Annotated in this window: 95 protein-coding genes, 4 tRNA genes and 1 pseudogene (1 of these 100 running past the window's edge); 69 read left to right on the forward strand and 31 right to left on the reverse strand. The window is 68.8% G+C overall.

Annotated elements, in window-relative coordinates; genetic code table 11:
• Positions 1-756: 756 nt before the first annotated feature.
• Positions 757-1,947 (reverse strand): Nramp family divalent metal transporter, encoded by a 1,191-nt coding sequence (locus ACQCX5_RS10065; RefSeq protein ID WP_434542200.1) that lies wholly within the window; start codon positions 1,945-1,947, stop codon positions 757-759.
• A gap of 243 nt (positions 1,948-2,190) precedes the next feature.
• Between ACQCX5_RS10065 and ACQCX5_RS10070 the strand changes: the two genes are divergently transcribed.
• Genes ACQCX5_RS10070 through mnhG form a run of 6 tightly spaced genes read left to right on the forward strand, consistent with a single transcriptional unit; the run spans position 2,191 to position 8,535 of the window.
• A complete protein-coding gene (locus ACQCX5_RS10070) occupies positions 2,191-5,109 on the forward strand; it encodes a Na+/H+ antiporter subunit A (RefSeq protein WP_434541908.1) in 2,919 nt (972 codons plus the stop codon).
• Positions 5,106-5,534, forward strand: a complete 429-nt coding sequence (locus ACQCX5_RS10075) for a Na(+)/H(+) antiporter subunit C (RefSeq protein WP_434541909.1) — start codon at positions 5,106-5,108, stop codon at positions 5,532-5,534. Before ACQCX5_RS10070 ends, ACQCX5_RS10075 begins: the two co-directional genes overlap by 4 nt.
• A complete protein-coding gene (locus ACQCX5_RS10080; RefSeq protein WP_434541910.1) occupies positions 5,531-7,036 on the forward strand; it encodes a Na+/H+ antiporter subunit D in 1,506 nt (501 codons plus the stop codon). Before ACQCX5_RS10075 ends, ACQCX5_RS10080 begins: the two co-directional genes overlap by 4 nt.
• Positions 7,033-7,635, forward strand: a complete 603-nt coding sequence (locus ACQCX5_RS10085) for a Na+/H+ antiporter subunit E (protein ID WP_434541911.1) — start codon at positions 7,033-7,035, stop codon at positions 7,633-7,635. The genes ACQCX5_RS10080 and ACQCX5_RS10085 overlap by 4 nt, the downstream gene beginning before the upstream one ends.
• Positions 7,632-7,961, forward strand: a complete 330-nt coding sequence (locus tag ACQCX5_RS10090) for a monovalent cation/H+ antiporter complex subunit F (protein ID WP_434541912.1) — start codon at positions 7,632-7,634, stop codon at positions 7,959-7,961. The genes ACQCX5_RS10085 and ACQCX5_RS10090 overlap by 4 nt, the downstream gene beginning before the upstream one ends.
• Positions 7,954-8,535: a monovalent cation/H(+) antiporter subunit G gene (gene mnhG, locus ACQCX5_RS10095; RefSeq protein WP_434541913.1), complete on the forward strand. Its 582-nt coding sequence runs from the start codon at positions 7,954-7,956 to the stop codon at positions 8,533-8,535. The genes ACQCX5_RS10090 and mnhG overlap by 8 nt, the downstream gene beginning before the upstream one ends.
• Before the next feature lie 9 nt (positions 8,536-8,544).
• On the opposite strand, the gene ACQCX5_RS10100 is transcribed toward mnhG, so the two are convergent.
• Entirely contained in the window at positions 8,545-9,561 is a 1,017-nt protein-coding gene (locus ACQCX5_RS10100) for an aldo/keto reductase family protein (protein WP_434541914.1), read from the reverse strand.
• 78 nt (positions 9,562-9,639) lie between these two features.
• Here ACQCX5_RS10100 and ACQCX5_RS10105 point away from each other — a divergent pair, with 78 nt between their 5' ends.
• The 4 genes from ACQCX5_RS10105 to dhaL all read left to right on the forward strand — a co-directional run bounded on the left by ACQCX5_RS10105 (position 9,640) and on the right by dhaL (position 14,019).
• The gene (locus ACQCX5_RS10105; RefSeq protein WP_434542201.1) at positions 9,640-10,812 is read left to right on the forward strand and encodes a phosphoribosylaminoimidazolesuccinocarboxamide synthase; all 1,173 of its coding nucleotides are present in this window, start codon (positions 9,640-9,642) and stop codon (positions 10,810-10,812) included.
• Positions 10,809-11,480, forward strand: a complete 672-nt coding sequence (gene purQ, locus ACQCX5_RS10110; protein WP_434541915.1) for a phosphoribosylformylglycinamidine synthase subunit PurQ — start codon at positions 10,809-10,811, stop codon at positions 11,478-11,480. Before ACQCX5_RS10105 ends, purQ begins: the two co-directional genes overlap by 4 nt.
• A 907-nt stretch (positions 11,481-12,387) precedes the next feature.
• On the forward strand, positions 12,388-13,383 hold the full coding sequence (locus tag ACQCX5_RS10115) for a dihydroxyacetone kinase subunit DhaK (RefSeq protein WP_434541916.1): 996 nt from the start codon (positions 12,388-12,390) through the stop codon (positions 13,381-13,383).
• Between the two features lie 3 nt (positions 13,384-13,386).
• On the forward strand, positions 13,387-14,019 hold the full coding sequence (gene dhaL / locus ACQCX5_RS10120; RefSeq protein WP_434541917.1) for a dihydroxyacetone kinase subunit DhaL: 633 nt from the start codon (positions 13,387-13,389) through the stop codon (positions 14,017-14,019).
• A 21-nt stretch (positions 14,020-14,040) separates the two neighbouring features.
• On the opposite strand, the gene ACQCX5_RS10125 is transcribed toward dhaL, so the two are convergent.
• The gene (locus ACQCX5_RS10125; RefSeq protein WP_434541918.1) at positions 14,041-15,102 is read right to left on the reverse strand and encodes an alcohol dehydrogenase catalytic domain-containing protein; all 1,062 of its coding nucleotides are present in this window, start codon (positions 15,100-15,102) and stop codon (positions 14,041-14,043) included.
• Positions 15,103-15,528: 426 nt separating this feature from the next.
• Between ACQCX5_RS10125 and ACQCX5_RS10130 the strand changes: the two genes are divergently transcribed.
• The 11 genes from ACQCX5_RS10130 (at position 15,529) to ACQCX5_RS10180 (ending at position 30,912) form a co-directional block, all read left to right on the forward strand.
• On the forward strand, positions 15,529-16,434 hold the full coding sequence (locus tag ACQCX5_RS10130; protein WP_434541919.1) for a hypothetical protein: 906 nt from the start codon (positions 15,529-15,531) through the stop codon (positions 16,432-16,434).
• Complete coding sequence (locus ACQCX5_RS10135; protein ID WP_434541920.1) at positions 16,365-16,820, forward strand: hypothetical protein; 456 nt, start codon at positions 16,365-16,367, stop codon at positions 16,818-16,820. Before ACQCX5_RS10130 ends, ACQCX5_RS10135 begins: the two co-directional genes overlap by 70 nt.
• 9 nt (positions 16,821-16,829) lie before the next feature.
• Complete coding sequence (gene pepN, locus ACQCX5_RS10140) at positions 16,830-19,430, forward strand: aminopeptidase N (protein WP_434541921.1); 2,601 nt, start codon at positions 16,830-16,832, stop codon at positions 19,428-19,430.
• 77 nt (positions 19,431-19,507) lie between these two features.
• Positions 19,508-20,449: a carbohydrate ABC transporter permease gene (locus ACQCX5_RS10145; protein WP_434541922.1), complete on the forward strand. Its 942-nt coding sequence runs from the start codon at positions 19,508-19,510 to the stop codon at positions 20,447-20,449.
• Positions 20,449-21,375, forward strand: a complete 927-nt coding sequence (locus ACQCX5_RS10150) for a carbohydrate ABC transporter permease (protein ID WP_434541923.1) — start codon at positions 20,449-20,451, stop codon at positions 21,373-21,375. Before ACQCX5_RS10145 ends, ACQCX5_RS10150 begins: the two co-directional genes overlap by 1 nt.
• A gap of 49 nt (positions 21,376-21,424) precedes the next feature.
• Entirely contained in the window at positions 21,425-22,720 is a 1,296-nt protein-coding gene (locus ACQCX5_RS10155; protein WP_434541924.1) for an ABC transporter substrate-binding protein, read from the forward strand.
• A gap of 50 nt (positions 22,721-22,770) precedes the next feature.
• Complete coding sequence (locus ACQCX5_RS10160; protein WP_434541925.1) at positions 22,771-23,901, forward strand: ABC transporter ATP-binding protein; 1,131 nt, start codon at positions 22,771-22,773, stop codon at positions 23,899-23,901.
• Positions 23,902-23,944: 43 nt separating this feature from the next.
• A complete protein-coding gene (purL, locus tag ACQCX5_RS10165) occupies positions 23,945-26,224 on the forward strand; it encodes a phosphoribosylformylglycinamidine synthase subunit PurL (RefSeq protein ID WP_434541926.1) in 2,280 nt (759 codons plus the stop codon).
• An 89-nt stretch (positions 26,225-26,313) separates the two neighbouring features.
• Entirely contained in the window at positions 26,314-27,990 is a 1,677-nt protein-coding gene (locus ACQCX5_RS10170) for a S8 family serine peptidase (RefSeq protein ID WP_434541927.1), read from the forward strand.
• Between the two features lie 359 nt (positions 27,991-28,349).
• Positions 28,350-29,744, forward strand: a complete 1,395-nt coding sequence (hemG, locus tag ACQCX5_RS10175) for a protoporphyrinogen oxidase (protein WP_434541928.1) — start codon at positions 28,350-28,352, stop codon at positions 29,742-29,744.
• Positions 29,731-30,912 (forward strand): TIGR04053 family radical SAM/SPASM domain-containing protein, encoded by a 1,182-nt coding sequence (locus ACQCX5_RS10180; protein WP_434541929.1) that lies wholly within the window; start codon positions 29,731-29,733, stop codon positions 30,910-30,912. The genes hemG and ACQCX5_RS10180 overlap by 14 nt, the downstream gene beginning before the upstream one ends.
• Here the strand turns inward: ACQCX5_RS10180 and ACQCX5_RS10185 are convergent.
• Complete coding sequence (locus tag ACQCX5_RS10185) at positions 30,909-32,279, reverse strand: MmgE/PrpD family protein (RefSeq protein WP_434541930.1); 1,371 nt, start codon at positions 32,277-32,279, stop codon at positions 30,909-30,911. The genes ACQCX5_RS10180 and ACQCX5_RS10185 overlap by 4 nt on opposite strands.
• 133 nt (positions 32,280-32,412) lie before the next feature.
• Between ACQCX5_RS10185 and ACQCX5_RS10190 the strand changes: the two genes are divergently transcribed.
• The 18 genes from ACQCX5_RS10190 (at position 32,413) to ACQCX5_RS10275 (ending at position 51,687) form a co-directional block, all read left to right on the forward strand.
• Complete coding sequence (locus ACQCX5_RS10190) at positions 32,413-33,102, forward strand: GntR family transcriptional regulator (protein ID WP_434541931.1); 690 nt, start codon at positions 32,413-32,415, stop codon at positions 33,100-33,102.
• A gap of 800 nt (positions 33,103-33,902) precedes the next feature.
• Positions 33,903-34,703 carry an ABC transporter ATP-binding protein gene (locus ACQCX5_RS10195; RefSeq protein WP_434541932.1) on the forward strand — a complete coding sequence of 267 codons (801 nt, stop codon included), beginning with the start codon at positions 33,903-33,905 and terminating at the stop codon, positions 34,701-34,703.
• Positions 34,704-34,719: 16 nt separating this feature from the next.
• Positions 34,720-35,577, forward strand: a complete 858-nt coding sequence (locus ACQCX5_RS10200; protein WP_434541933.1) for an ABC transporter permease — start codon at positions 34,720-34,722, stop codon at positions 35,575-35,577.
• Positions 35,578-35,627: 50 nt separating this feature from the next.
• Positions 35,628-36,716, forward strand: a complete 1,089-nt coding sequence (locus ACQCX5_RS10205) for an ABC transporter substrate-binding protein (RefSeq protein ID WP_434541934.1) — start codon at positions 35,628-35,630, stop codon at positions 36,714-36,716.
• Between the two features lie 56 nt (positions 36,717-36,772).
• Entirely contained in the window at positions 36,773-37,714 is a 942-nt protein-coding gene (locus ACQCX5_RS10210) for an isocitrate lyase/PEP mutase family protein (RefSeq protein WP_434541935.1), read from the forward strand.
• Positions 37,711-39,114 (forward strand): FAD-dependent oxidoreductase, encoded by a 1,404-nt coding sequence (locus ACQCX5_RS10215; RefSeq protein WP_434541936.1) that lies wholly within the window; start codon positions 37,711-37,713, stop codon positions 39,112-39,114. Before ACQCX5_RS10210 ends, ACQCX5_RS10215 begins: the two co-directional genes overlap by 4 nt.
• Positions 39,107-39,898: an SDR family NAD(P)-dependent oxidoreductase gene (locus tag ACQCX5_RS10220; protein ID WP_434541937.1), complete on the forward strand. Its 792-nt coding sequence runs from the start codon at positions 39,107-39,109 to the stop codon at positions 39,896-39,898. Before ACQCX5_RS10215 ends, ACQCX5_RS10220 begins: the two co-directional genes overlap by 8 nt.
• 76 nt (positions 39,899-39,974) lie before the next feature.
• A complete protein-coding gene (locus ACQCX5_RS10225; protein WP_434541938.1) occupies positions 39,975-40,586 on the forward strand; it encodes an isochorismatase family cysteine hydrolase in 612 nt (203 codons plus the stop codon).
• On the forward strand, positions 40,570-41,430 hold the full coding sequence (locus ACQCX5_RS10230; protein WP_434541939.1) for an aspartate/glutamate racemase family protein: 861 nt from the start codon (positions 40,570-40,572) through the stop codon (positions 41,428-41,430). The genes ACQCX5_RS10225 and ACQCX5_RS10230 overlap by 17 nt, the downstream gene beginning before the upstream one ends.
• Positions 41,431-41,470: 40 nt before the next feature.
• On the forward strand, positions 41,471-42,904 hold the full coding sequence (locus ACQCX5_RS10235; RefSeq protein ID WP_434541940.1) for an FAD-binding protein: 1,434 nt from the start codon (positions 41,471-41,473) through the stop codon (positions 42,902-42,904).
• Positions 42,901-44,385: an FAD-dependent tricarballylate dehydrogenase TcuA gene (tcuA, locus tag ACQCX5_RS10240; RefSeq protein ID WP_434541941.1), complete on the forward strand. Its 1,485-nt coding sequence runs from the start codon at positions 42,901-42,903 to the stop codon at positions 44,383-44,385. The genes ACQCX5_RS10235 and tcuA overlap by 4 nt, the downstream gene beginning before the upstream one ends.
• 58 nt (positions 44,386-44,443) lie before the next feature.
• Entirely contained in the window at positions 44,444-45,775 is a 1,332-nt protein-coding gene (locus ACQCX5_RS10245; RefSeq protein WP_434541942.1) for a dipeptidase, read from the forward strand.
• A 33-nt stretch (positions 45,776-45,808) separates the two neighbouring features.
• Positions 45,809-46,213, forward strand: a complete 405-nt coding sequence (locus tag ACQCX5_RS10250) for a DUF1992 domain-containing protein (protein WP_434541943.1) — start codon at positions 45,809-45,811, stop codon at positions 46,211-46,213.
• A 23-nt stretch (positions 46,214-46,236) separates the two neighbouring features.
• Complete coding sequence (purF, locus tag ACQCX5_RS10255; RefSeq protein ID WP_434542202.1) at positions 46,237-47,796, forward strand: amidophosphoribosyltransferase; 1,560 nt, start codon at positions 46,237-46,239, stop codon at positions 47,794-47,796.
• The gene (purM, locus tag ACQCX5_RS10260) at positions 47,793-48,893 is read left to right on the forward strand and encodes a phosphoribosylformylglycinamidine cyclo-ligase (protein WP_434541944.1); all 1,101 of its coding nucleotides are present in this window, start codon (positions 47,793-47,795) and stop codon (positions 48,891-48,893) included. Before purF ends, purM begins: the two co-directional genes overlap by 4 nt.
• Positions 48,894-49,035: 142 nt before the next feature.
• Positions 49,036-49,284, forward strand: coding sequence for a DUF3073 domain-containing protein (locus ACQCX5_RS10265; protein ID WP_434541945.1), 249 nt, complete (start codon positions 49,036-49,038; stop codon positions 49,282-49,284).
• A gap of 66 nt (positions 49,285-49,350) precedes the next feature.
• Positions 49,351-50,337: an alpha/beta hydrolase gene (locus ACQCX5_RS10270; protein ID WP_434541946.1), complete on the forward strand. Its 987-nt coding sequence runs from the start codon at positions 49,351-49,353 to the stop codon at positions 50,335-50,337.
• 18 nt (positions 50,338-50,355) lie between these two features.
• Positions 50,356-51,687 (forward strand): NAD(P)/FAD-dependent oxidoreductase, encoded by a 1,332-nt coding sequence (locus ACQCX5_RS10275; RefSeq protein WP_434541947.1) that lies wholly within the window; start codon positions 50,356-50,358, stop codon positions 51,685-51,687.
• A gap of 934 nt (positions 51,688-52,621) precedes the next feature.
• Here ACQCX5_RS10275 and ACQCX5_RS10280 read toward each other — a convergent pair.
• The 7 genes from ACQCX5_RS10280 to ACQCX5_RS10310 all read right to left on the reverse strand — a co-directional run bounded on the left by ACQCX5_RS10280 (position 52,622) and on the right by ACQCX5_RS10310 (position 56,402).
• The gene (locus tag ACQCX5_RS10280; protein WP_434541948.1) at positions 52,622-53,179 is read right to left on the reverse strand and encodes a hypothetical protein; all 558 of its coding nucleotides are present in this window, start codon (positions 53,177-53,179) and stop codon (positions 52,622-52,624) included.
• Positions 53,180-53,269: 90 nt separating this feature from the next.
• Positions 53,270-53,346 (reverse strand) — tRNA-Phe (locus tag ACQCX5_RS10285).
• A gap of 36 nt (positions 53,347-53,382) precedes the next feature.
• A tRNA-Asp gene (locus ACQCX5_RS10290) sits at positions 53,383-53,456 on the reverse strand.
• Between the two features lie 146 nt (positions 53,457-53,602).
• Positions 53,603-53,675 (reverse strand) — tRNA-Glu (locus ACQCX5_RS10295).
• Positions 53,676-53,790: 115 nt separating this feature from the next.
• Positions 53,791-55,191, reverse strand: coding sequence for an SH3 domain-containing protein (locus ACQCX5_RS10300; protein WP_434541949.1), 1,401 nt, complete (start codon positions 55,189-55,191; stop codon positions 53,791-53,793).
• Between the two features lie 427 nt (positions 55,192-55,618).
• On the reverse strand, positions 55,619-56,290 hold the full coding sequence (locus ACQCX5_RS10305; protein WP_434541950.1) for a hypothetical protein: 672 nt from the start codon (positions 56,288-56,290) through the stop codon (positions 55,619-55,621).
• Between the two features lie 39 nt (positions 56,291-56,329).
• A tRNA-Lys gene (locus ACQCX5_RS10310) sits at positions 56,330-56,402 on the reverse strand.
• Between the two features lie 160 nt (positions 56,403-56,562).
• Here ACQCX5_RS10310 and ACQCX5_RS10315 point away from each other — a divergent pair.
• Entirely contained in the window at positions 56,563-57,303 is a 741-nt protein-coding gene (locus ACQCX5_RS10315) for an HAD-IIA family hydrolase (RefSeq protein ID WP_434542203.1), read from the forward strand.
• 157 nt (positions 57,304-57,460) lie between these two features.
• Here the strand turns inward: ACQCX5_RS10315 and ACQCX5_RS10320 are convergent, their stop codons facing one another.
• Together ACQCX5_RS10320 and ACQCX5_RS10325 are read right to left on the reverse strand one after the other, a co-directional pair.
• Positions 57,461-58,990 carry a DHA2 family efflux MFS transporter permease subunit gene (locus ACQCX5_RS10320; protein ID WP_434541951.1) on the reverse strand — a complete coding sequence of 510 codons (1,530 nt, stop codon included), beginning with the start codon at positions 58,988-58,990 and terminating at the stop codon, positions 57,461-57,463.
• Entirely contained in the window at positions 58,975-60,429 is a 1,455-nt protein-coding gene (locus tag ACQCX5_RS10325; protein ID WP_434541952.1) for a patatin-like phospholipase family protein, read from the reverse strand. Before ACQCX5_RS10325 ends, ACQCX5_RS10320 begins: the two co-directional genes overlap by 16 nt.
• A gap of 73 nt (positions 60,430-60,502) precedes the next feature.
• Between ACQCX5_RS10325 and ACQCX5_RS10330 the strand changes: the two genes are divergently transcribed.
• Entirely contained in the window at positions 60,503-61,444 is a 942-nt protein-coding gene (locus ACQCX5_RS10330; protein ID WP_434541953.1) for a cation diffusion facilitator family transporter, read from the forward strand.
• Positions 61,445-61,457: 13 nt separating this feature from the next.
• On the opposite strand, the gene ACQCX5_RS10335 is transcribed toward ACQCX5_RS10330, so the two are convergent.
• From ACQCX5_RS10335 to ACQCX5_RS10385, 11 genes and pseudogenes are all read right to left on the reverse strand, one after another.
• Positions 61,458-62,708: a GHMP family kinase ATP-binding protein gene (locus tag ACQCX5_RS10335; RefSeq protein ID WP_434541954.1), complete on the reverse strand. Its 1,251-nt coding sequence runs from the start codon at positions 62,706-62,708 to the stop codon at positions 61,458-61,460.
• A complete protein-coding gene (locus ACQCX5_RS10340) occupies positions 62,705-63,541 on the reverse strand; it encodes a nucleotidyltransferase family protein (protein WP_434541955.1) in 837 nt (278 codons plus the stop codon). Before ACQCX5_RS10340 ends, ACQCX5_RS10335 begins: the two co-directional genes overlap by 4 nt.
• A 33-nt stretch (positions 63,542-63,574) precedes the next feature.
• Positions 63,575-64,294, reverse strand: coding sequence for a PRC-barrel domain-containing protein (locus tag ACQCX5_RS10345; protein ID WP_434541956.1), 720 nt, complete (start codon positions 64,292-64,294; stop codon positions 63,575-63,577).
• Between the two features lie 254 nt (positions 64,295-64,548).
• Positions 64,549-66,459 (reverse strand): putative PEP-binding protein, encoded by a 1,911-nt coding sequence (locus tag ACQCX5_RS10350; protein WP_434542204.1) that lies wholly within the window; start codon positions 66,457-66,459, stop codon positions 64,549-64,551.
• Positions 66,460-66,474: 15 nt separating this feature from the next.
• A pseudogene (gene dhaM / locus ACQCX5_RS10355) lies at positions 66,475-66,879 on the reverse strand (dihydroxyacetone kinase phosphoryl donor subunit DhaM); the annotation flags it as partial.
• A gap of 192 nt (positions 66,880-67,071) precedes the next feature.
• The gene (gene dhaK / locus ACQCX5_RS10360) at positions 67,072-68,070 is read right to left on the reverse strand and encodes a dihydroxyacetone kinase subunit DhaK (protein WP_434541957.1); all 999 of its coding nucleotides are present in this window, start codon (positions 68,068-68,070) and stop codon (positions 67,072-67,074) included.
• A gap of 63 nt (positions 68,071-68,133) precedes the next feature.
• Entirely contained in the window at positions 68,134-69,741 is a 1,608-nt protein-coding gene (locus ACQCX5_RS10365; RefSeq protein WP_434541958.1) for an inositol monophosphatase family protein, read from the reverse strand.
• A gap of 34 nt (positions 69,742-69,775) precedes the next feature.
• Positions 69,776-71,065, reverse strand: a complete 1,290-nt coding sequence (locus ACQCX5_RS10370; protein ID WP_434541959.1) for an MFS transporter — start codon at positions 71,063-71,065, stop codon at positions 69,776-69,778.
• Positions 71,062-71,511 (reverse strand): MarR family winged helix-turn-helix transcriptional regulator, encoded by a 450-nt coding sequence (locus ACQCX5_RS10375; protein ID WP_434541960.1) that lies wholly within the window; start codon positions 71,509-71,511, stop codon positions 71,062-71,064. The genes ACQCX5_RS10370 and ACQCX5_RS10375 overlap by 4 nt, the downstream gene beginning before the upstream one ends.
• A 68-nt stretch (positions 71,512-71,579) precedes the next feature.
• Positions 71,580-72,506, reverse strand: coding sequence for a 1,4-dihydroxy-2-naphthoate polyprenyltransferase (locus ACQCX5_RS10380; protein ID WP_434541961.1), 927 nt, complete (start codon positions 72,504-72,506; stop codon positions 71,580-71,582).
• A 12-nt stretch (positions 72,507-72,518) separates the two neighbouring features.
• Entirely contained in the window at positions 72,519-73,661 is a 1,143-nt protein-coding gene (locus tag ACQCX5_RS10385; RefSeq protein ID WP_434541962.1) for an AMP-binding protein, read from the reverse strand.
• Positions 73,662-73,747: 86 nt separating this feature from the next.
• Between ACQCX5_RS10385 and ACQCX5_RS10390 the strand changes: the two genes are divergently transcribed.
• From ACQCX5_RS10390 to menD, 4 genes are all read left to right on the forward strand, one after another.
• Positions 73,748-74,197: a MarR family winged helix-turn-helix transcriptional regulator gene (locus tag ACQCX5_RS10390; protein ID WP_434541963.1), complete on the forward strand. Its 450-nt coding sequence runs from the start codon at positions 73,748-73,750 to the stop codon at positions 74,195-74,197.
• 69 nt (positions 74,198-74,266) lie between these two features.
• Positions 74,267-75,739 (forward strand): hypothetical protein, encoded by a 1,473-nt coding sequence (locus tag ACQCX5_RS10395; protein WP_434541964.1) that lies wholly within the window; start codon positions 74,267-74,269, stop codon positions 75,737-75,739.
• Positions 75,736-76,821, forward strand: a complete 1,086-nt coding sequence (locus ACQCX5_RS10400) for an o-succinylbenzoate synthase (protein ID WP_434541965.1) — start codon at positions 75,736-75,738, stop codon at positions 76,819-76,821. Before ACQCX5_RS10395 ends, ACQCX5_RS10400 begins: the two co-directional genes overlap by 4 nt.
• Entirely contained in the window at positions 76,818-78,380 is a 1,563-nt protein-coding gene (menD, locus tag ACQCX5_RS10405) for a 2-succinyl-5-enolpyruvyl-6-hydroxy-3-cyclohexene-1-carboxylic-acid synthase (protein ID WP_434541966.1), read from the forward strand. Before ACQCX5_RS10400 ends, menD begins: the two co-directional genes overlap by 4 nt.
• A gap of 166 nt (positions 78,381-78,546) precedes the next feature.
• On the opposite strand, the gene ACQCX5_RS10410 is transcribed toward menD, so the two are convergent.
• Complete coding sequence (locus ACQCX5_RS10410) at positions 78,547-80,346, reverse strand: TM0106 family RecB-like putative nuclease (protein ID WP_434541967.1); 1,800 nt, start codon at positions 80,344-80,346, stop codon at positions 78,547-78,549.
• A complete protein-coding gene (locus ACQCX5_RS10415) occupies positions 80,343-81,062 on the reverse strand; it encodes a class I SAM-dependent methyltransferase (protein WP_434541968.1) in 720 nt (239 codons plus the stop codon). Before ACQCX5_RS10415 ends, ACQCX5_RS10410 begins: the two co-directional genes overlap by 4 nt.
• 122 nt (positions 81,063-81,184) lie before the next feature.
• On the opposite strand from ACQCX5_RS10415, the gene ACQCX5_RS10420 reads away from it, so the two are divergent.
• Both ACQCX5_RS10420 and ACQCX5_RS10425 read left to right on the forward strand, forming a co-directional pair.
• Positions 81,185-81,832: an ABC transporter ATP-binding protein gene (locus ACQCX5_RS10420; protein ID WP_434541969.1), complete on the forward strand. Its 648-nt coding sequence runs from the start codon at positions 81,185-81,187 to the stop codon at positions 81,830-81,832.
• A complete protein-coding gene (locus ACQCX5_RS10425; RefSeq protein WP_434541970.1) occupies positions 81,829-83,613 on the forward strand; it encodes a DUF6297 family protein in 1,785 nt (594 codons plus the stop codon). Before ACQCX5_RS10420 ends, ACQCX5_RS10425 begins: the two co-directional genes overlap by 4 nt.
• 848 nt (positions 83,614-84,461) lie before the next feature.
• On the opposite strand, the gene ACQCX5_RS10430 is transcribed toward ACQCX5_RS10425, so the two are convergent.
• Complete coding sequence (locus ACQCX5_RS10430; protein WP_434541971.1) at positions 84,462-85,766, reverse strand: isochorismate synthase; 1,305 nt, start codon at positions 85,764-85,766, stop codon at positions 84,462-84,464.
• Between the two features lie 246 nt (positions 85,767-86,012).
• On the opposite strand from ACQCX5_RS10430, the gene ACQCX5_RS10435 reads away from it, so the two are divergent.
• From ACQCX5_RS10435 to ACQCX5_RS10510, 16 genes are all read left to right on the forward strand, one after another.
• Positions 86,013-87,311: a geranylgeranyl reductase family protein gene (locus ACQCX5_RS10435; RefSeq protein WP_434541972.1), complete on the forward strand. Its 1,299-nt coding sequence runs from the start codon at positions 86,013-86,015 to the stop codon at positions 87,309-87,311.
• Between the two features lie 172 nt (positions 87,312-87,483).
• Entirely contained in the window at positions 87,484-87,843 is a 360-nt protein-coding gene (locus tag ACQCX5_RS10440; RefSeq protein ID WP_434541973.1) for an NADH-quinone oxidoreductase subunit A, read from the forward strand.
• Positions 87,844-87,868: 25 nt separating this feature from the next.
• Complete coding sequence (locus ACQCX5_RS10445; RefSeq protein ID WP_434541974.1) at positions 87,869-88,426, forward strand: NuoB/complex I 20 kDa subunit family protein; 558 nt, start codon at positions 87,869-87,871, stop codon at positions 88,424-88,426.
• On the forward strand, positions 88,423-89,241 hold the full coding sequence (locus tag ACQCX5_RS10450; RefSeq protein WP_434541975.1) for an NADH-quinone oxidoreductase subunit C: 819 nt from the start codon (positions 88,423-88,425) through the stop codon (positions 89,239-89,241). The genes ACQCX5_RS10445 and ACQCX5_RS10450 overlap by 4 nt, the downstream gene beginning before the upstream one ends.
• The gene (locus ACQCX5_RS10455; RefSeq protein WP_434541976.1) at positions 89,241-90,686 is read left to right on the forward strand and encodes an NADH-quinone oxidoreductase subunit D; all 1,446 of its coding nucleotides are present in this window, start codon (positions 89,241-89,243) and stop codon (positions 90,684-90,686) included. Before ACQCX5_RS10450 ends, ACQCX5_RS10455 begins: the two co-directional genes overlap by 1 nt.
• Positions 90,683-91,450, forward strand: coding sequence for an NADH-quinone oxidoreductase subunit NuoE (nuoE, locus tag ACQCX5_RS10460; RefSeq protein ID WP_434541977.1), 768 nt, complete (start codon positions 90,683-90,685; stop codon positions 91,448-91,450). The genes ACQCX5_RS10455 and nuoE overlap by 4 nt, the downstream gene beginning before the upstream one ends.
• A 17-nt stretch (positions 91,451-91,467) precedes the next feature.
• Positions 91,468-92,805: an NADH-quinone oxidoreductase subunit NuoF gene (nuoF, locus tag ACQCX5_RS10465; protein ID WP_434542205.1), complete on the forward strand. Its 1,338-nt coding sequence runs from the start codon at positions 91,468-91,470 to the stop codon at positions 92,803-92,805.
• Positions 92,802-95,228, forward strand: coding sequence for an NADH-quinone oxidoreductase subunit G (locus ACQCX5_RS10470; protein ID WP_434541978.1), 2,427 nt, complete (start codon positions 92,802-92,804; stop codon positions 95,226-95,228). Before nuoF ends, ACQCX5_RS10470 begins: the two co-directional genes overlap by 4 nt.
• Entirely contained in the window at positions 95,225-96,586 is a 1,362-nt protein-coding gene (gene nuoH, locus ACQCX5_RS10475; protein ID WP_434541979.1) for an NADH-quinone oxidoreductase subunit NuoH, read from the forward strand. The genes ACQCX5_RS10470 and nuoH overlap by 4 nt, the downstream gene beginning before the upstream one ends.
• The gene (gene nuoI / locus ACQCX5_RS10480; RefSeq protein WP_434541980.1) at positions 96,586-97,152 is read left to right on the forward strand and encodes an NADH-quinone oxidoreductase subunit NuoI; all 567 of its coding nucleotides are present in this window, start codon (positions 96,586-96,588) and stop codon (positions 97,150-97,152) included. The genes nuoH and nuoI overlap by 1 nt, the downstream gene beginning before the upstream one ends.
• Positions 97,152-97,967, forward strand: a complete 816-nt coding sequence (locus ACQCX5_RS10485) for an NADH-quinone oxidoreductase subunit J (protein WP_434541981.1) — start codon at positions 97,152-97,154, stop codon at positions 97,965-97,967. The genes nuoI and ACQCX5_RS10485 overlap by 1 nt, the downstream gene beginning before the upstream one ends.
• Positions 97,964-98,263: an NADH-quinone oxidoreductase subunit NuoK gene (gene nuoK / locus ACQCX5_RS10490; protein WP_434541982.1), complete on the forward strand. Its 300-nt coding sequence runs from the start codon at positions 97,964-97,966 to the stop codon at positions 98,261-98,263. Before ACQCX5_RS10485 ends, nuoK begins: the two co-directional genes overlap by 4 nt.
• 73 nt (positions 98,264-98,336) lie before the next feature.
• Positions 98,337-100,184 carry an NADH-quinone oxidoreductase subunit L gene (gene nuoL / locus ACQCX5_RS10495; RefSeq protein ID WP_434542206.1) on the forward strand — a complete coding sequence of 616 codons (1,848 nt, stop codon included), beginning with the start codon at positions 98,337-98,339 and terminating at the stop codon, positions 100,182-100,184.
• 13 nt (positions 100,185-100,197) lie between these two features.
• Complete coding sequence (locus ACQCX5_RS10500; protein ID WP_434541983.1) at positions 100,198-101,730, forward strand: NADH-quinone oxidoreductase subunit M; 1,533 nt, start codon at positions 100,198-100,200, stop codon at positions 101,728-101,730.
• Positions 101,727-103,307, forward strand: coding sequence for an NADH-quinone oxidoreductase subunit NuoN (nuoN, locus tag ACQCX5_RS10505; RefSeq protein ID WP_434541984.1), 1,581 nt, complete (start codon positions 101,727-101,729; stop codon positions 103,305-103,307). Before ACQCX5_RS10500 ends, nuoN begins: the two co-directional genes overlap by 4 nt.
• Before the next feature lie 53 nt (positions 103,308-103,360).
• Complete coding sequence (locus ACQCX5_RS10510) at positions 103,361-104,335, forward strand: polyprenyl synthetase family protein (RefSeq protein WP_434541985.1); 975 nt, start codon at positions 103,361-103,363, stop codon at positions 104,333-104,335.
• A gap of 169 nt (positions 104,336-104,504) precedes the next feature.
• Here the strand turns inward: ACQCX5_RS10510 and ACQCX5_RS10515 are convergent, their stop codons facing one another.
• The gene (locus ACQCX5_RS10515; protein ID WP_434541986.1) at positions 104,505-105,233 is read right to left on the reverse strand and encodes a FadR/GntR family transcriptional regulator; all 729 of its coding nucleotides are present in this window, start codon (positions 105,231-105,233) and stop codon (positions 104,505-104,507) included.
• A 95-nt stretch (positions 105,234-105,328) separates the two neighbouring features.
• On the opposite strand from ACQCX5_RS10515, the gene ACQCX5_RS10520 reads away from it, so the two are divergent.
• Genes ACQCX5_RS10520 through ACQCX5_RS10535 form a run of 4 tightly spaced genes read left to right on the forward strand, consistent with a single transcriptional unit; the run spans position 105,329 to position 109,990 of the window.
• Positions 105,329-107,047, forward strand: a complete 1,719-nt coding sequence (locus ACQCX5_RS10520) for an L-lactate permease (RefSeq protein ID WP_434541987.1) — start codon at positions 105,329-105,331, stop codon at positions 107,045-107,047.
• 5 nt (positions 107,048-107,052) lie between these two features.
• Positions 107,053-107,838 (forward strand): (Fe-S)-binding protein, encoded by a 786-nt coding sequence (locus tag ACQCX5_RS10525; RefSeq protein ID WP_434541988.1) that lies wholly within the window; start codon positions 107,053-107,055, stop codon positions 107,836-107,838.
• On the forward strand, positions 107,835-109,313 hold the full coding sequence (locus tag ACQCX5_RS10530) for a lactate utilization protein B (protein ID WP_434541989.1): 1,479 nt from the start codon (positions 107,835-107,837) through the stop codon (positions 109,311-109,313). Before ACQCX5_RS10525 ends, ACQCX5_RS10530 begins: the two co-directional genes overlap by 4 nt.
• Positions 109,310-109,990: a LutC/YkgG family protein gene (locus ACQCX5_RS10535; RefSeq protein ID WP_434541990.1), complete on the forward strand. Its 681-nt coding sequence runs from the start codon at positions 109,310-109,312 to the stop codon at positions 109,988-109,990. Before ACQCX5_RS10530 ends, ACQCX5_RS10535 begins: the two co-directional genes overlap by 4 nt.
• Positions 109,991-110,020: 30 nt before the next feature.
• Here the strand turns inward: ACQCX5_RS10535 and ACQCX5_RS10540 are convergent, their stop codons facing one another.
• Genes ACQCX5_RS10540 through ACQCX5_RS10550 form a run of 3 tightly spaced genes read right to left on the reverse strand, consistent with a single transcriptional unit; the run spans position 110,021 to position 114,507 of the window.
• Entirely contained in the window at positions 110,021-111,415 is a 1,395-nt protein-coding gene (locus ACQCX5_RS10540) for a hypothetical protein (RefSeq protein ID WP_434541991.1), read from the reverse strand.
• Between the two features lie 51 nt (positions 111,416-111,466).
• Positions 111,467-112,576, reverse strand: coding sequence for a 2-oxoacid:ferredoxin oxidoreductase subunit beta (locus ACQCX5_RS10545; protein ID WP_434541992.1), 1,110 nt, complete (start codon positions 112,574-112,576; stop codon positions 111,467-111,469).
• The gene (locus tag ACQCX5_RS10550; protein WP_434541993.1) at positions 112,573-114,507 is read right to left on the reverse strand and encodes a 2-oxoacid:acceptor oxidoreductase subunit alpha; all 1,935 of its coding nucleotides are present in this window, start codon (positions 114,505-114,507) and stop codon (positions 112,573-112,575) included. Before ACQCX5_RS10550 ends, ACQCX5_RS10545 begins: the two co-directional genes overlap by 4 nt.
• A gap of 118 nt (positions 114,508-114,625) precedes the next feature.
• Between ACQCX5_RS10550 and ACQCX5_RS10555 the strand changes: the two genes are divergently transcribed.
• Positions 114,626-115,069: an NADH-quinone oxidoreductase subunit B gene (locus ACQCX5_RS10555; RefSeq protein ID WP_434541994.1), complete on the forward strand. Its 444-nt coding sequence runs from the start codon at positions 114,626-114,628 to the stop codon at positions 115,067-115,069.
• Positions 115,066-115,343 carry the start of an NADH-quinone oxidoreductase subunit C gene (locus ACQCX5_RS10560; protein WP_434541995.1) on the forward strand. The gene runs 352 nt beyond the window's last position, so 278 of the gene's 630 nt are visible here — the first part of the coding sequence; its start codon is at positions 115,066-115,068; its stop codon lies off the right edge, out of view. Before ACQCX5_RS10555 ends, ACQCX5_RS10560 begins: the two co-directional genes overlap by 4 nt.

Here is a 115,343-nt window from a genome sequence, read left to right on the forward strand (position 1 = left end):
TTCCGCAGGTTCGTGGACGAGCGTGGGGTTGGTGAAGGGGCTCGGCGCATGCTTCGTCCGGGGCCCCAACCAGAGAAACTCGCGCCACAACAAGTTCTTCGCCCGGATCGGGCCCCGCGGCCCGAAAAACTTGCTCGAGCGCGAGTTTCTCTGGTTCTGCGGGCCTGGCGCATGCTTCGTCCAGCGGTTGGCCCGTGCCGAACCTGCACTAGTGGCACTGGTGGCGCTGGTGCATGCGGTTCGGCCGAACCGGGCTGCGGACGGGGCTGTGGTGTCACTTCCGCAGGTTCGTGGACGAGCGCGGGCTGGTCAACTGGCCCAGCCCATGCCTCGTCCTCGCCGCCACCAGAGAAACTCGCGCCACAACAAGTTCTTCGCCCGGATCGGGCCCCTCGGCCCGAAAAATTTGCTCGAGCGCGAGTTTCTCTGGTTCTGGTGGGCATGGCTCATGCCTGGTCCGTCGGTTGGGCCGTGTCGAACCTGCACTAGTGGCACTGGTGGCGCTGGTGCATGCGGTTCGGCTGGTTCGGGGTGCAGACGGGGCATGGGTGTCAGTTCCGCAGGTTCGTGGACGAGCGTGGGGTTGGTGAAGGGGCTCGGCGCATGCTTCGTCCGGGGCCCCAACCAGAGAAACTCGCGCCACAACAAGTTCTTCGCCCGGATCGGGCCCCGCGGCCCGAAAAACTTGCTCGAGCGCGAGTTTCTCTGGTTCTGCTGGCCTGGCGCATGCCTGGTCCGTCGGTTGTCCGCACCCCCTCAGCCCACCGCGCTCGCCGCCACCAACGCCAGGCACACCACCACGATCAGCACCCCCAGGCCCCACATCAACACCGCGAACCACCGGCTGATCACCCACCGACCCATGACCTGTCGCCGCGACCCGAACCACACCAGCGGCAACAACGCGAATGGGATGCCGAACGACAACACCGCTTGTGAGAGCACCAGCAGGCCGGTCACGTCCGGCACCAGCGCCAGCAGCACCACCGCCGGCACAATGACGATCAGCCGCCGCCACGCCACCGAGAGGTCGCGGCTCACCAGCCCGTCCATCACCGACGAGCCCGCCTGCCCGCCGACCGCCGTCGACGCCAGCCCCGAGATCAGCAACCCCGCCGCGAACAACGTGGCCACCCAGCCGCCGATCGAGGCCGCCAGCCCGTCGTGGATGCCGACGAAGTCCCCCGCCCGGGGGTGGTGGCGCATGGCTGTGGCCGAGAGCACCAGCATCGAGATGTTGATCGAGCCCGCCAGCGCCATGGCCAGCCCCACATCGACCCTGGTCGCCCTCACCAGCCGCGGCACGTCGACGTCCAGCGCTCGTCCATGCCGGTCGCGCGACAGCGTCGTGTGCAGGTAGATGACGTGCGGCATCACGGTCGCACCCATCATCGCGACCGCCAGGTACAACTGCTCGGACGACGTGAGCCGCGGCACCAGCCCGGCCACCACCTCGCCACCTGCTGGTGGACGCGCCACCAGCCCCGCGAAGAACCCCATCGGGATCAGCAGCAACAATCCCAGGATCACCCGTTCGAAGCTCTTCTGCCCCCACCGCGAATGCACCGCCAACAACGCCAGCGAGCCCAGTCCCGTGATCACCCCGCCCGCCACCAGCGGCACCCCGAACAGCAGGTACAACCCCACCGCGCCGCCGATCACCTCGGCGATGTCGGTGGCGATGACCACCCCGGTGGCCTGCGCCCAATAGGCCAGTCGCAGGCCACGCAGGCGGCGTCCGGGCAGGTGGTCGGCGACGAGCTCTGACAGCGAGCGGCCCGTGACGAAACCCACCTTGGCAGCGAGGTACTGCACGCAGCATGCCATCAGGTTGACCAGCACCAGCACCCACAACAGGGCATAGCCGTGGTCGGCGCCCGCCGAGAAGTTCGCGGCGAAGTTACCGGGGTCGACATAGGCCACCGCGGCCACGAACGCAGGCCCCAGCAGGCCCGCGAACCCGAGGCGCGGCGGCCGCGTGGTCGAAACCGGCTGGAACACTGTGCATCCCTTCGTCAACGATGCTGCCGCCAAGCTGGAAGCCGCACGATGCATCACGAGCTGAATCGCGAGCCGACAAGGCCAACGGCGTCCACCCCGGCCAACCCGACGCGGAATGTCGGCACCGTCCGATAAGGTGGCAATCACCGCCCCACCGATGCCTTCACCGGCCGATAGGACGACACGCCCGTGCTTCTTGCCCTCATTCTCGCGCACTTCGCGGTGGGGGCCAGTGCGCCCATCTTGGCGAAGTGGCTGGGACGACGGGCGTACTTCGTGGCGGCATTGGTGCCGGCCGTGGCCTTCGGGCTGCTGCTGGGCAAGGCCCCGCAGATCACCTCGGGTCAGGTCATCACCGAGACCTACCAGTGGATCGCCGTGCTCAACATCGACATCACGTTCCGCATGGGACTGGTGCAGTGGGTGCTGGGCCTGGTCGTCACGGCCATCGGTGCCGTGGTGCTGGTCTATTGCCGGTGGTACTTCGGGGCCACGGCTACCGCGACCAGGTGTCTTGGCCTGCTGACCGCCTTCGCGGGCACCATGCTGGGCCTGGTCAGCGCCGACAACCTGGTGCTGCTGTACGTGTTCTGGGAGATCACGACGATCTTCAGCTACCTGCTGATCGGCAACGACTTCACCCGCAAGGCCAACCGTGGCGCCGCGCTGACCGCACTGATCGTCACCACCTTCGGTGGCCTGGCGATGCTGGCCGGCATCGTCGCGCTGGGCGTGGTCACCGACACCTACAGCATGGCCGCCATCATCGACCAGCCGCCGTCGGGGCCCATCGCCGCTGCCTCGATGTTGCTGCTGCTCGTCGGCGCGCTCAGCAAGTCGGCGTTGTTCCCGTTCCACTTCTGGCTGCCCGGCGCGATGGCGGCGGCCACCCCCATCAGCGCCTACCTGCACGCGGCGGCCATGGTCAAGGCCGGTGTCTACCTGGTGCTGGTCATGGCGCCAGTGTTCGCCGATTCACCCTACTGGCGACTCACCATCTCGGTGCTCGGCGCCATCACCATGCTGCTCGGTGGGTGGCGCGCCCTGCGACAGGACGACATCAAGCTGCTGCTCGCCTACGGCACCGTGAGCCAGCTGGGCTTCCTGGTGGTGCTCACCGGCATGGGCACCCAGTCGACCGCGCTCGCGGGCCTGGCCTGGCTCGTCACCCACGCCCTGTTCAAGGCGGCGCTGTTCCTCGTCGTCGGCATCGTCGACAAGTCCACCGGCACCCGTGACCTCACGATCCTGTCGGGGGTTGGACGACAGCTGCCGTGGCTGGCGGCCTTCGCTGTCATGGCGGCGGCCTCAATGTCGGGCCTGCCACCCACCCTGGGCTTCATCGCCAAGGAATCGGCACTCGAAGGCCTGGTCAACCTCACCTTCGGCGGCGACGGCACCACCATGCCCGCCGCATTGTCCGTGACGCTGACGGCGGCCATCGTCCTCGGGTCGATGCTGACGCTGGCCTATTCGTACCGCTTCATCTGGGGCACGTTCGCCGACAAGCCCGGCATTCCGCTGTGCGAGGTGCGCCGCCAGACCTGGGGCATGTCGCTCGGCCCCGGGCTGCTGGGTGTGCTCTCGCTCGTGCTCGGCTTCCTGGGGCCGCAGATCACGCGTCTGCTGATGCCCTATGCCGAGTCGGTGCCCGAGGGTGCACACCCGCATGGACTGGCCCTGTGGCACGGGTTCACGATCCCGCTGGGGCTCTCGGTGCTGATCATCGTCGGCGGATCACTGATGGCCTGGCAGCGCGAACGGGTCAGCCACCTGCAAGAGACGTTCCCGACGACCGTCACCGCCCACGACCGCTACCTGCAGATCATGCGGCTGGTCGACAAGGCGGGCGTCGAACTGACCTCACGCACCCAGCAGGGTTCGCTGATCGTCTACCTGTCCAGCATCTTCGTGGTGTTCCTGCTCGGCGTCGGCACCCCGCTGCTGCTCACCTCGAGCTGGCCCAGCAGCGTGCGCTGGTACGACTCACCGGGCCAGGTGGCCGTCGGCGGCATCATGATCACCGCCGGACTGCTCGCGGCGATGTCGCGTGGCCGCATCCGCGCCGTGCTGCTCGTCGGGGTGACCGGCTACGGCACCGCCCTGCTGTTCATGCTGCACGGGGCCCCCGACCTGGCGCTGACCCAGGTGCTCGTCGAGACCGTCACCGTGCTGGTCTTCCTGCTGCTGCTGCGCCGCATGCCGCGCTACTTCACCAACCGCCCGCTGGCCGCGAGCCGCTGGTGGCGGGTGCTGCTGTCGCTCTCGGTCGGCGCGGTCACCGTGATGCTCACGATCGTCGCCTCGGGTGCCCGCATTGACCTGCCGGCATCGCTGCCGCTGTTCACCACGGCCAAGGAATTCGGCTACGGCAACAACATCGTCAACGTCATCCTCGTCGACACCCGCGCCTGGGACACCCTCGGCGAGGTCTCGGTGCTCGCCATCGCCGGCACCGGCGTGGCATCGCTGATCTTCCTGCAGTCCCGGGCCCAGAACCCGCGTCGCCGCCCCCGCCACAGCGACGCCGCCCAGGAACGCGCCTGGCTGCGCGGTTCGACCAGCCTCGACCCGGCCGCGCGCAGCCTGATCTTCGAAGTGGTCACCCGCATCATCTTCGGGCTGACGGTCATGGTGGGTGCCTGGCTGCTGCTGCGCGGCCACAACGAGCCCGGCGGCGGCTTCACCGGTGGCCTGGTGATCGGCATGGCGTTCATGCTGCGCTACCTGGCCGGCGGGCGTGACGAGCTCAACGAGGCCGCGCCCTTCGACGCCGGCCGGCTGCTGGGTTCGGGGCTGGTGCTCTCGGTAATCAGCGCCCTGGTGCCCGTCGCCTTTGGTGGTCGGGTGCTGCAGAGCTACGACATCTACATCAACCTTGGCCCCGAGTTCATCGAGACCCCGATCGGCCGACTGCCCTTCCTGGGCGATGTGCACCTGGTGTCGTCCGTGGTCTTCGACGTCGGTGTCTTCCTGATCGTCATCGGCGTGCTGCTCGACTTCGCGCGCAGCCTCGGGTCGGGCATCGACATCCAGGCCAGCGAGCACCGTGCGCCCATCCCGGCGCCCCGCTCGACCGTCACCCTCAAGGCAGGTGAACTGCGATGAGCCCGAACATCACCCTGGCCCTGGTCGCCGGGTGTCTGGTGGCGTGCGGGGTCTACCTGCTGACCGAACGCTCACTGTCCCGCATCCTGATGGGCGTGATCGTGCTGGGCAACGGCGTCAACGTGCTGTTCCTCGTCGCCGCCGGCCCCGCGGGCATCCCGGCGATCCTCGGCAGTGGGGACAAGTTTCTGATGACCGACCCGCTGCCGCAGGCGATGGTGCTGACCGCCATCGTCATCAACATGGCTGTGGGCGCGTTCGTCATGACGATGGCCTACCGCAGCTTCCAGCTGTTCGGCCATGACGAGGTGCAGGACGACCGTGAGGACGCCCGCATCCGCGCCCTCGCCGAGAAGGACAGGGTCTCGTCAACGTATGAGGAAGGCCGATTCCAGGACACCGGTGAGAACGTGGTGAGCGAATGAACAACCTGTTGCCGCTGCCCGTGCTGCTGCCCATGTTCGGGGCCGCGATCACCCTCATCGTCGGACGCCGTCCGCGCGTGCAGAGGGCCATCTCGATCGCCGTGCTCGTCGCGGTGGTGGCCGTCGTGGCCTGGTTGGCCATCACCGCGCACCGCCAGGGCGTCCAGACGCTGTGGTTCGGCGCCTGGCCGGGGACGGCCGGCATCGCGCTGGTCGCCGACCGGCTGTCTGCGCTGATGCTGCTGGTGGCCTCGCTGGTCACCCTCGGGGTGCTCATCTATTCGGGTGGCCCTGATTCGGAAGAGCTCAGCAAAGAGACCCCGGTCTCGATCTTCCACCCGACGTTCCTGTTGTTGTGCTCGGGCGTCTCGAACGCGTTCCTGGCGGGCGACCTGTTCAACCTGTTCGTCGGTTTCGAGATCCTGCTGTTCGCCTCGTACGTGCTGCTGACCATGGGCGCGACCCGTCCCCGCATCCGCGCCGCGTCGATCTATGTCGTGGTCAACCTGGTCTCGTCCGCCCTCTTCCTGATCCTGCTCGGCACCGTCTATTCGGCGGTCGGCACGGTCAACCTGGCCCAGCTGGCCCAACGCATCCCTGCGCTGCCCGACGACGTGCAGGTGATGATCCAGGCGCTGATGCTGACGATCTTCGGACTCAAGGCGGCCATCTTCCCGCTGTCGGCGTGGCTGCCCGACTCCTATCCCACCGCGCCTGCGCCCGTCACGGCGGTGTTCGCGGGCCTGCTCACGAAGGTCGGCATCTACGCGATCCTGCGCACCCAGACAGTGCTGTTCCCGCACCGCCCGCTCACCGAGGTGTTGCTGGTGCTGGCCGCGCTCAGCATGCTGGTCGGCATCATGGGCGCCATCGCGCAGTCGGAGCTCAAACGTATGTTGTCGTTCACCCTGGTCAGCCACATCGGCTACATGCTGCTGGGCATCGCGCTGGGGTCCGTGGACGGCCTCACGGCCACCATCTACTACACCAGCCACCACATCACCATCCAGACCACCCTGTTCCTGGTGGTGGGGCTGGTCGGGCGTGTGGCCGGCTCGACGTCGCTGGAACGCATCTCGGGCCTGGTCGCGGTTTCGCCCCTGCTGGCCACGCTGTTCTTCGTGCCGGCCATGAACCTGTCGGGCATCCCACCCTTCAGCGGCTTCATCGGCAAGATCGGGCTGCTGCAGGCCTCGCTCGACTTCGGCGGGGTGTGGGGCTGGACGATGGTGACCGTCGCCCTGCTGACGAGCCTGCTGACGCTCTATGCCATCGCCAAGGCGTGGAACCGCGCCTTCTGGGGTGAGCCCGAACTGGTCACCGAGGGCAGCGGTGAGCCCGGCACCATGCCGCGGTCGATGGTGGGTGCCACCGTCGGCATGATCGCGCTCACCCTGGCGCTGACGTTCGGTGCCGGGTGGCTCTACGACTACTGCCAGCAGGCGGCGATCGCCTTGACCGATGGCGATTATGTGCGTGCGGTGATGGAGGGCCGGTCATGACGACCCATGGTTCAGAGCACAACCACGATCACGACGAGCACCTCGACCATGTGCGGCGTCGAAAGTTCAGCATCCGCGGCCAGTGGATGAACCTGGTGGTGCTGACCATCACCTGGGTGCTGCTCAGCGGCAATGCGTCGCTGCTGACCGTCGCCAGCGGCCTGCTGCTGGCGGTGTTGATCTCGTGGGTCTTCCCGTTGCCCAGCATCCAGTGGGGTGGGCGGCTGCGTCCGCTGGGGCTGGCGTACCTGGTGGTGCGCCTGCTGTACGACCTGGCCACAGCCTCGGTGCGGCTGTCGCGGTACGCCTTCTCTCGTGGGCCCTTGCCCGACACGGCCATCATCGCCGTGCGGCTGAACTCCGATGCCGACCTCTACCAGGTCGGCACGGGCAGCATCCTGTCGGTGGTGCCGGGCTCGGTCGTCGTCGATGCCCGCCGCAAGACCCGCACGCTCTACCTGCACATCTTCCCGACCTCACCTGATCGGCTCGATGCCGAGCGGGAGGCCTCGTTGGCCGCCGAGCGGCGCATCCTGGGCGCGTTCGCCTCGAACGCCGAGATCGAGGCGGCCCGGCTGAAGGCAGGGGGTCGGGTATGAGCATCGCGATCACCATCATCCACGGCATCGCCATGGTGCTGCTGGTCGCCGCGGCGGGGTTTGCCCTGTACCGGATGGCCCATGGGCCGACCAGCCTCGACCGGTCGGTGGCGAGCGACGTCATCATCGCGGTGCTCATCGCTGCCACCGGGCTCTACACGGTCACCTCGGGCAACGCCTTCGGCATGCCGGTGCTGGTCGTGCTGTCGCTGCTGGGGTTCACGGCGGCGGTCGGTATGGCCCGGCTGATCTCGAACCGGTCCGACCAGGTGCGCACGCTGCACGAGGCGCGGCGCCACCACGAGGACGGTGGCCACCATGACTGAGGTCATCGACCTGGTCGCAGCGCTGTTCGTGTGCGCCGGTGCGTTCTTCTGCCTCTCGGCCGCGGTCGGCATCGTCCGCTTTCCCGACGTGATCACCCGGCTGCACGCGGCGACCAAACCGCAGGTGTTCGGACTCATCCTGATCCTGGTGGGGGTGGCGCTGCGCATGTGGACCTGGCAGGTCACCCTGCTCGCCATCCTGATCGCGATCTTCCAGGTGCTCACCGCGCCGGTCTCGGCCCACATGGTCTCGCGCACCGCCTACCGGCTGGGCATCTGGCAGTCCGACCACGCACTGGTCGAAGAACTGGGCCAGGACCTCGAGGGCGCCGGGTTCGTGCACCCCGCCGAAGAAGAGGAACCGGGGGAGGGATCCTATCCGGGACTGCGCTGGAAGCCCGCCCAGGCATGGCTGCCGCCCAGCCGCGCTGACGAAGAGGCTGCTGCGGCCAGCGGCCCCGACGAGCACGGCAACGCGGGGGTCTCCGAGATCCCCGAAGGCGCGGCCCACCCGCACGAGGCCTCCGAGGCGATCGCGGACCACACCGAGACCAACCCCGAAGAGCTCAGCTGACCTGGCTGACTACCAGCTGCGCAGGCTCGCGGGGCTGCGCGGCGCGGTCAGCGAGGGGTCGGTGACGACGTGGTCGGCGAGCACCTCGTCGATGCGGACCATCAGTTCTTCGGGCAGGTCGACGCCTGATGCCTTGGCGTTCTCGGCGATCTGCTCGGGTCGGCTCGCGCCGATGATCGCGCTCGAGACATTGCGGTTCTGCAGCACCCACGCCACGGCCAGCTGGGCCATCGACAGCCCCATGTCGGCGGCGATTGGGCGCAGGTTCTGCACTGCCTCGAGCAGGCCCGGGTTCGACAGCCAGCCCTCGACCATGCGGTTGCCACCCTTGGCATCAGTCGCCCGCGACCCCTCAGGGGTGGGCTGGCCGGGCAGGTACTTGCCGGTGAGCACGCCCTGGGCCACCGGCGACCAGACGATCTGGCCGATGCCGAGCTCCAGCGACTCGGGCACGACCTCGGTCTCGATGATGCGGCTCACCATGTTGTATTCCGGCTGGTTCGACACGATGCGGAACCCGGCCTGTGTCGCCAGTTCCTGGCCGGCCCGCAGCTGGTCTGCCGTCCACTCACTGACGCCGATGTAGATCGCCTTGCCGGCGCGCACGACGTCCGCGAACGCCTGGATTGTTTCTTCCAGCGGGGTGGAGTGGTCGTAGCGATGGGCCTGGTACAGGTCGACATAGTCGACCTGCAGCCGGGTCAGCGAGCCGTCGATCGCCTCGAGGATGTGCTTGCGTGACAGGCCGCGGTCGTTGGGGCCCTTGGGGCCGATGGCGCCGTGCACCTTCGTGAAGATCTCGAGCGATTCGCGCCGCTGGCCCTTCAACGCCTCGCCGAGCACGCTCTCGGCGACGGTGTTGGCGTAGACGTCGGCGGTGTCGAAGCTGGTGATGCCGGCGTCGAGCGCCGCGTGCACGCAGGCCGTGGCGGTCTCGTTCTCGACCTGTGACCCGTGCGTCAGCCAGTTTCCGTACGTGATCTCGGTGACCTGCATGCCCGACGAGCCAAGAAAGCGATACTCCATGCCCCATTCCTACACCCGTCCGGATTTACGCGCTGACAACGCTCCGGGTGCCCGCGCGATTACCCTGTACAGGTGCCGATGCTTGACCTGCCCCTGATCCACGCCGGCAAGGTGCGCGAGCTCTATGAGCTGAGCCCAGACCCGCAGACCGGACGCGAACGCATGCTGATGGTGGCCACCGACGCCATCAGCGCCTATGACCACGTGCTGAGCCCGGGCATCCCCGACAAGGGCGCTGTGCTCACCCAGTTGTCGCAGTGGTGGTTCGACCAGCTCGGCGACATCGTCGACAACCACGTGCTCACCACCGACGTGCCCGACGAGGTGCCGGCCGCCGACCGTGCCAGGGTCGCGGGGCGGTCAGTCGTGGTCGAGAAGCTGGCGATGGTGCCGGTCGAATGCGTCGTCCGGGGTTACCTGACCGGGTCGGGATGGGCCGAGTACCAGCAGTCGCGCACCGTCTGCGGCATCGCGTTGCCCGAGGGCCTGCGCGACGGCGACCGGCTGCCCGAGCCGATCTTCACCCCGGCGACCAAGGCCGAACTCGGCGAGCACGACGAGAACATCACCTATGAGCAGATGCTCGAGACCACCGGCCCCGAGCTGGGCGCGCAGCTGCGTGACGTCAGCATCGAGATCTACCGCCACGCCGAACAGGTCGCCCGCGAGCGGGGCATCCTGCTCGCCGACACCAAGGTCGAGTTCGGTCGACGCCCCGACGGCACCCTGGTGCTCGGTGATGAAGTGCTCACGCCTGATTCGTCCCGGTTCTGGGACGCGACCACCTGGCAGCCGGGCGAACGCCTCGACAGCTTCGACAAGCAGTTCCTGCGCGACTGGCTCGTTCACGAATCGGGCTGGGACAAGGCCTGGGACACCACCCCGCCGCCGCTGCCGCCACACATTGTCGACGCGACGCGCCAGCGCTACCTCGACGCATATGCCCGTCTGGTCGGGACGGCATTCGTGCCGACGGCCAACACCGATAGGATCGCCCCCATGGCCACCGTTGTTGTCGATGTCATGCCCAAGCCCGAGATCCTTGACCCGCAGGGCAAGGCCGTCACCGGTGCGCTCGCACGCCTCGGTTACGACGGCCTGACCGTGCGCCAGGGCAAGCGATTCGAGATCGAGGTCGACGGCGAGGTGACCGATGAGGTGCTCGCCCAGGTTGCCGACGCTGCCGAGAAGCTGCTCGCCAACACCGTGATCGAGCAGTTCACGGTGCGGGTTGAGGGGTCGGCCCAGTGACCCGCATTGGTGTCGTCACCTTCCCGGGCTCGCTGGACGACCACGACGCGCTGCGGGCCGTGACGCTGTCGGGTGCCGAGGCGGTGCCGCTGTGGCATGCCTCTGACGACCTGACGGGTGTGGACGCCGTCGTGCTTCCCGGCGGGTTCTCGTACGGCGACTACCTGCGGTGCGGGGCCATCAGCCGGTTCAGCCCCGTCATGGATTCGGTGATCGACGCGGCCAACAAGGGCATGCCGGTGCTGGGCATCTGCAATGGTTTCCAGATCCTGTGTGAGTCGCACCTGCTGCCGGGGGCGATGATCCGCAACGAGTCGCGCCAGTTCATCTGCCGCGACCAGCGCCTGCGCGTCGAGTCGGTCGACACCACCTGGACCTGCGACTTCGAGCAGGGGCAGGAGATCACGATCGTGCTCAAGAACGGCGAGGGCAACTACATCGCCGACGACGAGACGCTGAAGGTGCTCGAGGGCAACAACCAGGTCGTCTTCCGCTACCTGGACAACCCGAACGGCTCGCGCAACGACATCGCCGGCGTGACGAACGAGCGTGGCAACGTCGTGGGCCTGATGCCGCACCCCGAGCACAACATGGAAGAGCTGACCAGCCCCAGCCTGGACGGACGCCCGTTCTTCAGCTCGGTGCAGCGGTTCCTGGCCAGGGTGTGAGGGCCTGACGCGGTCGGGTTGACCGGCTCGTGGGTGCATTTCGCGCGTCGGCGTGGGAATTGCAGCCCGCGGAGGCGGCTCGGGCTGCATGTCGTGCACCGGCGCGGGAAATGCAGGTGCGGGGGTCGTCCGGTTGGTCTGTGGACGCCCCCGTGGCGCGTGGCGGCCGGGGTGTGACCGGCCCAAATGTTGCGCTTTTGGCGCCGGCGTCACCTGTGCAGCTCGCGGAGCTGGTTCGGGTTGTACTTCCGGCGCCAGCGTCACGAATGCAGGTGCGGGGCTCGTCCGGGGTCGTTCGGACGAACGCATGGCGCGTGGCGGCTCGGGTGTGACCGGCCTGAATGTTGCACTTCTGGCGCCGGCGTCACTTGTGCAGCTCGCGGAGCTGGTTCGGGCTGCACTTCCGGCGTCAGCGTCACGAATGCAGGTGCGGGGCTCGTCCTTGGGGAGTTCTTCTGGTCCTGGGTTTGCTGTGGACGCCCCCGTGGCGCGTGGCGGCCAGGGTGTGACCGGCCCAAATGTTGCACTTCTGGCACCGGCGTCACTTGTGCAGCTCGCCGAGCCGGTTCGGGCTGCACTTCTGGCTCCAGTGTCACGAATGCAGGTGCGGGGCTCGTCCGGGTCGTCCGGACGATCGCATGGCGCGTGGCGGCCCGGGTCGCCCGGCCCAAATGCTGCACTTCTGGCGCCAGCGTCACCTGTGCAGCTCGCCGAGCCGGTTCGGGCTGCATTCGCGGCACCAGCGTCACAAGTGCATGATCAGGGCTCGTCCAGGACCGCTCGTCTGAGCAAAATCCACCCCCGCGCACTCCGACGTCCGGGTACCCCAGCACTCCCTCCAGACCCACCTGTAGCGTGGTCCACAGGCACGCAATGATGCGCGCCCTCTGACCACGAAGAGGTAGTCATGGCACAGGCAAAGAAGATCATGAACAAGCCCGAGGATCTCGTCGACGAGACCCTCGACGGGCTGGTCGCCATCTCGCGGGGCTTGCTCACCCGCGACCCCGGCTCGCGCGTGGTGCGCAGCACGAAGATTGAACAGGGCAAGGTCGGCCTGGTGGTCGGCGGCGGATCCGGGCACGAGCCGATGTACGGCGCCTTCGTGGGCCCCGGCCTGGCGAACGCCAGCGTGTCGGGCAACATCTTCGCCGCGCCCGCCCCGCAGCATGTGCAAGAGGCCATCGAGGCTGCCGACGCCGGCGCCGGTGTGCTGGTCGTCTATGGCAACTACGCCGGTGACATCCTGAACTTCGACCTGGGTGCCGAGGATGCCGCCGACAACGGTGTCGTCTCGAAGACCGTGCTCGTGCGCGACGACGTCGCCACCCCTGACCGTGACGGACGCCGCGGCATCGGCGGCGCCTTCTATGTCGTCAAGGCCGCCGGTGCCGCCTGCGCCAAGGGCCTGTCACTCGACGAGGCCGCCGCGGTGACCGAGCGTGTCGAGTTCAACACCCGCACCATCGGCATCGCCCTGCGCGCCGGTGTGCTGCCCGACACCGGCAAGCGCACGTTCGAGCTGGGTGATGACGAGATCGAGATCGGTCTGGGCGTGCACGGCGAGGTGGGCGTCGAGCGCACCAAGCTGCAGAGCGCGGACGACATCGCCGAGAACATGCTGAACCGCATCCTGGTCGACCTGCCCTTCGAATCCGGCGACCATGTCGCGGTGCTGATGAACAACCTGGGTGCCACCACCCAGATGGAACTGCTCATCGTCTACCGCCGCATCGCCCAGTTGCTGGAAGAAAAGGGCATCACCGTCGACCGCACCGACATCGGCGCACCGTTCACCTCGCAGGACATGGCCGGCTTCTCGCTCACGCTGCTCAAGCTCACCGACGAGATCGCCGAACTCATTGCCGCGCCGTGCGAGTCGGTGCCCTTCACCCAGGCCTGAACGATGGCAGCAACTCTCACCATCGACCAGACCCGCACCGTGCTGCTGGCTGCCTGCCAGGCCATCATCGACGCCCGTGAAGAACTCGGCGATGCCGACCGTGCCACCGGTGACGGTGACCACGGCGAGGGCATGGCCAGGGGCTTCGGGGCCGGGCAACAGGCGCTGCAGCAGGCCGAGCTCGCCACTGTCGGCGAGGCCTTCAAGACCATCGGATCGGCCGTCCTCGCCGCCAGCGGCGGGGCGTCCGGGGTGATCTTCGGCACCATGTTCCGCGCACCGGCGAAGGTGCTGACCGGTGACCAGCTCGACGCCGAGGGTTACGCCTCGGCGCTCGAGGCCGCCGCCGACCAGATCGGGACGAGGGGCAAGGCCGCGGCCGGCGACAAGACGATGCTCGACGCCCTCATCCCCGCGGCGCAGGCCGCCCGTGCCTCGGCCGGGGATGGGCTCGAGGCGGCAGCCAGGGCAGCGGCCGAGGCCGCCGAACGGGGCTCGGTAGCCACCACCGACATGGTGGCCGCGTTCGGGCGGGCCAAGTCGCTGGGGGAGCGGGCCCGCGGTCACCGCGACCCCGGCTCCATCTCGGTGGCGATCCTGCTGGCAACGATCGCCGACGGCATCGAGCACACCTGAACCCACAAGGACGCCTGAAACTCAGGGTTCGAGCAGCACCTTCAACTGTTCCCCTGCCCGGGCCGCGGCGAATGCCTCATCGGCCCGGGCCAGGGGGAACGCCCCCGTCACGAGCGGCGCGAACAGCTCCGGTGCTCCGGCCAGCAGGTCGAGCGCCTCGGCGAAGTCGGCATTGGTGTTGGCCGTCGACCCGGTCACGACCAGTTCGCCGTAGTGCACCAGGTTCGCGTCCAGCCCCACCACCCCGGCACCCGAGGGCAGCCCGGCGAAGAAGTTGATGCGGGCACCCTTGGCCGCGCACCGCAGGGCGTCCGCGAACACTTCGCCGATGGGTGTCGCCACCACCACCGCATCGGCACCCGCCCCATCGGTGTGGGCCCTGACCTGGTCGGCCAGGTCACCATCGCGGGGGTCGAGGGTCACGTCTGCACCCAACTGCCCCGCAATCCGGCGGCGGTGGGCCGAGGTCTGGCTCACCAGCACCCTGCCGACCCCGCGGTGCTTGGCGACCAGCAGCGCGATCAGCCCGATGGGTCCGGCGCCGCAGATCAGCAGGCTGTCATCGCGGGTGACCTGCAAGGGACGAAGGCCCCGCACCACCGCCGCGATCGGCTCGGCCAGGGCCGCCGTCCGCAGGTCGAGATGCTCGGGCACGACCTGCACATTGCCCGCAGCCACGCCAGCGGCTGGAATGCGCACCTTTTCCGCGAAGCCACCGTCGAACGTCAGCCCCACCGATGCGTAGTTCTCGCACAGGTTGCCCAGACCCCGCCGGCACGGACGGCACTGCCCGCAGGCGATGTTCGGTGCCACGGCCACCCGGGTGCCGGGGTCGAAACGGGCATCACCGCTGCGGTTCTGGGCCACGATGCCGACGGCCTCATGGCCCGGCACCCGCACCGTGCCCGGCGGGTACAGCCGGTGCTGGCCGCGGGCGATCTTGAGGTCGGTGCCGCAGATGCCCGAGGCGGCGACGTCGATCAGCAATTCGCCCTCGTCGGCCACGGGGTCGGGCCGTTCGACGAGTGCCAGGACGGGCTCAGCGGTGGTGGCGCTCGGATGGCGGTATTCGTAGGCCAGCATTCGCCCACACTATCCGGGGTGGTCGTGGACGCCCGCGTGGCGTGTGGCGGCTGGGGTCTCGCGGTCCGCAAGTTGCACTTCTGGCGTGGGTGTCACGTGTGCGGCTCGATCGACCGGTTCGGGGCGCTCTGCTGGGGCGGGTCTGGGCGAAGAGTTTGCACAGGGGCAAGGATTTCGGGCGGGTGGGGCTGATCCGGGCCAAGTCCTTGCACAGGAGCAAGGATTTCGGGGCGAGGACCGTCCGGGGTCAGCCGTGGACGCTCGCGTGGCGCCCAGCGGCTGGTGTCGGCACCCGCAGGTTGCACTTCTGGCGCCAGCGTTGCGTCAAGGGGGAACGTCGACAAGGCACGTGTCGACCTGCGAACGGTCGTGTCACAAGCGGGTGAACCCCTGTTGTGCGCGCGTGCCAGCCGCCATGCTGGGAACATGTCTGGCCCAGCCCCCACCCCCTGGCGCGGACTCGTCGGCGCTGCCAGCCTCGACGTGCCGGTACCCATCGGCACCCCGATGTCGGGCTATGCCGCCCGCACCTCGCCCAGCACCGGCACCGCCGACCCCATGACCGTGCGCGCCCTGGTCGTCGACCGGGTCGCCCTGGTGGCCGTCGACTGTTGTGCCCTGCACGAGCGCACCTGTGAGTCCATCCGCACCCGGCTGCTCGACGACGGCGTGGTCGACGAGGTCGTCGTGGCCGCCACCCACACCCATGCCGGTGCCTGCATCACTCCCGGACGCCTCGGTCGGGAATCCCCCGAGGTGCGCACTGCCGCCGGCCGCACCGCGATTCGTGCCGTCCTGATGGCCGCCGGCGGCGTGGTGCCTGCACGGGCGAGCCACGGCGAGCAGCACGGTGCCGGCATCGCCCACAACCGCCGCCACCTTGACCGTCCCATCGACCCACCCGTGCAGGTGCTCGCGTTCGACGACGCGAGTGATCGGCGCATTGCCACGCTGGTGACCCACCCGTGCCACCCGGTCGTGCTCGACGCGTCGAACACCCTTGTCAGCGCCGACTTCGTGGCCGCCCTGCGTGACCAGGTCGAAGCGGCCCACCCGGGCAGCACCTGCATCTTCATGACCGGCGCCGCAGGCGACGTCAACGACGGCCACCCGCCGAGGCCTCGTTCACCGCGACGGGGGCCGGCGCGCGGTCCTTCGATGATGCCGAACGCATCGGACGAGCGCTGGGCGCCGCGGCCCTCGATGCCCCACTCGAACCCATCCTGGGTGACGACCGGGCCGCAGCCGCCCACCACCCGGTGGTGCTGGCCTTCGAGTCCTTCGACCGTGCGGCCGTCACCGCCGACGTCGCCTCGTGGCGACAGCGCCTGACCACCGAACCCGAGCTGGCCCCGCTGCTGCACCTGTGGCTGGCGTGGGCACAGCAGATGCTCGCCCAACCGGTGCTGCCCACCTCATGGTCCGGCCGGGTCGTGGTGGTCAGCATAGGCGGGGCCCGCATCGTCACACTGCCGGGCGAACCCTTCCTGACCGCGGCCGACACACTGCGGGCGCTGCGTGGGTCGCAGCAGGGCCCGACGCTGGTGCTGGGCTACAGCGACGGCGTGCCGGGCTACCTGCCACCCCGCGACGAGTACCAGCATGGCGGCTACGAGGTGGTCGACGCGCACCGCTACTACGGCATGCCCGCGCCGTTCGCGGCCGGCAGCCTCGAACAACTGCTCGCCGCAGCCGGACAACTGCTCCTGCCGGAATAGGCTGGCCCGATGACCGCCAACCTCAGCCGCGACACTGCCCGTCACCGCAGCGAGGCCATCGTCCTCGACACCATTGAGGTCTGGCTCGACATCACGAATGCGCCCGACGCCGACCAGCCGTTCTTCGACTCGCGTTCGACCCTGCGGTTCACCTCGACCGTGCCCATGATCGGCATCGACTTCCTCGACGGTGAGGTCGACGAGGTCAGCGTCAACGGCACCCCGGTCGCGGTCGACCACGACGGCGCCACGGTCACCGTCACCGGGCTGCATGACGACGGCACCACCACCAACGAGGTGACCGTGTCCGGTCGCGCCCGGTATTCCCGTTCGGGCGAGGGCCTGCACCGCTTCATCGACCCGGCCGACGGCCAGACGTTCTGCTACACCCAGTACGAACCCTCGGACTCGCGGCGCGTCCATGCCCAGTTCGACCAGCCCGACCTGAAGGCCCGGCACACGTTCCACGTCACCGCCCCCGAGGGCTGGACGGTGCTGTCGAACCAGCCCGAGGTCTCGAACCAGGCCGCCACCACCGGCACCGGCACCCAGCACGACTTCGCCGAGACCCCGCCGCTGTCGACCTACATCACCGTCATCGTCGCCGGCCCCTACCACGGCGTCACCGACACCTGGACCTCGCCCGACGGCTCCCTGACCATCCCGCTGGGCCTGTGGTGCCGGGCCACCCGCTCCGAGACCCTCGACACTGAGGAACTGTTCAGGGTGACCAAGGCCGGGCTGACGTTCTTCCACGAGAACTTCGACTATCCCTACCCCTGGGGCAAGTACGACCAGGTCTTCGTGCCCGAATACAACCTCGGCGCCATGGAGAACCCGGGCTGCGTCACGTTCACCGAGCAGTACCTGTTCCGCTCCGCGGCAACGCGCGCGCAGTTCGCCGGACGCTCGAACACCATCCAGCACGAGATGTCGCACATGTGGTTCGGCGACCTGGTCACCCCGCGCTGGTGGGACGAACTGTGGCTCAAGGAGAGCTTTGCCGAGTACATGGGCGGCCACGCGAACGTCGAGGCCGCGGGCTTTCCTGAAGGCTGGGTCGGGTTCGCGGGCCGCCGCAAGGCCTGGGCCTATGCCCAGGACGAGCTGCCCACCACCCATCCCATCGCCGCGGACATCCCCGACATCGAGGCCGCCAAGCAGAACTTCGACGGCATCACCTATGCCAAGGGCGCCTCAGTGCTCAAGCAGTTGGTGCACCACGTCGGTGTCGAGGCGTTCTTCGAGGGCTCGCGGCGCTATTTCCGGCAGCACGCGTTCTCGTCCACGACGTTCACCGACCTGATCGAGGCGCTGCAGCAGGCCTCGGGACGAGACCTCACCGAGTGGGCGCGGGCGTGGCTCGAGACCGCCGGGCCCGACACGCTCACGGGGGTGCTCGAGGTCGACGACGCCGGCACGATCACCCGCGCCGTCATCGACCAGCAGTCGACCGACCGGCGCACCGGCGCCGTGGTCGGGCGCCCGCACACCCTCGCGGTCGGCCTGTACGACCGTGTCGATGGACGATTGCAGCGGCGCGGCGCCCTCATGCCCGTCGAGCTCAGCGGTGCCGGCATCGAGCTGGCACAGCTGGCCGGCCAGCCCGCCCCGGCGCTGATGCTCGTCAACGACGACGACTGGACCTATGCCAAGGTCATCCTCGACCAGCGTTCGCTTGCCACCGCCCGCGAGCACCTGTCCACCCTCGACGACCCGCTGGCCCGCGCGCTGCTCTGGAGCCAGTTCTGGATCATGGTCCGCGACGGGCTCATGCCGGTGGCCCACTACGTCGAGGCCGTCGAGCGGCACGCGGCAGCCGAGTCCGACGCGGCGACGCTGACCACCCTGCTGGCCAATGCCCACGCCGCCATTGAGGGGTTCCTGCCGCCGGCGGCCCGGCCCGCGGCCCGCGAGGCCCACCTGGCCGCGCTCGAGGCGCTGCTGGCCGGTGCCGCGGCCGGCTCCGACAGCCAACTGGTGCTGGCCCGGGCGATGGCCGCCCATGCCTCGGTCGTGCCGGGCTGCTCGGCCCGCGTGCAGCGGTTCATCGCGCAGCCCCCGGCCGGCCTTGAAGATCCTGGCCTCGGTGGGCTTGGTGTCGACCTGCGCTGGGCCCTCGTCCGGGCCTGCGCCGCGACCGGCGACCTGGACGACCAGGCGCTGGCCGCCGAACTGGCGCGCGACGAAACCCTGGACGGACGCCTCGAACACCTCTCTGCCCGCGCCTCGCGCCCCGAGGTGCGCATCAAGGACGAGGTGCTGGCCCGCATCATCACCCCCGGTGTGGTCTCGAATGCCGAGGTGGATGCCGCCCTGGTCGGTCTGCGTCAACCCCTGTCGCGCCACCTGCTGGCCGATGCCGACGCGCAATACTTCCACCGGCTGACGACCTTGTGGCGCGAGCATTCCATCGAGATCGCCGAGCGGCTGGTCGGGGGGCTGTTCCCGCCGGCCACCCCAGAGACGGTCAGCCGGGCGCACGCGTGGTTGGCGGCCGGAAACGATGCTCCACAGGCGCTGCGGCGGCTGGTCATCGAGGCGCTTGACGCAGCCGAACGGCAGCTGCGGGTGCAGGCGGCGAACACTGGCGCGCGTCACTATTCATGATCTTGTTACTTTTCTCTCGTTTTGTGTTCGTGTGAGCGACTCCGGCAGGTCATCGACGCCGCATAATTTCGTCGCTCGTGACCACTCACAGCATCCCCGGGGTCGTGCGCCACGACCCGGCCGTTGAACCGCCGCGACACCACCAGCGGGTGTCCTGGCGCGAGATCGGCCTGGCAGCCGCGCTGATCCTGCCGAACCTGATCCTGCTGATCGTGTTCACGTATCGGCCGCTGCTCGACAACATCCGCATCTCGTTCTACCACTGGAACATCTCGTCGAGCCGCATGCGCTTCATCGGCCTCGACAACTACATCGAGTGGTTCACCGCCGAGGACACCCCCCGCATCGTGTGGAACACCGTGGTGTTCACCGTTGCCGCGGTGGCCGGCTCGATGATCCTCGGCCTGGCGCTGGCGCTGCTGCTCGACCAGAAGCTGCGCGGTCGCGGCTTCGTCCGGTCGCTGGTCTTCGCGCCCTACGTGATCGCCGGGGCTGCCATCGGCGTGGCCTTCCAGTTCGTGTTCGACCCGGGCTTCGGCCTCATCCAGGACCTGCTCGACCGCATCGGCGTCACCAGCCCGAACTTCTACCAGGTGCCCGGCTGGGCCCTGTTCATGATCACGGTCACCTACATCTGGAAGAACCTCGGCTATGTGTTCGTGATCTACCTGGCCGCGCTGCAGGGCCGCCGCAAGGACCTTGACGAGGCCGCCGAGATCGACGGCACGTCGGCCTGGCGCCGGCTGTGGAAGGTGACACTACCGCAGGTGCGTGGCACCACGTTCTTCCTGCTGATCACGGTGCTGCTCAACTCGTTCCAGGTCTTCGACATCATCAACGTCATGACCGGGGGCGGCCCGCTGGGCAACGGCACCACCACCATGGTCTTCCAGGTGTACCAGGAGACCTTCGTCAACAACCGTGCCGGTTACGGTGCCGCGGTCGCCACGATCATGTTCACCGTCGTGCTGATCATCACCGTCGTCCAGGTGCGCCTGCAGGACAAGGGAGCCCACTGATGACCGAGACGATCCCGGCGGTCACGACGTCCCCGCTCGCCGCTGCCGACCAGGGCTCCGGCGACCAGGTGGTCAAGCGTCGCCACCACCGCGACCCCGGCGAGTCCGGGCCTGCCGCCAAGGCATTCGGCTATGCCGCGCTGCTCGTGGCCGTGGCCATGATCGTGGTGCCGCTGTACTTCATCGTGATCACCTCGTTGAAGCAGCATGCCGACATCTACTCCGACCCGATCACGTGGTGGCCGAACCCGTTCGAGCCCGGCAACTATGCCTACGTGTTCGACACCGTGGCGTTCGGCACCTACCTGCGCAACTCGGTCATCATCACCGGGATCCTGACGGTGGTCGAGGTGGCGCTGGGCGTGCTCAGTGCCTATGCCTTCGCCTTCCTGCGTTTTCCAGGCAAGAACCTGCTGTTCATGCTGGTCATCGCCGCGTTGATGGTGCCCAACCAGATCACGATCATCAGCAACTACGCGCTGGTGGCCAACCTGGGCTGGCGCAACACCTTCCAGGGCGTGATCATCCCGCTCGCCGGTGTCGCGTTCGGCACCTTCCTGATGCGCAACCACTTCCTCAGCCTGCCCTCCGAGATCATGGAGGCCGCCCGCCTGGACGGCACCAGCTTCATGCGGACGCTGTTCCGCGTCGTGCTGCCGATGTCGTGGCCCACCGTGGTCGCCTTCGCCCTGATCACGATCGTGACCGAATGGAACCAGTACCTGTGGCCGTTCCTGATCGCCAGCGATGAATCGGTCGCGCCGCTGCCGGTCGGCCTGACCCAACTGCAGCAGAACGAAGGCCTCACCAACTGGGGCCCCGTCATGGCGGGCACCGTGCTCACCACCATCCCGATCCTGATCATCTTCATCATCCTTCAGAAGCAGATGATCAAGGGCCTCACCGCCGGGGCCGTCAAGGGCTGACCAGCCCACCCCCCAGGTCCGCCCGCGGGCCACAGTGAAAGGTAACGAAATGCTGAATCGTCGCAACCTGCTCGGCGTCGCCGGGGCCGGTGCCGCCACCCTGGCGCTGGGCAGCCTGGCCGCCTGTGGCTCGGGCAACGCCGGCCAGGAGGGCAACGGCACCATCCAGTTCTGGTCGAACCACCCGGGCTCGTCCAAAGAGATCGAACAGAAGATGATCCAGGCCTGGAACACGGCCAACCCGGACACCCCGGCCACTCTGGTCGACGGCGGCGCCAACTACGAAGAGCTCGGCCAGAAGTTCAACGCCGCCCTCGCCGGTGGTGACCTGCCCGACGTGATCGTCGCCTCGGACGTGACCTGGTTCAACTTCGCCCTCAACGAGGCCACCACCCCGCTCGATGACCTGTGGAAGGACAACGGCATCGACGCGAACAGCTACGTCGACACGCTGCGTGAGGACTACGCGTATGACGGCAAGCACTACGGCATGCCCTACGCCCGCTCGACCACGCTGATGTACTTCAACACCGACGTGATGAAGAAGGCCGACCTCGACCCGACCAAGGGCCCCCAGACCTGGGACGAGTTCGCGCAGTGGGCACCCAAGCTGAAGGCCGCTGCGGACGGCAAGCCGGCGCTGATCATCCCCGACGGCACCAGCTACCTCGACTGGTACTTCCAGGGCATGATCTGGACCTTCGGTGGCGCCTACTCCAACGAGTGGGAGCCCACCTTCACCAAGGCTGAGTCGATCGAGGCCGGCAAGTTCCTGGCCGACCAGTTCAAGCAGGGCCACATCGCCATCGCCAAGGACGCCAACAACACCTTCGGCATCGGCGGCGCCGCGGCGCTGCTGCAGTCGACCGGTTCGCTGACCGGCCTGACCAAGGCCGCGAAGTTCCCGTTCATCACCACCTACCTGCCCGGCCCGAAGCCCGGTGCCACCACCGGCGGTGCCGGCCTCGCCATCCCGAACGGCATCTCGGATGAGCGCAAGAAGAACGCCGTCAAGTTCGTCGACTTCCTCACCAACACCAAGAACACCATCGAGTTCACCCAGGCCACCGGCTACATGCCCGTGCGCAAGGACGCCGTGGACGACCCGTCCGAGAAGGCGTTCCTCGAGAAGAACCCGAACGCGATGACCGCCATCAAGCAGCTCAACGAGAACACCGCGCCGCAGGACTTCGCCCGCGTGTTCGTGCCCGGCGGCGGCGCCCTGATCGGCGGTGGCCTCGACAAGATCACCATCGGCGGCCAGGACGTCAACAAGGTCTTCAGCGAGCTGTCCAGCGAGACCCAGAAGGCCTACGAGCGCGACATCAAGCCGCTCATCAAGTGAGCCTGACCACCACCTTCAGCCCTGATCCTTTGCTCTGATCGGAGAACACCATGGCCACTGTCGAGTTCCGGCAGGCTTCCCGCATCTATGACCCCGCACGGCCCCCGGCCGTCAACCGCGTCAGCCTCACCATCGACGATGGCGAGTTCCTGGTGCTGGTGGGGCCGTCCGGGTGCGGCAAGTCGACCACGCTGCGCATGCTTGCCGGCCTCGAGCCGGTCGATGAAGGCTCGATCTTCATCGACGGCGTCGACGTCAGCGAGGTGCCGGCCCGTGATCGCGACACGGCCATGGTGTTCCAGAGCTACGCCCTGTACCCCAATATGACCGCGCGCCAGAACATGGCGTTCGCGCTCGAGAACGCGAAGGTGCCCAGGGCCACCATCGCCGAGAAGGTGGCCCGCGCCGCGAAGATGCTCGAACTCGAGCCGCTGCTCGACGTGCGCCCCGGCAACATGTCGGGCGGCCAGCGCCAGCGCATCGCCATGGGCCGCGCCATCGTGCGCGACCCCAAGGTGTTCTGCATGGACGAACCGCTGTCGAACCTCGACGCCAAGCTGCGCGTGGCCACTCGCGGCCAGATCTCGCAGCTGCAGCGTGAACTGGGCGTGACCACCGTCTATGTCACCCACGACCAGACCGAGGCCATGACCATGGGTGACCGGGTCTGCGTGCTGAAGGACGGCATCGTGCAGCAGGTCGACACCCCGACCCACCTGTACGAGCACCCGGGCAACACCTTCGTGGCCGGGTTCATCGGCTCGCCCGCCATCACCCTGATCGACGGGGTTGCCATTGAGGATGGTCGCGCCGTGCTGGGCGAGGGCCACGTCGTCGACCTCGGCATCGAGCGCGAGCTTGCGGCCAGGGCCACCACGGGCCGGGTCATCACCGGCGTGCGCCCCGAGGCCTGGGAGATCCTGGGCGTGGGCGGCGACCGCCTGCCCGACACCGTGCCGCTCAAGGTGATCCTGGTCGAGCACCTGGGCTCTGAGGCCTACCTGTACTGCGAGCCGCTCATGACGGCCGATTCGACCGTCAGCATCCGCGGCGGACGGGTCGTCGTGCGGGCCGACAAGCGCCGCACCTTCCGCGTCGATGATGTGCTCTCGGCGCGTCCCCGCTTCGGTGAGAGCTACTTCTTCGACCCCGCGACCGAGATCAATCTCGAGTACCTCTGAGAGGGGGCCGGGGCCGGCGCTCCAGCCCGGTAGATTGTGACCCGTGGTCGATACCGTTGAGAACGCACGCAGCACCCCCGAGTCCGAGCAGCCCTGGGCAGAACTCGGCCTGAAGCAGGACGAGTACGAGCGCATCCGCGAGATCCTGGGTCGGCGCCCCACCAGCGCCGAGCTGGCGATGTACTCGGTGATGTGGTCGGAGCACTGCTCGTACAAGAGCTCGAAGGTGCACCTGAAGCGCTTCGGCGCGCTCGAGCAGACCACCCCGCGCGGGCCGCTGCTGGCCGGCATCGGCGAGAACGCCGGTGTGGTCGACATCGGCCAGGGCTATGCGGTCACGTTCAAGGCCGAGTCGCACAACCACCCGTCCTATGTCGAGCCCTACCAGGGCGCGGCGACCGGCGTCGGCGGCATCGTGCGCGACATCCTGGCCATGGGCGCGCGCCCGATCGGCGTCATGGACTCGCTGCGCTTCGGTGAACTCGATGCCCCCGACACCGCCCGTACCCTGCCCGGCATCGTGTCCGGTGTCGGCGGCTACGGCAACTGTCTCGGCCTGCCCAACGTCGGCGGCGAGGTCAGTTTCCACGAGTCCTACTACGGCAACCCACTGGTCAACGCGCTGTGCGTCGGCCTGCTCAAGCATGAGGACCTGCACCGCGCTTTCGCCTCGGGCACCGGCAACAAGGTCATCCTCTACGGCGCAGCCACGGGAGGCGATGGCATCGGTGGCGCGTCGATCCTGGCGTCCGAGACGTTCGACGACACCAAGCCCAGCAAGCGCCCCAGCGTGCAGGTCGGCGACCCGTTCATGGAAAAGCTGCTGATCGAGTGCACGCTCGAGCTGTTCGCCGAAGACTTGATCAGCGGCATCCAGGACTTCGGTGCCGCGGGCATCTCGTGCGCCACGTCCGAACTGGCCAGCGCCGGCGACGGCGGCATGCACGTCGAGCTTGATGTCGTGCCGCTGCGTGACCCCACCCTGTCGCCCGAAGAGATCCTGATGTCGGAATCGCAGGAGCGGATGATGGCCGTGGTCGAACCGGCCAAGGTCGAGCGCTTCATGCAGATCTGCGCCAAGTGGGACGTGCAGGCCACCGTCGTCGGAGAGGTCACCGAGGGCGACCGGCTGATCATCGACTGGCACGGCCAAACCATCGTGGACGTGGACCCCAAGACCGTGGCCCACGAGGGCCCGGTCTATGAGCGACCCCTGGCCCGTCCGGCCTGGATCGACGAGGTCAACGCCAACTCGGCCAGCAACCTGCCCCGCGCCACCACGGACGAGGGCCTGCTCGACCAGGCCTGGGCCGTGATCTCGTCGCCGCTGAGCGCCGACAAGTCGTGGGTGACCAACCAGTACGACCGCTACGTGCGCGGCAACTCGGTGCTGGCCCAGCCCGAGGACTCGGGCATGCTGCGCATCGACGAAGAGACCGGCCTGGGCATCGCCCTGTCGCTCGACGCCAACGGCCGCTACTGCTACCTGAACCCCTACCTGGGTGCGCAGCTGGCGCTGGCCGAGAGCTACCGCAACGTCGCCGTGACCGGTGCCGAACCGGTCGCCATCACCGACTGCCTCAACTTCGGCTCGCCCGAGGACCCCGAGGTGATGTGGCAGTTCCTCGAGGCCATCATGGGCCTGGTCGACGGCTGCCGGCAGCTGGGCACCCCCGTGACCGGCGGCAACGTCAGCTTCTACAACCAGACCGGTGCGACGCCGATCCTGCCGACGCCCACCGTGGGCATGCTCGGCGTGATCGACGACGTCGCCAAGCGCAATCCCATGGGCTTCCAGCATCCCGGCGATGCGCTGGTGCTGCTGGGCCGCACCGGGGACGACCTGTCCGGTTCAGTCTGGGCCGATGCCGTGCACGACGGCCACCTCGGTGGCATGCCGCCCACGGTTGACCTGGCTGCCGAGCAGGCGCTGGCCAAGGTGATGATCGCCGCGTCGCGCGAGGGCCTGGTGAGTTCGGCCCATGACCTGTCCGACGGCGGGCTGCTGATGGGCCTGGTCGAGAGCGCGCTGCGCCACCACCAGGGCGTCGCCCTGACGCTCGACTCGGTGCCGGCGGTTGACGGGGTCGCGCTCGATGACACGCTGAAGCTGTTCAGCGAATCGGCTGGACGCGCGCTGGTCACGCTGTCGGGTGCGTCGATGCCGCGCTTCGAGCAGCTGTGCGCCGAGCATGGTGTGCCGATGGAGCGCATCGGCGAGGTGACCGGCGAGGACAGCATCGAGGTCTCGTCGCTGTTCAGCCTGCCGCTCGACAAGGTGCGCGAGGTGTGGTCGGGAGTGCTTCCGAAGGTGCTGGGCTGACCAAAATGTGGCTCTGATCGCCGGTAGCCTGTCGGCGACGATCGGAGACCGCGGTGCAGATGCCCTGGCTGTTCAACTGGAAAATGGTCGTGACGACCATCATGCTGTCGGCCGTCTGGTGGGGGCCGGTGCTCGGTCCGAACGGGATGCCGGCGCTGCCGGGGCCGGTCGGCACCCAGCGGCCGGGGGCCACGCCGACGACCGCTGGGACGACTGCTGCGCCGACGGACGGGCCGACTGCCCAGCCGAGCACGCCGGCCACGCCCAGCACGTCGGCCGCGCCCAGCAAGCCCGCCACGCCAGAGCCCACCGACCACATCCGCGGCCAGGTGATCGTCCGGTTCGTGGCCGGGGCCGACCGGGATGCGGTACTGCAGCGGGCCGCACGGGCGTCCGGGGTGACCAACCCGCAGGTGCAGCGCGAACTGGCCACGGGTGCCCACCTCGTGCAGGTCGCGGGTGACGCGAAGGCGTTCAGCGCGGCGCTGGCCGCCGACCCCGGGGTGGTGAATGCGCAGGTCAACGGCAAGGTGCGGCGCGCGGCGACTGCGACCGATCCGCGCTACCCGCAGCAGTGGTCGTTGCACCCCGTCACCGACACCTCTGCCGGCAGCATCAACATCGGCCCCGCGTGGGACCGGTCGTTGGGTGCGGGCGCGCGGGTGGCGGTGCTCGACTCGGGCAGGACGAACCATCCCGACCTGGTCGGGGCCTGGCTCGGGGGTTACGACTTCATCGCTGATGCCATCGACGCGGGCGACGGCAACGGACGTGACGGGGACCCCACGGACCCGGGTGACTACTGCCTGGACACGAGTGAGGTGTCCAGCTGGCACGGTACGCATGTGGCGGGCATCGTCGGGGCGCGACGCAACAACGGCATCGGCGTGGCGGGGGTGGCCCCCACGGCAAGGATCGTGCCGATCCGGGTGCTCGGGCGCTGCCAGGGCAGCGAGGCCGACCTGATCGATGCGATGGTGTGGGCGGCCGGTGGCAAGGTGCCGGGCATGGCGCCCAACCCCTACCCGGCGCGGGTGCTGAACATGTCGCTGGGGATCGAGGCCGGGTGCTACACAGAGATGGGCATCGCCGTGCGGGCCGTGCGCAACCTGGGGGCGCTGCCGGTGGTGGCTGCGGGCAACTTCAGCAAAGATGCCTCGACATTCTCGCCGGGCAATTGCCAGGGGGCGTTCACCGTGGCGTCCAACACCCGCGACGCCGGGCGGGCCAGCTATTCAAACTACGGCCTTGCCGTCAACCTCGCGGCTCCCGGCGGTGACGGCACCAGCAATCCCATCGTCAGCACCATCCTGGCCGACACCTATACCAACCAGGGCGGCTACACCTATGAGGGCATGAGCGGCACGTCGATGGCCGCCCCCCATGTGGCAGGGGTCGCGGCGTTGCTGCTGTCGCTGAACCCGCGACTGACCCTGGCCCAGCTCGAGGCGATCCTGGTCGAGTCGGCTCGTCGGGCACCATCGTGCGATGGCTGCGGCGCCGGGATCCTCGACGCCGCGGCGGCGGTCGCGCGGGTGCCACAGTTGGCCTCGGCGGGAGTGTCCGGGCAGGCGCTGACGCTCAGCGGCTCGGGGTTCACCCGGGTGACCGAGGTGTGGGTTGGTTCGAAGCAGGCCTCGTTCACGACCGTCGACGACCGGCGGATCACGGCGACGCTGCCCGCGGGACTGGCCCCGGGACGGCATGCGGTGTGGGTCGTCACGGGCGGGGTGCGGTCGGGCACCGTGCTGGTGACGGTGGGCTGACGAGGGCCGGGGTCGGGCTCGGGCATCCATCAGGTGGCGGCTCCTGATCTCGTCCATGGTGGCCCTGGGGGTGCAGACGTGGCGCTGGTGTCACGAATGCGGGTGGTTTCGGCGTTCTGGCCTGCGGACGTGACTCTGGTGTCACCTGTGCAGGTGTGGGGGCTCCAGCGGTGCCGAACTGTCGGTACTCGAACGGTTCGGCACCACTGTGGGCCGGTACCCCCACCGCCGCCCCCGATGAAGCCCATCGCGGGGTCACACTGGGCCCAATACCCCACCCCCGCCGAATCACGGCTGACCCGGGCTCCTAGGCTCTCTTCGTGCTGGCGGAGCATCTGCCCCGCCCGAGAAGGGATGCAGTGCAGGTCGCAGTCGTCGGGGCGGGGATCGCAGGGCTCGTGCTGGCCCAGCGCCTGCGTGAAGCCGACATCACGCCCATCGTCATCGAAGCCGCTGACCAGGTGGGCGGCCAGGTGCGCACCCGCAACCTGTGGGGCCAAACGGTCGACGTCGGGGCCGAGGCCGTGCACCTGGCGTCACCGGCCGTCGCGCGCTGGTTCGACCAGCTCGGTCTGGGCGAGCGCGTCGTCCCCGCGAACCCCGGGACGTCGCTGCTGCTCACGCGCCGCGGACTGAAACCGCTGCCCGCCGGCGTCGGCCCCGTCGGGCCCACGCGCATCGGGCCGGTGCTGCGCTCGGGGATCCTGTCCCCGGCCGGGCTGGTGCGCGCAGGCCTCGAGCCGCTGCTGGCCCCGTGGCAACGCATCGAGGGCGACGTGTCGGTGGGGCGGTTCGTGCGCTCCCGGTTCGGCGACGAGGTGGCCGAACAGTTCGTCGAACCGATGCTCGGCAACCTGCACGGCGGCGCCATCGACCGGCTCTCGCTGCTCTCGACGGCCCGCCAGCTCGTGCCCGCAGCCCGTGAGGGCCGTTCATTGCTGCCGCGCCCGCGTCTGCCTCGTCCCCACACACCCACTGGACGCACGCAGCCGGGACATGCCTTCGCCTCGCTGCCGGGTGGCCTCACCGAGTTTGCCCGGGCCCTGGCCGGCGGGCTCGAGGTGCGGCTGGGTCAACCCGTCCGGGCCATCACGCCGGCTGCTGCGGGCTGGACCATCCACACCGCGGGCCAGACCCTGACCGTCGACGCCCTGGCCCTGGCCTGCCCGGCTGCCGTGGCCGCCGACCTTCTGGCCCCCCACGCGGCCGCCGCTGCGGAGGCCCTGCGCGTCGGCCGCACCGCCGACGTCGCCACCGTGGTGCTGGCCTACCCCCGCACCGACGATGAGCTGCTCAATGCCAACGGACTGCTGCTGCGGGCCCGCGACGGGCACCTCGTGAAGGCCATGACGAACCTCGACCGCAAGTGGCCCCACATGCACCACCCCGACCTGCGCATCATCCGCGCGTCGGTGGGGCGGGTCGGCGAGGGCCGTCTGGCCACGCTCGACGACCACGACCTCGTGGCCCGGGTCGTCCACGAACTGCACACCATCGCCGGGCTGCCTGCCGCGCACGCGGAGGCGCACGTCGAGCGTTGGCCGGGCGCGATGCCGCAACTCGAGGTCGGCCATGCCGAGCGGCTGCTCGCGGTGCGCCATGCCCTCGCCGACCTGCCGCCCGTCGTGCTGGCCGGCGCACCGTACGACGGCATCGGGGTCAGCTCGGCCATTGCCTCGGGCGAGGCGCGGGCAGACGACCTGGTCACGGCACTCCATGAACCCAGCGAATCGAGGCAGCATGTCCACCACTGAGCAGGCCACCACCACGCGCACCACCCCCGTCGTGCGGATGGGCCACTACGACCCGCACGACCGCCCGTTCATCGTCATCTGGGAGGTCACCCGCGCCTGCGCGCTCGTCTGCAAACACTGCCGCGCCGACGCGCAACACCGGGCCCACCCCGACCAGCTGACCACGGCGCAGGGCGTCGAACTGCTCGACGAGATCGCGGCGTTCGGTCGTCCACAACCCATCGTCGTGCTGACCGGGGGAGACCCCTTCGAACGCGCCGACCTCACCGACCTGGTGCGCCACGGCACCAACCTGGGCCTGGCGATGTCGGTCTCGCCGTCGGTCACCCCCAAGCTGACCCGCGAGCGCGTCGCCGCGCTGCACGACGCCGGCGGCAAGGCCATGTCGGTCTCGCTCGACGGCGCGAGGGCCGCCACGCACGATGCGTTCCGGGGCATTGACGGCACGTTCGCGCGCACCGTCGAGGCCGCGGCGATGATCATGGACGAGGGCTTCAGGCTGCAGGTCAACACCACCATCACCCGTCACAACGTGCGCGAGTTGCCGCTGCTGCTCGCCGACGTCATCGGCATGGGCGCGAAGATGTGGTACCTGTTCTTCCTGGTGCCGACCGGCCGTGGCGCCCAGCTCTCGTCGCTGCACCCGGACGAGAAGGAGGACGTGCTGCACTGGCTGCACGATGTCTCGGACCGCATCGCCATCAAGACCACCGAGGCACCCCAGTACCGGAGGGTGGCGCTGCAGCGCGATGCCTGGCGCCGCGACGGCGTCCCCATGCCGCAACGCGGCGAACTGTGGCACTGGCTCACCGCCGAGACCACCCGGCTGCTCGGGGCAGCGCCCGATAGGCCGCGCGTGCCGCGCGCGCCGATGGCGGTGAACTCGGGCAACGGGTTCGCGTTCATCGACCACATCGGCGACGTCTACCCGAGTGGGTTCCTGCCCTATGTGTGCGGCAATGTGACCCGCGAATCGTTCCGGGACATCTACCGCAACGCCGACATGATGCGCCAGCTGCGTCGACCCGACGAGTTCGGCGGCAAATGCGGGGTGTGTGAGTTCAACACGGTGTGCGGCGGCTCGCGCTCGCACGCGCATGCGGTCACCGGTGACCCGTTGGCCGCGGACCCGACGTGCCCTTACATCCCGGCGGGGTGGGCGAACTAGGCGTCCAGCGATGCGCGGATGAGTCCGGTGAGGTGCCGGACCGGGGCGTGGTGCAGGTCGGCGATCGCGTCATGCAGGCGCCGCGCCCGGGCCTCGTCCATGACGGTGCCCAACGCGGTCAGCGACTTGGCCTCGAGCTGGGCTGGCGTGAGGGGTGCCGCGGGGTGACCCGGCGGGTAGGTGGCCACGGCGCTCGAGGTGCCGCCGGTGTGGTGCACGTCGACGCGACCGCCGAAGCGGGTGTCGTCGTTGGCGCCCAGGTCGGTGATGACCTCGACCCGGGCGCGCAGGTCATGGATGTCCTGGCGACCCAGCGCCTTGTCACCCACCTGGTCGGGCCCCACGGCACCGTCGACCACCGCCGCCGCCAGCAGCCACGTGGGCGAATAGCGCGCACCTTCGGCATCAACCGGGCGCCCGACGCGCATGATCTGGGTGACCAGGGGGTCGACGTGGGCGACCACCTGGGTGATGTCGGACGACGGGACGCCGGCATCGGTCACGGCATCGATGGCCGCCGCCAGCGCCCCGTGCACTGACCCGCAGCAGGGGTACAGCTTCTGGATGAGTCCCCACCGGCTCTCGATGCCGTGCGGCTGCTCGGCGCCCTCGCGCACCTGGCGCTCGGCCTCGAGGGCTTCGAATTCGCCACCGAAGCAGGCGAGCATGCCGCTGGGCCCGAGCAGCCAGTCGGGGCTGGCGGTCGCGCCTGCGCGGGCCAGGAGTGCGGCCTGGATGCCGGCGCGGGCGGCGTTGCCCGCATGGAAGGCCTTGGTCATGGTGCCGAAGTTGGCGCGGATGCCGGCGGCACCCGAGGCGGCGATGGCGAGCGCGGTGGCCGTGCGCTGTGTGTCGAGGCGCAGCAGGCGGCTGGCGGCTGCCGCGGCACCAATCGTGCCGATCGTGCTGGTGGCGTGCCAGCCGCGGCGGTAGTGGGCATGCGACAGGGCCAGTGAGGTCAGGTGGTCGGCCTGGTAGCCCGCGAGGTAGGCCTGTACCAGCTCGGCACCGGTGCTGTCGAGGGCCTCGGCCAGGGGCAGCAGGGTGCCGAGCAGCACCGAACTGCAGTGGCCGTGCATGGGGTGGTGGTAGTCGTCCCAGTCGAGGCTGTGCGCGGCGGTGCCGAGCACGAACGCGGCGTCGTCCACGGCCAGCATGCGGTCAGCGAGCCAGTCGCGTGCCGCGAGGTCGAACGAGCCCGTCGCGAACACGGTGGCGGCTGCGCAGGCGGCCTGCGGCAGGGGAGCGCCCGCGATGACCACGGGCAGGGTGTCGGTGATGGCGACCCGGGCACGGTGCAGCGTCACGGCTGCTGTCCACGTACCCGAGGCGGCTGCGGTGGCGATGGCGGTCTCTGCGGTGCCCATGGGGATCCCTTCTGAATTGTGATACTGTCAACAGTACACAGATGGTGCATTCTGGTGTGTCTCTTCCTGTTCGCGCATCATTCGGGGGACGATGCACGCAGCATCTGGCGCAGATCAAAATTGAGGAGGCCCCGTGACCAGCCCCGTGACCAACGGAGTCGTGACGAACGCGCACTTTGGCTGGGGCGGGTTCGGGGTCACCACCACGCGCGATGTCGCCGAGCACCACCTGCGCCAGGCGATCCTTGAGGGCCGTCTCGAACCGGGGGAGCGCCTCAATGAGGTGCTGATTGCCGAAGAACTGGGCATCAGCCGCGGACCCCTGCGCGAGGCGATCCAGCGGTTGGCCAGCGAGGGCCTGTTGCACCAGGTGCGCAACAAGGGCGCCTTCGTGCCGTTGGTCGACCATGCCGAACTCGGTGAGTTGTACGAGGCGCGCATCGCCCTCGAACGACGGGCAGTCAAGCTGGTGGCGCGCGACCTGGCCGCCGAGCACAAAAGCGAACTGTCGAAGATGCTGGACGAGACCACCGCTGCTCTGGAGTCCGGCGATTCTGCGGCCTACCCGCCAGACCTCGACTTTCACCGGGCCCTGTTCGCCATGGCTGACAATGCGACGCTCACGCGGTTCGCCACCGAGGTGCAGGCGCGCATCCAATTGGCGCGGGCCCGGTCGGCGCGTGACCACCAGCGTGCCATTGCCGCGCTGCAGGAGCACCGGGCCATCGCCCAGGCCGTTGTCGACGGCGACGCCGAGCTGGCCTGCGACCTGATGGAGACCCACCTCTACCACTCGCTGAAGAACGCCAAGCTGGCGCTCTGAGCGCCCGCCGCTTTCTGCTCCCCGCCGCCACACCCACGCCCGCCCGCCACATCCCGCCTCCGCCCGCCACATCCCACTTCCGCCCGCCACATCCCACTTCCGCCCGCCACATCCCACGTAGCTGGCGTTGTTCGACCTGGCTGGCCTCTAGAGCGCCAGCCACGTCGAAGAACGCCAGCCAGGTGGGGGTGGGGCAGTGGTGGGGGGAACCGGTGGGGTGAACCAGTGGACCGCGGCCCCACATGCGTGGCGTGGTCGGGCTGCCGTCGTCCTCGACCCCGCCGACCAGAAGAATTCGCACCAGGACCACTTTCTCTGGTCGAGAAGACCGGTCACGGCAGAAGAACTCGCCGCCATGCAAGTTCTTCTGGTTCCGGGGTGGTGGCGCTCTGGGGACGAGGCATCGGCGACGGCCCGGTATGACCCCCGCCACACTCCACGCCCGCCCGCCACATCCCACGTAGCTGGCGTTGTTCGACCTGGCTGGCCTCTAGAGCGCCAGCCACGTCGAAGAACGCCAGCCAGGTGGGGGTGGGGCGGTGGGGCGAACCGGTGGGGCGGTGGGGTGAACCAGCGGGGGTGAACCAGCGGGGGTGAACCAGCGGGGGTGAACCAGTGGACCGCGGGCCCACATGCGTGGCGTGGTCGGCTGCCGTCGTCCTCGCCCCCCCGGTGACCTTCTGGAACGAAGATTGCCGATTACCAACTGTTGACAGTTGCCAGTTGGCATGTGAAGCTAGAACTCAAGCGCCACCGAGCGCGGGCTTACAGCAACGAAGCAAGAGCCTAGGAGAACCCACATGACTGAGAACATCAGCGTCCGCGAGGCGGAGGTCACCTTCACCCGCAAGGGTGCGGCCCCCATGACCGCACTCAAGGCGCTCAACCTCGACATCGAGCCCGGTGGCTTCGTGTCGATCGTCGGCCCCTCGGGCTGTGGAAAGACGACCCTCCTGCGAGCCATCGGTGGCCTGCAGCCCCTGACCGGCGGCGAGATCCGTGTGGGCGGCGATGTCGTCATCAAGCCGCGGCGCAGCACTGCGTTCATGTTCCAGGCGCCCACGCTGCTGCCCTGGTTCACCGTGAACCAGAACTGCCTGGCCCCCGCGAAGTTGCGTGGCAAGGTCACCACCGACTACAAGGACCGCGTCAGCGCACTGCTCGAGCGTGCCGGTCTGGCCGGCTTCGAGGACAAGTACCCCTCGGAACTCTCGGGCGGCATGCAGCAGCGCGTCTCGATCGTGCGGGCGCTGGGCCAGAACCCCGAGGTGCTGCTGCTTGACGAGCCGTTCGGCGCCCTCGACGCAATGACCCGCGAACAGATGAACTTCGACCTCAACGCGATCTGGCGCCGCGAGAAGGTCACCACCGTGCTCATCACCCACTCGATCCCCGAGGCAGTGCTGCTCGGCCAGCGGGTGGTCGTGATGAGCTCGCGGCCCGGCCGCATCGTCGATGACATCGAGGTGCCGTTCGGCCCCGAACGCACCCCCGCGGTGATGGACGACCCCGAGTTCGCTCGCATCACCGCCCACGTCCGGTCCTATTTCGCCAAGGACACCGATGACGCCGAGAAGGGCCCGACCCGTGTCCGTGACTGAACTGAAGGCACCCACCATGACTGACACCACGACCACCACGCCGAAGCGTGGCTCGGCCGCCCCGGCCGGCGGTGGCGACACCGCGCTGCCGGTCAAGACCACCAACCCCGGTCGTCGAATCGCCTCGAAGGTGGGTGGCGGTCTCGTGCCGTTCATCAGCATCATCGTGGCGATGGTGGCCTGGGAGGTGATCCCGCGGGCGCTGAACACCCCGAGCTTCATCTTCCCCCCGCTCAGCGAGGTGCTGGCCAAGCTGTTCGATGCCAACACCCTCACCCTGATCTGGCAGCACACCCAGGTCACCTTCTATGAGGCGATGATCGGCCTGCTGATCGGCATTGCCGCCGGCGTCGGCACCGGCTTCGTGCTCGCTGAATGGGACATCGCCCGCCGGGCGCTCTACCCGTTCATCGTGGCCTTCCAATCGATGCCCAAGGTCGCCCTGGCGCCGCTGTTCATCATCTGGTTCGGGTTCGGCTACACCCCGAAGATCCTCGTCGTCGTGATGCTGGTGTTCTTCCCGATGCTGGTCAACACCATGAACGGCATCCTGTCGACTGACTCCTCGCGCCTCGACCTGTTCCATTCGCTGTCGGCCTCGAAGTGGCAGATCTGGAGCCGCCTGCTGCTGCCCAGTGCCCTGCCGTCCATCTTCGCGGGGCTCGAAGTGGCCGTCGTCAACTCGTTCATCGGCGCCATCACCGGTGAGTTCGTCGGTGCCAATGCCGGCCTTGGCGTGCTGCTGCAGCAGTTCAAGACCAATTACGACACCGCCGGTGTCTTCGCGATCCTGATCGTCCTCGCGCTGATCGGCATCGCCCTCAACCAGATCGTGCGCCAGACCCGCCGTCGGCTGATCTTCTGGCAGGCCTGAGGGCCGTCCACCACCAACCCACCGCCTCACACCATCCCTAAGGAACCATCATGCGCAGGCGCACCTTCTTCACCGTCTCAGCTGCACTCGCGGGCGCCGGACTCATCGCCGGCTGCGCCCCCGACGTGCCCGGCCAGAACAAGCAGGACACCAACCTGACCCTGCTGCGGATCGCCCCCTCGTCGGCCATGGCCGCCCACTGGGCCCAGTTCGCCGTCGCCCAGGAACAGGGCTACTTCGCCGACGCCGGCATCCGCATCGAACTGCAGTTCCCCGGTGGCTCGGCCGATGTCATGCAGGCGCTGGCCACCAACCGCGTCGACATCGGCGGCCCCACCCCGGAAGCCGCCCTCTCGGCCCTGGCCAACGGCCAGAAGGCCCGGATGTTCTACAACTGGTCGCGTGAGGCCGTGCAGTCGCTGGCCGTGCTCGAAGCCTCGCCGGTGCAGTCATTTGCTGACATGCGCGGCAAGAAGATCGGCGTGCAGACGATCTCGTCCGGTGCCAAACTGCTCGCCGAGGCCGCGCTGCGCGATGCCGACATCGACCCCGCCAACGTCACCTTCGTCGCCGTCGGCGTCGGCGTCGCAGCCATGGATGCGCTCAACCGCGCGGCCGTCGATGCCTTGATGCTGTGGGACACCGAGTACGTGCTGATGGAGGAGTCCGGCACCAAGCTGCGCACGATCCTGCCCGACAGCTACAAGCAGCTGTTCTCGACCGGGTTCGTCGCCACCGACGAGAGCATCGCCTCGAAGAAGGACGCCCTCGCGGGCTTCGGCAAGGCCTGGGCCGAGGCCACCGTCTGGGCCACCGCCAACCCCGAAGAGGCGATCAAGACGATGTGGAAGCTGTACCCCCAGACCAAGACCTCGGACGATCCCGCCCTGCTGACCAAGCAGGTGGCGATCTTCAAGGCCCGCAACGAGAAGGCCATCGCCGGCGACCCCGCGGGCACCAGGAGCTTCGGCAAGTTCACCCCGGAATCGGCCAAGGCCTGGACCGAGTTCGCCGCCGAATACGGCATCACCAAGACCAAGGTGAACCCCGACGACTTCTACACCAACGAGTTCGTCGAGAAGTTCAACGACTTCAACGTCGACGAGATCACGGCCAAGGCCAAGAGCGCCAAGTCATGAGCCCGCTCGAGACGGCCGCGCCCGCAGGGGTGCGGCCCCACCCCAAGGAAGTCCGCATGACCACCACCGCCCGACCCCCTGTGCCCGGCATCGTGCGCAACCGCGACCCGCACGAGTTGCGCCGCCAGCTTCGCGCCGACCTCGCCGGCACCCGCCCGCTCGTGGTGCCCGGCGTCACCGACGCACTCGGTGCCCGGCTCGTCGAACGCGCAGGCTTCGGGGCCATGTACGTCACCGGTGCTGGCATGTCGAATGCCCTGTACGGACTGCCTGACATCGGTCTGGTCTCGCTGGCCGAGGTCGTCGAGAACGTCTCGCGCATCACCGCAGCCATCGACATCCCCGTCGTTGTCGACGCCGACACCGGCCACGGTGGCCCGCTCAACGCGATGCGCACCCTCACCCAGCTCGAACGGGCCGGGGTGGCGGGGATCCAGTTCGAGGACCAGGAGATGCCCAAGCGTTGTGGCCACTTCGACGACCACACGCTGATCCCGGGCCGCCACATGGCCGCCAAGATCGACGCCGCAGTCCAGGCCCGCCGCGACGACCAGCTGGTCATCATCGCCCGCACCGACGCCCGCTCTGCCGAGGGATCGATCGACGCCGCCATCGAACGGGCCCACCTCTACCGGGAGGCCGGAGCTGACGCCCTGTTCATCGAGGCACCCCGCACGATCGAGGAACTGCAGCAGGTCGCCGATGAGTTCCGCGGCATCCCGCTGGTGGTCAACGTCGTCGAGGGCGGCAAGACGCCCCAGCTCACCGTTGAGGATTACGCGAACATGGGTTACACGTTCGTGCTGTTCGCCAACTTCTTGATGCGCTCGGTGATCCACGCGGCCCAGGAATCACTCGGCTACCTGCGCCGCAATGGCGAGACCACCGGGTTCGAGGACCGCATCGCCACGTGGCAGACGCGCCAGGAACTCGTCAACCTCAGTGACATGGCACGGGCCGAGGCCTTCTATGACCAGCCGTGGGGAGAACGTGCATGAGCGTGCAGGACCTGCCTGAAGTGTGTGACGTGCTGGTGCTCGGCGGTGGCCTGGCCGGCACCGCCGCCGCACTGGCCGCCGCCGAGGCCGGAGCCCACGTCGTCCAGCTCGAAAAGCAGGACGCCATCGGCGGCTCGACGGTGCTCTCGGCAGGCCTGTCGGCATTCGCCGGCACCGACGAGCAGGCCGAGGCCGGCATCGAGGATTCGGATGAGCTGCTGCGCGACGACATCATCGCGACAGGCTTCGGCAAGGGCGACCCCGCACTCGTCGACCTGTACTGCCGTCACCAGCGCGACACCTACCGCTGGCTGAAGGGCCATGGGGTGCGCTACGGGCACCTGCACGCGGCCGCCGGCCAGTCGGTGCCACGTTCGCACCCCACCGACACCACCCGTATGCTCGCGCTGCTCACGGCCGCGGCAGCCGAACTTGGGGCGAGCCAGTTCACCGGCATCGCCGCCCGCCGGCTGCTGCGCGAGGACGACCGCGTCGTCGGCTCCCTGGTCGAGGACGCCACCGGCGCGCGGCGCGAGATCCGGGCCGGTGCCGTGGTGCTGGCGACCGGCGGCTTTGCCCGCAACCGCGACATGCTCGAGAAGTTCGCCCCGCAGATGCGACTGGCCCACCAGGCCGGGGGCCAGGGCAACGTCGGCGAGGGGCTGCAGATGGCCTGGGCGCTCGGCGCCGACGTCATCGACACCCCCTGGATCAAGGGCACCTACGGCGTCCACCCCCGCCCGCACGCCGGGGAGCACGGCACCGGTATCCACGCCATCTACAAGGGCGGCATCGCCGTCAACAAGCAGGGCATGCGCTTCGTCGATGAGTCCCTGCCCTACAAGGTGGTCGGCGATGCCAACCTGGCCCAGACCGACGGCGAGACGTGGCAGGTCTTCGACGAGCGGGTGATGGCCGCCTCCGACGCCTCAGTCGCGATCTTCGACTTTGCCGGGCGACGCGACTGCGGCATCCTCATCAGCGCCGACAGCATCGAAGAACTCGCCGCCCTGATGGATGTGCCTGCCGAGGCCCTGGTCGGGACCGTTGACGAGTACAACCGCCGCGTCGCCGCTGGCGAGCCCGACCAGTTCGGCCGCGAGCACCTGTCCGGCCGGGTGGGGGAACTGTTCCCCCTGGTGGCGCCCCCGTTCCATGCCCACCTGTCGGGTACCGTCGTGCTCGCCACCTATTGCGGGCTGCGTGTCGATACCTCGATGCGGGTGCTCGATGTCTTCGGGCAGACGATCGACGGGCTGCATGCGGTGGGTGAGATCATCGGTGGGTTCCACGGCGGCGGTTACATGACCGGCACGAGCATCGGCAAGGCCGGTATTTTCGGACGAGTGGCCGGCCAGGTGGCGGCCGCCGCAGTGAAGGGCCGGGTGGCCCATGTCTGAAGCGACCCCTGACATGTTCGACCTGACCGGCGAGACTGCTGTCGTCGTCGGCGCAGGCATCGGCGGGCTCGGCGCCCGCGCCGCCCAGGAGCTGTCGCGCCGCGGCGCCAACGTCGTGCTCGCCGACCACCCCGGGCGTGCCGACGACCTCGCCGCCAGCGCCGCCACCCTGGCCGGCCCGTGCAGCACCGCCACCTGCGATGTCACCAGCGAGGACGACGTGAGCGCGCTCATGGCCCATGCGGTCGCGACGTTCGGCGGCCTTGACGTGGTCGTCAACTGCGCCGGGGCCATGCTGCGCAAGGAGTTCGACCAGACCACCGTCGAGGACTTCGAGCGCCTGCTGCGGGTCAACACCCTGGGCAACTGGCTGTTGGCCCGCGCCGCGGGCGTGCAGATGCTGGCGGCCCCGCCCGCCCGCGGTGGCCGCATCGTGCTGATGAGCACCGTCTATGCCGAGCGGGTCGGGCCCATCCCCGAATCGGCCTACTACGCCTCGAAAGCAGGCGTGGTGAACGTCACCCGGGCACTCGCCCAGGAACTCGGCCCCCACGACGTGCGGGTGAACTGCCTGGCGCCCGGGGTCTTCTACCCGACCGGCATGACCGCCGCGCTCGACGAAACCCCGGACCGCCTCGAGTGGTTCGCCGCCCGGACGATGCTCGGTCGCAACGGCGACCCGGACCACGACTTCACCGGCCCGCTCGTCTTCCTGTCCACCCCTGCCTCGTCATTCGTGACGGGCCAGGTGCTCTATGTCGACGGGGGCTGGTCGGCTTGGTGATCCCACCAGCAGACCTCGTCCTCGCACCCTTCACACAGACCCGAACGCCGCAGAACCGACCAAGGAGAAACCCGACATGACCGCACCCACCGCATCGACCACCGCCCTGCTGATGCTCGACTACGAGGTGGCGCTGACCGAGCAGGGCCCGCACGCGAAGATGCCGCCCCTGATCGACCAGGTCGAGCAGCGGGGCGTCATCGCGACGGCCGGCCGGGTACTCGCTGCGGCGCGGGCGGCGGGCGCGCGGGTCATCCATGTACGGCTCGCCTTCGACGACGCCTACGGGCTGCGCACCAACCAGCACCCGCGCTTCGACGGCTACCCGAACAATCGCGCCATGCTGGCGACCTCGCCCGAGGCGGCCTTCACCGCGCCGCTCGCCCCGACCGCCAACGAGACGGTGGTGCAGAAGGGTGGGGTCGATCCGTTCATCGGCACCGCGCTCACCGAAATCCTCATCGGCGCCGGCATCCGCACCGTCGTGCTGGGCGGTGTCGCCACCAACCTGGTCGTCGAATCGGCCGCCCGCACTGCCTGCGACAAGGGCTTTCAGGTGCGCATCGTCGAGGACATGTGCGCCTCGTTCGACCCCGAACTGCACCGCCTCTCGTTCGAGAAGCTGATGCCCCTGTTCGGCAAGGTCACCACCGCGGACGAGGTGATTGTTGATGAATTCGCCGGCTGAGGCCCCCCGCGCGCCGGGTGCACCGCTGCGGCTGTGGCACCAGAGCTTCACCGTGCTGGGTGATGTGCCGCACTACCATGCAGCCCTGCAGCGCCACCTGGTCCAGGCCCTGGGCGACCCGCGCACCACCATCGACCTGCACGGCATGGCGCCGGGCACCTATCCCAGTGACTACCCGGGTTCGCACATCGGGTATGCCTACCTGTTCGGCCTGCACAAGGAACAGTTCGTCCATGCTGCCCTGCAGGCCGAACAGCAGGGCTATGACGCCTTCATGATCGCCACCATTCCAGACACGGCATTCGAAGAGGTGCGCAGCCTCGTCGACATCCCCGTCGTGACCTTCGGGCAGGCCTCGGTGCTGGCCGCCGCCCAGTTGGGCGACTGCGTCGGCATCGTCAACTTCATCGGGGCGCTGGTGCCGCAGCTGCGGCGCAACTTCGAGCACTACCGTCTCGACCGGCTGGTGGGGCCGATCGTGCAGGTCGCCGCGGAGTTCACCGACATCATGGCCGCCTATGCCGACCCCGGGCCGCTGCTGGGTGCGTTCACCGATGCGGCCCGCCGCGCCATCGCCGCCGGCGCGACCGTGATCGTCCCCGGTGAAGGACCGCTGAACGTGTTCCTGGCCGACCGGGGAATCGTCGAAGTTGACGGTGTGCCGGTCGTCGACTCACTCGGCACCCTGGCGGCCACGGCCGAACTGCGCGCCCGTGAGCACCAGCGCTCGGGCCTGAAGCCGGGGCGCACCGGGTTCTTCGGCACCCGTCCCGACCCCGACCTGGTGCGCGCTGCCCGGGAGTTCTATGGGATTCCCCAGTCGCTCGACGCGCACCAGCCCTGACACCCATGCACACACCCACGAGGACGAAGGAGTCCTAGTCATGAACCAGTTCGACCACACCTATGACGTCGTCGTCGTGGGCGCCGGCGCCGCAGGCCTGTCTGCGGCACTGAATGCCCACGAGGCGCTCACCGCCGCCAACGGCTCGGCCCGCGTGGCCATGCTCGAGCGGTCCACGCCCGACCTGCGCGGCGGCAACACCCGCTGGTCCGGGGCGTTCCTGCGGCTCAAGGACCGCACCCACGCTGTCGACGACCTGGCCGAGTACGGCGTCAAGGTCTCCCGTGGCCAGGCGTCCGGCGCCTACTACGAACGCCTCGCCGAGAAGGTGCCCGAAGCTTTCGGGTGGATGGTCGACAAGGGTGTGCAACTCGAGGCCCTGCCCACGATCTTCCTGACCGCCTCGGCCACCCGGTTCTCACCCGTCGGCGGCGGCGAACACATTGTCGAGACCCTGTTCAGCGCGGTTGAGCAGACTGACATCGAGGTGCTCTACGAGACCTCGGCAGAGAGGCTCGTCACCGATGATGAGGGCGCCGTCACCGGGCTGGTCGCCCGCAACCGCGAGGGCCGCCTGGTGCGGCTGGGTGCCGGTGCCGTGGTGCTGGCCTGCGGTGGGTTCCAGGCCAATGGCGAGATGATGTCGCGCTACGTCGGCGAGAACGCCTACCGCATCCCCCCGATCTCGAAGGGCGGGCGCAACAACCGCGGTGACGGGCTGCGCATGGCCGTCGAGGTTGGCGGTGCGACCGCGGGGCAGTTCGACATCTTCCATGCTGAACCGAAGGACCCACGTTCCGAGGTCGCCGAGGCCGTCGTGATGACCTACCCCTACGGCATCGTCGTCAACATCGAGGGCGATCGGTTCATCGACGAGGGTGCCAACACCGTCGACCAGACCTATGAGCGGGTGGCCCGGGCGCTGTTCAAGCAGCCCGACTCGCTGGCCTATGCCGTCTTTGACCAGCAGGTGCTTGCGACCCCCGGCTACGAGCATGCGGTGCTCACCGACGTCGCCCCGATCCAGGCCGGGACGATCGCCGAACTCGGGGCCGTGCTCGGGATGCCGGACGGTGCGCTGCAGCGCACTGTGGCCGACTACAACGCCGCCTGCCCGGACGACCGCTCCGGCTATGACCCGCTGCGCCTCGACGGCGCGGCGGCCCAGCCCGAGGGCCAGCCGGCCAAGTCGAACTGGGCGCGTCCGCTCGACCAGGGTCCGTTCTTCGCCTACCCGCAGATCTGTGCCAACGTGTTCACCTTTGGCGGGGTCAAGACCGATCTCGAGGCCCGCGTGGTGACCTCGGACGACCACCCGATCCCGAACCTGTACGCGGCGGGTGAACTGACCGGGCTCTACTTCGAGATGTACGCCGGATCGACGTCGGTGATGCGCTCGATCACCTTCGGACGGATCGCCGCACTGAACGCCGCCGCCGCGCTCAGCGTGCCCGAACATTCGGCGCTGGCATGAACCAGACAAGCACACCTGATCAGGTCGACGTCATCGTGGTCGGTGGCGGCAACGCGGGCTTCTGCGCCGCGCTGGCCGCCGCCGAACGCGGGCGCCGCGTCGTCCTGCTCGAGAAGTCGCCGCAACTCTTCGCGGGCGGCAATTCGTACTACACCCACGGCGCGACCCGCATCGTCCACGACGGACTCGACGATCTGGCAGCGATCCTCGAACCGGACGAACGCCATGCCGTGAGCGTGGTGCCGACGTACACCGCTGAGGAATACATCGACGACATCACCACGCTCTCGCAGGGGCGCAACGACCCAGAACGCACCCGGGTGCTGGTCACGGAATCACACGACGCCCTGGTCTGGCTGCACTCGCTGGGCATGAAGTACGAACTGCTCTATGGACGCCAGGCACACTTCCTGCCCGACGGGTCGATCCACTTCTGGGGCGGGCTGCACGTCGGCAATGTCGGCACCGGTGTCGGCATGATGCGCGACTACACGGCGGTGGCGCAACGTCTGGGCGTCGAGATCCGCTACGAACAGCGGGTCACTGCGCTGCTGCGTGATGGCGACGGACCCGTGACCGGAGTCGTCATCGAGGCGCCTGACGGTTCGACGACGCAGCTCACGGCCGAATCGGTCGTGCTGGCGGCAGGCGGGTTCCATGCCAGCCCCGACCTGCGCGCCGAACACTACGGCGAGGAGTGGCGTGACGTGGTGGTGCGCGGCACGCCGTCGAGCACCGGTGACCTGCTGGTCGCGGCGACGGCCATCGGCGCGGTCACCGAGGGTGACTTCGAGTCGCCGCACTCGACCATGATCGATGCGGACTACCCCGAGAACTCCAGCAACCGCGAGCTGACGAACACCCTTGCCCGGCTCAGTTACCCGGTGGGGATCATGGTCAACAGCGACGGTCACCGCTTCGTCGACGAGGGCGCCCACTTTCGCAACTACACCTACTCCAAGATGGGTCGCCACGTGCTGGCCCAGCCCGGTGGCCGGGCCTGGCAGCTGTTCGACAACTCCGTGCGGCCTGACCTGCGCGTCGACCAGTACGACATGCCGGGGGCGAGCGTCATCACCGCCGACAGCATTGAGCAGCTCGCCGAAAAAGCGGGCATCGACCCGGTGGGCCTCGCCGCCACCGTGGCCGAGTTCAACGCGTCGGTCGACCAGTCCCACCCCTACGACCCCACGGTGCTCGATGGTCGCCGTGCTGATGTCGAGCCGCCAAAGTCCAACTGGGCCGTGGGGCTGTCGCACCCGCCGTACTGGTGCTACCCGGTGACCTGCGGCATCACGTTCACCTACGGCGGCCTCGCCTCAGACGCCGACGCCCGGGTGCTGGACGAGTCCGGCGCGCCCATCGCCGGGCTGTTCGTCGCCGGTGAGCTCATGGGTGGGCTGTACTACGGCGGTTACCCGGGTGGCACCGGTCTGGCTGCGGGCCAGGTTTTCGGACGACGTGCAGGGGCCAGGGCCTGAAGCAGCCGCCGGCGGGCCCACACCCGCACTGTTCTGGACCCCGCACTAGGCTGAACCCATGACCGACCTCGCCGCACGCATCGATGATGTCTTCGCCGCCACCCTCGACAACCTCATGGGACTCGTCACGATCCCGTCGGTGAGCGCCTGGTCTGACCACGCCGAGATCGTGCAGGCCAGCGCCGACACCATCGTGAACCTGCTCACCGACCTGGGCTGCCCCGATGTGCGGATCGTCGCCGAGGGCGGCCAGCCCGCCGTCATCGCCCGGTTCCCCGCGCCCGAGGGCCAGCCGACGGTCTGCCTGTACGCCCACCACGACGTGCAGCCGCCCGGCCCCGCCGAGGGCTGGACGACCGAGGCCTTCACCCCGCAGGTGCGCGATGGCCGGCTGTACGGCCGTGGTGCCGCCGATGACAAGGGCGGGTTCGCCGCACACCTGGCCGCGCTGCGCGCCTTCGACGGCAAGCCCCCGGTCGGGGTGACCCTGTTCATCGAGGGTGAAGAAGAGATCGGCTCGCCGTCGCTCGCCACCATCCTCGAGCGTCATGCCGACCTGCTGGCCGCCGACGTCTACGTCATCGCTGACTCGGTGAACTGGCAGGTGGGCGAGCCCGCGTTCACCACCACCCTGCGTGGCCTGGCCGATGTCGTCGTCGAGGTCTCGACGCTGAAGCACCCGTTGCACTCGGGCCAGTTCGGCGGCGTCGTGCCCGACGCCCTCGGTGCGCTGGTCTCGCTGCTGGCCACGCTCACCGACGCGGACGGTACCTGCGCCATCGAGGGGCTGGTCCGGGGCAAGGCCGATGACCTTGACTACCCCGAGGACCGGCTGCGTGACGAGGCGGGCCTGCTCGACGGTGTGGCCCTGACCGGCACCGGGCCGCTGGTTGACCGCATGTGGTCAACCCCGGCGGTGAGTGTGCTGGCCATTGATGCGCCGAGCGTCGCGGACGCGTCCAACACCCTGCAGCCCAGCGCACGCGCCAAGGTCAGCGTGCGCGTCGCGCCCGGGGACGACGCCCGCAGCGCACTCGACGCCCTGAAACGCCACCTGCTCAACCATGCCCCGCACGGCGCCCACGTCAGCTTCGGTGCCGAATCGGTCGGCCAGCCCGGCATCGTCGCGTTCGAGGGGCCGGCCTGTGAGGCCGCCCGCGATGCCTACCGCGAGGCCTGGGGCGGTGTCGAGCCGGTGTTCATGGGCTGCGGCGGGTCGATCCCGATGGTCGCCGACTTCCAGCAGGCCTTCCCCGGTGCAAGCGTGCTGGTCACCGCCGTGACCGACCCCGATTCGCGCATGCACGGGCTCGACGAGTCGCTCGACCTGGGCGACCTGCGCAGGGCCGGGCTCGCCGAAGCGCTGCTGTTGCAGCGACTGGCGCGCTGACAATCGACGAACCCTGGTCACAGACGCACGCTCATGACCGACGAACCGCCGCGCTGGCGCCCACCCGTCTTCGAGACCTGGATCGACAGGCAGGTGCGCGAGGCGACCGAGCGCGGCGAGTTCGACAACCTGCCCGGCGCCGGCAAACCGGTCGACCTGGGCGACCCCAACGACGAACTGTGGTGGGTACGCCGCAAACTTGCCAACGAAGACCTGACGGCGGCCCTGCCGACCAGCCTGCAGCTGCGCAAAGAGAAGCAGCACATCCAGGACACTCTCGCTGACGTGCATGACGCGACCCTGGCGAAGCGGCTCATCGACGACCTCAACGACCGCATCCGCGACGCGAATGCCCGCCAGGTCGAGAAGGTGCCGATCTTCACGGCACCGCTCGATGTCGAGGCGACGATGGTCGAGTGGCGCCGTCGGCGCGCCTGACGCGTAAACTGTGCCGGGTGCATGTGACTCCGCGTCGTCCCGGTGATGGTCGGCTGACCCAGGAAATTGATCCACAGGACCAGGGCCCGCAGGATGCCTGCGGTGTCTTCGGCGTCTACGCCCCCGGTGAAGAAGTCGCGCGGCTGACCTTCTTCGGCATGTATGCGCTGCAGCACCGCGGCCAGGAATCGGCCGGCATCGCCGTGAGCAACGGCAAGCGCACCATGGTCTTCAAAGACATGGGCCTGGTCAGCCAGGTCTTCGACGAGGGCACGCTCAGCTCGCTGCAGGGCCACCTGGCGATCGGCCACACGCGCTACTCGACCACCGGCGCGTCCATCTGGAACAACGCGCAGCCGACGTTCCGGTCGGGGCCCCGCGGCGGCATCGCCCTGGCCCACAACGGCAACCTCACCAACACCGACGAGCTCGAGGCGTGGCTGACCGACCGCGACGCCACCGTCGACGTGCCGCACAAGCAGACCATGGACTCGACCAACGACACGTCGCTGGTCACCGCGCTGCTGTCGACCTATGACCTGCCGCTGGACGAGGCCGCGCACGAGGTGCTGCCGCGCCTGCAGGGGGCGTTCTGCCTGGTCATGATGAGCGAGAACGTGCTGGTCGCGGCCCGCGACCCGCAGGGCATCCGCCCGCTGGTGCTGGGCCGGCTCGAGCAGGGCTGGGTCGTCGCCAGCGAGACCGCGGCCCTCGACATCGTCGGCGCGAGCTTCATCCGCGAGATCGAGCCGGGCGAGATGGTGGTGATCGATGCCGCGGGCCTGCGCAGCAGCCGGTTTGCGAAGGCGAACCCCAAGGGCTGCCTGTTCGAATACGTCTACCTGGCCCGGCCCGACACGGTGATCGCCGGGCGTCGCATCCACAACGTGCGGGTCAAGGTGGGCAAGTACCTGGCCGAAGAGGCCCCCGCCGATGCCGACCTGGTCATCCCGGTGCCGGAATCGGGCACGCCCGCCGCGATCGGTTATGCCGCACAGTCGGGCATCCCGTTCGGCCAGGGCCTGGTCAAGAACAACTACGTGGGCCGCACGTTCATCCAGCCGTCCGACACGATGCGCAAGATGGGCATCCGGCTCAAGCTCAACCCGCTGCGCGATGTCATCGCCGGCAAGCGACTGGTGGTCGTGGACGATTCCATCGTGCGCGGCAACACCCAGCGCCAGCTGGTGCGGATGCTGCGTGAGGCCGGTGCCGCCGAGGTGCACGTGCGCATCTCGTCGCCGCCGGTGGAATGGCCCTGCTTCTATGGCATCGACTTCTCGACCCGCGCCGAGCTGATCGCCCCCGGGCTGAGCACCGACGAGATCTGCCGCTCGATCGGCGCCGACTCGCTGGCCTACATCAGCCTCGAGGGTCTGGTGAAGGCCACCCACGTGCCGAAGGACAACCTGTGCCGCGCCTGCTTCGACGGCAAGTACCCGGTGGCCGTGCCTCCGGGTGCCGCCGAGGTGATGGGCCTGCCGGCGCACACCCCCGAACAGCCCGAACAGCCCGCGCACGCTGAGCACGCCGAGCACACCCCGCACACCGCGCACACCGACAGCCAAGGAGCCGATCGATGACCGACGCCACTGCCGCAGACACCACCCAGTCGGCCTACGCCCGGGCGGGTGTCGACATCGAAGCCGGTGACCGCGCCGTCGAGCTGATGAAGGCCCACGTCGCCCGCACCCGTCGCCCCGAGGTGCTGGGTGGGCTCGGCGGTTTCGCCGGGTTCTTCGACGCGTCGGCGCTGAAGGGCTATGCGCACCCGGTGCTGGCCACCTCGACCGACGGCGTCGGCACCAAGGTCGCGATCGCCCAGGCCATGGACCGCCACGACACCATCGGCTTCGACCTGATCGGCATGCTCGTCGACGACCTGGTCGTCTCGGGCGCCGAGCCGCTGTTCGTGACCGACTACATCGCCTGTGGCAAGGTCGTGCCCGAGCGCATCGCCGACATCGTCAAGGGCATCGCCGCGGGCTGCGAGGCCGCCGGTGCCGCGCTGCTGGGCGGCGAGACCGCCGAGCACCCCGGCCTGCTCGGTCCTGACGAGTACGACATCGCCGGCGCCACGACCGGTGTCGTCGAGAGGGACGACATCCTGGGTGCCCACCTGGTCGCCGACGGTGACGTGGTGCTTGCGATCGCCAGTTCGGGCCTGCACTCGAACGGCTATTCGCTGGTGCGCAAGGTGCTGCTGGCCGACGCCGGCTGGTCGCTCGATCGTGAGGTGCCTGAACTCGGGACGACGCTCGGCGAGGCGCTGCTGGTGCCCACCCGCGTCTATGCCAAGGACCTGCTGGCCATGATCAGCGATGCCCGGGCAGCTGGTGGTGTGCACGCCATCAGCCACATCACCGGCGGTGGCTTCGCCAACAACCTGGCCCGGGTCGTGCCCGATGACCTGGCGGTCACGATCGAGCGCTCGACGTGGACACCGCCCGCGGTCTTCCAGCTCGTGCAGCAGGTCGGCAAACTGTCACAGCCCGACATCGAGGCCACGCTGAACCAAGGTGTCGGCATGGCCGTGGTGCTGCCCGAGCAGTCGGTCGCGGCGGCCCAGCAAACACTGGCCGCGCGCGGGCTGCACTCGTGGGTCTGTGGGGCTGTCGGCGTCCGGGGTGGGCAGGACCACGCGGCAGTGACGATGGTGGGGGAGCACCCCCACGGCTGACATGCGCTGAGGGCGAAACGCCCGGTCCCGAGGCTCGGTGCTGCTTTGGCTCGCCGCCCTGCCTCTAGTACCCTTGCTCTCACGAACGTGACTACCACCATTCCGCGGATTCCGCGATGACTACAGCGAGGGGGTCGACCCAATGGGGCGCGGCCGTGCAAAGGCGAAGCAGACCAAAGTCGCACGCGATCTGAAGTATCGAACCGTCGACACCGATTTTGCTTCCTTGGAGCGTGAGCTCCGCAGCAGCGATTCGTCCGCCGGTGGCGGACTCTACGACGAACCGGACTACAGTCACCTCGCTGCCGCCTATGGCGACGACGATGATGACGAGGCCGGTTACGACGACGACACCGCCGGTTACGACGATGAGGACGACGAGCGCCGCTGAGGCGGACGCTCCTCACTGATCAGTCGGCCGTCCCTCGCGCGGCCCGGGTTCGATATCGTCAGGCCCATGCAGTGGGATGACGACTCGGTGCTGCCCGGCTACCAGATGGCGGTCCTCGACCTGGTGTCCCCCGAACTCGCCCCCGGCGAGCCGGAGGACACGGTCATTTCGGCCACCCTGGTGCGCCGCAACCCGCCGCAGCACGACCGCGCGGTTGTCTACCTGCACGGCTGGAGCGACTACTTCTTCCAGACCTGGCTGGCCGACTGGTACGACGCACATGGCCACGACTTCTATGCCGTCGACCTGCGCCGTTACGGGCGCAGCCTGCGCGAGGGGCAGCTCGGCGGCTACACCACCGACGTCAGCGACTACTACGACGAGCTCGACCAAGCTGTCGCCGAGGCCCGCCGCGAACACTCCCATGTGACCCTGATGGCGCACTCGACGGGTGGACTGATTGCTGCGCTGTGGGCCAATGACCGTCCGGGCATCCTCGACGGGCTGGTGCTGAACGCGCCATGGATCGACTTCCAGGGTTCGCCGCTGCTGCGCAGCGCTGCCGCGGCGATCGCCAAGAACTTCGGCGGCCGCGACCCGAACCGCGCCGCCATGACGATCCCGATGCCCGACCACAACATCTACATCCGCTCGATCCACCGCAGCTTCGACGGCGAATGGGACTTCGACCTGAGCCTGAAGCGCAACCCGGCATTCACGATGCGCCCGGGCTGGTTCGGTGCCATTGCGCTGGCCCAGGAGCGGGTGCGCCGGGGGCTGGCGATCGACGTGCCGGTGCTGGTGCTGCTGAGTGCCCGGTCCGATTTCGGGCGGCGGTGGAAACCTGAGGTGCAGACGGCGGCCGACACGGTGCTCGACGTTGAGAAGCTGGCCCGGCGGGCCGTGCAGCTGGGGCCGAACGTGACCGTCGTGCGCATCGACGGGGCCCTGCACGACGTGCTGCTGAGCCGTGCCGAGGTGCGCGACCGGGTCTGGGACGCGATCGAGCGCTGGACCCGGGCGTGGCTTGAGGATGTGCGCACGACTGATTGAACGTGAGACAATTCACTTATGGCCAACAATTTGGGACGTGTTGTCGTGGTCGGTGGCGGATTCGCCGGACTGAACGCGACGACCCAGCTGACACAGGCAGGCTTCCACGTCACCCTCGTGGATCGCCACCCCTACTCCACCTTCCAGCCTTTGCTGTACCAGGTGGCCACTGGTGGTTTGAACCCGGGCGACATCACGTATGCGCTGCGCCGCTTCGTCAGCAATCAGAAGAACCACCTCGCCACGTTCCGGCGGGGCACCGTGACCGGCATCGACACCGAGAACAAGCTGGTCAACGTCAGCCGTGGTGAAGACATCCCCTACGACTACGTCGTGCTCGCGCAGGGTGTCGGCGCCGGCTACTTCGGCATCGAGGGTGCCGAGACCTACAGCCGCTCGATCTACACCCGCGCCGCGGCCCTCGAGGTGCGCGACATCATCTACTCCGGCCTGGAGTTCCTCGCGTCGGGCGCTGACCCCGACAAGCGCTTCACCGTGGTGGTCGTCGGCGGCGGTGCCACCGGCGTCGAGATGGCCGGCACGCTGGCCGAGGTGAAGTCCGAGGGCCTGCCGGTGCTCTACCCCGAACTGAACGTGGACGCGTTCCGTGTCGTTCTCGTCGAGATGGGTGACGCGCTGCTGGCGCCCTTCGAGCCGCACCTGCGCGACTACACCCTGGACGAACTGCGCAAGCGTGGCGTCGATGTGCGGCTCAACACCGCCATCGACAAGGTCGAGGCCGACCGCGTCGACTTCAAGGGCGGCGGCAGCATGGACGTCGACCTGGTCATCTGGGCCGCAGGTGTGGCCGCCCACAAGCCGGTCGCCGACTGGGGTATGCCCCAGGGTCGCGGCGGGCGCATCCTGGTGAACGAAGACCTGCGCGTGCAGGGCCACGACGACATCTTCGCCGTCGGTGACGGCGCGCTCATCGAGACCAACCGACTGGCACAGCAGGCCCAGCCCGCCATCCAGATGGGTGCGCACGCTGCGGACATGATCGCCCGCCTGCAGCGGGGCGAGCCCACCACGTCGTTCGTCTATGACGACAAGGGCTTCATGGCCACCATCGGACGCAACGCCGCCGTGGCGCAGACCACCAAGATGGGCCCGGTGCCGGCCATGAACATGGACGGCTTCATCGGCTGGCTGCTGTGGGTCGTCGTGCACCTGCGCAGCCTGCTGGGCGGGCGCAACCGCATCCAGGCCATGATCAACATGGGCTTCCGGTACATGAGCTGGCCCAAGTCGGCCACGGGAATCCTGGGCGACATCACCGAATCGCCGGCGATGCAGGCCCTCAACAGCGGAGTCAAGGCCGAGACCATCGACGAGGCCGACGCCAGCTGAGTTGCCCGACGCCCTGCGACATGAAGCTGCCCTCGAGTGATCGGGGGCAGCTTCTGTTTTGCGGGCGGGTGCTGGTGGGGGCCGGGCTCGTCCGTGGGGTGGGGGACGAGGCAGGACGAGCGCCTTGGGTCGCTGGCGGGGCTGGCAGGGGTGGTCCGGAGTTGCGGTTGTGGCGCTGGTGTCGCTTGTGCAGCTGGTGTGGGGTGTTCGGGCTGCGGTTCTGGCACTGGTGTCAGTTGTGCAGGTGTGGGGCTCGTCCGTGGGGTGGGGGACGAGGCGGGGCGAGCGTCTTGGGCAGCTGGCGGGCTGACTGGGGGTGGGCCGAAGTTGCGGTTGTGGCGTTGGTGTCAGTTGTGCAGGTGTGGGGCTCGTCCGTGGGGTCGGGACGAGGCAGGACGAGCGTCTTGGGGTCGCTGGCGGGCTGACTGGGGTGGTCCGGAGTTGCGGTTGTGGCGCTGGTGTCAGTTGTGCAGCTGGTACGGGGTGTTCGGGCTGCGGAATTGGCGCTGGTGTCAGTTGTGCAGGTCTGGTCGTCCATCGGGTGGGGGACCAGGCGGGGCGAGCGTCTTGGGGCAGCTGGCGGGCTGACTGGGGGTGCTCCGGAGTTGCGGTTGTGGCGCTGGTGTCGGTTGTGCAGGTCTGGGGTCGTCCGTGGGGTGGGGACGAGGCGGGGCGAGCGTCTTGGGGTCGCTGGCGGGCTGACTGGGGTGGGCCGAAGTTGCAGTTGTGGCGCTGGTGTCAGTTGTGCGGCCGGTTCGGGGTGTTCGGGCTGCGGTTCTGGCACTGGTGTCAGTTGTGCAGGTGTGGGGTCGTCCGTGGGGTGGGGACGAGGCAGGACGAGCGCCTTGGGGCCGCTGGCGCCGCCCCCGCGGATGCGTGAACAAAGCTGCCCTCGAATCACCGAGGGCAGCTTTGTCGTTCAGGGAAGCGCTGGTCAGGACTGGGGCTGGCCGGGCTGGCCCTGCGCCTGGCCCTGGTAAGGCTGCGCCTGGCCCTGGTAGGGCTGTTGCTGGCCGTCGAGGGGCTGCTGGTAGGGCTGCTGCGGATACGGCTGCTGCGGCACCCACTGCGCCGGCGACTGACTCGCGGCCTTGTTCTTGCCGTGCCGCACGAGCGTCTGGACGATCAGCACCACCCCGAAGATCGGGATGACATAGAACAGCCGGCCCGTGAACCACCACAGCAGGGCTGGACCCACGATCATCAGCACACCCAGCCCCAGGCCGCCCACGAGGCTGTTGCGCAGCCCGCCCTTCGGCTGCTCAGCAGCGGGCTGGTATGCCTGCTGCGGCTGCGCCGGGTATTGCTGCGCCTGCGGCGGCATCCAGGGCTGGTGCTGGGCCTCAGGCGACCCGGGTGCCGACCACTGCGACTGCGGCGACTGGCCGTACTGCTGCGACTGCGGCGACTGGCCGTACTGCGGCGACTGGCCGTGCTGGGGCGACTGCGGGTGCTGCTGGGTCATGGCGATCCTCACGACGTGGACGTTCACGCCATGATAAGAGCGCACAGGGTCCGGGGCCCGGGCCGTCCAGTGCCTCGTCCTGGACGAAAAAACCCGCCTCGGATGCGAGGCGGGTGGTGGTGGCCAGGGCCGGGTTCGAACCGGCGACCTTTCACTTTTCAGGCGAACGCTGCTACCAACTGAGCTACCTGGCCAGACACAAAAGCGGTGATTCATCATCACCGCTTCAGCGACCCCGACGGGACTCGAACCCGCGACCTCCGCCGTGACAGGGCGGCGCGCTAACCAACTGCGCTACGGGGCCTTACGGCCCTCAGGCTTGCTGCCCCGTGGTGGGGCAGCTTGAGGAACTCTACCGGGTTGGTCCGCGATTGTGAAATCGGGCTCCCGGCGGCTCCCACCATGCGAGATCAGGTGCCCTGGGGCGCCTTTTCACGCGTGGTGTGAACGTATCCCCAACGGGATTCGAACCCGCGCTGCCGCCTTGAAAGGGCGGTGTCCTAGGCCGCTAGACGATGGGGACCAGACTGCAGAAGCATAGTGGACGCCTGCGCCCGACCCCAAAACGAGGGTCGGGCGCAGGCATCAGGTGGGATCGGGGGAGTCGATCACAGGCCCGTCGATCACAGGCCCGTCGATCACAGGCCCGTCGTGGTCACGTGCACGTGGTCCTTGTGGTTGGCCGTGTCCGAACCGCGGTTCGACATGGCCCGCCAGCCTTCGCCGTCGCGCGAGATGTTCCAGATCTTCTGGTCGAAGATCAGGTACTGCACGCCCAGTGTGCGGGCGTTGGCGCGCAGGTAGTTCGCGATCTCCCAGCCCTTGGCCTGGCTGGCCGAGCTGCGGTAGTTCGGCAGCATGATGTCGACCGCATGTCCGCTGGGGTGGTCGGGGATGGGGTCGGGGCGCACGCCATAGAACGTGGTCATGCCGAAGCGCGAGGCGATGACATTGACGATGTTGCGGGCCTTCGGCTCCAGGCCCGACAGCCCGACCGAGCCGTTCAGGTTGATGGGGCCCGTGGTGCCGCCGCCCGAGCCGCCGCCCGTGCCGCCCTGGGTCTTCGACAGGTACGTCGCCGAGACCCAGCGCGAGGCACCGTTGTAGTTGATCTGGGCGAAACCGTTGCGCACGGTGCCGGTGACCCGCACGGCCCCGCCCTGGGCAACGGTGCCGACGATCGAGTAACTCGTGCCCGGCCCGGAGCGCACGTTCACCGCCTCGGTGGCGTACTGGGTGCCGATCTCTTGCGGCAACTGCTCCGGCTGGGCGCCGGTGTTCGTGTTCACCCCGGTCAGGTAGGCCGAGGTGACCCAGGTGCGGTTTCCGCGCCACACGACCTCGGTGAGTGCCCCCTGCACCTCGCCGGTCACCGGCAGGATGGCGCCCTTGGGGATGTCGGTGTAGCCCGCGATGGGTCGTCCGGACGACTGGCGCACGGCCAGGTTGGCGGTCGCCCGCACCTCACCGGTCGTCCTGACCGCGGACGAACCACCGCCTGACGTGCCGGGGCTGGTGGCGGGCTTGGAGCTGGTGAGGTAGGTCGTCGAGACCCAGGCGCGGCCACCGCTGTACTCGATCTGGGCGAACTGGCCCGAGACGAGTCCGGTCGTCTTCACCTGGCTGCCCTTGCTGAGCATGCCCAGCTTCGAATAGCGGGTGCCCGGGCCGGAGCGCACGTTGAGGGGCTCGGTCGTCCAGCGGGTGGTGGCGGTGGTGGTGCGCGACACGGGTGTGTCGTCGATGCGACGGGCGCCGGCGAGGTAGTTGGCCGAGATCCAGGCGGTGCGGTCGCCGAACTTCACCGGCACCCACCCCGTGTTCATGGGGCCGGTCTGGGTCAGCTGCTGTCCCTTGTACAGCACGCCCAGCACGCCGGCAGAGGTGCTCGGCGAGGTGCGGATGTTGACGGCGGTGACGGCGGTGACCTTGCCGTAGTTGGCAATGGCGGTCGGACTGAGGGCGATGCTGCCCACGGTCAGGGCCCCCGTGAGTGTCGCGGCGGCGACTCCCACGTGCAGACGACGGATCTTCTTCACAACAGCTCCCCGGTATGGGGGCCTTCCCGGGCCCCCTTGTGGATGGTCTGTCGGCTGACCGTCAGGCGTCTTCCCCGGGGTCGCCCCCACGCCAGGACGACGGGCAGCCGACGCGGGGAATCTAGGCCCGTGATGAATACCGCCTCAACCAGTGGCGAACAAGCGGGTGGTGCGCCGCGACAAAGAAGTACATGAATGACAGCTATGAAATTTCTTGGCTGTAATTCATGCTATGACGGGCAAGTAACTGGGCCTTGACAAGGGAATATGCCGAGATCCTCGGGGGGTGACAGCAGGGATGTCGAGCATGGTGGGCTGCGCCCAGCCGCCGATTCGTGACCAAATTCTCAGGAATGGTGCACACCTGAACCCTCACTTGACAGTTCAGGTTCGTCGGGGGTGGTTCAGGGTTCGCGGGGCGTCTGGTTCACTGCGGCGGCGCGACGACCACCGACTGGTCCAGCCCGGCCACCACGAGCAGCGCGCGCCCATAGATCGCATGCGGCAGGTAGCCGGACTGCAGGTCGCTGCGCGGCACCGGGGTGGCGCCGGTCTGCTCGGCGAGTTGGCGGCAGGTGTCCTCGTCGGCGGCCAGTGGCAGGCCCTGCAACAGTCCGCGCTGGGCGTTGATGTGCAGCACGTCGAGCACCTCGGTGTCGAAGCTCGGGGCCACCAGCACGATGGCGGTCTTCTGCTGGGCTGCTCGTTCAAGCGTGGGCAACACCTCGCGCAGGCTGCCGATGCCCTCGTGACAGACCATCACCAGCGGCCCCCGGACGATGGCGCGTTGGGGCTCGGCATTGGTGGCCAGGCGCTCGTCCGCGAGCACGGCAGGCAGAATGCGCGCGTCGTCCGTGGCGAGGTCGCGAGCCAGGGCGGCGGCCTCGTCCTCGGTCAGCGGACTGCGCCGGGGCAGTTCGTCCGGCGTGGGTTCGGGCACGTAGGTGGGGGTGGGCGCATCGGCCATGGCCTCGCCGCGGTCGGGGACGGCCGCGAGCGCCTCACGCGCGCGCCGCTCGGAGCGCCAGTCAGCCCAGGCAGCGATCAGCAGCAGGCCGATGCCGACCACGAGGATGCCGACCACACCGAGTGTGTCCATGGGATCAGCGTAGTGCGGGGCGGGTTGGGCTGGATGAGGTGCCCCCAGCGGGGCTCGAACCCGCGACCCAAGGATTAAAAGTCCCTTGCTCTGCCAACTGAGCTATGGGGGCCCAGCCATGATAGCGGTGCGGGCTTGGTCGGCGCTGCACGCTTGCGTCCAGCAGGCGGCGCGGGTGCTGCACGTCGACCCCGATGCTGCCGTGTTGGGGCCCGACCCCTTAGGCTGGCTGCGTGCGTACTCCACGTGACATCGAATGCTGGCTGACCGACATGGACGGTGTGCTCGTCCACGAGAACAACGCCCTGCCCGGAGCCAATGAGCTGCTGAACCGATGGGTTGACACCTCCCACCGGTTCCTCGTGTTGACCAACAACTCGATCTTCACCCCCCGCGACCTGTCAGCTCGTCTCGAGACCTCGGGCATCACCGTGCCCGAAGAGAACCTCTGGACCTCGGCGATGGCCACTGCTGACTTCCTGGTGAACCAGCAGCCCGGTGCGAAGCTGTCGGTGATCGGCGAGGCAGGCCTGACGACGGCGCTGCACGCGGCGGGCTTCATCATGACCGACCGCGACCCCGACTACGTGGTGCTGGGCGAGACCCGCACCTATTCGTTCGAGGCGATCACCAATGCGATCCGCCACGTGGCTGCCGGTGCGAAGTTCATCATCACCAACCCGGACGCCACCGGCCCCAGCGCCGACGGCCCGCTGCCGGCCACCGGTTCGGTCGCGGCCATGATCACCGCCGCCACCGGGCGTCGTCCGTACGTGATCGGCAAGCCGAACCCGATGATGTTCCGGTCGGCGCTGAACAAGATCGAGGCCCATTCCGAGACGACGGCCATGATCGGCGACCGCATGGACACCGACATCATCGCCGGCATGGAGGCGGGCCTGTTCACGATTCTCGTGCTCACGGGCATCACCAAGCGTGAAGACCTCGACCGGTACCCGTACCGGCCGTCGCTGGTGCTCGAGTCCGTGGACGAGCTGAACTCGCTGATCTGATCCAGGGACGGTGCCCGGCGGGCTTGTGGGTGATCCGGGCTTGTGGGGTCGGCCGGGACGACCCCGTACCAGACAAAGTTGCGCTGGTGCGAGTTCTTCGGCCGGCCAGCCCCGAACAACCAGACAAAGTTGCACGGGGGCGAGTTCTTCGGCCCGATCAGCCCCGACCAGCCACCGAGTGGCCCGCTGGGGCCCCAACCCCGTCCGCAGCCACCCGGTGCGGCGCCATCAACAGCGCCCCCACCAGGCCGACCACCGCAGCGGCCACCGGAAACCACATCGATTCCGACATCGCCTTCGTGAAGGGTGCCGCGATGACCGCGGGCACGCGTCCGACCCCGGCGCCATGTCCGTCGCCAGCCCCGGCGCCCGCACCGGTCAGGTTCACCGCCAACCGCGACTGCATCACCGCGGCGATCGAGGCCGACCCCAGCACCGCGCCCAGCTGGCGCGTGCTGTTGTAGACCCCCGACCCGGCACCTGCCCAGTGCGGTGGCAGGTTGCGGGTGGCCGAGACTGACAACGGCCCCCAGATGCCACCCATGGCCAGCCCCACCAGGCCATAGGGCACCAGCAGCCACAACACGGGCATCCCGGGGCGCATCAGCGCCGAGTGCAACACCAGCGCCGCCGCCAGCAGCACGAAACCCGCCACCGCAATCGGGCGCGGGTCGCGCTTGTCGATGAGCCTGCCCACGACCGGCGCCAGGCCGCCCGAGATCAGCGCCATGGGCACCGTCAACAAGGCTGCCTGGGTCGGCGCGAGCCCGCGCACGTTCTGCACGTACAACAGCAGCGGGAACACCATGGCCGTGATCATCGCCCCCATGGCCGCCGCCGAGACGTTAGCCATGGCGAAGTTGCGGTCGCCGAACAGCTGCAGCGGCAGCAGCGGTTCACCCTTCTGCGCCGCCTGCCACACCACGAACGCGACCATCACCACCACGCCGGTGATGATCAGCCCCCACACCGAGAACGGGCCCCAGATGTGGCCCCAGGCATAGGTCTGACCCTCTTCGATGCCGAAGACGATGCAGAACAACCCCACGGCGCTCAGCACCACACCGAGCCAGTCGAAGCGGTGGGCGTGCTTCTCGAGCGCCGGCACGTTGCGCACCACCATGATGAACCCGACCACACCGACGGGGGCATTGACGAAGAAGATCCACTCCCAGCCCAGGCCATCGATGAGCACACCACCCAGCAGCGGGCCGGCGAGCGTGGCCACGCCTGCCGTTGCACCCCAAACGCCCATGGCGGCGCCACGTCGCTGCGGCGGGAACAGCCGGGTGATGATCGCCATCGTCTGTGGGGTCAGCAGCGCGGCGCCGAAGCCCTGCACCACCCGGGCCACGATCAATGCTTCGATCGACCAGGCCAGTCCACAGGCCACTGAGGCCAGCGTGAAGATCGTCAACCCCACCAGATAGATGGTCTTCGGCCCGAACCTGTCACCGAGCCGTCCGGTGATCAGCAGCGGCACCGCATAGGCCAACAGGTAGGCGCTGGTCACCCAGACCACCTCGCCCACGTCGGCCTCGAACGCCTGCATCAGCGTGGGTGTGGCGATCGAGACGATGGTCGAGTCGACCAGCATCATGAAGAACCCGAACAGCAGCGACCACAGCGCCAGCCATGCCTGCCGCGATTCGCGGGCAGCGGGTTCGCCCGCTAATGACTCAGCCACGTGGGCTTCAACTCCGGTCGGGGGTCATGTGATTCCCAGTCGCGCCACCAGGTCTGCGCGTCGTCGGGCAGCCGGGACGAATCCAGCAGGCTCAAGTGGTCGCGGATGGTGAACTTCAGCCTCGCCAGGTCGAGCAGCAGTTCTTCATCGTCCGGCGTGGCCAGCACCCGCTCTTCGAGCAGGCGGGCCTTCAGCCGAAGCTCGATCAACTGCCGGTGCTGCGTCTCTTCACGGCGCCCCAGGCCCAGGTGCGCCTCGGCGGCACGCAACCAGCCGTAGTCGCGGTTGATGCGGGTCAGCCCACAGTCGACGGTGGTGGCGTCGTGCACGAACAGGTCGGGCTCGATCACCATCGCCCCGCCACCCCGGGCGAGCGCGACCTCATCGCGTTCGGCCTCGTCGGTGAGGATCTCGACCGAGCGCAGCACGATGCTCAGCATCGACTTGCTGGCGAATGAACCCACCGGTGGATGCTGCACGGGTGCCGAGACGACCACATAGCAGTCGTCCACTTCGAGTGGGCCCATGGCCATCTCGGCGGGTGTTGCCTCACGGGTGCCGCCGTCGACGTACCAGTCGTCGCCAATCTGCACGGGTGGGAACACCGCGGGGATCGAGCACGAGGCCAGCGCACCCAGTGACAGGTCCACCACCGGCGCCGCGGCCACCGGCTGGTTGGTGCGGTCGACCAACTCGCCCTTCTCGGTCATGTAGCGCAGCTCGCCCGACTCCAGCCCGACCATCGAGATGCGCACCACCACGCCGCTGGTCGCCACCCGGGCCGAGCTGAAGAACTCCTCGTCCAGCAACCGCAACAGGATCGCGCCCGGGTAGAACATCGACCTGGAGGCATCGGCCCCGCGCAGGATCATCGAGATGTCACCGCCCGCAGTGCGCAGTCGGGGCAGCAGCGACATCAGCGGCAACACCTGCGCCGCCGTGAGGCTCGACTTCGTGAGCGTGGGTTCGGTCGTGGCCAACTGCAATGTCCTTGCCTGCCCCGTGAGCTCTTCAGCTTCGGCGACCTCGTCGTCCGTGATCGGTTCGGGCACGTCCGGTGACGTGGGACGCACGCCGCGATCCAGGGCGGCGCCCCATTCGGCGCCGCGTTCCTGCAGCCGCTGGAACCACGGGCGGGGGGCGAACATCTGGTCCTGCCGGGTCATCGACAACCACAGGTCCTCGATCCGGCCGAGGGCAGCCACCTGCTCGTCACGGTCGAGGTATTGCGAGAGCATCGCGGTCAGGATCGAACCGGCCGACGTGCCGACCATCGTCGTGGGATGAATGCCCGCACGGTCGTACAGGTAGCGCAGGGCACCAATCTGGAAACTCGCGCGGGCACCCCCGCCGCTGAGCACCAGTCCCTGTCGTCGCTCGTCCTTCGGTGCGGTGTTGCCCCAGGCCAGTTTGGGCAGTCCCGTCCACAGTCGCGCCATGGCGTCAGCCTAACGGGCACGGGCAAGGGGCACCTGCCTTGGTGTCCGTGGTGCGCTTTGAGACAATTGGCACGTGAGCCAGACCACAGCACCCATCATCGAAGCCACCACCAGCCGGCATCCGCAACCAACAGACCTGCGCAAATTCGCATGGTTGTCGATTGCTGCGGCGCTGGTCACCATCGCGCTCAAGACGATTGCGTGGCAGGTGACGGGGTCGGTGGGTCTGCTGTCGGACGCCGCAGAATCGCTGGTCAACCTGGTCGCGGCGATCGTCGCCCTGGTGGCGCTCACGGTCGCGATGCGGCCACCGGACAAGAACCACCACTTCGGCCATTCCAAGGCCGAATACTTCTCGGCCGGTGTCGAGGGAGTCATGATTTTTGTGGCCGCCGCCGTCATCATGGTCAGTGCCACCGAGCGCTTCCTGAACCCCCAGCCACTGGAACAGGTCGGGATCGGCCTGCTCGTCTCGGTGGCGGCCTCGCTCGTGAATGGCGCGGTGGCGTTCGTGCTGATCCGGGCCGGGCGCAAGCACCGGTCGATGACCCTGGTCGCCGACGGCAAGCACCTGTGGACCGACGTCGTCACCTCGGCCGGTGTGCTGGTCGGCGTCGGCCTGGTCTGGCTCACCAAGTGGGACCGGCTCGACGCCATCGTCGCCTTCGCCGTCGGCGTGAACATCCTGTTCACCGGGTGGAAGCTGATCGCCGAGTCGACCGCCGGGCTGATGGACGTCTCGTTGCCGAAGCAGGACAACCAGATGCTTCGGGCCGTGCTCGAGAACTTCTCGAGCGAGGAAATCATCTTCCACGCCTACCGTTCGCGTGAGTCGGGACACCGCCGCTTCATGGAATGCCACATGCTCGTCCCCGGCACCTGGACGGTGCAGCAGGGCCACGACGCGATCGAGGACGTCACCGAGGCCCTGCGCCAGGTCATGCCCGAACTGCGCGTGCTGATCCACCTCGAACCGATCGAGGACCCGCGCAGCTATGAGGACATCGAGGTCTAGTCAAGGGAGGGGTCTAGTCGAGCGGGCGGATCGGCCCGCCCGGACGGGTCACCAGCGTCGTCGCCAGCCCCGCCACCAGTGGGAATTCGACCAGGTAGCGCGCCAGCCAGTCCTCGGCGAACGCCTCGGCCTGGTCGCGCGTGACCAGCGCCCAGACACTGCCCCCGAACCCTGCACCGAACCCGGACGCCGCCAGCGCCCCCAGCTCACGGGCACTGCGGGCCAGGAACTCTGTCTGCGGCACCTGGTTGCCGAGCAATTCCGAGGCCGCCAGCTGTGACTCGTCCACGGCTCGGCCGAAGGCAGCCCAGTCGGCCGTAGCGAACGCCTCGACCGCGAACGGGATGACCTGTTCGGACTCGACCACGAAGGCCTCGAGCCGACGGGTCAGCTCGGGTGAATCGAGCAGCAGGCGTCGGGCCCGGTCGAGGGGGGCGTCTGCGTCGACGTCGGAGTGCAGTGCCTGTGCCAGCGTGGTGACGGTGGGCAGGTCGGGCTCGTCGTTCCAGCGTCGGACGATCTCGGTGACGGCCAGGGCGGCGCGGTTGTAGAGGTCGCGCGCGGCACCGGTCTTTTCGGCGGTCACGCCGCTGACCGCGACCACGAAGGCCAGGTCATCGGCGAACGGCAGCGTGCGCTCATGGGTGATCGGGCCGAAGCTGAACAGGCCGAGGCTGTCGGGGGTGGCGCAGGTCATCGCGGTGTGGTCTTCGGACCCACCGAACGTGCCCACCCCACGCCGGCCCGTGAGCTCGCCGAAGTTCATGCCGTTCTCGAAACAGGCCAGGTAACCGGCCAGGTCGACGGGGGAGTGGATGTGGGAACGCCAGCGCTGCGTCTCGGTGAACCCGTTGTACTCGGCCAGCGACACGGCCAGCGCGACGACGAGCGCCGAACTACTGCTCATGCCGCTGGCCAGGGGCAGGTTCGAGTCGACGGTGATGGCCACGGGCGCGAGGGTGCCGAAGTTCTCGGTGAGCCGGTCGACCACGGTCTGCACGTAGTTGCCCCAGTGGCCCTCTGGCGGGGCGGACGATGAGTTTGTCCCCCCCGGGTTCGGCTCGATCGTCACCGCATCGGGCAGGGCCCCGCTGCGGGCGGTGATACCCCTGTCGGCAGGGGTGAGGTGCACGGCGACGCCCCGGTCGACGGCGGCCAGCAGTGAACGCCCGCCGGCGTAGTCGGTGTGCTTGCCCAGTACTTCGATGCGCCCCGGCGCGAACCACCCCAGCGGTGACGGCGCGGCTGCGGCGTCCTCGGTCACAGGTTGGGCTCCACGCCGGCGAGCATGGCGGTGACGGTGCCGATGTCGAGGCGGCTCGACAGGTCGAGCACGCCCGCCTTGACGGGGATCACCTGCACGGGTTCGCCTGCGGCGACGCTGTTGCGCACGGCATCGACGAGTTCGCGTTCGCCCCGGGCCGACGGCTCGACCTGACCGCAGGCCTCGACGATCGTGGGGGTGAGCAGCCAACAGTTCATCGACACCAGCGCGTGCGGGCCAAGTGCGGCGAGCGTCTGCTCGTCCGGCTTTTCGACGATGCCCGTCAACTGGTCGGACTCGTCGCGGGTGATCACCGCGAACGCCTTGATGCGTTCGGCCGAGATGTTCGACTGCGCGACCAGGGCCTCACGGTCGAAGCCCAGCGTGCCGGCCCCGGGAACGGTGCACAGCTGCTCGACGGCCAATGCCGGGTAGTGGTTGTCGGCATTGATCACCAGCACGCGGTCACCGTCGGCGAAGTCACGCGCGGCCCAGACGGCATTGGCGGTGCCGAGGGGCTCCTGCTGCACCGCATACCTGACCTTCACGCGGTGGGTGTCCAGCTGGTCGTAGTAGTCACGGATCAGCTGGTGTTCGGGCCCGATAACCAGGCACACCTCGTCATAGCCGGCCTCGGCGAGGTCGTTGATGACGTGGTCCAGGAACGGGCGTCCCACCGAAATCATCGACTTCACACCGGCGTCGGCGGCGGCCTGCTGATCGGTGTCAAGATCGACGCCGTCGGCGTGCGCTCGCATGCGCGTGCCGAGCCCGCGCGACATGATGATGGCCCGATGGGGACGGCCCCAGCCGCCATTGCCTGCACGATTCATGGCGAACATCCTAGTCAGGCGCGTAGCGGCCGGTCAGTCCTCGCGGTCGAACGTGACGTGTCGCTCAGCGTCCTCGACCGGTTCATCCGTCAACTCATCCTCGAGCAGGTCGTCCTCGGTCTCTTCGGCGAAGTTGGTCTGGAAGCCGTAGACGTGCTTCTCGGGCTCAACCCAGTCCTTGTGCTCGGACGATGGGACCTGCGCGGGTGGGGTGGGCGTCGGGGTCTCGTCGTCATCGGCCGGTACTTCGTCAGCGGGAGTCTCGTCAGCCGGGGTCTCGTTGCCGACGGCGGACACTTCATCGTCGGGTTCGGTGTCGTCGGGGGTGGTGGCGGCGGGGGTGGTGTCCTCCGCGGCCCGGACCGACTGGCCAGCGTACAGGTCGGCAGCGGTGGGAGCGGGCTCACCGGCGGCGGCATCAGCGCTGGCGATCTTGTCCGGCTCGTCCTCGGTGCCGTAGTAGGCCTGCAGGGCGTCCTCTTCGGCGACGGTCATCGGGGTGTCCGGGTCCTGGCGGGGCGCTTCCTTGATGAAGTCCTTGGTGAACGCGACGTGCAGTGCGCCACCCTCGAGTCGTGCGTCGACCAGCGGCACGAAGCTCTCCTTGAGGCCGAACAGCCCTGTGCGCACGGTCACCCACGACGGCTGGCCGGTCTGCTCGTCCAGGAACACCTGGCCGACGCCGCCAACCTTCTCGCCGTCGCTGTCGACCACCACGGCGTCGTAGTACTCATCCAGGTTGATGTCAGTCATGGCAAGAAAACTACTGGGCGCCCGGGGCACATCGGGCCGTTGTCACCGAATCGTGTCCGAGCGGGGTTGTGAGCCGACGCCTTGCACGCGCGCCGACACCCCGCAACCGGGTTCTCGTCCGCAGGGGCTGGTCACGCCGCAGATTGCCTGTCCACGGGAAGTCTGCCCCTCGGCGGGAACTTTGCCCTGCGGCGCCGCACGGCAAAAGTTCCGCCGACAAATAGACTCGTAACCGGGGGGGAACCCGCGCCAAATCAGCCCCTGCGCACCGCCTGCTTGACCTGCCCCACCAGCGGCGGACGGCAGCTCAGCTCGGTGATGCCCATCTCGACCAGCGTCGCCACCATGTCCGGCTTGGACGCGAGGTCTCCACAGACGGCGACCGTGACCCCGGGCAGGCGCTCACAGGTGAGCCGCATCAGCTCCAGCACGCCGGGGCTGTCAGACTTCGCGAGCTTCGAGACCGTGCCGTTCGAGCGGTCGGTCGCCGTCGTGTACTGCGTCAGGTCATTCGTGCCGATGCTGACGAAATCCACCAGCCCGGCGAACTCGGCAGCACGCAGTGCCGCCGCCGGCACCTCGACCATCATGCCGATCTGGAACGGCTCGGCCCCCACCGCCTCGATCGCCGCCAGCGCCCTGTCCCTGGCCCAGGCCATCTCTTCAGGCTCGGTCACCATCGGGAACATCAGCCGCACCGGCACCTGCTTGCTGGCCAGTGCGATGCCGCGCAGCTGCTCGTCGAAGAATTCCGGAACCCGACGCATGGTGCGCAGGCCCCGCTCGCCCAGGAACGGGTTCAGCTCCTTGTCCTGCGGCAGGAAGGGCAGCGGCTTGTCTCCGCCGACATCCCACGTGCGCACCGTGATCGGGTGCGGGGCCAGCGCCTGCCCGATCTCGACCAGCACCGCCGCCTGCTCCTCAGCCGTCGGGGCCACCTGCTGGTGGCCGAACAGCAATTCGGTGCGCACCAGCCCCGAGCCCTCGGCGCCGGCGGCGGCACCGCGCACCGCATCTTCCAGCGAGCCGACATTGGCCTCGACCGTGATCACCCTGCCGCCGGGGCTCACGGCGGGCACGTGCGCCTGCTCGGCGGCCTCAGCCTCTTCCACCTCGCGGGCCGCGGCGGTGGCCCGCACCTGGTCGAGCGTGGCTTCGTCCGGGTTGACCCATAGTTGCGCACCGACCGGGTCGAACGCGACCACCTCACCCGGGACGACGCCGGCGGCATCGCCGCGGCCGGTCAGCACAGGGATGCCGCGGCCCGTGGCGATGATCACACCGTGGCCGGTGGCACCACCCGTCGTGGTCACCACCCCCAGGCAGGCCGAGGGGTCGAGCTGGGCGGCAGTGGCCGCGTCGAGTTCGGGCACCACCAGCACATGCTCGCCCGTCGGCAGCGCCTCGGGCGCCCGGCCCATCAGCTCGGCGAGCAGCAACCGGCGCAGCGAGCGCACGTCCTGGGCGCGTTCGGCCTGGTAGGGGTCGGGCAGCGCGGCGAACTCGGCCGCGACCCGGGTGTAGACCTCGTCAACCGCCGCCGTGGCGGCCTTGCCGGCCAGCACCGCATCAGTCAGCGGGTCGACCAGCGCCGGGTCGTCGAGCAGCGCCGCCTGCATCATCAGGATCATGTCGTCGGGGTTGCTCAACCGTGCCCTGACCACGGTGATCGCGGTGCGCAGCCGGGCCCGTTCATCGGGGCCCTGCACATAGTCGCTGGTGTCGACCTCGCCGCCGGTGACGAACGCCGCGCCGATCACCACCTGCGTGCCGGAACGCTGCGGGACATCCGCGCCACCCGCCGCCACGACCGGTGCCGGCGGCACGATCTCGCCGGCATGGGGGTCACTGACATCCTCGCCGAAGCCCGCCTCGGCCAGTCGGGTCAGGTTGGTCAGTGCCCGGGGCGCCTCGGGGCCGCTCAGGGTGGCGCGCAGCACGTCGTCCTTGCGCAGGCCCAGGGTGGCGACCTTCGACATGCTCGTCGCGGGCACCGGGCCGGCACCCGTGGTCGCGTTGGCCACCCGGACGATGGCATCGACATCGCGCAGCGAACGCACCAGTGCGGCCGCGGGGCGGGCATGCAGGCCGTGCGGGTTCTGGATCGTCCACTCGAAGACCAGGGCATCGGCCTCGTCAACCTGCCCGGCCACCGACGCAGCCACCGGGGCCGGCTGCCCGTCGGTGCCCAGGTGCTGCTGCTTCGCCTCAGCCCCCGCAGCGGCCTCGTCGGCGACCTCGTCGAGCGATCCACCCGTCGAGGCGGTGACCACGGCGGCGACAAGGCCCTCGACCAGCGGCGCGGCGCTCAGCCGCACCCGCTCTGCCAGGTCGGGGTCGATGAACTCCTTGGCCATCTCGGCGCTCAGGATCGCACTGCCCAGGTCGAGCATCACCAGCACCCCGTCGCCCGAATCGGCCGCGGTGATCGCCTCGCTGATGGCCACCGCGTCGGTGCCGAACGTGCCGTCGTCGAGGCCGGCGGCGATCTGGATGGCCGGTGGCTGCTCGGTCATCTCACTGGCCAGGGACACCGCTGCTTCGGCGAGCGGGCGGCTGTGGGACACGACGACGATGCCAATCATGCGAATGCTCCAACTTCACTGGTGGATTCAACGTTGCCGGTGATGCTACCGGCCCGGCGTTCCGGGCTGACAAGGGGTCCACGCAGGCGACGGGGCCGCCCGTCCACCGTGTTGGACGAGCGGCCCCGCCGCATGCGTTCGCGCCGTCGGCGCCGTCGGCGCCGTCGGCGACCGACGGCGACCGACGCGGGATCAGGCGCCCCAGCGCAGACCCGGCGTGACCACGGGCGCATCCCACAACCGCAGGATGTCGTCGTCGGCCTTGAGCACGGTCACCGATGAGCCGGCCATCTCGAGCGAGGTGATGTAGTTGCCCACCAGGTTGCGGGCCACCTTGACCCCGGACTTCTCGAGCAGTTCGGCCACCTCGCGATAGACGACGTAGAGCTCGATCAGCGGGGTGCCACCCATGCCGTTGACCATGACGATCGCGGGTGAGCCGGTGAAGTCGAGGTCGGCCAGGATCGGCTCGACCAGCATCGCGGCGACATCCTTGGCCGGGGCGATCTTCTTGCGCTCACGGCCGGGCTCGCCGTGGATGCCGATGCCGACCTCCATCTCGTCGTCGGCGAGGTCGAAGGTGGGCTTGCCGGCCGCCGGCACGGTGCACGAGGTGAGCGCCATGCCCATCGAGCGGCCCTGGCCGTTGATCTTCTTGGCCAGTTCGAGCACGGCGGCCAGGTCCTGGCCCTCTTCGGCGGCGGCGCCGACGATCTTTTCGAGCAGCACCGTGGTGCCGACACCGCGGCGGCCCGCGGTCCAGGTCGAGTCCTGCACGGCGACGTCATCGTCGACGATGACCGAGGCGACCTCGATGCCGTCGGCAGCGGCGAGTTCGGCGGCCATCTCGAAGTTGAGCACGTCGCCGGTGTAGTTCTTGACGATGTGCAGCACGCCGGCGCCGCCGTCGACGGCCTTGGTGGCGAATTCCATCTGGTCGGGGGTGGGTGAGGTGAACACGGCACCGGCGCAGGCGGCATCGAGCATGCCGAGCCCGACGAAGCCGCCGTGCATGGGCTCGTGGCCGGAGCCACCGCCCGAGATCAGGCCGACCTTGCCGGCGGGCTTGGGATCCTTGCGGAGGATGACCTTGTGCTCGTGGTCCACACGCTGCAGGTCACCATGGGCGTACTCGATGCCCAGCAGGGCATCGGTCACGACAGCATCAGCATCATTGATGAGCTTCTTCATGGCGCCAATCTATCCGCGCCACGCGCCTGTTGTGCAGGGGGTCACCGGATCGCCGGGGCTGGTTCACCACTCCTGCGGCTGCCACACCGGCCAGAGTTTTTCGGCCGCTCCCGGGGCGGCCACCAGCATGCCGCCGCCGCTCGGGAACAGCGAGTCGTCACCGTCCTCGTTGAGCACCCGTGCGCCCGCCTCATGGGCGATCAACGCGCCCGCGAGGTGGTCGATGGGGTGAAAGCTGTGCACCAGCCCGCCGACCCCGTCGCCCGAGGCGACCCGGGCAAGGGTGAGTGTGCCCGAGCCCATCACCCGGGTGGCGCAGTGCTGCTCGCCGAGTCGTTGGACGATCTCGACCTGGCCGGGGAAGAACTGGTGGGCAGACATCTCCATGAACACGGCGCGGCCCGCCAGCGAACCCACCCGCCCCAGCTGCAGCGGCCTGCCATTGAGCGTCGCGCCGAGGCCGCGGGCGGCCAGGTAGATCTCGCCCGTCCATGGCTGGCACACCACGGCCACGACCGGTTGCCCCTCGACCGCCAGCGCCAGGCTCATCGAGGTCCATGGCACATGGTTGGCGAGGTTGGTGGTGCCGTCGACGGGGTCGAGGTACCACGTCGGACGATCATGCCCCGGCTCACCGCCGAACTCTTCGCCCACGACGGCATGGTCGGGGAATTCGGCCCCCAGCACCGCCCGGATGTGCTGCTCGACGGCCCGGTCGACGTCGGTCACCACGTCGGCGGCATGTTTCTTGGTGGCCACCTGGCCGAGGCCGGCGGTGCGGGTGAAGCTGATGGTCCACTCGGCCAGGTGCCGGGCGACGGCCAGCCAGCGGGGCAGGTCATCGCCGAACCCGCCGCCCAGCCCGAGCCGTTCGGCGACCAGCCCGGGGCCAGTCCAGGCCAGCGCGAGCGGGCTGTAGCCGGTGGTGGCGAGCTGGCGCAGCAGCTGCACCTGGGTGGTGGCGACCTGGTCGGCGTGCAGGTCAATGACCCAGCTCAGCTGTTCGGCGCCGTCGACACCGGTCACCAGCACCTCGAGGTCGCGACCGTGGGCGGCCTCCACGAGCGCCGCATCGACCAGGGCGAGGTCAACGGCCACGGCCGCGGGCCCGGACGAGGCCAGCGCGGCAGCGTCGTCGAGCTGCGCGTCGATGCCGCTGGTCTGGTCGAGCTGCACGATGACTGAGGCATCGGTGGCCACCTGCCGCACCGCCCGGACGACCTGGGCCGAGCCGCACCAGACCACGTCGGGGCCGTCGTCGGGGCCGGTGGCCGGTGCTGCGGTCAGCGCTGCCTGCGCCGCCGCGAAATCGCCGACCGTGGCCGGCGACAGCACCAACCGGGGCGGCTGCGGCAGCGCGGCCAACACGTCGATGACGGCAGCGAGGGTCGGGATGCGGGTGCCCCCATACCCCAGCGACGCCAGCTCGTCCACGGTCTGCGCAGCGACAGCACGGGCCTGGCCCCACAGCCGCAGGGTCGTCGCGTCGGCGATGGCCACCGCGACACCGTCGGCGCTGGTGCGCACCGTGAGCAGCACGTCGGTGGCGCCGTGCTCGACGGCGCGGGTCACCGCCTCGAGGGTGTGCGACCTGGCCGACTCGGCGTCACCGCCCACGGCGACGATGCGGACGGCGGTGGTGGGTGCGGGTGGCTCGGCGTTGGCAGACACACGGCCACGCTATCGCGCCGCGACGCCCCGACAATCAGCGGATCGGGTGGGGCATGTCCTCGGTGACCTTGCCGTGCACCAACCGCAGCCACGGTGCCGGGCGGCTCGGGTCGAAGCGCAGGCGCATGTGGTCGTGGCGCATGATCCACAGCGAGACCACGACGAAGGTGATGATCACGGGGATGGCCGGGCCGATGACCGTCCAGCGGGGGCCGATGGCGTCACCCAGCCAGCCCACCACCGGCGAGACGAGCGGTGTGCCGCCCAGGATCACCGCACCCCACACGCTCATCACCCGGCCACGCATCTCGGGGCTCACGCTGGTCTGCACCAGCGCATTGGCCGAGATCAGCACGGTGACGGCGAAGAACCCGATCGGCACCATGCTCGCGGCGAACAGCGCATAGGTGGGGGTGAGCCCCGAGACGAGCATCAGCACCCCGAAACCGCCCAGCGCCAACAGCACGTAGCGCATGCGCGGACGATCACGTCGCGCCGAGACGAGCGCGGCGACCAGGGCGCCAACCCCCATCCACGAGCCGACCATGCCGTATTCCCCCGCACCCTTGCCGAAGGCCTCGGTGGCCATCACGGCATTGCTGATGGCGAAGTTGAAGCCGAAGGCGCCCATCATGAACGCGATGACCAGCAGCACCACCAGGTCGAAGCGCCTGCTGATGTAGCGAATCCCCTGGACCATGCCGCCCTGGCCCCGCTTGACCTTGACGGTGTGCATCTTCGTCGGGTCGATCGCCAGCAACGAGATGATCAGTACGACGAACGTGAGCACGTTGAATGCCAGCACCGGCCCGGTGTCGAACGCGGCGATCATGAACCCGGCCACGCCGGGACCGACCAACCGGGCCATGTTGAACGAGGCCGAGTTGAGGCTGATGGCATTGGGCAGCAGCTCCTTGCCCACCAGTTCGCTGGCCATCGCCTGCCGCGCGGGGCCGTCGAAGGCGGCCGCGATGCCATCCATCAGCGCCAGCACGTAGACATGCCACAGCTCGGCTCGTCCGGTCAGCACGAGCGCGGCCAGGATGGCGGCATCGATGGCGAGCACCACCTGGGCCACGTTCATCACGTGCCGCTTGGGGAACCGGTCGGCGACCACGCCGGCGAGCGGTGCGAGCAGCAGCGCCGGGGCGAAGTTCAGGCTGGTCACCCAGCCGAGGGCGCGGGCGTTGCCGTCGGTGAGGTCGACCAGCACCAGCCAGCTGGCAGCGGTGCGTGACATCCACTGGCCGATGTTGCTGACGGTGGCACCGATGAAGAACTTGCGGTAGTTCGGCACCGCAAGGCTGGCGAATGTCGAACTCACTTGTCCCCCGAGGGTTCCGGCGCTGCCGGGTGGGAAACCATGCGATTCAGCAGCGCCGTGGCCTGCACGAGGATGGCGCGTTCCTCATCGGTGCACGCCTCGACGCGTTCGACCATCCAGTAGTCGCGGGTGCTGCGGATCTCGTCGATGATGTCGATGCCTGCCCCGGTGATGGTGACGATGCGTTGGCGGCGGTCGTCCGGGCTGGTTTCGCGACTGATCAGGCCGGCAGCCTCGAGTTCGCCGATGGTGCGCGACATGCTGGGCGCGCTGACCAGTTCGAGTTCGGCGAGCTCGGCGGCGGTGCGGGGCTGCTCATTCACCTTGGCCAGCACGGCCACCTGGTGCGGCGGCAGGCTCGAGGCCTCGACGCGGACGCGCCGGCTGACCCGCATGCACGCGGCCCGAAGCTCGTGACTGACCTGTTGGATGGTGGGTTCGGCCATGGCTCCTCAGTCACGCGCGATAATTAACACGGCTAACGATATCGTGCGACCGGGCTGTGAGCCATCTCTCACCACAGCCAGTTGAGCGCCACCCCCGCGAGGACGCCCAGGCCCATGCGCAGTTCGGCCAGTCCGGTGGTCTTGAGCACGGGCACCAGGTCGCGTCCCAGGGCGCCAGAGGTGATCACCCGCACCGCTGGGATGGCCGCGCTGAGCATCGCCAGGCCGAGCAGCGCCCACCACGTGGTCGTGGCGGCGACCACGACGACGGCGGCGACCGAGACGGCGACCAGCACGACATAGAGCCGGCGGCTGCCGGCGTCACCGAGCCGGGTGGCCAGCGTGCGCTTGCCGGCCTCGATGTCGGTGGGGATGTCGCGCAGGTTGTTGGCCACCAGCAGCGCCGAGGCGATGGCGCCGGTGCCGATGGCCGCGGCAAGGGCCGCCACACTGAGCCGCGACACGGCTCGTCCATCGGTGAACGCGCCGTCAGTCAGCACATGGTGGGTGCCGAGCACCGCGACCAGCCCGAAGAAGACGAAGACCATGACCTCACCCAGGCCCAGGTACCCGTATGGGTGGCGTCCGCCGGTATAGAACCAGGCGGCCAGGATGCACACGAGCCCGACGATGACCATCCACCACGACTGGGTGGCGATGACGATGGCCATGCCGGCCAGGGCGGCCACGCCGAATGACGCGAAGGCGGCCAGCTTGACGTGCTTCGCCGGCGCCGCACCCGAACCCACCAGCCGCATGGGTCCGACCCGGTCGTCGTCGGTGCCGCGGATGCCGTCGGAATAGTCATTGGCGTAGTTGACGCCCACCTGCAGCGCCAGCGCCACCACGGCAGCCAGCAGCGCCATGCCGAGCATGCGGGTGTTGAGGTCGCCCACGGTGCTCCAGGCGGTGGCGGTGCCGATCAGCACCGGTGCGGTCGCGGCGGGCAGGGTGCGCGGACGTGCGCCCTCGACCCATTGACCAAATGTGGCCACGAATTGTCCTCCTCAGCCGGCCGCGAGCCGGATGCAGGCCTGCCGGTCGATCTTGCCAGAAGGGGTTCGTGGCAGTCGATTCACGCGCACCACCTGTCGGGGCAGTGCGGCACGGCCGAGACCCGACGCGGCCAGCGCGTCGCGCCAGTGGGCGAGGTCCTCGGTCGGCTGCGCGGGTGTGCCCGAGGCAGGGTTGTCGGGGTTCTCGGTGACCAGCACGACGCGGGTGCCCCATTCCTCGTCGGGGACGCCGACCACCACGGCGGCCTGCGCCGGGGCGACGACCGCCAGGTGGCGCTGCACCTCGGCGAGGTCGACATTGACCCCACCCGAGATGACCACGTCGTCGATGCGGCCCAGCACGCGCAGGTGCCCGGCCGGGGTCCAGGCGCCGCGATCATGGGTGATCAAGCGGCCGTCGACCAGGGCCTTGGCCGTCGCGTCGGGGTCGAGCCGGTAACCCTCGAAGAGCATCGGCCCCGTGATGCGGATCCGTCCGCTGCCGTCAGTCCCATCGCCTTCGTCCAGGCCCACCTCGACGCCCGGCAGCGGCACGCCGTCATAGATGCAGCCGCCGCTGGTCTCACTCATGCCATAGGTCGTGACCACGCGGATGCCCGCGGTTCGGGCGCGGTCGAGCAGCTCGGCCGGTGCGGGGGCACCGCCGAGCAGCACGACCTCGAACCCGGCGAGTTTCTTCACCTGCGCGGGGTCGTCCAACGCGCGGTGCAGGTGGGTGGGCACGATCGACAGCGCACGCTTCTCGGTGGGGTGCGGGGCCGGCAGGTCGCCCAGATGGGGGTCGAGCAGCACCGGTGTGGTGCCGGCCTCGTGGGCACGGACGAGCACCATCAGCCCGGCCACGTAGTGTAGCGGCAGCGGGGTGTACCAGTGCATCGGGGCGCCGCCCAGGTGGGTGCGGGTGGCGCGGGCTGAGGCAAGCATCGCCTTGGCCGACAGCACGACCCCCTTCGGGTTGCCGGTCGACCCCGACGTGGTGACGATCACCGCGGCACCGGGTTCGGTGACGGGCACCTGGGGGTGCATCGCGGCCGCCTCGTGGGTGTGCTGGGTGGGCAGCAGCACCACCTCGCCCGCGAGCGCGCGTGGCAGCAGGCGCGGCAACTGGGTCGCGGAACAGACCAGGGGCAGCATTTGCCCAGTTTATTACCGGTGAGCGCCTGCGGGTGCTGAGCCCCCGTTCACTAGTGTGGGCCGGGATGGGATGGGAAGGGGATCCAGTGCCCAGCGACCTGCAGCCGCCGCGGGAATGGCCGACCGGTCTGTACATGTACACGCTCTTCCGTGCGCTCGAAGACCACGTGCTGCAAGCCGTCGTCGATGCCGGCGGTGACATTTCCCGCGCACAGGCCAGGCTGCTTGCCGGGATCGACCCCGTCAACGGCACCCGGCTGGTCGCGCTCGCCGACCGTGCCCGGGTCTCGAAGCAGACCGCGGTGCCGCTGGTCGACCGGCTCGAGGAACAGGGCTACGTCGTCCGGCAGCCCGACCCCCGCGACCGCCGTGCCCGGCTGGTGAAGCTCAGCCCGTTGGCACTGGAACTGCTCGAGGTCGCCCGCACCGCCGAGCACGAGGTCGAGGGCGAGTGGGCCCGCGTGCTCGGGGAACGCCGGATGGCCTCGTTGCGCCGCGCCGTGATCGAGCTGTGGTCGTCCGAGGTCGGGAACTGATTCGGGGTGGCACGTGGCGCGCCATGCCGGGCCCAGTAGGCTGGACGCCACCAGCGAAGGGGGACGACCATGATCAGCCGCCGTGCCAGATGGGCCCTGGGGCTAGCAGTCGCGGGGGCGGCCGGGGCCGTCGTCGCCAGCTCGGTCGACCAGGGGTCGTGGCTGCGCACCACACGGCCGATGCACAGACCGCGTCAGGGTCTGGTCGGTTATTCCGGCGACGTGCAGTTCCTGATGGATGCGGTCGAACGCCACGAGTCGGGCATCAGTCGTGACCAGCGCCGTGATTTTGTCGAACTGCTTGCGTCGCGCCCCGTGCGCAGCGTGGACGAGCTGACGCTGGCGGCCCAGGAATCGCTCGCCCTGCTCGACAATGCTGCGACCACCGTGCTGGTGACCCGGGCCCACCGGCTGCCGATCCGGCTCGGCTGGATGCGCGATTCGCTGGTGGTGGTGAAGGCGTCGCCCGAGTACGAACACCTCGCGGGCCAGCGGATCGTCTCGATCGCGGGCGGTGCCCCCGATGTCACCTGGCCGCTGTTCGCCCGGTTCGTCGGTGGCGGCACCCCGGCGTGGCTGCGCAACCGTTCGGCGTGGTTCTTCACGGTCCCCGAGGCGTTGCGGCAGGTGGGCATGGCGGTGCACAACGGTCAGGTGCGCTGTGAACTCGAGGCCCCCGATGGCACGCTCAGCGAGGTCACGCTGATCTCGTCGACCGAGCCGATGCCCGGCGGGCCGATGGCTGACTTCCGTGACCGGTTCCCCGGTGACGAGGGCCTGGGCACCCGCGGCTGGCGCACGGCGCTGCGCGACCCTGACGAGGGCGACGAGTCCGAGGACGTGCCCAGCCCGCTCTACCTCGAACACTGGGACCGGCTGCTGCTGATGAGTGAACTGCCGCTGGACGCCGGCACGGGTTCGGGTGGCACGGGTTCGGGTGGCACGGGTTCGGCTGGCACGGGTTCGGCTGGTACGGGTTCGGCTGGCACCGCGCTCTACCTGCGGCTGCTGGGCACCCCGGACGGCCAGGACCCCGACCAGGACCTCATCGACGAGGCGCTCGGCCGCATCGAGACCGGGGACCATGCCCGCTACATCGTCGACGTGCGCTACCACTGTGGCGGTGACTACCGGGTGACGCTGCCGCTGGTGCGGGCCATCGCGAAGCGGGCCCGGGCGTTGTCGGTGCCGATCAAGGTGCTGGTGGGGCCGAACACGATTGGCGGAGGGCTCGTGAGCGCGTCTCAGTTCATGGCCCATGCCCCCGAACGCACCACCGTGATCGGCAATGACGTCGGCGACCGGCTGCGCAACCGTGCCCAGGGCCGCACCATCGAGTTGCCCCACAGCCGGCTCGTCGTCCAGGTCTGCCACGACTGGCACGACATTTCCGAAGAGCCCACGCCCTGGAGCGATGTCTGGCTGCCCGACAAGTTCCTGTTGCAGGGCATCGGCGACTTCAGGCCAGACCTGAATGTGCAGAACTCCTGGCCCGACTACCTGGCCGGACGAGACCTGCTGGTCGAGGCGGCGCTGGCGTGACCGGCGCGGGTGTGGACGGCGGGGTGTACAGCGGTGGGGTGTACAGCGGCGCTGTGGCTGGGGTGCCCCGCGAGGACTGGCCCGAGCGCGTGCAGCAGGTGGACTGGGTGCAGGCGCTGGCGGTCTATGAGATCGCGATGCCGACCCGGTTCCGGGGGCTGACGGCGCGGCGCGGCATGGTGCTGCAGTCTGCCCAGCACGGGTGGGTCGAGTGGAGCCCCTTCGAGGAGTACGGCGTGCCCGAGGCCTCGCGCTGGTGGCTGGCGGCCGAGGATGCGGCGGTCCACGGGTTCCCGGTCCCGGTTCGTGACGTCGTGCCCGTGAACGTGACCGTGCCCGCCGAACCGGCCGGGGCCGCGCATGCCCGGGTGGCCGCGTCCGGGTGCGGCACGGCCAAGGTGAAAGTGGCCGAACCCAGCCAGACGTCGGCTGATGACATCGCCCGTGTCGAGGCCGTCCGCGACGCGCTGGGCCCCGGGGGCCGGTTGCGGATCGACGCCAATGGTGCGTGGGCGCCCGGGCAGGCGCTGACCATGATCAACGAGCTGCGCCGCTTCGACCTGGAGTATGTCGAGCAGCCCTGTGCCGGCGTCGAAGACCTGGCCAGGCTGCGCCACGAGGTGGCCCGCCGCGGCTGGCACGTCCCGATCGCGGCCGACGAGTCGATCCGCCGGGCCGGAGACCCCGAACGGGTGGCCTCGCTGGGGGCGGCTGATGTCGCGGTGATCAAGGTGCAGCCCCTGGGTGGCGTCAAGGCCTGCCTCGAGCTGGGTGAACGGCTGGGCATGCCGCTGGTGGTCTCGTCGGCACTGGAGACCTCGGTGGGCCTGCGGGCCGGGGTCGCGCTGGCGGCGGCGCTGCCCGAGTTGCCGTTCGCCTGTGGACTGAACACGTCCGCCCTGCTGGCCGGCGACCTGACGACCGAATCGCTGCGTGCCCGCGACGGGCAGATCGCGGTCGGTGACGGCGAGGTCGACGCCGCGGCGCTGGCACAACATGGCGCCGACGAGCGGGTGACGCAGCGCTGGCTCGAACGCCTCGACGGGGTGCTCGCCCACCTGCAGCCGGGACGGCCCGCATGAGTTCGGTCGACCTGGCCCGCACCGTGGTCGCCACGCTGCTGGACCAGGGGGTGCGCCACGTCGTGCTCGCTCCCGGGTCACGCAACGCGCCGCTGGCGCTCGCGCTGGCCACTGCCGACCGGGCGGGGCAGTTGTCGTTGCACGTACGTGTGGACGAACGCAGCGCGGGGTTCATCGCGCTGGGGTTGGCGCGCGCGACCGGTGGGGTGGTGGCGGTGGTGACCACGTCGGGCACGGCTGTCGGCAACCTGCTGCCCGCCGTCATGGAGGCCCGCCACGCGGGCGTGGGGCTGCTGGTGCTCTCGGCAGACCGGCCGGCATCCATGATCGACTCCGGCGCGAACCAGACCACCCGGCAGGACCGGCTGCTGGGCGAACATGCGCTGGCCTGCATTCGGGTGGCATCCGAGTCGGGCGGGGTCGCCGACTGGCGCGCCCAGGTCGCGCGCGCGGTGGTGCTCGCGTCCGGGGCGCGCACCCGTCAGCCCGGGCCGGTGCAGGTGAATGTGGAACTGGCTGCGCCGCTGGTTGACCCGCAGGTGCTGGTGCCCGTCGAGGTCGGGCCGGGGCTGCAGGTGTTATCGGCGCAGCCGGCTGGGGTCGTGGTGCTGCCAGCCGGCCCACGCACGGTCGTGGTGGCCGGTGATGCGTCGGCTGCCGTGGGTGCGGCCGCCGTGGAGTTCGCCGGGCAACTCGGCGCGCCACTGCTGGCGGAGCCGTCGAGCAATGCCCGCCGGGGCCGGTGCGCCGTCGCGGCCTACCGGCTGCTGCTGCCTCGTTTCGCCGACCGCATCGAACGCGTGGTGGTGTTCGGCCACCCGACGCTGTCGCGCCCGGTCACCGCCCTGCTGTCGCGTCAGGACGTGGAGTTGATCATGGTCGCGCCCGGCGCGGAGTGGATTGACCCCGGGCATGCCGCCAGCCGCGTGGTCGACGCCGTGCGGGCCGGTGCGCCCGGGCCGGGGGATTGGCTGGCCGAGTGGTTGGCGGCCGATCGTGAGGTGGCGCAGGGGCTGGACGCCGACGGCGGACTGCGGCGCGCGCTCACCCGGGCGCTGTGGGCCTCGTTCGGGCCCGAGGACGTCGTCGTGCTGGGGTCGTCCAACCCGATCAGGGACGCCGACCTGGCCCCCATCGCCGAACAGGGGCCGCAGGTGTTCGCCAACCGCGGGTTGGCCGGCATCGACGGCACGCTCAGCACCGGCATCGGGGTGGCACTCGGCTCAGGTCGTCCGGTCACGGTCGTCGTCGGCGACCTGACCCTTCTGCACGACGTCTCGGCACTGGGCATCGGAGACCTGGAGCGGCGGCCCGACCTGCGGGTCGTGGTGCTTGATGATCATGGTGGCTCGATCTTCGCAGGCCTCGAGCAGGGGGCCGCTGACTACGCCGAACACTTCGAACGCGTGTTCGCGACGCCCCAGGCCGTTGACCTGGCGGCCGTGGCGGCCGGGTTCGGGGCGGGCGTGGTGCAGGTGGCCAACCCGGACGACCTGGCGCAGGAAATGGCGCGGCCGGTGCACGGCGTCGAGGTGGTGCACGTACGGCTGCCGCGGTAGGGCGTCGGCGCTCAGCGTGGTCGGCGGTGCGCCCGTTCGGCGAACCTGTCGAGGGCGTCGGTGACCTCGGTGGCGACCCAGACGACGTAGCGCTAGGCGAGGTGGCTCCAACATAAGCGAAACCGTCTTCACCTATGTAGGGCTTGGCGTCAGGCGCGTCCGCAGCTCAGGCGTGTGCGCCGTGCTGGGCGCGCAGCCACGCCCGCAACGCATGGGTCGCGCGCACGTCGTCCTCGTTGTAGGCCAGCACCCGTCGGCGGGCGGCCTCGCGGTCTTCGGGGGACAGGTCGGCGTTGATCGCCTCGGCGAACCAACTCTGGGAGTTCAACCCGCCAGGCTCGTCGTCGCGCCACTCGAAGCCGGCGCCCTCGTGGGCGACCACCTTGAGCCCCAGGCCCTGCACACCGAAGAAATGGTGCGAGACGACCGAATACAGGTCGACCCAGTCCCGGGCCACCCGGTCGTGGGCGCGGCGCAGCAGCTTGTCACGGCTCTTGTCGACATCGGCGAGTTCGCGAAGGTGACGCGACTCGTAGTCGGAATAGTGATAGACGCGGACGCGTCGTCCGGTGGCGAAGTAGCGCTCGAGGAACGCCATCGCCTCACGCGCCAGCGCCACCTGGTCGTCGGTGGTCATCGGGCCCCAGTGCACGAACGGGTGGTAGACCGGCGCGTGACCGTCGGCGCTGACCAGCAGGCCCCACAGGTAGATCTCGTCATCACCCGAGGTCTCGATGTCGAGGTCGATCTCGATGTCACCGCCCGGCAGCGCGATGGCCTCGTCGTCGATGCGACTGAGCGCGACCCCGTCACGCATCATCCGGGCGCGATGGGCGGCGGTGAGCAGGCGCTTGTCGGCCTGGCTGCGATGGGCCACCTCGGGCAGGTACAGCGGCATCAGTGCGGCGAGGTCCGCCCCGGCCAGGTCGGCCAGCGTCGAGATGCCGAGCTTGCGCAGCACGCTGATCTCGCGCACGTCGAGCGGGGTCTTCGTGATCCGCCGGCTCACGTCTTCGGCATCGAGCATCGGTTCGCAGCGCTGCCACCACGGGCATGACTGGCATTCGCGCACCACGATCGGGGTCACCCGCGGGGTGTACGGCTCGCCCTCGACATGCCGGCTGGCGGTCTCGGCGACGGTCACGCGGAAGCCGAATTCGTGGTCGTAGCGTTCGAGGCCCGAACGCAGTCGCCAGTGCGTCTCGGCCGTGCGTGAGAAGGTGCGCAGAAAGCGGTGGCGCAGGTCGACCCAGACAATGCCGACATCAGGCTGGGTTTCGGGGGCTGGGCTTTCGGGGGCTGGGGTTTCGGGGGCTGGGCTTTCGGGGGCTGGGGTTTCGGCCTCGAGCCCGATGAGCTTGTCGGTACCGATGAGCCCGGCCACCTCGTGTGGTGCGGCCCAGCCCAGGTCCTGCAGCATCCGCACGTAATGCGCCATCTGGATGAGTTCGGCCTCGCGCCCGGCACGGAACGAGTGCTCGTGCAGTGCGGTGGCACTGTCGTGGGAGAGGGGGTCGGGGGCGACGGGCTGTTCCAGCGTGGTCGTCCAGCAGAAGACCTCGGCCGGGCGGCGGCGTTCGACCAGCAGCTTCCGCTTGACCTGCACCGGGTGGTAGCCGGGCTGGCCGTCGCTGCGGGACTCACCGCGCACCAGCGCGTCCGGGGTGCCACGGCGGTGCCCATCGGGGTCGGGCGGCAGGGCCGGGCCGACGATGACGGGGGTGCCCGCCACGACCGCGTCGACGGTCGCCACGCGGCGCTCGTCCGGGGGCAGGTCGCGCAGGTCGAGCGCGCCCGGGGCGGTGGCGAGCCGCCCCAGCACGTCGTTCTTGTACTCCTGCGACCCGGCGAAGATCTCCTGCAGTTCGGCGTCGGCGCCCTCACCCGGTTCCGGGACGGTCGGGTCGTACTGGTTCTGCGTCTTGACCGGGCAACTGCGCGCGGCATACGCGTCGAGCAGGATCATCCGGCGTGGGTGGGCTTGCCGGGCTTCCAGCCACGGTGCAGCGCGACGATGCCCCCGGTCAGGTTCATCCAGCCCACGGCGCGCCAGCCGGCCTCGCTGAGCAGGTCGGCCAGGGTGCGCTGGTCGGGCCAGTCACGAATCGACTCGCCCAGGTAGCTGTAGGCGGGGGAGTTGCTGGAAAAGCCCTTCGACAGGGTGGGGATGACCGAGCCGAGCACGAACCCGTAGGCCTTGCGGAAAACCGCATTGGTGGGCGTGGAGAACTCGGCGATGACGACCTGTCCGCCGGGCTTGGTGACCCGCAGCAGTTCTTGCAGGGCGCCCAGGGTGTCCTCGACATTGCGCAGGCCGTAGCTGATGGTGACCACGTCGAAGGAGTTGTCGGCATAGGGCAACTGCAGCGCGTCGCCGGCGATGTAGTTCAGCGTCGGCAGCTTCTGCTTGCCGACCCGCAGCATGCCCAGGCTCATGTCGGTGGGAAAGACGTGCGCCCCGGCGGCGGCCAGGGGCACCGATGAGGCGCCGGTGCCGGCGGCTAGGTCGAGGATGTGCATGCCCGGCAACGGGTCGATGGCCGCGGTCACGTCCTTGCGCCAGCGCTCGACGACACCGAGGGTCATCAGCGAGTTCATCAGGTCATAACGGCTGGCCACGGTGTCGAACATGGCGGCCACGTCGGCACGACGCTTGGTGAGGGTGGCGCGGGTCTGGGACATGCTCCAAGCTTGGCACAAGCCACCGACAAGAATCCCCTCGCGCGGTGACGCTGCACCCGCTGCGGACGTCCGGGGCGGGGTTGTCCACAGCCGGTCACGAGGCACTTCGCGGATGGTGGAGAATGGGCCTCATGGCCAAAGCGAAGACCGTGCTCAGTGTGGACAACCTCACCAAGCGTTACGGGGACCACACCATCGTCGACAAGTTCAGCCTCACTGTGGGCGAGGGCGAGGCGGTGGCACTGACCGGGCGCAACGGTGCCGGCAAGTCGACGATCCTGCGCTGCATCATCGGCGCCGACCGCCCCACCGAGGGCAGCGTCGAGGTGCTCGGCATGAAGGTGGTCGAGTCGAACCCCGAGATCCGGCGCAATGTCGCCACCGTCATCGACGACCTCGACTTCTTCCCCGACCTGTCCGTGGTCGAACATCTCGACCTGCTGGCACGCGCCCACGGCCTGGACGACCCTGACGAGCTGGTCGACGAGGTGCTCGAAGAGGTGCAGCTGGTGCCGCAGTCGGGCCAGCTGCCCGGCACCCTGTCATCGGGCCAGCGGCGCCGTCTCGCGTTGGCGACCGCGCTGGTGCGCCCGCGCAAGCTGCTGGTGCTCGACGAGCCCGAACAGCGCCTTGACGTCGAGGGTGTGGCCTGGCTGGGCAAGCGGCTCGCGGTCGAGAAGGCGAACGGTCTGGCCATCTTGATGGCGTCGCACGAACCGGTGCTGGTCGAGGCCCTCGGCGCACGCATCGTCCAGGTCGGCGCCCGATGAGCAAAGCACGACGCAACCGGCGGCTGGGACTCGGCCAACAGCAGCAGCAGGTCCGGGCCGTCGAAGGGGCCCAGGCCCCCGCAGCGCCCGAGCTGCCCGACCCCGAGCTGGTCATCACCCACAACGTCAATGACTACGAGCAGCATTTCGTCGATGAGCGTGCTCTGCTCGGCCTGATGACCGATTGGCGCAAGGGACGAGCGACACGCAACATCTGGCAGGCGCTCGGCGACGCCTATGTGGCGGTGTTCGCGCTCGCGATGGTGCTGGCCATGGTGGTGAGCGCGCTCGTCCGGGCACAGTCATTGGCCGCGGATTGTGGGTCGGCGGCCTGCCAGTCGGGCCGTGGCCTGCTGCCGTGGGCGGCGATGTTCGGGGTCTTCGCGCTGGTGCTGGTGCTCGCCCGCATCTTCGGGCCGGTGCTGGCCTCGGCGGCCGAAGGCTTCTGGCTGATGGAGGCACCCGTCTCGCGGCGCAGCCTGCTCGTGCCGCGACTGGTGAGCGCCGTGGCCATCGCCTTCATCGGCGGTGCAGCGCTCGGCGCGCTGGTCTCGACGCTGACGGGCTCACCCGGTGAGGCCATCATCATCTGGACCGTGGCGACCGGCCTGGGCGCTGCGGGGCTGATCGCGTTTGCCGCCGCAGAGCAGGGCTTCGAACGCACGTGGGTGGTGCGGGTGGTGCAGACGGTGCTGGGGTTGGCCGCGCTGGCCGCGCTGCTGCTGGTCGTGGCTGTCGCTGCGGGCTATGTGCAGCCGGGCCTGGGCCGCACCGGCACCGAGCTGCTGGCGCTGGTCGTCGCGGGCCTGGGGCTGCTGCTGCTGGTCGGCGGGCTGGTCATCGGCATCCACCGGCTCGACTACATCCGCCGCGCGCGGCTGGTCTCGGGCGGCAACCTCGTCAGCGGCCTGCAGGGCGCCGCCTATGCCCTCGACTTCGCCCTGATGCGCGACATCCTCGTCACCCGCGAGGCCAACGAACGCGGTTTCGTGAAGCCCACCCGTGGACGGGCGACTGGCTTGCGGGCGCTGGTCATGCGCGACCTCCAGCGGCTGGTGAGGTTCCCCAAGCCGCTGTTCACGTTGGTGGCGTCGGCAGTGGTGCCGTACGCGGTGCAGGCGCTGGGGCTGGGCCGGCTGGTGGTGCCGATCTCGGCCATCGTGCTCATGGCGGCCCTGATCCCGTTCTTCAACACCCTGCGCGTGCTGTCACGCAGCAAGGGCTTGGCGCGCATGCTGCCCTTCACCACCGGAGAGATCCGCACCGCGGCCTCGATCGTGCCCGGTGTGCTGGCACTGCTCTGGGCGGTGCTGGTGACCCCCGCCTTCATGGGCGTGGCGGGTGCGCCGCGGCTCGGCAGTGACCCCGTCGAGACGGCCATGATCGCGGTCGTGACGGCGGCAGCAGGCTTCGTCGGGGCGATCCGCTGGGTGAGCGCGCGCCCGGCCAACTACCAGGCACCGATGGTGGCCACCGAGATGGGCGCCATGCCGCCGGGGCTGATGTTCAACCTCATCCGGGGCTTTGACGTGATCGCGATCATCACCTTCCCGGTGCTGCTGGGCTGGTCGATCTGGATCAGCGTGGTGCTGGCAGTGATCTGCTTCGCGGTGCTGCGCACCGGTGGACTGAATGCCGACGACCTTCAGGACATGCAGGAGGAGAACCGCCGCGCCCTCGAGGAAGCGCGTGGGGGAGCCAAGGGTGGTTCCGGGGCCAAGGGTGGCGCTGCAAAGCAGACCACCAGCTCGGGCAAGATCAAGGTCACCCGCGGCCGCTGAGAGGGGGCACATCCTCCGGGTGGCCAATCCCAGGTGGAGCCGCCGCGGCCACATCCCAGGTGGAGCCGCCGCGGCCACATCCCAGGTGGAGCCGCCGCGGCCACATCCCAGGTGGAGCCGCCGCCCACATCCTCCGCGGGGCCATTCCCGCCGCCGTCACACCCCACCTAGCTGGCGTTGTTCGACGTAGCTGGCCTCCAGAGCGCCAGCCAGGTCGAACAACGCCAGCTACGTGCGGTTTTGGGCTCGGGGGGTTGTACCGGCCGTCAGACAGCCACATCTGCTCCGATCTGCCACCGCGGCCGTCGTCCTCGCCCGGCCAACCAGCCACCCACCCCAGCGGATTGCCCCAGCAGTGTGCATCGACTGGCGCAAAACCGGCGCAAACCGGCACCTTTTGCCCAGTCGATGCACGTTGCTGGGTCATGCGGGTTCAGGGGTGCTGACGCGCCTTCCACGACCACTTGGCTTGCGCAACTCGACGTGGCTTGCACTGTAAGCACAAGCCAAGTCGAGTAACGCAAGCCAAGTGGACGATTCGGCCGCTGAGCCCCACGTGGCTTGGCGTTGTTCGACGTAGCTGGCCTCCAGAGCGCCAGCCAGGTCGAACAACGCCAGCTACGTGCGGTTTTGGGCTCGGGTGAGGGTGTACCGCCGTCAGGCGAACGCATCTGCCCTGCCTGCCGCAGCAGCCGTCGTCCACGCGCCCGCCACCAGCCACCCACCCCCACGGATTGCCCCAGCAGCGTGCATCGACCGGCGCAAAACCGGCGCAAACCAGCCCCTGCCGCCCGGTCGATGCACATTGCTGGGTCGTGCGGGTCCAGATGCGGGGCCGTGGCGCGCCCTCAGTAGCCGATCGCCTCGCGCATCGGCAGCAGCTTCGCCCGGGTCTCGGCCAGCTCGGCCGCCGGGTCTGAGTCCGCGACGATGCCACACCCCGCGTGCAGCGTGATCCGGCGCGGGTCGTCCGCGCTCAACTGCCCGCCCCGCAACGCAATCGCCCATTCACCGTTGCCCTCGGCATCGACCCAGCCCACCGGTCCCGCGTACCGTCCCCGGTCGATGCCCTCGAGCTCGGCGATCAGCCGCCGCGCCACGTCCGTCGGCGTGCCGCACACCGCTGCCGACGGGTGCAACGCCGCCGCCAACGCCAACGACGTCGTCCCCGCGCGCGCCACGCCGGTGATGTCGGTGGCCAGGTGCAACACATTCGGCAGTTCGAGCACATAGGGCGCGTCAGGCACGTTCATGCCCGAACAGAACGGTGCCATCGCCTGTGCCACCGACCGGACGGCGAACTCGTGTTCACGCAGGTCCTTCGACGACGAGCTCAGCGCATCCGCCAGCGTGCGGGCGTCCTCATCGCTGACCCCGGCCCGGCGGATCGTGCCCGCCAGCACCCGCGACGTCGCCAGCCCGCCCTCGCGGCGCACCAGCATCTCGGGCGTCGCGCCGACCATGCCGTCGACCAGGTAGGTCCAGGTGGTGGGGTACTCGGCCGACAGGTGCGAGACCAGCGTGCGCGGGTCGATTGGACGATCAGCGCGGGCCACCACATCACGGGCCAGCACCACCTTGTCGACGCCCCCGGCCCGGATCGCCGCCACGCCGCGGGCCACCAGCTCGGCGTACGCATCGCCGGCCAGCGTGCCCTCGCGCCACTCCACATTGCCATGCGGGGCAGGTGAGGGCTGCGGCTGCGGCATCGGGTAGGGGTCGTCATCGATGGGCAGCCCGGCCAACGGGTCGTCGCCGCCGATGGTCAACCAGGTGGCCCAGCTGACGTCCTTGCGGCGGCCCAGCACGACACGCGGCACGATCAACACCGACCGGGCACTGGTGGCGTCCGGGTCGAACGTGAACGTGCCGAAGGCCAGCGGGCCGGTGCCGAAGTGTCCCGGCAGGTCGCTCACATGGCTGACGCCCGCGATGAAATCGCGCCACAGTTCATCGGCCTCGGCCATCGTCGGGGCCTCGAAGCGCCGCAGCTCACCGATGCCGACGATGCCGTCACCCCTGCGCAGGAATGCAGTGGCCCCAGTGGGCGGCAGGTATTCCTGCAGCGGGCCAGGATCAGGGATGACCACCGTGCGTGCATGCAACCGGCCCGTGGGGGCTCCTGCCTGCTGGTGGTCCCGGGGGGCGGACATCACCCGGGAAGCGTAGCGCCCCGGAGCCGGCCGGCACACCGCGGGGGTGTGACCTGCGTCACCACCCGCCTGACAGCGAAGTGCTGTGCCGACAGACGGGGATCAAACCACCCGCCCGACCACCCCCTCACACCCCAATTTCGGCACCTTATACTTGCTGAATTCCCGCCTGTGGGCCTGGTTAGCACCCCATCCAAAATGTGCCTAGACTCACCGGGGAATCAGCCTTTCAAGGAAGTGGGGACCATGTCGGACGTCGCGGCCAGCGCAGGCCTCGTTGACGACGCGGCCGTGCGTGAAGCCGATGCGATCGTGGTCGGTGCCGGCCCAGCCGGGTCTGCGACAGCGGCCCATCTCGCCCGCCGCGGCCTCTCGGTGCTGCTGCTCGAGAAGGCGACGTTCCCCCGCGACAAGATCTGCGGCGACGGGCTGACCCCGCGCGCCGTCAAGCAGTTGGTCAACCTCGGCATCGACACCACAGCCGAGGGCTGGCACCGCAACAAGGGGCTGCGGGTCTATGGCGGTCGCGTCGAACCCTTCGACATGCCCTGGCCCGAGCTCGCCGACTTCCCGAACTACGGCCTCGTGCGCCGCCGCGAAGACTTCGACGAACTGCTCGCCCGCCACGCCGAATCGCTGGGCGCCACCCTGGTCACCGCTTGCACCGTGCGCACCCCGATCATCGACGAGCGCACCGGGCGCATCGTGGGGGTCACCAGCAAGGATGGCCGCGAGTTCCGCGCGCCGGTCGTCGTAGCCGCTGATGGCGTCTCGTCGCGGCTGTCGATCGCCATGGGCATCACCAAGCGCGAGGACCGTCCCATGGGCGTTGCTGCCCGCGCCTATTACAAGACTGAACGCGGCAACGGCGACTGGATGGAATCCTGGCTCGAGCTGTGGGACGGTGAGCCGCACAAGTCCGACCTGCTGCCCGGCTATGGCTGGGCCTTCCCGGCGGGCGAGGGCATCAGCAACGTCGGGCTGGGCATGCTCAGCACCTCACCCGCCTATGCCCGCACCGACTACAAAGACCTGATGCGGCGCTGGCTCGCCGCGACGCCGCCCGAGTGGGGCTTCACCGAGGCCAACCAGGTCGGCGAGATCCGCAGTGCCGCGCTGCCGATGGCGTTCAACCGCCAGCCGGCCTACAGCCGCGGACTGCTGCTCGTCGGCGATGCCGGCGGCATGGTGAACCCGTTCAACGGTGAGGGCATCGACTATGCCCTCGAGGCCGCCGAGATGGCCGCCGAGGCCATCAGTGAGGCCCGCTCGCGCGGCTTCGGCACCCCGGCCGCAGAGAAGGCACTGCACGGCTACGTCAGCCACCTCAAGGCCGACATGGGCGGCTACTTCCGCCTGGGCATCATCTTCGCCAACCTGATCGGCCACCCCGAGGTCATGAAGGTCTGCGTGCGCTACGGCCTGCCGCGCAAGTCGCTGATGAAGATCGTGCACAAGCTGCTGGCCAACCTCACCGATGCCCGCGACGGAGACGTCGTCGACCGGCTCATCAACACCCTCACCCGGATCGCGCCCTCAGCATGATGAGCAGCCGCGTCCGCACCGCCACCGCACCTGCGGTTCTCGATTTCACGGGGGTCGCCATCGACCCCTGCGATGCAGTCTGTGAGCATGGTCTCGTTTTGGGTCAGCAACCCGCACCGTTAGCAGACTGCCGTCTGACCACGTCAGAGCCTCGGCTCATGGGAGGAATCGCGTGAACGCCTACATTCCGATCCTCGGGATCTTCGGCTTGGCCCTGTTGTTCATCGTCGTGTCGATCAACCTGAGTGGCCACGTCGGCCCGCAGCGCTACAACCGCGCCAAGTACGACACCTACGAATGCGGCATCCAGCCGACGCCGCAGCCGGTGGGCGGCGGCCGGTTCCCGGTGAAGTACTACATCACCGCCATGATGTTCATCATCTTCGACATCGAAATCGTCTTCCTCTACCCGTGGGCTGTGCGGTTCAACGAGATGACCCTGTTCCCGGTGCTCGCGATGATCCTGTTCATCATCACCGTGTTCATCCCCTACTTCTACGTCCTGCGCCGCGGTGGCCTGGACTGGGACTGACCCAGAAACCCGGAGGTAAGCAGTCATGGGTATTGAAGAGCAGCTCCCGAGCGGTGTGATCCTGACCAGCATCGAAGCCATTGCCGGCTGGATGCGGCAGGCCTCGTTCTGGCCGGCCACGATGGGCCTGGCCTGTTGCGCGATCGAGATGATGTCGTTCGGCGCCCCCCGCTTCGACGCCGGCCGATGGGGCCAGGAAGTCTTTCGCGCCTCGCCGCGCCAGGCCGACCTGCTGATCGTCTCGGGCCGCGTCAGCCAGAAGATGGCGCCGGTCGTGCGCCAGGTCTATGACCAGATGCCGAACCCCAAGTGGGTCATCTCGATGGGCGCCTGCGCCAGCTCGGGCGGAATGTTCAACAACTACGCCATTGTCCAGGGCTGCGACCACTTCCTGCCCGTCGACGTCTACCTGCCCGGGTGCCCGCCGCGCCCCGACATGCTGATCGATGCGGTGTTCAAGCTCAAGAAGGGCATCGTGGCCAAGACCCCGATCGGACCCGACATGGTCGCCCAGATCGAGGAGCGCGAGGCTGAAGCCCTTGTCGCGCCCTCGACCATGGACCAGAAGGGGCTCATGCGATGAGCGACACCCCTGACACCCCCAAGCGCGCTGCCGACGCGGTCGAGGACGAGGCACTGGAGGCCTCGACCACCGACCATGGCCTCGAGCGTGAGGACGCCAGGTCGTCCGATGACACCGGCACCACCGGGATCGCCGAAAAGGCCGTCGTGACCGACGCCGCACCGTTGCCCGGTGAGCAGCTGCTGCGCACCCGTCAGGGCATGTGGGGCGACCAGAAGTCGACCGACACCTCGGGCTACGGCGAAATCAGCCGCGACATCTTCATGCCTGGCCCCAGCGAGCGTCCCTACGGTGGCTGGTTCGACGCCGTCGCCGACCGCATGGAAGAGCTCGTGCCCGGATTCTCGGCCGGCCGCACCGTGGTCGACCGCGGCGAGATCACGTTCTATGTGCGCCCGTCGAAGATGCTCGACCTGGCTCGTGCGCTGCGCGATGACGCCCAGTTGCGCTTCGAGGTCTGCCCCAGCGTCAGCGGCGTGCACTACCCGAACAGCGCCGGTGAAGAACTGCACGTGGCTTACCACCTGCTCTCGATCACCCACAACCGGCGCATCCGCCTCGAGGTGGCGCTGCCCGATGGTGACCCGCACACCCCGTCGCTGATCAGCGTCTACCCGCACGTCGACTGGCACGAGCGTGAGACCTGGGACATGTTCGGCATCATCTTCGACGGCCACCAGGCCCTGACCCGCATTCTGATGCCGGACGACTGGCACGGCCACCCGCAGCGCAAGGACTACCCGCTCGGTGGCGTGGACATCGAGTACAAGGGCACCGTCGTGCCCCCGCCGCACCAGCGAAGGAGCTACTCCTGATGAGCGCCCAGAACCACGGCGACCAGAACCACGGCGACCAGAACCACAGCGACGCCGCAGCTGTCCCCGTTGACCAGGACTGGGCCAACAAGGACCAGACCGCCGTCGACCCCGTCAGCGCCGGCTTCGCCGCCGACATCGCCGAGACGGCCGACCGCGTCTACCTGTCCCAGGGCGGCGACTGGGAAGAGATCGTCACTGCCCAGGCCGAGCGTGGCGACGAGACGATCGTCGTCAACATGGGTCCCCAGCACCCCTCGACGCACGGCGTGCTGCGCCTGATCCTCGAGATGGACGGCGAGACCGTCACCAGCCTGCGCCCCGGCATCGGGTTCCTGCACACCGGCATCGAGAAGAACATGGAGTTCCGCACCTGGACCCAGGGCGTGACCTTCGTGACCCGTGCCGACTACGTGGCGCCGATCTTCAACGAGGCGGCCTACTGCCTCGCGGTCGAGAAGCTGCTGGGCATCACCGACGACATCCCCGAGCGCGCCAACGTGCTGCGCGTGCTGTTCATGGAACTCAACCGCCTCGCCTCGCACCTGGTCGCCATCGGCACCGGTGGCATGGAGATCGGCGCGCTGACGGTCATGACCATCGGCTTCCGTGAGCGCGAGATGATCCTCGACTTCTTCGAGGCCGTCACGGGCCTGCGCATGAACCACGCCTACATTCGTCCGGGTGGCGTCGCCAACGACCTGCCCGAGGGGGGCCTGGACCACCTGCGCCGCGTGATCAGCTGGCTCGAGAAGTACCTGCCCGAGTACGGCATCTTCTGCAACGAGAACCCGATCTTCATCGGGCGCATGAGCGGTGTCGCCCACATGGACCTGGCCCAGTGCATGGCCATGGGCATGTCGGGACCGCCGCTGCGCGCGACCGGCCTGCCGCATGACCTGCGCAAGTCACAGCCGTATTGCGGATACGAGACCTATGACTTCGAGGTGAAGACCTGGGACACGAACGACGCCTACGGTCGCTTCCGCGTGCGCGAGGCCGAGATGTGGGAGTCGCTGAAGATCGTCAAGCAGTGCGCCGAGCGGCTCGAGAAGACCGCGGGCCAGCCCGTCATGGTCGAGGACCCCAAGATCAAGTGGCCGGCGCAGCTGTCGCTCGGCCCCGACGGCCAGGGCAACTCGAACGAGCACATCAAGCACATCATGGGCGAGTCCATGGAGGCACTCATCCATCACTTCAAGATCGTCACCGAAGGCTTCCGGGTTCCGCCCGGTCAGGTCTACCAGGCGATCGAATCGCCCAAGGGCGAGCTGGCCGTCCACCTGGTCAGCGACGGCGGCACCCGGCCCTACCGCAGTCACCTGCGTGACCCCGGGTTCCACCACCTGCAGGCTGTCCCGATGATGTGCGAGGGCGCCATGATGTCCGACGTGGTGGTCGCGGTGGCGTCCATCGACCCAGTGCTTGGAGGTGTTGACCGATGAGCGGTCACGAGTTCCAGTCCCACTTCGACGACCCGCAGGCCCCCGGCTCGGGTGGTGTCGACTATGCCGACACCAGCACCAACATCGACGAGTCGACGATCGAAGAGATGCGCCAGATCGCTGCGCGCTACCCGCAGAAGCGCTCGGCGCTGCTGCCGATGCTGCACCTGGTGCAGAGCGTCGACGGTCGAATTTCGCCCCGCGGTATCGAGGTCTGCGCCGAGGTGCTCGACATCACCACAGCCCAGGTCTCTGGCGTGGCGACGTTCTACACCATGTACAAGCGTCGTCCCGCCGGCAAGCACCACGTCGGCGTCTGCACCACGGCGCTGTGCGCGGTCATGGGTGGCGACATCCTGATGGACCACGTGCAGGCCAAGCTCGGCATCGGTGAGAACCAGACCACCCCGGACGGCAAGATCAGCCTGGAGCGCCTCGAGTGCAACGCGGCCTGCGACTTCGCGCCCGTGATGATGGTCAACTGGGAGTTCATGGACAACATGTCGCCCGACAAGGCCGACGAGTTGCTCGACAAGCTCGCCAATGACGAAGAGGTGCACTCGAGCCGCGGCGCGACGATCACGTCGTGGCGTGAGGCCGAGCGTGTGCTCGCCGGTTTCCCGGACGGCCGCGCCGACGAGGGCCCCACCGCCGGTGAGGCCTCACTCGTGGGCCTACGCATGGCGCAGGACAACGGCTGGACCGCCCCTGACCCGCACCACCTGCCCGCCCCGGAGCAGCCGGCACAGGAGAAGGCACAGTGACCACCACCCAGAACGGGATCGACACCCTGACCCCGGTGCTCTCGGCCAACTGGGGCGACGAGGGCGCCTGGAAGCTCGAGAACTACGAGCGCCGCGGCGGCTACCAGGCGCTGCGCAAGGCCATCACCATGAGCCCCGACGACATCGTGGCCGAGGTCAAGGCCTCGAACCTGCGCGGTCGCGGCGGCGCGGGCTTCCCGACCGGCATGAAGTGGGGCTTCCTGCCCAAGGACAACCCCAACCCGACCTACCTCGTCGTCAATGCGGACGAGTCAGAGCCGGGCACGTGCAAGGACATCCCGCTGATGCTGGCCAGCCCGCACACGCTGGTCGAGGGCGTCATCATTTCGGCCATGGCCACCAAGGCCGTCTATGCGTTCATCTACGTGCGCGGTGAGGTGCTCCACGTCGTCCGGCGCCTGCAGCAGGCTGTGCGCGAGGCCTATGCCGCGGGCTACATCGGCAAGGACATCCTGGGCTCGGGCCGTGACCTCGAGGTCGTGGTGCACGCCGGCGCCGGCGCCTACATCTGCGGGGAAGAGACCGCGCTGCTCGACTCGCTCGAGGGTCGCCGCGGCCAGCCGCGCCTGCGCCCGCCGTTCCCGGCCGTCGCGGGTCTGTACGCGTCCCCGACCGTCGTCAACAATGTCGAGTCGATCGCCTCGGTACCGGCCATCATCACCAACGGCCAGGCCTGGTTCAACGCGATGGGCACCGAGAAGTCGAAGGGCCACGTGCTCTATTCGCTGTCGGGCCATGTGAAGACCCCTGGCCAGTTCGAGGCACCGCTGGGCACCACCCTGCGCCAGCTGATCGACCTGGGTGGCGGCATCCGCGAGGGCCACCAGCTGAAGTTCTTCACCCCCGGTGGGTCGTCCACGCAGATCCTGACGGCCGCGTCGGCCGACCTGCCGCTCGACTACGAGTCGATGGCGGGGGCCGGGTCGCTGCTCGGCACCCGCGCGCTGCAGATCTTCGACGAGACCACCTCGGTGGTGCGCACCACGCTGCGCTGGGTCGAGTTCTACAAGCACGAGTCGTGCGGCAAGTGCACCCCCTGCCGTGAGGGCACGTGGTGGCTGGTGCAGACGCTGCGCAACCTCGAGGCCGGTCACGGTTCCGAGGGCGATGTCGAGAAGCTGCTCGACGTCTGCGAGAACATCGGCGGCCGGTCGTTCTGTGCGCTGGCCGATGGTGCCGTCGCCTGCGTGACCAGCGCCATCAAGGAGTTCCGCGAGGAATTCGAGGCCGGCTACAAGACCCCGGCGTGGGAGCTGTTCCCGTATGGGAAGAGCGCCCTGTTCGCGCCCGCCGCGAAGGTTGGGACGGATGAGAAGGAAGGTGCACACGCATGAGCGTCGACGCCAAGACTGACCCGAAGACCGAGGTTGCGCCGCGCGAAGACCTGATCACGGTCACCATCGACGGCATCGAGGTCAGCGTGCCCAAGGGCACCCTGGCCATCCGCGCCGCCGAGGCCGTCGGCATCGACATCCCGCGCTTCTGCGACCACCCGCTGCTCGACCCGGTCGGGGCGTGCCGCCAGTGCATGGTCGAGATCCCGGACGCCGGCAACGGCCGCGGCTTCCCCAAGCCGCAGGCCTCGTGCACGATCGAGTGCGCCCAGGGCATGGTGATCAACACCCAGCAGACCTCGGCCGTGGCCAAGAAGGCCCAGGAGGGCATGCTCGAGTTCCTGCTGATCAACCACCCGCTCGACTGCCCGATCTGTGACAAGGGCGGCGAATGCCCCCTGCAGAACCAGTCGCTCACGCACGGCTACGGTGAGAGCCGGTACGAGGGCGTCAAGCGCACCTTCCCGAAGCCGGTCAACATCTCGGCCCAGGTGCTGCTCGACCGCGAACGCTGCGTGCTGTGCGCCCGGTGCACCCGCTTCTCGGAGCAGATCTCGGGTGACCCGTTCATCGCGCTGGTCGAGCGTGGTGCGCTGCAGCAGGTCGGCAGCTATGCCGAACACCCCTACGACTCCTACTTCTCGGGCAATGTCATCCAGATCTGCCCGGTGGGTGCCCTGACGAGCGTCTCGTACCGTTTCCAGTCGCGTCCGTTCGACCTGGTCAGCACGACGACCACCTGCGAGCACTGCGCCGCCGGCTGCGAACTGCGCACCGACCACCGCCACTACCAGGTCAAGCGACGCCTCGCCGGCAACCAGCCCGAGGTCAACGAGGAATGGAACTGCGACAAGGGTCGCTTCGCCTTCACCTCGGCCCGCGGGGACGACCGGCTCACCACACCGCTGGTGCGCCGCGACGGCGTGCTGGTCAAGGCGTCCTGGCATGAGGCCATCGACGCCGCCGTCCACGGACTGCAGGCCGCCGGCCAGCAGGTCGGTGTGCTGCCCGGTGGGCGGCTCACCCTCGAGGCTGCCTATGCCTATGGCCGCTTCGCGCGCGCCGTGCTCGGCACCAACAACATCGACTACCGCTCGCGGCCGCACACCACCGAAGAGGGCCAGTTCCTGGCCTCGAACGTGGCCGGGCGTCGCTTCGACGACACCGTGCACTACGCCGACCTCGAGTCGGCCAAGCGCGTCGTGCTCGTCGGGTTCGAGCCCGAGGACGAGTCGCCGATCGTCTTCCTGCGGCTGCGCAAGGCCAACCGCAAGAAGAAGCTCGAGGTCGTCACGCTGGCACCGTTCGCCAGCCGCGGTTCGGTCAAGCTGAACGCCCGGCTCGTGCACACCGTGCCCGGCACCGAGGCCTCGGTGCTGACGACGCTGCGCGACGAGGGCCAGATCGATGCCGAGACGATCATCCTGGTGGGGGAGCGCGCGGCCTACGCCCAGGGCGCCCTGACCACGGCGGCCCAGCTCGCGCTCGAGACCGGCGCCCGGCTGGCGTGGATCCCGCGCCGTGCCGGTGAGGTCGGCGCGATCGAAGCCGGCTGCCTGCCGAACCTGCTGCCCGGTGGTCGCCCGCTGGCCGATGCTTCGGCGCGTGTCGACGTCGCCACCTCGTGGGGCGTCGAGTCGCTGCCCGCCGAGGTCGGCCTCGATGCCGACGCCATTGTCGCCGCGACCGCGTCCGGTGCCCTGAAGGCACTGGTGACCGCTGGCATCGAGCCCGAGGACTTCCGCGACCCGCAGGCGGTACGCGAGGCCCTGGACGGCGCCGGGTTCGTCATCAGCATCGAGAACCGCCTCAGCGAGGTGTCGCAGCGGGCCGACGTGGTCTTCCCGGTCGCACTGATCGAGGAGCACGCCGGTACGTTCCTGAACTGGGAGCACCGCCGCGGCCGCGTCAACACGGTCATTCGCCACCAGGTCGCCCCGATGACTGACATCCGGGTGCTGGCGGCGCTGGCCGACGCGCTGGGCACCGACCTCGGCTTCCGAGGCTCGCGCGATGCGCTCGCCTCGATCGACGAGCTCGGCACCTGGGACGGCGAGCGGGCACCGCTGGCCGCACAGTCCGGCGAGCCCTACGCCCCCGCGGGCGAGGGCGACCTGGTGCTCGCGACCTGGCGTGAGCTGCTCGACAATTCCGCAGCGAACGACAACGAGCCCGACCTGATGGCCACCGCGCCGCAGACCGTGGCGAAGCTGTCGCCCGCCACCGCCGCCCGGCTGGGGGCCACCCCCGGCCAGCAGGTCGGCGTGGCATTGCCCGGCGGTGAGCTGGCACTGCCGCTCGAAATCGTCGCCGGCATGGCTGATGACGTGATCTGGGTGCCGCTGCACAGCGGCACCACGACGGCGAGCGCACTCGGCGCTGTCGCCGGCGACCGAGTTCGACTCGTGGGAGGTGCGGCATGAACCCGCTCGAGAACATCCTGCCCCCGGACCCGTGGTGGATCGTCCTGATCAAGGTGGTGGGGCTGTTCGTCCTGCTGCTGGTGTGGACGATCTTCAACGTCTGGTACGAGCGGCGCGTGGTGGCCAAGATGCAGCACCGCCTGGGCCCGATCATGAACGGCCCGTTCGGCCTCGGTCAGGCACTCGCCGACGGCGCGAAGCTCATCTTCAAAGAAGACTTCCGCCCCACCAAGACCGATCGCTGGGTCTTCAACCTCGCCCCGGTGCTCACCGGCGTCGCGGCCTTCACCGCCTGGGCAGTGATGCCGCTGGGTGGCGAGGTCAACATGTTCGGCGTGCAGACCCGGCTGCAGCTGACCGACCTGCCCGTCGGCATGCTGTTCATCCTGGCGATCGCCTCGATCGGCATCTACGGCATCGTGCTGGCCGGGTGGGCGTCGAACTCGACCTACTCGCTGCTGGGTTCGGTGCGGTCGGCCGCGCAGATGATCTCGTACGAGGCCGTCATGGGCCTCTCGATCGTCGGCGTATTCATGTTCGCCGGCTCGATGAGCACCTCGACCATCGTCGACTCGCAGGCCAAGAGCTTCACGATCGGCGGCTTCGACACCGGCCTGCCGCAGTGGAACGCCCTGCTGCTGATGCCCGCGTTCGTGCTCTACGTGATCTCGATGGTCGGCGAGACGAACCGCGCACCGTTCGACCTGCCCGAGTGTGAGTCCGAGCTGGTCTCGGGCTACCTCACCGAGTATTCCGGCTTCCGCTATGCCATGTACTTCCTGGCGGAATACATCAACATGGCCACCGTCTCGGGCGTGGCGACCACGTTGTTCCTCGGCGGCTACCACGCGCCCTGGCCGTTCAACCAGGTCGAGTTCCTCGACTCGGCGTGGATGGGTCCGGTCTGGTTCATCCTCAAGGTGCAGTTGCTGTTCACCTTCTTCGTGTGGCTGCGCGGCACCCTGCCCCGCTTCCGCTACGACCAGTTCATGAAGCTGGGCTGGAAGTGGCTCATCGAGATCGCGCTGGCCTGGATCGTCGCGGTCGCCCTGCTCAAGGTCGGCCAGCGTGAGGGCTGGTTCTCGGGCCCGGTGTTCTTCATCGTGCTCGGTGTGATCATCGTCGGCCTGATCGCCCTGATCCTGTGGGGTGGCGGCACACCGGACGAGGCCACGTTGGCAGACGCCTCGTCCACCATCGAACCGTTCGACGCCTTCGCGGGCGGCTACCCGGTGCCGCCGATGCCCGGACAGACGCTGCCCGAACTCGCCGGCGTGCTCAAGGGCGCCCCGGTCGACGAACCTGACACACCACGACCTGCCGCCGTCACCGACGCGGCCAAGGGGGATGAACTCTGATGGGGTTCAAAGATCAGTGGGGTGGCTTCGGTGTCACCTTCAAGACGATGTTCCGCAAGACGTTCACGCAGAACTACCCGCACAAGGGCGAGAAGGTCACCTTCCCGCGCTTTCACGGACGCCACCAGCTCAACCGCTGGCCGGACGGTCTCGAAAAGTGTGTGGGCTGTGAGCTGTGCGCCTGGGCCTGCCCGGCTGACGCCATCTATGTCGAGGGCGCCAACAACACCGAGGACGCCCGCTTCTCACCGGGCGAGCGCTACGGCCACGTCTACCAGATCAACTACCTGCGCTGCATTTTCTGTGGCCTGTGCATCGAGGCCTGCCCGACGCGCGCCCTGACCATGACCAACGAGTTCAAGCTGGCCGACACCAGCCGCGCCTCACTGATCTACGAGAAGGACGCCCTGCTGGCCCCGCTGCTGTCGGGCATGGAGCAGCCGCCGCACCCGCGCCGGCTCGGCCCCGACGAGCAGAGCTACTTCCTCGGACTGCCGGCCACCGGCAAGCCCGATGACCGCACCCCCGTCCACGAGGACGCGGGCTCCAAGGGAGGCAAGAACTGATGCTGATCCCGCTCGTGAGCGCCCAAGAGGTGGCGTTCTGGATCGTGGCGCCGATCATGGTCGTCTGCGCGCTGGGCATGGTGCTCAGCCGCAAGCCGGTGCACTCGGCCCTGTGGCTGGTGGGCATGATGATCGGCCTGGCCGTGATGTACGGCTCACTGGCCTCGCCCTTCTTGTTCGTCGCGCAGATCATCGTCTACACCGGCGCCATCATGATGCTGTTCCTGTTTGTCGTGATGCTGATCGGCGTGGACACGCACGACTCGGTGATCGAGACGATCAAGGGCCACCGCGTCGCCGCGACCCTGGCCGCGCTGGGCTTCGGCGCGCTGGTCATCGCGGTCGTCGGTCGGGCCGTGACGAGTCCTGCGGTCGGTCTGGACGCCCCGATCAATGCCGCAGGTGGCTCGGTCGAGGCACTCGCCGACCTGCTGTTCTCGCGCTATGTCGTGGTCTTCGAGGCCACGGCGGCGCTGCTGACCATCGCCGCTGTGGGTGCGATGGTGCTGGCCCACGGTGAGCGCCTGATCCCCAAGCTCAACCAGAAGCAGACGGCCGCCAAGCGTATGCAGGCCTATGCCAAGGATGGCGACCACCTCGGCCCGCTGCCGAACTCCGGTGTCTACGCGCGCTACAACGCGATTCACGCGCCGGCGCTGCTGCCTGATGGCAGCGTTGCCGACCTGTCGGTGAGCAAGACACTGAGCGAGCGCGGCGCCTATGTCGACGCGAACGAACTGCGCGCACCCAGCGATGCGACCTTCAGGGCCATCGCCGGGCTGAACAACGCCGACACGGCAGGAGAACTCGAATGAGCACCAATGCCTACCTGGTCCTCTCGGCCATCCTGTTCACCATCGGTGTGCTCGGCTTTCTGCTGCGCCGCAATGCCCTGGTCGCGTTCATGTCGATCGAGATGATGCTGAACTCGGCCAACCTCGCCTTCGTCGCGTTCGCCCACCAGCACGGTGGGCTCGACGGCCAGGTCGCAGCCTTCATGGTGATGGTGGTGGCTGCCGCAGAAGTCGTGGTGGGCCTCGCCATCATCGTGACCATCTTCCGAACCCGTCGCTCGGCCTCGGTCGACGACGTCAACCTGCTCAAGTTCTGAAGGGGTAGGCGTGTATTTCCTCGAAACTGTCACACCGGTTGCGGCGTCAGGGCTGTTCTCGTCGGCCTGGCTGATGATCGCCATCCCGCTGGTCATCGCCGCGCTGCTGCTGGTCGGCGGCAAGGCCACCAACGGCTGGGGCCACTATCTCGCCACCCTGGCGCCCATCGCCTCGTTCGCCATCGGGCTGGCGCTGTTCATCGACCTGCTGGGCCGCGACGCCGGCCAGCGCGCCGTGCAGGTGCCGGTCTATGAATGGCTCGCCACCGGCAACTGGACCTTCGACGTCAGCCTGCTGGTCGACCAGCTCTCGATCGTGTTCGTGCTGCTGATCACGGGCGTGGGTTCGCTGATCCACATCTATTCGATCGGCTACATGGCCCACGACGAGAACCGTCGCCGCTTCTTCGCCTACCTGAACCTGTTCATCGCCGCGATGCTGGTGCTGGTGCTGGCCGACAACTACCTGCTGCTGTTCGTCGGCTGGGAGGGCGTGGGCCTGGCCTCGTACCTGCTCATCGGCTTCTGGCAGCACAAGCCCTCGGCGGCCGCAGCCGCGAAGAAGGCCTTCGTCGTCAACCGCGTCGGTGACCTTGGCATGGTCATGGCCATGGCCGCGCTGCTCGCCCAGGTCGGTTCGCTCAACTTCCACGACGTCGCAGTCGGTATCGGTGAGGTCGGCAACGGCTGGGTCGTGCTCATTGGCTTCCTGCTGCTGCTCGGCGCGTGTGGCAAGTCGGCCCAGGTGCCGCTGCAGTCCTGGCTGCTCGACGCCATGGAGGGCCCGACCCCGGTTTCTGCGCTCATCCACGCCGCCACCATGGTCACCGCCGGTGTCTACCTGGTCGTGCGCAGCCACCCGATCTACACCCTCGCCCCCGAGGCGGCGCTCGCCGTCGCGATCGTCGGTACGGTGACGCTGCTGTTCGGTGCCTGGATCGGCACGTCGAAGGACGACATCAAGAAGGTACTCGCCGGTTCGACCATGAGCCAGATCGGGTACATGATGCTCGCGGCCGGCATCGGCCCGGCAGGTGCCGCCTTCGCGATCTTCCACCTGCTCACCCACGGCTTCTTCAAGGCCAACATGTTCCTGGGTGCCGGTTCGGTGATGCACGGCATGAACGACGACGTCGACATGCGCCGGTACGGCGGGCTGGCCAAGTACATGCCGATCACGTTCGTGACCTTCGCCATGGGCTACCTGGCGATCATCGGCTTCCCGTTCACCTCGGGCTTCTATTCCAAAGACCACATCATCGAGGCCGCCTGGGACAAGGGCCTGGTGTTCGGCCTGCTCGCCCTGCTGGGCGCCGGCATCACCGCGTACTACATGACGCGCCTGATGATGATGACCTTCTTCGGCCAGAAACGCTGGAAGGACGGCGTGCACCCGCACGAATCACCACTGGTCATGACCATCCCGCTGATCGTGCTGGCCGTGCTCAGCATCGGCGCCGGTATTGCCATGAACGGGTGGATCGGCACCTGGCTGGCCCCCGCGGTCGGCGAGGAGCACCCGCACACCACGGGCTTGCTGCACATCACGACCGTCGGTTGGCTGACCATGGCCACCGTCGCGGTCGGCGTGCTCATCGGCTGGGTGCTGCACCGGCGCGACGTCCCCGAGACGCAGCCCGAGACCCGCAACCCGCTGGTGCTGGCCGGTCGTCGTGACCTGTTCGGCGACGATGTGAACACCTACGCGTTCCAGAAGCCCGGTGAGGCGCTGGTCGGCCAGCTGCAGACGTTCGATGACGAGGTCGTCGACGGTGCGGTGCGCGGCAGCGCGGGCCTGTTCGGCGGCATGTCGAGCGCCCTGCGTCGCGTGCAGAACGGCTTCGTGCGCAGCTACGCCCTGACCATGATCTTCGGTGTGCTGCTGATCGCTGCCGCCCTTTACCTGGGCCGTCTGGCCTGAGCTGGGAGAGGAAATGTCGTTCGCTTGGTTGACCATCCTGGCGCTGGTGCCCCTGTTCGGATCGCTGGTCACGCTCGCACTGCGTGGCCAGGCTGCGAAGTGGTCGGGCATCGTGTTCTCGGTCATCACCCTCGCCCTGGGCGTTTATGTCTACATCGCCGCCCGCACTGAAGACCTCTCGGAGCGCTACCAGTGGATCGCCACCATCGGCGCCCACTACGCGCTCAGCGACAACGGCCTGAGCATGGTCATGGTGTTGCTCACCGTGATCGTGGTGCCGATCGTGCTGATCGCCGAATGGCATGTCGGTGACAACACCAGCGAGGGCGCGCGCCACGGCATCGTGGGCAACCGCCGCTGGGGCACCGGGGTGTTCTTTGGCCTGGCGCTGATGCTCGAGAGCTTTGCGCTGCTGTGCTTCATGAGCGCCGATGTGCTGCTGTTCTACATCTTCTTCGAGGCCACCCTCATCCCGATGTACTTCCTCATCGGCGGCTGGGGCGGCCCGAAGCGTGGCGCGGCGGCGCTGAAGTTCCTGATCTATTCGCTGGCCGGTGGCCTGGTGATGCTGTTCAGCGTCGTCGGTGTCGGCGCCGAGTCGGCCAACCAGGGCACCGTCAGCTTCCTGTTCAGTGACCTGGCGTCGATGAACTTCGATTCGACGACCGGACGACTCATCTTCCTCGGCTTCTTCATCGCGTTCGCGATCAAGGCCCCGATGGTGCCGGTGCACACCTGGCTGCCCGACACCGCCGAGCAGGCCCGTCCGGGCGCCTCGACGCTGCTGGTCGGCATCCTCGACAAGATCGGCACGTTCGGCATGCTGCGGCTGTGCCTCGAGATCTTCCCCGATGCCAGCCGCTGGGCCGCGCCCGTGGTGATGGTGCTGGCGCTGGTCAGCATCGTCTACGGCGCCCTGATGGCGATCGGCGAGAAGGACCTGTTGCGCCTGATCAGCTACACCTCGGTGAGCCACTTCGGGTTCATGGTGCTGGGCATCTTCGCCTTCACCACCACCTCGATCACCGGCACCGGCTTCTACATGCTGGCGCACGGCTTCTCGACGGCGGCGCTGTTCCTGGTGGTCGGCTTCCTGGTCGACCGACGCGGCACGGCCTGGATCCCGGCGTTCGGCGGCGTCCAGAAGGTCGCGCCGCTGCTGGCGGGCACCTTCCTGGTGGCCGGCCTGTCGGCCCTGTCGCTGCCCGGCACGTCGTCGTTCGTCGGTGAATTCCTGGTGATCACCGGCACGTGGCAGCGCTTCCCCTGGCATGCCGCCATCTCGACCATCGGCATGGTGCTGGCAGCCCTGTACGTGCTGCTGGCCTACCAGCGCACGATGACGGGCCCGGTCACCGATGAGGTGGCCGAGACCATCACGACCGACCTTGGCGGGCGGGAACGCTCCGTCATGGCACTGCTCATCGCACTGATCCTGTTCTTCGGCTTCTACCCGAAGCCCGTGACAGCGGTGCTCGACACTTCCTCGAAGGACACCATGTCGCAGATTGGCATGACCGACCCGACCACGGGAGGCAACCGATGAGCCCGCTCGCATTCGAGGTGCAACTCGACTATGCCGCGCTGGCGCCGCTGATCATCATGTTCGCGGCTGCGGCCTTCGGCGTCCTGATCGAGGGCGTCATCAAGAAGGGCCTGCGGGACGAGGCACAGATGATTGTCACGGCGCTCGGCTTGCTCGGCGCGCTGGCGATGACCATCCAGAACTGGCGCACCAAAGAGCACGGAGTGCACGCGCTGGGTTCGGTCACCACCGACGGCCCCACGCACTTCATCTGGGCACTGCTGATCATCGCGACGATCCTCGCCATGTTCCTGATCAGCGAGCGCAAGCTCAACCAGGGGGCCACCAACTTCACCCCGATGGCCTCGTCGGTGCCTGGGTCGCAGCTCGAGGCCAAGGCCTTCGAGGTGCGCCACGAGCACACCGAGGTCTACCCGCTGGTGATGTTCGCAACCTTCGGCATGATGCTGTTCGCCTCGGCGAACGACTTCATCACCATGTTCGTGGCCCTCGAGATCTTCTCGCTGCCGCTCTACCTGCTCTCGGGCATGGCACGCCGCCGTCGCCTGCTGAGCCAGGAGGCCGCACTGAAGTACTTCATGCTCGGCTCGCTGACCAGCGCGATCTTCCTGTACGGCGCCGCGCTGCTGTACGGCTTCTCGGGCTCGCTGCGCCTCAGCGACCTGTCGATCGCCGTGCAGGCCAACACCCAGTCGAACCCGACGCTGCTGGATGGCGGCATGGTGCTGACGCTGGTGGCCCTGCTGTTCAAGATTGGTGCGGTGCCGTTCCACGCCTGGACGCCTGACGTCTACACCGGTGCCCCCACCCAGATCACCGCCTACATGGCCATCGCCACCAAGGCGGCCGCCGTCATCGCGATGATGCGCCTGCTCTACGTTGGCCTCGGTGGCATCCAGTGGGACTGGCAGCCGCTCGTCGCGTTGCTGTCGGTGCTGACCATGCTCGTCGGCTCGGTGATCGCGCTGAGCCAGAGTGACATCAAGCGCATGCTGGCCTACTCCTCGATCGCCCACGCGGGCTTCCTGATGGTCGCGATCGCCGGTGGCGTCACCGCCGACAACGGCAACAACGCCCTGGCCGGTTCGGTCTCGTCGGTGCTGTTCTACATGGTCGCCTACGGCCTGGCGACGCTCGGCGCGTTCGCCATCGTGATGATGGTGCGCAAGGCCGGCGGCGAGGCCAACCACATGGCCGCCTGGGCCGGGCTGGGCCGCAAGAACCCGCTGGTCGCCACGCTGATGGCGCTGTTCATGCTGAGCTTCGCCGGCATCCCGCTCACCGCCGGCTTCATCGGCAAGCTGCAGGTCTTCCTGGCGGCCTGGGCCGGTGGCTATGCATGGCTGGTGCTGGTGGCCGTGGTGATGAGCCTGGTGGCCGCCTACTTCTACCTGCGCTTCGTCGTGATCATGTTCTTCATCGAGCCCGGTGAACCCGCCGAGGGTGTCACGGTCGACCAGCCCAGCTGGATGACCTGGACCGTGATCATCGTCTGCGCGCTGGGCACCCTCGCATTGGGTGTCTGGAGCGGTCCGCTGGCAGACTTGGCCATCCGGGCTTCGGAGTTCCTGCGCTGAGCCCCGGGCCCGGGCACCTGCCCGGGCCCCCACCAACCTGTTGAGGGGAAGCTGTGACTGACCTGGTCGACGACGTCTTCTCTGCCGAAACGGCCGACAAGCTCGCACTGATCGAGCAGCGGCTGGCAGACCTGGCCGGTGCCGACACCCCGTTCGTCACCGAGGCCGCCAACCACATCATCGCCGCAGGCGGCAAGCGCTTCCGCCCGCTGCTGGTGGTGCTGGCCAGCTCATTCGGTGGCGAGGTCGATGTCGAGGCCCTCGTCCGCGCCGCCTGCGTCGTCGAGCTGACCCATGTCGCGAGCCTGTACCACGACGACGTCATGGACGAGGCCGACCTGCGCCGCGGGGCCGACTCGGCCAACGCCCGGTACGGCAACAGCGTCGCGATCATGGTCGGCGACTACCTGTTCGCGCGGGCTTCGTCCACGGTCGCGACGCTCGGCCTGGACTACGTCGCCCTGCAGGCCGAAACGTTCGCACGCCTGGTGCAGGGCCAGATCGCCGAGACCCGCGGGCCCGGCAACGGCGACGACGCACTGGCCCACTACCTGCAGGTGATCGCCGACAAGACCGGTTCACTGATCTCGACCTCAGCCGTGTTCGGCGGCATGGTCGGTGGGGCGACTGCCGACGAGCTCGAGGCGTTGCGGGCGTTCGGTGAAGAGATCGGCCTGGTCTTCCAGCTCTCGGACGACATCATCGACATCACCAGCGATGCCACCGGCAAGACCCCCGGTACCGACCTGCGTGAGGGCGTGGCGACACTGCCGACGCTGATGCTGCGGGCCTCGGACGACGCAGCTGATGCGGCCCTGGTCGCACGGATCGACGCCGACCTGGCCGACGAGGCCGAGCTGGCCTCAGTGCTCGCCGAATTGCGGGCCCACCCGGTGATCGAGGCCGCGCGGGCCGAAGTGAACCGCCGGGCAGAGCTGGCCCGGGGGCACCTGGCCGTGCTGCCCGAGGGCCAGGCGAAGGATGCCCTGCTGCGGGTCTGTGACGACATTGCGAACCGGGTGAGCTGAGCGGGTCCTGGTCGGGGCCGGGCTGGTGGTGTCGGTCGCCGTGGACGAGCCCAGCCCCGACAAATATGCGCTGGTGCGAGTTTTTCGCCCGGCTGGGGGTTTCGGGCCAGACATCGTTGCGCTGATGCGAGTTTGTCTGGTGGGGCAGCGGCCCAGCCCCGCCCCACACCTACCCCTGCAGCAGGATCCGATGGGCCCCGCGCACATGCTCTTCAGCCAGCCGCGCGGCACTCTCGGCATCGCCGTCCCGCAGCGCGGCCAGGATCGCGTCGTGCTCGGCCACCAGCCCCAGGCGCACGCTCGTCCATTGCCCACCCAGGCGCTGCTCGGCCCCCAGGATGTGCGAGGCCACCGCTTCACGCACCGCGATCGTCAGGTCACGGATCAGCCGGTTCTGGGCCGCCTGCGCGATGCCCACGTGAAAGCGGGTGTCCAGGGCGTTGAATGCCTCAGGGGCCGGCGTCGCCGCCATCTCGCGGCTCAACCGGCCCAGCGCGTCGAGGTCGTCGGCTGAAGCAGCTGTGGCCGCAGCCCCGGTCGCAGCGCGTTCCAGCAGCACACGGGTCTCGGTGAGCTCGTCGTATGACACCGACTGCAGCGCCAGGTGCAGGCGCAGGATGCGCCCGAACGAGGCACCCTGGCCCTGCGAGATGCTGTTGCCCCCCACATGACCCACCTGCGAGGTGATCACCCCCTGGGCCTGCAGCGCCCGCATTGCCTCGCGCACCGCCCCCCGGCTCACGCCCAACTGGGCGGCCAGGTCGCGTTCTGCAGGCAGCCGGTCACCGGGCTGCACCCGCCCACCCAGGATCTCGTCGGTGACCCAGCCCAGGGCGATCTCGAAGCCGCGCCGTAGTCCAGTCCCGTGTCCGGTCCCCTCGGGGGTGCTGGCGTCCATCGGACCATTTTGGCATGCCCCCGTTGATCGGCACCCAACCTTGGTGTTCTAATGGTCCTACCTTTAATGGTAGGACCAATGAACAACGGAGTTTGATGGTGATGCTCGAAGTTTTCACGCCCAGCACCGACCCGCTGGGCCGCCAGTGGCTCTCGGCCATGCTTGCCCTGCTGCCGATCCTGGCGATGCTGGTGACCCTGGGCCTGTTGCGCTGGAAAGCGCATGTGGCCGGCGCCTTCTCGTGGGGCGTGGCCCTGCTCGTGGCGGTGCTGGCCTTCAAGATGCCAGTCGTGCAGGCGCTGTCCACCAGTGCCCACGGCTTCGTCTACGGCCTGTTCCCGATCGTCTGGATCCTGCTGACCGCGATCTGGATGTACGAGGTCACCGTGGCCTCGGGCCGCTTCGAAGACCTGCGCCGCACGTTCTTCCTGATCTCGGACGACCCCCGCGTGGTCGGGCTCATCGTGGCCTTCTGCTTCGGCGGCCTGCTCGAGGCCCTCGCGGGCTACGGGGCCCCCGTGGCCATCACCGCCGCGATGCTGATCGCCGTCGGCTTCTCGCCACTGCGCAGCGCCGTCATCGCGCTGCTGGCCAACACGGTGCCCGTCGCCTTCGGCGCCGTCGGCCTGCCCGTGCTCATGGCAGCCCGCACCGGCGGTTTCGACGACGTGCTGGCCATCGCCCCCATCACCGGCCGCATCACCGCGTTGCTGTGCCTCGTGGTGCCGTTCGCGCTGTTGTGGGTCATGGACGGACGCAAGGGCCTGGCTGAATGCTGGCCCATCGGGCTGGCGATTGCCCTGGCCTTCGGTGCCACCAAGTGGATCGTGTCGTCGACCCAGCTGTACAACCTCACCGAACTGTTCGCCGCCGTGGTCAGCGTCGGCGTGGCGATCGTCGTCCTGCGGTTCTGGAAACCGCGTGGGGGAGAGGCCTCGCGGGCGCGCATCGGCGTGCCCATGGATGCCGAGGCCGAACGCGGCTACCGGCGCGACGCGGCCGGGACCGCAGCCCAGCAGGCCGCGGTCCAGGACGAGGCACCGCTGACCGCCCGTCGCATCGTCATGGCCCTGGTGCCCTACCTGATGGTGATCGCAGTCTTCGCGGTCGCCGCCATTCCTGCCGTCAAACGTGCGCTGTCCTCGACCGACCTCACGATCGCCTGGCCCGGGCTCTCGCAGTTGATGAACGCCTCCGGCGACCCATCGGCCCACCAGCACTTCACCCTGGGCTGGGCCTCCACCCCCGGCATCCTGCTGGCGCTGGTCGCCATCTCGACCGGCCTGATCTACAAGATGTCGCTGAAGCAGATTTTCGGGGTGTTGTGGAAGAACGTTGTCCGCATGCGGTTCGCCGCCCTGACGATCGGCCTGGTCGTCGCCCTGGCCTATGTGATGGGCGACTCGGGCCAGACCCTCGCACTGGGCATGTTCGTCGCCGGTGCCGGCGCCATCTACGCCGCGCTCGCCCCTGTGCTCGGCTGGATCGGCACCTACGTCACCGGGTCGGACACCTCGGCCAACATCCTGTTCTCGGGCCTGCAGTCGAGTGTCGGTTACCAGATCGGCCCCGGCACCCACCTGGGTGTCGAGGGCATGCGGGCTTTGCTCGTCGGATCCAACGCGGCCGGTGGCGTCGTGGGCAAGATGATCTCACCCCAGTCGCTGACCATCGCGGCCACCGCGATCGGGCTGGCCGGCGCCGAGTCGGTCATCCTGCGCAAGGTCTTCGGCTGGAGCATCGCGCTGCTGGCCCTCATGTGTGTGCTCACCGGACTCATGTCCACCCCCGTCCTCAGCTGGCTGCTGCCCTGAAAGGAATGACCATGACCAACCCCACACCCACCGGCCCCACCGTGGCACTGTTCGCCACCTGCATCGCCGACACCATGAAGCCGTCCGTGCCGCAGGCCACTGTCGCGGTGCTCGAACGCCTGGGCTGCACCGTCGAGTTTCCCCGCAGCCAGACCTGTTGTGGCCAGATCATGACCAACACCGGCTATTTCGACCAGGCCATCGACACCGTGCGCAACTACGTGCGCACGTTCGGCGAGTACGACTACATCGTGGCGCCCTCGGGTTCGTGCGTCGGTTCGGTGCGCCACCAGCACGAGATGCTGGCCAACAGCATCGGGGACGAGGCACTCGCCGCCGAGGCGAAGGTGGTGGCGGCCCGCACCTATGACCTCACCGAGTTCATCATCGACGTGCTCGGCGTCGAGGATGTCGGCGCCTGGTTCCCCCACAAGGTCACCTACCACCCGACCTGCCATTCCATGCGGGTGGCCAAGGTCGGCGACCGGCCCATGCGCCTGCTGCGCGCCGTGGGCGGCATCGAACTGGTCGACCTGCCCGAGAAGGACCAGTGCTGCGGGTTCGGCGGCACCTTCTCGCTCAAGAATTCCGACATGTCGATTGCCATGGCCACCGACAAGGCCCGCAACGTCACCGGCACCGGCGCCGAATACCTGGTCGCAGGTGACCACGCCTGCCTGATGAACATCGGCGGTGTGCTGCACCGTGACCAGGCGCCGGTGCGCACCATCCACCTGGCCGAAATCCTGGCCAGCACAGCCCCCGCCCCTGCAAAGGAGCAGCAGCGATGACCACCGAACGACTCACCCCGGCCCCGTACCAGACCTTCCTGGGCATGCCGCCCTTCCCCGAGGCCGTCAAGACCGAACTCACCAAGGACCAGCAGCGACGCAACCTGACCCACGCCACCCACACGATCCGCGCCAAGCGCGCCACCCGCGCGTCCGAGGTCGACAACTGGGACGACCTGCGGACCGCGGGCGAACAGATCAAGAACCGGGTGGGGCGCCACCTCGACCACTACCTGCTGCAGGCCGAGGCCGCCATGCAGGCCGCCGGCATCACGGTGCACTGGGCCGAGACCGCCGCCGAGGCGAACAAGATCATCACCGACATCGCGCACGCGAAGCAGGTCAACGAGGTCGTCAAGATCAAGTCGATGGTCACCCAGGAGATCGACCTGAACGAACACCTCGAGGCCAACGGCATCGCCGCCTGGGAGACCGACCTGGCCGAGTTGATCGTGCAGCTGGGCCACGACCTGCCCAGCCACATCCTGGTGCCGGCGATCCATCGCAACCGCACCGAGGTGCGCGACATCTTCATCGAAGAGATGGGCCGCTACGGCAAGCCCGCCCCCGAGGGGATCAGCGACGACCCCACCGAACTGGCGGCCGCCTCGCGGGCACACCTGCGCGAGAAGTTCCTGCGCGCCAGGATGGCCGTCTCGGGGGCCAACTTCATCGTCGCCGAGACGGGCACGCTGGTGATCGTCGAGTCCGAGGGCAACGGCCGCATGTGCCTGACGCTGCCCGAGACGCTCGTCTCGGTGGTCGGCATCGAGAAGCTGGTGCCCACGCTCGAAGACCTCGAAGTGTTCCTCAAGCTGCTGCCCCGCTCGTCCACCGGTGAGCGCATGAACCCCTACACCTCGATGTGGACCGGCGCCCCCGGGGCGGACGGTCCCCAGGACCTGCACGTGGTGCTGCTCGACAACGGCCGCTCGCGGGTGCTGTCCGACCCGACCGGCCGGGCGGCGCTGCGGTGCATCAGGTGTTCGGCGTGCCTGAACATCTGCCCCGTCTATGAACGCGCCGGCGGGCACGCCTACGGTTCGCCCTACCCGGGACCGATCGGTGCGATCCTCAACCCCCAGCTGCGTGGGCTCGGGAGCTTGGTAGACCAGGCCCTGCCGTTCGCGTCGAGCCTGTGCGGGGCCTGCAACGACGTGTGCCCCGTCAAGATCCCGTTCACCGACATCCTGGTGCACCTGCGCCACAAGGTCGTCGAGCACAAGACCGCCCAGCACCCCACCGGTGAGCAGGCGCTGATGAAGGCCGCCGGCTGGGTGATGGCCGATGGCACACACCTCGAAAAGGTGCAGGTCGCCTCGCGACTGGCCGGGCAGGTCTTCAACGGCCGCCCGATCGGCCCGATGCCGATCCCACTGGCCTCGCGCTGGCTGCAGGCCCGTGACGTCGAGGCCCCACCGAAGCAGACATTCCGCCAGTGGTGGCGCAAGGAACATGAGGAGCAGGGACGATGAACCCGCCAACGATCAACCCGCCAGCGATGACCGCCCGCGACCGCGTGCTCGCCAATGTGCGGGCCGCCTTGACCGACGTGACCGAGGCCGACCCGGCCACCGATGTGCCGATCACCTGGACCTATGGCACCGCACTGCCCACCCCCGACGTGCTGGCCGACTTTGTCGAGAAGGTCGAGGACTACCAGGCTGTGGTCGTGCGTGTGGGCCATGACCAGGTGGCTGCGGCGTTGGCGGGGGCCATGTCGGCGGTCGATGCCCAGCGGGTGGTGCTCCCGGCCGGCCTCGATGCCGCCTGGGCCGAGGCGCTCCGGTCGTCCGGGGTCGAACTTGTTTCGGACGAACCCCAGCTGACCCACGCGGAACTCAACGAGGTCGACACGGTGGTGACGACGTGCGCCGTGGCGATGGCCGATTCGGGCACGATCGCGCTCGACCATTCGGCCGGGCAGGGGCGTCGCGCGCTGACGCTGCTGCCGGACCGCCACGTCTGCATCGTCCGGGCCGACCAGGTGGTCAGTGACGTGCCCGAGGGCGTCGCGGCGCTGGCCCCGGCGATGCGCGCGCGTCGTCCGGTGACGTGGCTCAGCGGCGGCTCGGCGACCAGCGACATCGAGCTCAGCCGGGTCGAGGGCGTGCACGGGCCCAGGACGCTGTACGTGATCCTGGTGGACTAGTGGTCCTGGGCGGCCGACCCGGGCACCGACCTAGACGTTGCGCCACTCGACCTTGATCGCGGACGCATCGCCGACGGTCATCACGGCCGTGGCGATCGCCCGTGACTCAATCGGCGAATTGTTCAGCCGACCCTGGTCGGTGAACGTCAACGACAGCGTGAAGTGCGGGGTGAGCAGCGCCTCGACCTTCGACTGGTCGGTGGCGACCAGACCCGGCTTGGCCGTCGAGACCGGGTCGTTCGCCTTCTGCCACACCACCGAGGACGGCACCACCGGCCTCGACGACTGGAACCCCATGGGGCAGTTCGCCGGCGAGAGCTCCTTGCGCGAGACACACATGTCGAGCGAGGCATTGACTGCCTGCTTGAACGCGGTCAGCCCCGGCTCGGTCAGCACCGGCGTCACGGGATGGTCGGTGATGTCGGTGTAGCCCAGGTTCACCACGGTCAGCGCGTCCGAGCTGTTGTAGGCGACGAACGGCAGTCCGGTGCTGACGGGGTAGTAGCCGGGGAACAGCTCCAGCGGCGTCTCCCAGTCGATGCGCACGCCGTTGACGATCAGCGGCACGTTGTCGACTGAAGTGCCGCGCATGCGGAACGTCACCGTCGTGCGCTCCATCGTCCAGGTGCCCGATTCGACCTTCTTCACCCTGAACCGCGCCGTGTACTCCTTGCCGCCGATCTTGTAGGTGGCCGGGATGTCGGTGGCGTTCTCATCGGTGGTGGGCACCACGATGTCGGTGATGGGGGCGGCCTTCAGGGATGCGGCGAACGCCTGTCGCGAGATCAACGCGGTCGACCCGGACCCGCCCAGGGGCCCGAGGCTGCGGGCCTTGGCGACGTCACCGGCCGCCAGCGCCTGCAGGTACTGCCGCACGACCTCGTCGCCGCGCAGCACCTGCACCTGCGCCGTCGTCGACACCGGCACGTGCACGTTCGGGTCGACGGCGGGCTTGCGGAAGAACGTCACATAGCCCACACCGGCGACCACGGCGAGCAGCACGACCGCGAGGCCCCAGCCGAGCACCTTCTTGACGGGCAGGGGTTGGCGCTGCCGCGTGCGCTGCTCGGGTGGGGCGACGAACCGGTCCTCCGGCATGGAATAGGCCGCCCAGTCGTTGACCTGGCCGGCCTGGAACTGCGGGAATGTCGGCACCTGCGAGGCATTGATCGGCGGGATCGACGAGGGGGTGCCGGTCTGGCGCTGCCAGGATTCGTCGCTGACCCAGCTCTGGGCAGGGCTCGGTGGCCCGTCCTGGTGGCGCGAGACGATGCGGGTCGATTCCGAACCGGTCTCGGTGGTGCCGGTGCGGGGGACGATGCGGGTGCCCTCGTCCGGGCCCGGTGTGTGCGGTTGGAACGGTGGCGGCGCTGACTGGGGACGAAACACGGTTGCGCCATCGTCGTGCCCGCCCTGCCCAGACATGCGCCACCCTTCGCCGGAACCTCGCCTCGGTTCAGGGTACCCGGCAGGGATTCAGCGCACCGTCCACGTGTCACGCCCGGCCAGCACGGCCTGCAGCGATGCCGCCGAATCGGGTTCCCCGCCGGTGGCCGTGGCCAACTGGTCGCGCACCTGGTCGTCATAGGCGGGTCGCTCGACCGAACGGAAGACGCCGATCGGGGCCTGGTGGATGACCCCGACATCGGTCAGCCGCGACAACTGGAATGCCAGCCCCGGGTCGTTGCGGTGGGCATCGTGGCGCAGGATCGCGTCGATGCCGACCTCGGCCACCTCGTGCACGCTCAACGTGCCGTCGGGGTTCATCACGACGCCCTTGTGCTGGTCGGTGCCGAACACGATCGGCTCGCCGTGCTCGAGCGGGATGACCGCCTCGGCCGCTTCGGGCCCCTTGAGCGCGTCGAACGCACCGTCGTTGAAGATCGGGCAGTTCTGGTAGATCTCGATCAACTTCGTGCCGCGGATGCTCGCGGCCTGGGTGAGCACGCTGGTCAGGTGGGTGCGGTCGGAGTCGATGGTGCGCGCCACGAAGCTGGCCTCGGCGCCGAGCGCCAGGCTCACCGCGTTGAACGGCTGGTCGAGCGAACCCATCGGGGTCGACTTGGTGACCTTGCCCATTTCTGAGGTGGGGGAGTACTGGCCCTTGGTCAGGCCGTAGATGCGATTGTTGAACAGCATGATCGTCATGTTGACGTTGCGGCGCATGGCATGGATCAGGTGGTTGCCGCCGATCGAGAGCGCATCCCCGTCGCCGGTGACGACCCAGACACCAAGATCAGGACGGCTCACGGCCACGCCCGTGGCAATCGACGGTGCCCGACCATGGATTGAGTGCATGCCATAGGAATCGACGTAGTACGGGAACCGCGAGGCGCAGCCGATGCCCGAGATGATCACGGTGTTCTCACGGGTGATGCCCATCGCGGGCATCAGGCCCTGGAATGCCGCCAGGATGGCGTAGTCACCGCAACCGGGGCACCAGCGCACCTCCTGGTCGCTGGTGAAGTCCTTGCGCTTGAGCGGCTCGAGCGACAGCGGCACCCCGGTGAGGCCACGCAGGCCACGGGTTTCGGCGGTCCGGGTTTCGGCGGTCCGGGTTTCGGCGGTGTGGTCGGTGGCGGTCATGCGTTCTGCTCCTTCATCTCGTGGGCGGGCTGGCCCCCCACGGCATCGATGCGGTGCACCAGTTCGCCGGCGAGGTCGCTCGGCGAGATCGGCAGGCCCCGCACCCGGCTGATGCATTCGGCATCGACCAGGTAGTGGCTGCGCAGCAGCATGGTGAACTGGCCCATGTTCATCTCGGGCACGACGACCTTGTCGTAGCGGCGCACGATGTCGCCGAGGTTGGCAGGCAGCGGGTTGAGGTGGCGCACGTGCACCTGGGCGATGTGGCGGTGGGTGGCGCGCACCCGGCGCACGGCGGCGGTGATCGGTCCATAGGTCGAGCCCCACCCGAGCACCAGCACGCGGGCCTCGTCGCTCGGGTCGTCCACGACCAGGTCGGGGATGTCGCGCACGATGCCCGCCACCTTGTCGGCGCGCGCATGCACCATCGCCTCGTGGTTGGCCGGGTCGTACGAGACATTTCCCAGCCCCGCGGACTTCTCGATGCCACCCAGGCGGTGTTCCAGGCCCGGGGTGCCGGGGATGGCCCACGGCCGGGCGCCGAACTCGTCGCGCTGGTAGGGCAGGAACCGGGGGCTGCCGTCAGCAGCCGTGGCGTTCGGCTCGGTGGCGAAGCGCGGGTCGATCGGCTCGATCGCGGCCAGGTCGGGCACCTGCCACGGCTCGGCGCCGTTGGCCAGGTAGCCGTCGGACAGCATGATCACGGGCGTGCGGTAGGTGATCGCGATGCGGCACGCCTCGATGGCGGTCTCGAAGCAGTCGGACGGCGACTGTGCGGCCAGCACCGGCACGGGGGCCTCGCCGTTGCGCCCGAACATCGCCTGCATCAGGTCGGCCTGTTCAGTCTTGGTCGGCATGCCCGTGGACGGCCCTGCGCGCTGCACGTCGATGACCACGAGGGGCAGTTCGGTCATCACACCCAGGCCGATGGTCTCGGCCTTCAGTGCGAGGCCGGGGCCCGAGGTGGTGGTCACGCCGAGTGCGCCGGCGAACGAGGCACCCAGGGCTGCGCCCACACCGGCGATCTCGTCCTCGGCCTGGAACGTGATCACGTTCTGGGCCTTGCGGCGGCTGAGCTCGTGCAGGATGTCTGAGGCCGGCGTGATGGGGTAGGACCCCAGGAACAATTGCAGGCCCGCCTTGTGGGCGGCGGTGATCAGGCCATAGGCGGTGGCGAGGTTGCCGGTCACCTGGCGGTAGGTGCCCGCCGGCATCGGGGCGGGCGAGACCTCGAAGCGCACGGCGAATTCCTCGACGGTCTCGCCATAGGCATGACCGGCCTTGAAGGCGGCGATGTTCGCATCGCGGATCGCGGGCTTGTTCGCGAACTTGGTCTGCAGAAAGCGGATGGTCGATTCGGTCTCGCGGCTGTAGAGCCAGGTCAACAGGCCCAGCGCAAACATGTTCTTGGTGCGGCTGCCGTCCTTGCGACCAAGATCAAACTCCTTGACCGCGCCCAGCGCCAGCGCCGTCAGGTCGAGCGCGACCAGGTGGTAGCCCTGCAGCGAATCGTCCTCGAGCGGGTTCGACTCATAGGCCACCTTGGCCAGGTTGCGCTTGGTGAACTCGGCCGTGTCGACGATCAGCAGGCCACCGTGCACCAGGTCGGCGATGTTGGCCTTGAGTGCGGCGGGGTTCATCGCCACCAGCACGTCGGGGCGGTCGCCGGGGGTGACGATGTCGTAGTTGGCGAAGTGCAACTGGAAGCTCGAGACGCCCGGCAGCGTGCCCTGCGGTGCCCGGATCTCGGCGGGGAAGTTGGGCAACGTCGAGATGTCATTGCCGAACGCCGCCGCTTCGGCGGTGAAGCGGTCGCCGGTCAACTGCATGCCGTCACCGGAGTCGCCTGCGAATCTGATGACCACCCGGTCCAGCGTGTGGACACTGGCGGCGTGGTGCTGGTTGCGGGGGACGGAGGCGTCCTGCGTCACGGCTCTTCTTTCTGCGATCAGGGGTACCCGGCAAGCCTACCCCCTTGTGCGCAGGGGCCACCGAAGGGTCAGACGCGGGGTCAGCGCGTCCGCCGGGCCGGACCATTACTGTGGTGGGGTGCAGATTGTGGACTGGTTCTCGGACGGGTCGATCGTCGTGGTCGACCTGGCGCTGGCATGTTGCGCCGTCGAAACCGAGTTCGCCATGCCCGAAGGCGCCCCACGGCTCGACCGCGTGCCCCACGGCGCGCTCGTCGTCGCCGTCGTCTCGGGCACGCTGACCGATGTGGTCGCGCCGCTCGTGGCCGACACCATTGCGGGGCTGGGTGGTCAGTCGATGGGTGGTCAGTCGCCGGACGGACGGGTGCACGTGGTCAGCTTCGGCGCCTGTGCCGCCGCGGGCGGGCCCTACTGGGACTCGTACTCGGTGACCAAGGGTGTCGACCAGTTGGTGGACGTCGACCACTACATCGCCGGCTGCCCGCCCCCGCCATCTGCGCTGGCCGGGCACATCGAGTCGTTGCGCGAACAGTTGGCTGCCACCCCGGGGAGCAACCGATGACCACCCGCTTTCCCCTCGGCGGTGTCAACGAAGGCATGGGCCCCGATGACCAGGTGCGCCAGGTGGCCCCTGATGACTGGATGACCGCAGTCGCCGCGGCGCTCGCGACCCATCCCTGGTTCGACTCCCTGCACGCCATCGACGAGATCGGACGCCCCGATGCCGACGGCACCGAGGTCATCCGCGTGGTCTGCCGGCTGGTGCACTGGGCCGACGACGGCACACCCAGCGGGCTGCAGGTGCACACCCGGGTGCCGCGCGAGGCACCGCAGCT

Origin of the sequence: Aestuariimicrobium sp. G57 (genome assembly GCF_050110855.1) — a bacterium.
In the GTDB taxonomy this organism is placed as follows: domain Bacteria; phylum Actinomycetota; class Actinomycetes; order Propionibacteriales; family Propionibacteriaceae; genus Aestuariimicrobium.

Coding starts and splice junctions, on each gene's coding strand:
- pepN (WP_434541921.1), top strand. CDS start 16,830: ATGACCGCCAACCTCAGCCGCGACACTGCCCGTCACCGCAGCGAGGCC.
- ACQCX5_RS10130 (WP_434541919.1), top strand. CDS start 15,529: ATGTCTGGCCCAGCCCCCACCCCCTGGCGCGGACTCGTCGGCGCTGCC.
- ACQCX5_RS10470 (WP_434541978.1), top strand. CDS start 92,802: ATGAGCGTCGACGCCAAGACTGACCCGAAGACCGAGGTTGCGCCGCGC.
- ACQCX5_RS10340 (WP_434541955.1), bottom strand. CDS start 63,541: ATGAATCGTGCAGGCAATGGCGGCTGGGGCCGTCCCCATCGGGCCATC.
- ACQCX5_RS10230 (WP_434541939.1), top strand. CDS start 40,570: ATGAATTCGCCGGCTGAGGCCCCCCGCGCGCCGGGTGCACCGCTGCGG.
- ACQCX5_RS10245 (WP_434541942.1), top strand. CDS start 44,444: ATGACCGACCTCGCCGCACGCATCGATGATGTCTTCGCCGCCACCCTC.
- ACQCX5_RS10305 (WP_434541950.1), bottom strand. CDS start 56,290: ATGGACACACTCGGTGTGGTCGGCATCCTCGTGGTCGGCATCGGCCTG.
- ACQCX5_RS10410 (WP_434541967.1), bottom strand. CDS start 80,346: ATGATCCTGCTCGACGCGTATGCCGCGCGCAGTTGCCCGGTCAAGACG.
- nuoL (WP_434542206.1), top strand. CDS start 98,337: ATGATCGCCATCCCGCTGGTCATCGCCGCGCTGCTGCTGGTCGGCGGC.
- ACQCX5_RS10545 (WP_434541992.1), bottom strand. CDS start 112,576: ATGACCGCCACCGACCACACCGCCGAAACCCGGACCGCCGAAACCCGG.
- ACQCX5_RS10080 (WP_434541910.1), top strand. CDS start 5,531: ATGAACAACCTGTTGCCGCTGCCCGTGCTGCTGCCCATGTTCGGGGCC.
- dhaL (WP_434541917.1), top strand. CDS start 13,387: ATGGCAGCAACTCTCACCATCGACCAGACCCGCACCGTGCTGCTGGCT.
- ACQCX5_RS10075 (WP_434541909.1), top strand. CDS start 5,106: ATGAGCCCGAACATCACCCTGGCCCTGGTCGCCGGGTGTCTGGTGGCG.
- ACQCX5_RS10520 (WP_434541987.1), top strand. CDS start 105,329: ATGGTGATGCTCGAAGTTTTCACGCCCAGCACCGACCCGCTGGGCCGC.
- ACQCX5_RS10415 (WP_434541968.1), bottom strand. CDS start 81,062: ATGTCCCAGACCCGCGCCACCCTCACCAAGCGTCGTGCCGACGTGGCC.
- ACQCX5_RS10525 (WP_434541988.1), top strand. CDS start 107,053: ATGACCATGACCAACCCCACACCCACCGGCCCCACCGTGGCACTGTTC.
- ACQCX5_RS10200 (WP_434541933.1), top strand. CDS start 34,720: ATGACTGACACCACGACCACCACGCCGAAGCGTGGCTCGGCCGCCCCG.
- ACQCX5_RS10530 (WP_434541989.1), top strand. CDS start 107,835: ATGACCACCGAACGACTCACCCCGGCCCCGTACCAGACCTTCCTGGGC.
- nuoE (WP_434541977.1), top strand. CDS start 90,683: ATGAGCGGTCACGAGTTCCAGTCCCACTTCGACGACCCGCAGGCCCCC.
- mnhG (WP_434541913.1), top strand. CDS start 7,954: ATGACTGAGGTCATCGACCTGGTCGCAGCGCTGTTCGTGTGCGCCGGT.
- ACQCX5_RS10345 (WP_434541956.1), bottom strand. CDS start 64,294: ATGACTGACATCAACCTGGATGAGTACTACGACGCCGTGGTGGTCGAC.
- ACQCX5_RS10500 (WP_434541983.1), top strand. CDS start 100,198: ATGTCGTTCGCTTGGTTGACCATCCTGGCGCTGGTGCCCCTGTTCGGA.
- nuoH (WP_434541979.1), top strand. CDS start 95,225: ATGAACCCGCTCGAGAACATCCTGCCCCCGGACCCGTGGTGGATCGTC.
- ACQCX5_RS10225 (WP_434541938.1), top strand. CDS start 39,975: ATGACCGCACCCACCGCATCGACCACCGCCCTGCTGATGCTCGACTAC.
- ACQCX5_RS10270 (WP_434541946.1), top strand. CDS start 49,351: ATGCAGTGGGATGACGACTCGGTGCTGCCCGGCTACCAGATGGCGGTC.
- ACQCX5_RS10085 (WP_434541911.1), top strand. CDS start 7,033: ATGACGACCCATGGTTCAGAGCACAACCACGATCACGACGAGCACCTC.
- ACQCX5_RS10485 (WP_434541981.1), top strand. CDS start 97,152: ATGCTGATCCCGCTCGTGAGCGCCCAAGAGGTGGCGTTCTGGATCGTG.
- ACQCX5_RS10210 (WP_434541935.1), top strand. CDS start 36,773: ATGACCACCACCGCCCGACCCCCTGTGCCCGGCATCGTGCGCAACCGC.
- ACQCX5_RS10275 (WP_434541947.1), top strand. CDS start 50,356: ATGGCCAACAATTTGGGACGTGTTGTCGTGGTCGGTGGCGGATTCGCC.
- ACQCX5_RS10180 (WP_434541929.1), top strand. CDS start 29,731: ATGTCCACCACTGAGCAGGCCACCACCACGCGCACCACCCCCGTCGTG.
- ACQCX5_RS10205 (WP_434541934.1), top strand. CDS start 35,628: ATGCGCAGGCGCACCTTCTTCACCGTCTCAGCTGCACTCGCGGGCGCC.
- ACQCX5_RS10150 (WP_434541923.1), top strand. CDS start 20,449: ATGACCGAGACGATCCCGGCGGTCACGACGTCCCCGCTCGCCGCTGCC.
- ACQCX5_RS10115 (WP_434541916.1), top strand. CDS start 12,388: ATGGCACAGGCAAAGAAGATCATGAACAAGCCCGAGGATCTCGTCGAC.
- ACQCX5_RS10220 (WP_434541937.1), top strand. CDS start 39,107: ATGTCTGAAGCGACCCCTGACATGTTCGACCTGACCGGCGAGACTGCT.
- ACQCX5_RS10160 (WP_434541925.1), top strand. CDS start 22,771: ATGGCCACTGTCGAGTTCCGGCAGGCTTCCCGCATCTATGACCCCGCA.
- ACQCX5_RS10090 (WP_434541912.1), top strand. CDS start 7,632: ATGAGCATCGCGATCACCATCATCCACGGCATCGCCATGGTGCTGCTG.
- nuoK (WP_434541982.1), top strand. CDS start 97,964: ATGAGCACCAATGCCTACCTGGTCCTCTCGGCCATCCTGTTCACCATC.
- ACQCX5_RS10445 (WP_434541974.1), top strand. CDS start 87,869: ATGGGTATTGAAGAGCAGCTCCCGAGCGGTGTGATCCTGACCAGCATC.
- ACQCX5_RS10375 (WP_434541960.1), bottom strand. CDS start 71,511: ATGGCCGAACCCACCATCCAACAGGTCAGTCACGAGCTTCGGGCCGCG.
- ACQCX5_RS10125 (WP_434541918.1), bottom strand. CDS start 15,102: ATGCTGGCCTACGAATACCGCCATCCGAGCGCCACCACCGCTGAGCCC.
- ACQCX5_RS10385 (WP_434541962.1), bottom strand. CDS start 73,661: ATGCTGCCCCTGGTCTGTTCCGCGACCCAGTTGCCGCGCCTGCTGCCA.
- nuoN (WP_434541984.1), top strand. CDS start 101,727: ATGAGCCCGCTCGCATTCGAGGTGCAACTCGACTATGCCGCGCTGGCG.
- ACQCX5_RS10535 (WP_434541990.1), top strand. CDS start 109,310: ATGAACCCGCCAACGATCAACCCGCCAGCGATGACCGCCCGCGACCGC.
- purM (WP_434541944.1), top strand. CDS start 47,793: ATGACCGACGCCACTGCCGCAGACACCACCCAGTCGGCCTACGCCCGG.
- ACQCX5_RS10195 (WP_434541932.1), top strand. CDS start 33,903: ATGACTGAGAACATCAGCGTCCGCGAGGCGGAGGTCACCTTCACCCGC.
- ACQCX5_RS10395 (WP_434541964.1), top strand. CDS start 74,267: ATGATCAGCCGCCGTGCCAGATGGGCCCTGGGGCTAGCAGTCGCGGGG.
- ACQCX5_RS10425 (WP_434541970.1), top strand. CDS start 81,829: ATGAGCAAAGCACGACGCAACCGGCGGCTGGGACTCGGCCAACAGCAG.
- ACQCX5_RS10315 (WP_434542203.1), top strand. CDS start 56,563: ATGGACGGTGTGCTCGTCCACGAGAACAACGCCCTGCCCGGAGCCAAT.
- tcuA (WP_434541941.1), top strand. CDS start 42,901: ATGAACCAGACAAGCACACCTGATCAGGTCGACGTCATCGTGGTCGGT.
- ACQCX5_RS10250 (WP_434541943.1), top strand. CDS start 45,809: ATGACCGACGAACCGCCGCGCTGGCGCCCACCCGTCTTCGAGACCTGG.
- ACQCX5_RS10420 (WP_434541969.1), top strand. CDS start 81,185: ATGGGCCTCATGGCCAAAGCGAAGACCGTGCTCAGTGTGGACAACCTC.
- ACQCX5_RS10105 (WP_434542201.1), top strand. CDS start 9,640: ATGCTTGACCTGCCCCTGATCCACGCCGGCAAGGTGCGCGAGCTCTAT.
- ACQCX5_RS10435 (WP_434541972.1), top strand. CDS start 86,013: ATGTCGGACGTCGCGGCCAGCGCAGGCCTCGTTGACGACGCGGCCGTG.
- ACQCX5_RS10235 (WP_434541940.1), top strand. CDS start 41,471: ATGAACCAGTTCGACCACACCTATGACGTCGTCGTCGTGGGCGCCGGC.
- ACQCX5_RS10155 (WP_434541924.1), top strand. CDS start 21,425: ATGCTGAATCGTCGCAACCTGCTCGGCGTCGCCGGGGCCGGTGCCGCC.
- dhaK (WP_434541957.1), bottom strand. CDS start 68,070: ATGAAGAAGCTCATCAATGATGCTGATGCTGTCGTGACCGATGCCCTG.
- ACQCX5_RS10540 (WP_434541991.1), bottom strand. CDS start 111,415: ATGTCTGGGCAGGGCGGGCACGACGATGGCGCAACCGTGTTTCGTCCC.
- ACQCX5_RS10185 (WP_434541930.1), bottom strand. CDS start 32,279: ATGGGCACCGCAGAGACCGCCATCGCCACCGCAGCCGCCTCGGGTACG.
- ACQCX5_RS10100 (WP_434541914.1), bottom strand. CDS start 9,561: ATGGAGTATCGCTTTCTTGGCTCGTCGGGCATGCAGGTCACCGAGATC.
- nuoI (WP_434541980.1), top strand. CDS start 96,586: ATGGGGTTCAAAGATCAGTGGGGTGGCTTCGGTGTCACCTTCAAGACG.
- ACQCX5_RS10215 (WP_434541936.1), top strand. CDS start 37,711: ATGAGCGTGCAGGACCTGCCTGAAGTGTGTGACGTGCTGGTGCTCGGC.
- menD (WP_434541966.1), top strand. CDS start 76,818: ATGAGTTCGGTCGACCTGGCCCGCACCGTGGTCGCCACGCTGCTGGAC.
- ACQCX5_RS10325 (WP_434541952.1), bottom strand. CDS start 60,429: ATGGCGCGACTGTGGACGGGACTGCCCAAACTGGCCTGGGGCAACACC.
- ACQCX5_RS10455 (WP_434541976.1), top strand. CDS start 89,241: ATGAGCGCCCAGAACCACGGCGACCAGAACCACGGCGACCAGAACCAC.
- ACQCX5_RS10515 (WP_434541986.1), bottom strand. CDS start 105,233: ATGGACGCCAGCACCCCCGAGGGGACCGGACACGGGACTGGACTACGG.
- ACQCX5_RS10450 (WP_434541975.1), top strand. CDS start 88,423: ATGAGCGACACCCCTGACACCCCCAAGCGCGCTGCCGACGCGGTCGAG.
- ACQCX5_RS10430 (WP_434541971.1), bottom strand. CDS start 85,766: ATGTCCGCCCCCCGGGACCACCAGCAGGCAGGAGCCCCCACGGGCCGG.
- ACQCX5_RS10265 (WP_434541945.1), top strand. CDS start 49,036: ATGGGGCGCGGCCGTGCAAAGGCGAAGCAGACCAAAGTCGCACGCGAT.